This window comes from Kitasatospora sp. NPDC034533, from assembly GCF_055575155.1.
In genome coordinates, this window is record NZ_JBVITE010000014.1 from 57,672 (window position 1) to 167,908 (window position 110,237).

Below are 110,237 nucleotides of genomic sequence, written 5' to 3' on the forward strand. Positions count from 1 at the left end.
CAGGCCCAGCTGGACGCCCGGGCCGTGGCCGGTGGGCTGGACGCGCGGCCAGGAGACCGAGAAGCGGTAGGCGGTCAGCCCGAGTTCGGCCATCAGCCGGACGTCCTCGCGGAACCGGTGGTAGTGGTCGACCGCGACATCGCCGGTGTGGCCCTGGAAGACCTTGTCCGGGGTGCGGCAGAAGGTGTCCCAGATCGAGGCGGTGCGGCCGTCCTCGGCGGCGGCACCCTCGACCTGGTACGCGGAGGTGGCCGCGCCCCAGAGGAAGCCGGCCGGGAACCGGGGTGGCTCGGTGGCGGGGGGAAAGGACATGGGAATCTCCCGAAGGTGGGGTTCGGTCCTCGGAGGAGGAGGCCGAAAGGGGCTCAGTTCTTGACGGCGCCGGCGGTGATGCCGCCCACGATGTGTCTGCCCAGCAACGCGAAGACCAGCAGCAGCGGCATCGTGGAGATGAGCGCGCCGGTCAGCACGATCGCCTGGTCGACGCTGTGGTTGCCCGAGCCGAGGCCGGCGAGCGCGACCTGGAGGGTCGGGTTGCCGTCCGGGGTGAGGGCGATGAAGGGCCAGAAGAAGTCGTTCCAGGCCTGGACGAAGACCAGCATGCCGAGCACGGCCATGGCGGGCCGCGCCACCGGGAACACCACGTGCCAGACGATCCGCAGGCTGTGCGCGCCGTCCATCCGGGCGGCCTCGACCAGCTCCACCGGCAGGGCCTCGACGAGGTACTGCCGCATGAAGAAGACGCCGAACGCGGCGACCAGCGAGGGCAGCACCACCGACTGCAACCGGTCCGCCCAGCCCAGGCCGGTGATGATCTGGTACAGCGGGATGACGCTGAGCTGCGGGGGCACGGTCATGGTGGCGACGACCACGGACAGCAGCACGTTGCGGCCCCGGAACGGCAGCTTGGCGAAGGCGAAGCCGGCCAGGGTGGCGAACAGCACGGTGGACAGCGCCACCAGGCCGGCCACCACCGTGGTGTTGACCAGGGCCCGGCCCATGTCGACCTGGTTCCAGGCGAAGGCCAGGTTGTCGAACAGGTGCCGGCCCGGCAGCAGCGGCGCCGGCGCCTGGACCACCCGCTCGCCCGAGTGCGAGGCGGCGACCAGGTTCCAGTACAGCGGGAACAGCGAGAGCAGGGCGGCGAGCCCGAGCAGGACGTAGGTCAGCGGGCCGGCGTGGTGCTGGCGCCCGGCGGACGGACGCCACCGGGGTCGGGTGGCGGTAGCGGTGCTCACGGTTCAGCCCCTCCTTCGGCGGACACGGGCGAGGAGCGCCTGCGCGGCCCCCGCGGACAGCAGGAGCAGCAGCATCACCCAGGCGATCGCGGAGGCCTGGCCGAGCGCCCCGGTCACCCAGCCCTTCTCGTACATGAGCAGGCTGAGCGTCTGGAACTGGTTGCCGCTGCCGCCGCTGATCCCCAGGCTGCCGCCGAACAGCAGGGGCTCGCCGAAGAGCTGGGTGGCGCCGATGGTGGACACCACGATGGTGAACAGGATGGTCGGGCGGATCGAGGGGATGGTGACGCTGAGGAACTGGCGGGCCCGGGAGGCTCCGTCCAGCGCCGCCGCCTCGTACAGGTCCTGCGGGACGGCCTGCATCGCGGCGAGGTAGATCAGGGCGTTGTAGCCCGTCCAGCGCCAGGTGACGATCACCGAAATGGCGATCTGCGCGGGCCATTTGGAGGACTCCCAGTCCACCGGGTGGAAGCCCGCCCAGCCGAGCACGGTGTTGATCAGCCCGTAGTCGCTGTTGAACAGCTGGGCGAACACCAGCGTGGCGGCGGCGATCGAGGTCGCGTACGGCGCGAGCACCGCGACCCGCAGGAAGCCCCGGCCGCGCATCCGGTAGTTGAGCAGATGGGCCAGGCCGAGGGCGAGCAGCAGCTGCGGCACGGTCGAGATCACGCCGATGGTGAAGGTGTTGCCGAGGGCGTTCCAGAAGAAGTCGCTGTCCCACAGGTCGGTGTAGTTGCGCAGGCCGAGCCACTGGGCCTCGCCGCCGAGCTCGGCCCGGTGCAGGGAGAGCCAGCCGGTGTAGAGCAGCGGGAAGAGGCCGAAGGCGGCGAAGCAGAGGAAGAACGGTGCGACGAAGACGTACGGCGCCGCCTTCATGTCCCAGCGGTGCAGGCCGAGGCGCGGGCCGCGGCCGGGTGGGCGGCTTCCGGACGGGCCGCTCCTGGGCGGGCGCCTCCCGAAGGGGCGGGGCGCGCTCTTGCGGGCGGGGGCGGACGGGAGCGGGGTGCCGTCGGTCGCCCCCCGGACGGGGGTGGACACGGGAAGTCCTTCCGGTCGGTGGGAGAGGGCGGGCCGCCGGGTGCCCGGCGCGCCCTGGGTGGCCCCGCTACTTCTGGATCTTGTCGTCGACCAGCTTCCCGACGTTGGTCCACGCCTGCGCGGGGTCGGTGCCGCGCTGCTCGATGTCGAGGATGCCGTTGTCGGTGATGAAGGTCTTCACCTGACCGTCCCAGCGGCTGATCGGCACGGCCTTGATGCCGGCCGCGGCCTCCGAGTAGATCCGGCCGACCGGGGCGTCGCCGAAGAACGGCAGGACGGCGTCCCGGACGGCGGGGGAGGAGAGGGCCTCCTTGGTGGAGGGGATGTTGCCGTTGACGGCGAAGACCTTCGCGTGCTGCGCCGGGGCGGTCAGCCAGGCCGCGAGTTCGGCGGCCTCCTTGACGTGCGGGCCGGACTTCGGGACGGCGAGGAAGGAACCGCCCCAGTTGCCCGCGACGGGGGCGGGGGCGATGTCCCACTTGCCCTGGTTCTCCGCGCCGGCCTGGTCCTTGATGATGCCGGTCATCCAGCTCGGGCAGGCGACGGTGGCGAACCGGTTGTTCTTGAAGCCGGCGTTCCAGGTGCCCTTCTCGTCGAACTGCCGCAGCTTGGCGCTGAGTCCGCCGGTGGCCGCGCTGGTGGCGATGGACCAGGCCTTCTGCACCCCGGGGCTGTTGCGGTAGTCCAGCTCGCCCTTGGCGTTGGCGTACTGGACCGGCTCGCTGGAGACGACGGCGTTGAACAGCCCGCTGGCGGAGTCGTGGAAGGCGGTGCCCTCGGGCGCCTTCGCCTGGTAGGCGCGGCCGGTTTCGAGGAACTTGTCCCAGCTGCCGGCCCAGAGCGCGCCGACCTGGGCGCGGTCGGTCGGCAGCCCGGCCTTGGCGAAGAGGTCCTTGTTGTAGCAGATCGCCATCGGGCCGATGTCGGTGCCGAGGCCGATCACCTTGCCGTCCGCCGTGGTGGCCTGCTTGACCTTCCAGTCCAGGTAGGCGCCGAGGTCGGCGCCACCGGTCTTGCCGAGGTCCACCCACTTGCCCGCCAGGGCGGGCCCGGTGGCCTCGGCGATGTAGCCGACCTCGACGGCCTGGATGTCGGCGAGGCCGCTGTCCCGGGAGAGCCGGAGCTTGAGCGTGTCCCAGTACTTCTGGCCGTCGGCCACGTTGGACTCGACGATCTTGATGTTCGGGTGCAGCTTCTCGTACTCGGCGTACAGCTTGGCGCCGGTCTCGTTGTCGTACCCGAAGGAGCCGTAGGTGCCGATCCGCAGGGTCACGGTGCCGCCGCCCGCCTTCGAACCGCCGCCGCTGCCGCAGCCGGCCAGCAGGGCGGTGCTCGCGGCCAGGGCGGCGAGCGCGGTGAGGCGTCGGCGTCTGGGGGTGTCGGTGTGCATTCCACTCTCCTCGTCCGGGGGTGAGTCGGGCTTCGCCCGTGGGTGGCGCCCGGGGCACGCGTGATGGCCCCGACTGGATGGGAGCGCTCCCACGCCACATGCGGAAGGTTCTTCCCCGGCTGATCCGTTGTCAAGAGATGTAACCGGATTGCTTGCTGAGCCCATCAGTTGGAAGCTTGGCTCCATTTCCTGAAGGCGGACGGGGCGTGGCGGCGGCCAGTTCCGTGATCTAGGATTCGCTGCCAGACGGACGGGAGACCGACCGAGGGCGGCGGCGGAAGGCGCGTGGGCAGTGGGCGGACGGCAGACCGGAAGGCCGACCTTGGAGGAGGTCGCGGCCCGGGCCGGGGTCGGGCGCGGCACGGTGTCCCGGGTGATCAACGGTTCGTCGAGGGTGAGCGAACAGGCGAAGGAGGCGGTGGGCCGGGCCATCGCGGAGCTGGGCTACGTGCCGAACCGGGCGGCCCGGGCGCTGGCCGGCAGCCGGACGGACGCGGTCGCGTTGGTCGTGCCCGAGACCGAGGCCTGGCTCGCGGAACCGTACTTCCTGGACGTCCTCCGCGGCGTGAGCGCCGAACTCGCGGCGGCGGACGTGCAGTTGCTGCTCACCCTGATCCGCACCGAGCAGGAGCGGCAGCGCTTCGAGCAGTACCTCGCGGCGCAGCGGGTGGACGGCGTCCTGCTGGTCTCCGTCCACCGGGACGACCCGCTGCCGGAGCAGGTGCGGGCCCTGGGCCTGCCGGCCGTCCTCAACGGGCGCCGTTCGCCGCAGGAGCCGGTGGCCTACGTGGACTCCGACAACGTGGGAGCCGGCCGCTCGGCGGTGGCGCACCTGGCCGGGCGCGGGCGGCGGCGCATCGCCACCATCACCGGCCCGCTGGACATGGACGCCGCGCAGGGGCGGCTGGCCGGCTACCGCGAGGGGCTGGCGGCGGCCGGGCTGGCGGCGGACGAACGCCTGGTCGCCACCGGCGACTTCACGGAGGACGGCGGCCGCCGGGCGATGCGCGAGCTGCTGGCGCGCTGTTCCGACCTGGACGCGGTGTTCGCCGCCTCCGACCTGATGGCGGTCGGGGCCCTCGCCGTGCTGCGGGCCAGCGGCCTGGAGGTGCCCGGTGACGTGGCGCTGGTGGGTGTCGACGACTCGCCGGTGGCCCGCCACCTCGACCCGCCGCTGACCAGCGTCCGCCAGCCGATCGAGGAGATGGGCCGCACGATGGCCGGGCTGCTGCTGCGGCAGATCGCCGGCGAGGAGGCCGAGCCGTCCCGCCTGGTGCTGCCGACCGAGCTGGTGGTGCGGAAGTCCTCCTGAGCGCCCGCGGACCGTCCGGAACCCTTCGGGGGCTCCGGACGGGTCCGCGGCGTTCAGTGCCGTGTCCCGGGGTGTTCAGTGCCGTGTCCCGGGCGTTCGGCGCCGTGTCACAGCGCCGGGTAGGCGTTCTTCAGCAGCTCCTGGAACTGGGCGGAGAACCAGTCCCCGGCCAGCGGCGCGTTCGGCAGGGCGCCGGACATGTTGTTGTTGTTCCTCGGGTTGCCGGTGTACGTCGGGTCGCACATCCGGTCGAAGCCCTTGCCGTCGTTGTTGGGGATCTCCTTGCTGGCCCCGTCCGACTCGCCCGGCGGCTTCATCCAGACGTACGCGTCGATGCCCGGCGCCGGGGCCGCCTGCGGCCGCTCGCCAAGGCCCGCGCCCGACTGGTTGCACCAGTTGCCGGTCTGGAACCGCCGGTCGTAGCGCCCGGCATCGACGTACGCGTCGACGCTGGTCCGCGGCCCGGGCCCGGTCGGCCGGGCGGTGCCGCCCCAGCCGTTGCGCGAGGTGTCGATCAGCATGCCGAGCTGGGGGTCGAAGCCCAGCGAGACCAGCTTGGCCCGCATCCCCTGCGCGTAGGACAGCTCGTCGACGTACCGGTTCCAGTCGACCCACTTGGACTGGCGGACGGAGGTGCCGTTGACGGTGTCGTCGACGGTGAAGTTCTTCTCCTGGAGCGTGCCGTAGTTCGCGGTGTTGACGATGAAGCCGTGCACGTTGGCGAGGGTGGAGCCCTCGGCCGTCGCGGCCTGCTTGAAGAGGTCCGCGGACGCGGCGAGGTTGTCGTCCCAGCCGAGCCAGCCGTGGTGCCCGGCGTCGACGTAGTTGTACACGTTGGGCACGGCGCCCAGCTTCTTGAGCGCGTAGCCGACGCCCGTGATGTAGTTGCCGTTGGCCTTCATCACGTCGCACGCGGGGGTCGCGGTGGCCCGCGGCGTGGTGTTGGTGACCAGGTTCGGCAGCGAGTCGAGCTCGACCGTGGTGACGATGCGCAGCCCCGCGTACTTCGGGTCGGCGAGGATCGCCGCGATCGGGTCGATGAACTCCGTCTTGTACCGGCCGATCTCGGTCGGGCCGAGCTCTCCGTTGGAGGCGAGCGCGGCGCAGTCCCGGCCGGGCAGGTCGTAGACCACCAGCTGGACGACGAGTTCGCCGCTGCCCTTCTGGCGCAGCGCCTCGTCGAGGTGGGCGCGCAGGCCCATCCTGCCGTTGGTGCCGGCGATGGCGGCGATCCGGTCGAGCCAGATACCGGTGGGCTGGTTGGCGACCTTGCCGCCGCCGGGCTCGGCGGCGGCGTGCGCGGACCACTCGGGGTTCACGTAGACCTTGGCGCCGGCGTAGGGGTTGTCGACCCGGCCGCCGGGCTGGGTGGTGGGGGTGCCGGTCGGGGTGGTGGTCGGGGTGCCGGTGGGGGTGGGGGTCGGGGTGCCCGTGGGAGTGGTGGTGGCACCGTCGCACAGCACGCCGTTGAGCTTGAAGGCGGTGGGCACGGGGTTGGCGGCGCCGTACGAGGCGTTGAAGCCGAAGGCGGTGGAGCCGCCGGTCGCCAGGCTGCCGTTGTACGAGACGTTCCGGGCGGTGACGGTGGCGCCGGACTGGCTGATGGTGGAGTTCCAGCCCTGGGTGATCTGCTGGTCGGCGCCGAAGGTCCACTCCAGGGCCCAGGAGGTCAGCGGGTCACCGGTGTTGGTGACCGTGACGTTGGCGCCGAAGCCGTTGCCCCACTGGCTGGAGACCTGGTAGTCGACCCGGCAGCCGGCCGTGGCGGCGCCCGCCGAGGTGGACAGCACGGTGGCGGAGGCGCCGGTGGCGGTGAGCACGCCGAGGGCGGCGAGCAGGGCCGTCCGGTTGCCGCGCAGCCGGTTGAGGGTGGGTCCGGTGCTGCGTGTCGTGCGTGTGGTGCGTGTGGTGCGACTCATGGTGTGGGGATCCCTTCCGATGTTCGCTCGGTGTTCACGCGGTGGGGGTCCGGCGTCCGTTCAGGCTGTGAAGGTGATCGCGCAGCCCGACGCCGAACGCGGTGGGGGTGCCGTGGTAGCCGCCGATCAGGGCGGGGGCGGGTGAGCGGTCCCGGTGTCCAGCCCGGCCCGGCCGGGGGAGCCCGCGGCCGGCGGACCACGTCATGACGCGGTCGGCGAACGCGTGCCCACGGCTCTCCCCGGCGGTCTCGCCCGCCAGGAGTGGGTCGCGGGTGTCGCGGTCGAACGTCCCTCACGGGAAACGCGGTTGAGGGCGAAGCCGGCCGGAGCCGGGTCGCCGCCGGGGCAGGAGGCGGCCGGGGTGCGGTGATCTCTCCGGTTCCGGGTGAGCGGTGCCCGGGCCCGTGCCCGTCGTGACGGACACGGCGCTCACCGGGGCGAGGGGCCGCGCCGCCGGGCAGCGCGGCGAGACGTGGGGGGTGTCGCATGAGCGACTCCTTGCAGCGAGGACGCGCCATGTGCCGCGCGTCGACTGACGGAATCGCTCCCACTGGTGGGCACCGACCGTAGCGCCAACTGCCGCCAAGGAAAAGAGGAGTTGCCGGGTTTTGTGGGCGGAAGTGTTCGACTCTTCAAGCCTCTTGACCCATCCGCAGGGCAGCCCTCACAGTGGGAGCGCTCCCACTGGTGTCCAACGTGTCCGTTCCCGTGCGGCGGGGCCCGGCCCGCCGTGCCACCTTCATGACCTGGAATCAGCTCCACCCGGCCCGCGGTCGATCGAAGTCACGGAAGTCCGGCGCCTCCGGCGGCTTCGCGGCGCTCGCCCGGCCGACCGCACTCACCCGCAACCGGCACCCGTTCCGCGGCGTCCTTGCTCGTCGACCGTGCTCGCTCGGCCACGGCGAGCCAGGGAGCTTCCCGGGGAGAGGTTCGAGTCGGAGCGGCGCGACCTCTCCAGGGGCGTTCAGGTCACCGTCGGATGAGCGCCACGGGGAACCTCGACGGCCAGGGCGGCCCCGCGCCCGGCCTCGGGGCCTCCGCTCCGGACCGGCCCACGGAGGCTGCCCGGGCGTCGGGCCCGGGTGGCCCGGGCGTCACCGGCGGGACACAATCGTCGGTACCGTGTGTGACCCGCCACGCCGTCGGTGGGACGAGGCACTCGACCGGGAGGCGACAGTGGCCGGTGTGACCAGCACCGATCTTCTCGTGGACGCGTTCGGCCGGATCCGTGACGCGGTCGCCGAGGTGGTCGACGGCCTGACCACCGAGCAGCTGGCCTTCCGGGCGCAGGACTCGGCCAACTCGATCGCCTGGCTGGTCTGGCACCTCACCCGGGTGCAGGACGACCACCTCGCCGACGCGGCCGACCGCGAACAGGTGTGGACCGCCGACGGCTGGGTGGAGCGGTTCGCCCTGCCGTTCACCGCGTCGTCCACCGGCTACGGGCACCGACCCGCGCAGGTCGCCAAGGTCACCGCGAGCGCGGACCTCCTCGTGGGCTACCACGAGGCCGTCCACGCGCGGACCGTCGACTACGTGCGCGGTCTGAACAACCGGGCCCTCGCCCGGATCGTCGACGAGACGTGGCAGCCCCCGGTCACCCTGGGGGTGCGTCTGATCAGCGTGATCGCCGACGACCTCCAGCACGTCGGCCAGGCGGCCTACGTACGAGGCCTGCTGGCCGGGCGCTGACGGCCTTCCGCGCGGCGAGGAACCGCGGTGCGAGCCGGAGGCAGGGGCGCGCCCGGCCGTCGACGGCTTTCGGCCGGCCCCCGTGGCCGACGGGAGGGCGGTGCGGGTGCCGGCACCCGTCGGGGAGCCGGCACCCGGGCCCGGCGTCAGTAGATGAGGATGTCCCAGTGGCTGCCCTCGTTGCAGTACAGGTTGCCCGAGGCGGCCTTCCACTGCGGGTAGCCGTCGCCCCGGAGGCCGATGTAGGTGAAGCTGTTCTGGATGTAGCCGTCGATGCAGGAGTTGCGGGCGACGTCGACCTTGTAGCCGTTGTAGTGGCTGTAGGTGCCGGAGGCGTGGCCCACCTCCGTCCCGCCCGTGATGTTGATGGCGCAGCCGCTGGCCTTCTTGAGGGTGATGACGGCGCTCACCGTGCCCGAGTTGATCTGGTCGAACGAGGTGCAGGTGGGGTTGGACCTGGTGGTGCAGCCCCCACTGGAGCTCCAGGTGATGCCGGCGCTGCTGAACTGGCCGGCGGCCGCAGACTGGGACAGCTTGGTGCCGCTGGCGCCGGCCGTGGGCGCCGAGAGGGCGAGGCCGGCCAGGGCCAGGGCGACGACGGTGGCTGCGGTGCGAGGCTTCATCTGCGTCTCCGGGTGAGGGTGGGGGCGCCGGGTGGCGGGTCTCCGGTCGTACGCGGTGCTGTGACGCGGTGGTGCTCCGGCGCGAGGGCCGGCCGATCGGTCCGGTACCGCCGCCCGCGAGGCCCGGGGGCCGGGGAACGAGGGGCGGGCTCCGGGCGCCGGCACCGACCAGGATGGCCCACCGCTGTCTATGCGAGTAGACCCCGGTCTGTGAATTTCGCGTGACGGGGGAGCGGCCGTCAGCGGTGCGAGGTGGTTCCCCGGGTGCGCCGGACAAGGGTGGTGACCTTCCGTGAAAGCCCCGGTGGGCCCCGGGACGCCGCAGCCATTCCGTCCGGCTCCAGCGAGGGCAACACTGCTGGTATGACACCGACCCGAGACGGCGACGAGGCGATGTTCGGAGCGGAGACGGTCCGGGAAGGCGGGCTGCGGGAGGCTCTGGAGCGGCTGGCCGCCGGCACCTGTGCGATCGTCCGGGTGCCCGACCTGCTCCGGGGCGACGCGAACGACGGGGGCGACGCGGACGGCGCGGACGGCGTGGACGACCAGAGGGGCCCGGGCGGCCTGAGCGGCCTCGTCGACCGCATCGAGCGGGCCGACTTCGAACCCTACGACGAGGAGCGCCTCGATCCGCCGATCCTGAAGTTCGGCCCGGCGGTGTACGACTACTACACCCAGGGCCGGGTCCGGGAGGCCTACTGGGAGAAGGCGGAGCAGGCCCGGAAAGCCGCACGCGACCTCTACGGCGGCCCCGACCCGGCCGTGGGCGTCATGCGGCGGCTGGGCACCGAACTCGGCGTTCCGGTGCGCCCCGCGACCATCGGGGGGCGCCCGCTGCACGTGGGCATCCTCCGCGAGTTCCCCACCGGATCGAAGATCCACTACGACGAGGTGGTGCGGGAGTTCCCCGGCCGTCTCGACGACCAGCCCATCGTGCAACTCGCCTTCAACCTGCATCTCGCCACCCCCGAGCGGGGCGGCGCGCTGACCGTCTGGCGCCACCGCTGGATCCCGGCCGACGACGCCCGCAAGGACGGCTACGGCTGGGCCCCCGAGGTCGTCGCGGACGTGCCGTCGGCCACGGTCCTGGCGGAGCCCGGCGAGGGCGTCTTCTTCGACTGCCGCAACTTCCACCGGGTGCGGAACTTCGAGGGCGGGCGCCGGATCACCCTCTCCCTCTTCCTGGGGTTCACCCTGAACGGCGAACTGATCGCCTGGTCCTGAGCAACCCGACGCGGGGCGTGGCCGGCCACCTCGGTGTGCTCCGCCCCCGGCGCCGGCTCAGCGGCGGAACAGGCCGCGCCGCTTCGGGCGCGCGGCGGTCTTCGCCGCTTCCGCCGGCGGTGCGTCGAGGAGGGCCGCGACGGCGTGGAGGAAGGGGCGGGCCTCGGCGGTCATGCCGGTCCGGTGCAGGCGGTGGCGGCCCGCCGTCTCCCACTCGCCCAGGACGGCCCCGCGCTCGCCGGTGATCGGGTCGACCGCGTACTCCAGGGTGAAGGTCCGCCGCGGGGAGCCGTCCGCCGGCCAGGCCAGCACCACCGCGAAGGCCTCCGTCGCGGCCCGTGGCACCGGGAGGGCGACGAGGAGCATCCGGTGCCGCGCGCCCTGGACGAACCCGCCCCGGAGCCCCTCCGGCTCCAGCCGCTGCTCGACCGGCAGGCTCGCACCGTACTCCTCCCAGAGCCGCCGCAACTCGCCGTCCAGCCGTTCCCCCGGCACCGCGCCCAGCCGGTCGAGCGAGGGCAGCAGGCGGTGGGCGAAGCGGTAGTGGTGCGGTCGCGGCCCGGGCAGGTCGCCCTGCCCCTCGGCCAGCCGGGTGACCGCCGCGATGACCTCGTCCACGTGCACGAGGTCCAGCAGGCCGCCCTCGCCGACCCCGGTGAGCGGGGTCAGCCGGCCGCCGCGCCACCAGTAGGTGTGCCGGGACAGCGGGGCGGTGGACTCCTCGAACTCCCGGGCGGCGGCCTCGATCAGCGTCTGGAGGACGTCCGGCACCCGGACGTCGAACGGCGCGAACAGCAGCCGGAACGCCGTGGGGAAGGCCACCACCGCACCGTCCGGCGGCAGTTCGCGCCCGGTGACCTCGCGGTGGAGGGCGTCCAGGACGAGGACCCGGCTCCCGGTCAGGGCCGAACCGCCCGTGACGACGTGCAGGCCGCCGCCCTGTCCGGTCGGCCGGAACTCGTGCCGCTCCACGGGCAGTCGGGCCAGCCGCGCCCGCGCCGCCTCGCGCAGCCGTGAGGCGTCCCCGAGTTCGGCGACGGCTTCCCCGGTCAGCACCTGCCAGCCGACGGGTGACTCCAGCGCCATGAACTCCAGTATCCCCGGCGCGACTTCGAGTGCGTGCGGGTGCCCTGCGGGGTCGGCCAGCGTCGTGGCGTCCAGGAGCAGCGGGTACAACCGGGCCGCCGTCTCCTGCGGCGAGCCGGCGTCCCCCGCCGTCGGACCCTGGACGGCGACGACCAGGTCCAGGACGTGGGCGCGGACCAGGTCCCGCAGCGGGGCCCCGGGCCGCTGCTCCAGCAGCGCCAGGAGTCCTCCGAGACCGTAGTCGCGCCCCTGCGCGTCGCGGGCCACGTCCCCGTGCAGGGTGACCTCGTTCCCGAACTCCGCGAACGCCGCCCGCACCTGCGCGGCCAGCTCCGGCTCCAACTCCCGACGTGCCAACGTTCCCTCCCGGCCCGTGACTTGTCTCGCCCCGAAGTCGCAGGGTACCCCGCCCGGTGGGGGCGAGCGTTCGGTCGGGAGGCGAGCACGCGGTCGGTTCAAGCGTGGGCGGGGGCGCCGGGAAGCGGCGTCGATGCCGGGGCCCGATCCGCTGATCCGTGTCCCCAGCCCGTGGAGGGCGGCCGGGTGCGCACTGGACAACCCGGTCGGCGCGGTCGCAGGCTGACGTGGTGACCTCGACGGAAGGAACCCGCCCCGTGCCGTCCGCCTCCGCCCCGCCCGTGGTCTCCTCGATCGCCTCGCCGGACGACGCCGACGCGTTCCGCGCGCTGAACGAGGAGTGGATCTCGCGGTTGTTCACCCTGGAGGAGGCGGACCGGGCCGTGCTCGCGGACCCGCTCGGCCGCATCGTGGCCCCGGGCGGCGACGTGCTCCTGGCCCGCGAGCCGGGAAGCGGGACCGTCGTGGGCTGCGTGGCGCTGCCGGCCCACCCGGACGCCGTGTTCGAGCTGGCGAAGATGGCCGTCGCCCCCGGCGCGCAGGGGCGCGGCATCGGCCGCCGGCTCGTGGCCGCGGCGATCGGCCGGGCACGGGAACTCGGCGCGGCCCGGCTGTTCCTCGGCACCAACGGCAGGCTGGCCCCCGCCGTCCACCTCTACGAGGACGCCGGGTTCGTGAGGATCACCCGCGACCGGCTGCCGGTCGCCGACTACTACGCCCGCGCCGACATCCTCATGGAACTGGGCTGAGGCCGGGCCCGGGCGCGTCAGCTCGGCCCGTCGCCCCCGCCCGCCGCCCGGGCGAGGGAGTCCGCCACCGTCGCGCAGGCCAGCCGGGTCACGGAGCGCAGCTCGGCGTCCGGGGTCGCGGCCCGGCTCAGCACGGCCAGTGACTGGTTGACGGCGACCACGAAGGTGGCGAGTTCGTCGAGCGTCCGGGCGTCGGCGGGGGAGTCGGCCAGCGCGGCGCGGATCCGCCGGTGCTGGAGGGCGAGGAGGTCGCGCACCCGCGCGCCGCTCTCCTCCGTCAGTGCCGACGACTGGGCGGCGGACTGGGCGATGAGGCATCCTGCGGGAACCGACGGGTCGGCGATCCGGGCCAGGACGACGTCGAAGAAGGCCTCGACGGCGCGCACCGGCTCGCCGGGGTGGGCCGCGAGCGCCCGCTCGTACTGCGCGCCGTAGACCGCCGCGTAGCGGTCGAGGCACCGGTGGAACAGGGCCTCCTTGCTGCCGAAGGCGCCGTAGAGCGAGCCGCGGCCGAGGCCGGTGGCGGAGCCGAGGGCGTCCAGGGAGGCGTCCGCGTACCCGTGCTGCCAGAACACCCGTACGGCCTGGTCGAGGGCCGCCTCGACGTCGAACTGCTTCCGGCCGGACACCGCGTCCACCTCCCGTTTCGTCTGCCGGGTGCGAGCCTACCCGCATCTTGGACTGATCGGTCAAACTATCTTTGACCGATCAGTCCAAGATGGCTACCGTGACGGCGATCCGGCCCGGTGCCGCCCCTTCGGAAGGAAAGACCATGACCTCGTCCACACCCCGGCCCGCCCCCAGAAGTCCCGCCCCCGCGAGCCCCACCGACCCGACTCCAGCCCTCGGAGGCCCCACTCCCGCGACTCCCAGCCCCGCGACTCCCGCCCCCGCGACTCCCGCCCCCGCGACTCCCGCCCCCGAAGGCCCCGGCTCCGCCGCCGGCGCGCCGAACCTCCCGGCCGGATTCGCCCGGACCTTCGCCAGCCGGTACGTCGACACCGGTCAGCTGCGCCTGCACGCCGTCACCGGCGGCGAGGGCCCGCCGCTGCTGCTGCTCGCCGGGTGGCCGCAGACCTGGTACGCCTGGCGCCTGCTGATGCCCGTACTGGCACGGGACTTCCACGTGGTCGCCGTCGATCCGCGCGGCGTCGGCCTGTCCGACAAGCCCCGGGGCGGGTACGACACCGGCACCCTCGCCCGCGACATGGTGGCGCTGATGGACGCCCTCGGGCACCACCGGTTCGCCACGGTCGGGCACGACGTCGGCATGTGGACCGGCTACGCCCTGGCCGCGGACCACCCCGAGCGGCTCGACCGCCTGGCCGTCGCCGAGGCCGCGATCCCCGGACTCTCTCCCTCGCCGCCGCTCTTCGGCGGCCAGGAGGCCAACGACCGCCTCTGGCACTTCGCCTTCAACCGCCTCGACGGCCTCAACGAACAACTCGTCCGGGGCCGCGAACACCTCTACTTCGCCCACCAGTTCGCCACGAAGTCCGCGAAGGCCCTGCCCGACCACGCCGTCCGGCACTACGTCGACACCCTCGCCGCGGACCCGGAGGCGCTGCGCTCCAGCTTCGAGTTCTACCGCGCGCTGGACACGACGATCGCCCAGAACCGGCGACGCGCGGCCCGCCGCCTGCCGCTGCCCGTCCTGGCGATCGGGGGAGCGGCGAACCTGGGCGCCTCGGTCGGCGAGACGATGAGGCTCGCCGCGGACGACGTGGAGACCGTGGTGGTCCCCGAGTGTGGCCACTACCCCGCCGAGGAGGCCCCGGAGGCGGTGCTGTCCGCCCTGACCGCCTTGCTCGCGCCGTACCGCGCCGGATGGGAGGCCCCGGGCCTCCCCACGGCCTGAAGCCGCCCCGGGACCGGGTTCCGGCGAACGGCCGCTACCGTTCGTCGGTCAGGTCGCGCACCAGGGTGCTGCTCACCTGGGGCAGTTCGCCGTACTCGGGGTCGTCGCCGTCGACGGGGAGCTGATGGATCACGGCCGCGAGGCGCGGCGGCAGCTTCACGTCGAGGCCGTAGTGGGACCGGGCGAGGATGTCGGTGAGCACCTGGGTCGGCAGGAGCGCGTGCGGGGGGTCGAGGACCCGCTGCGGCGGGCGGGGCTTCGTGGCCAGCGCGTCGGCCTGTTGGCGCCAGACCTCGGCGTCCAGGAACTCGCCGAGGCTGCGGTGCAGCAGGCTCAGGAACGACGCGGCGGTGTAGGAGCCGCCGCCGGCCGCGAACTGCCACCAGAACTGGGCTCCGTCGCGGTGGCCCACGACGTACAGCAGCGCGCCGAGGACGAGGGCGCCCTCCGGACGGATGTGCCTGTCGTTGACGAGCAGGCTCAGGGAGGGCGCGGCGGAGGGCAGCGAGAGGACCAGGGACGCGGCGAGGTCGAGCTCGTGGGCCGCCTGCTCGTGCTCGGAGGGCATCGGGCTCGGGGCGGTCAGCAGCCGCTCCCAGGCCACCCCCGTGCCCCCCGGCCGCGGCCGCGGGGAATGGGCGGAATGGGTGGGCACGTGGACACCGGCCGGGCTCGGGCGCAGGGCCCGGCCGTGTTCGGTGGTCATCGGCCCTCCCCGCGCCGGCCGCCGAGCGCCGTGGCCAGCCGGTCGAGGGCCTGGCTCGCGGTGGACCGGACATTGGCCTCGGTCGTCCCCAGGTAGTCGGCGATCTGCTCGTCCGGCAGGTCGAGCAGGTACCGCAGCACGATCACGTCGTGGCGTCGCTCGGGCAACTGCCGCAGCGCGACGTACAGTTGCTCGTGGCTGCCGTCGGTCTCCAGCAGGTGCTGCGCCCGCTCGGCGGCGATCCGCACCGTGTGGACCCACCCGGGGACGTCCGCGTGGGTGGGCAGCGGCTCGCCGTTCATCATCAACTCCGCCAGGGCGGCGCCGATCTCCTCCTTCAGGATCGCCCAGGCGTGGAACGGCGGGATCTGTTCGCGCAGGATGCGAGGCCACGACTGCCACACGCGGGCCTTCGCGTTCTCCGTCGCCTCGTGTGCGGCCGCACCGTCGCGAAGGCGGGCGCGGGCGAACCCGATCCAGGCCTTCTCGTGCGTGTCGCAGAACGCGTCGAACGTCAGGCGGTCCCGGTCTCCGACCACCCAGTCGCTCTCGTTCACGTCCCATTCCTCCCCTGCGGCACCCCGGTCGGTCGCCGCCCGGTGCGGGCCGCCGCCGTGGTGGAACCCCACGGCCGTACGGCGGTCACTGCGGGAAATCACTTCCCCGGTAGGAACATTAAGGCGGATTGGGTGCCGAGATGTTAATCCGTAACAAGAGGTTTAAAGATCGGACACTGGGCTCGGTGGATGATGAAAGTACTTTGATCGAACATGATCGAAACGGGTCACTGTATGTCCTTTTCAGCAGCGCTGTGTTGAACGGTCGTGTGGTGGTTGGTGAAGGTCCTTGATTGGTTGCTCGGGCGTATGGGCATAGTGGGGAAGGCCGCGCCAGGCCGCGCCAGTGTTCGCCACCGTTCGTGGCGGTGGTGCGGGACGCGGAGTCAGCCCCTGCACCGTGCGGGGGAAGTCGATGAGCTGCCAGGGGGAGTGCATGACGGACGGTGCCGACCGGATCGACGACGTGGAGGTCAACCTCGACATCCACCTGGCGCACTCGGCGCGGATGTACGACTACTACCTCGGCGGCACGACGAACTTCCCCGCCGACCGCGAGGCGGCCGGCCGGGCCCTGGCGGTCTTCCCCTACGCCCGCTCCGCGGCCCGCGCGAACCGCGCCTTCATGCACCGGACGACGCACCTGCTCGCCAAGGCGGGCATCCGGCAGTTCCTCGACATCGGCACCGGGATCCCCACCTCGCCGAACCTGCACGAAGTCGCGCAGTCGGTCGCGCCGGACGCCAAGGTCGTCTACGCCGACAACGACCCGATCGTGCTGCTCCACGCCCAGGCGCTCATGCACGGCACCGAACAGGGCGTCACCGCCTACGTCCAGGCCGACGTGCGCGAGCCCGGCGAACTGCTGGAATCGGCCCGCGCCACCCTGGACTTCACCCAGCCGATCGCGCTCAGCATGAACGCCCTGCTGCACTTCGTGCCCTTCGAGGCCCGGGACATCACCGAGGGGCTCAAGGCCCAACTCCCCAGCGGCTCCGCCCTGGTGATCAGTCACTTCACCCAGGACTTCGCCCCCGAGGAGACCGGCCGGCTCATCCAGGTCTACACCGCCGCCGGAACCCCCGTCGTCGCCTGCTCCCGCGACGAGTTCGCACGGTTCTTCACCGGCTGGGACCTCATGGAACCGGGCGTCGTCGCCACCCCCCGCTGGCACCCCGCACCGGCCGACGAAGCCGAACACATCACCGACGCGGGGGCTTCCTGCTACGGAGCGGTGGCCATCCGGCCCTGAGCCGGCCCATGGTCCGGGATTCGGAGTCCAGGTGTGCCCGCACGCAGGTGGCCCGGGAAGGTGTTCTTCCCGGGCCACCGCGCGTCGGCCCGTCAGGGCCTGTTCGGCCGGATCAGAGCCACTGGCTCACCCCTCCCGTTTCGCTCAGGTAGGGCCGCAGCCATTCGAGGCCGGTGGTCGGTGGGCGGGTGGTGATGTAGGGGAGTGTCGACCAGGCGGTGGCCAGCAGGTCCCGGGCGTCGTGCTTGGGGTGCTGGTGTCCGCCCTCGCCGTGGCCGGGCTTGTGGTGGTGGCACTTCTCCTCGCACGGCGGTTCGCACCGGGCGAGTGCGGAGGAGGGCGGGGTGGTGACCGGCGGCGTACCGGGCGGGGAGTTCGGCGGGACGTAGGAAGCGGTGACGGTGTTGACGGTGTCCTGGCTGATCAGGCTGGAGCAGTAGAACGTCTTCGTCTCGCCCGCCGCCAGGTCGAACGACCCGGCCGCCACCTCGCAGCCCCGCTCCTGGGCGTCGGTCAGGGTGATGCCGGTCAGGTCCACGGTGCCGGTGTTGGTCACCGTGATCTGCCAGAAGGCCTGGCACTTGTCCGGGGCGCACAGTTCCTCGGGGGCGTTGCCCTTGTGCAGGGTCGCCTCCTTGCCCCACGGCCCGGCTCCGCCCTCGACGCAGTCGGCGGAGTTGTCCGACTGGCAGACCTTCTTGTCGACGGTCAGCGACGAGGTGGGGGGTGGGGTGACGTCGACGGCGGCTTCGGAGGGTGGGGTGGTGATGGGGGTGCCGTCGGGGCCGAGGAAGGTGGCGGTGACGGTGTTGACGGTGTGCTGGGTGACGTTGGGCAGGTCGCAGAACACTTGGTGCGAGGCGCCGACGGGGAGGTTGAAGGTGCCGGCGGCGGTGACGCAGGAGGGGGAGATGTTGTCGGTGAGGGTGATGCCGGTGACGGGGATGGTGCCGGTGTTCGTCACCGTGATGCGCCAGTAGGCGGTGGTGCCGGAGGTGATGGTGGTGGTCTTGGCCCAGGGGCCGGGGCCGCCCTCGACGCAGTCAGCCGCGTTGGCCGAGGTGCAGACCTCCTTGTTGATGCTGAGTGAGGGTACGGCGGGTGGGGTGACGTCGACGGCGGCTTCGGAGGGTGGGGTGGTGATGGGGGTGCCGTCGGGGCCGAGGAAGGTGGCGGTGACGGTGTTGACGGTGTGCTGGGTGACGTTGGGCAGGTCGCAGTAGATCTGGTGGGTGGCGCCGACGGCGAGGTCGAAGGTGCCGGCGGCGGTGACGCAGGAGGGGGAGATGTTGTCCGCCAGGGTGATGCCGGTGATCGGGACGGTGCCGGTGTTCGTCACCGTGATCCGCCAGTAGGCCGTGTTCCCGGACGGGATCGTGGTGCTACGGGCCCACGGCCCGCTGCCCCCGTCCGCGCAGTCGGCGGCGTTCGTGGAGGTGCAGACCTCCTTCAGGATCGCCAGCGACTGCACGTCGACGGTGGCTTCGGAGGGCGGGGTGGTGATCGGTGTGCCGCCCGGGCCGGGGAAGGTGGCGGTGACGGTGTTGACGGTGTGCTGGGTGATGTCCGCCAGGTCGCAGAAGACCTGGTGCGAGGCGCCGGCCGCGAGGTCGAACGTCCCGGCGGCGGTCACGCACGAGGGCGACACGCTGTCCGTCAAGGTGATGCCGCTGACCGGGACCGGGCCGGTGTTCGTCACCGTGATCCGCCAGTAGGCGGTGGCGCCGGGCGTGACCGTCGTCGAGGCGGCCCACGGGCCCGGGCCGCCGTCCACGCAGTCAGCGGCGTTGGCCGAGGTGCAGACCTCCTTGAGGACGGTCAGCGCCGGCGCGCACGAGGCGCCCGGGGTCACCTGGAGGGTGACGGTGTTGGAGGTGACCGGCGCCTGGCCGTTGGTGACGGCGGAGGCCTGGTTGGAGACGGCGGTGACGGCGCAGTCGGTCGCCACCGTGGTCTCGTAGCAGATCTGCGGCGCGTCGCCGACGAAGGTCACCTGCATCTTCGGCTGGTTGCCGGGGGTGAAGGACGAGCCGTTGATCAGGGTGAGGTTGGCGATCACCTGGATCGGCGCGTCACTGGCCGGGACGGACGAGATGTCCGCCGTCCCGGTGGCGGGGTCGAACGGGAAGGTGCCGATGGTGGTGCCGTCGGCGGCCAGCACGGTCACCGAGGACTGGGTGAAGTCGACGGTCGTCGGGTCGATGTCGACGAGGCTGACCGTCCCGTAGGACCTCACGTGCCCGGTCGCTCCGTCGCAGTAGTACGCCGAGGGGTTGAGGGTGCTCTGGGCCTTGGTCTTCAGGCAGGGCGAGGCGCCGGTGATCGGGTCGAGCGAGAACAGGTAGCCGGTGTCGCCGAGGCTGTACTTGCACTGGCCGTCGTAGGCGAAGCCGTACGGGCGGGTGTCGCCGCCGTTGACGTTGAGCGGGCCGTTGACGACGCCGTTGGTGCCGTACTGGGCGCAGGGGGCCTGGGTGTTCCAGTCGTAGCAGTACTCGGTGCTGTTGGAGGTCGGGGTGACGCCCTGGTAGATCCAGAGCGGGAACTCGGTCTCCAGGTGCCCGTTGGGGGCGGTGATGGTCAGCGGTACCTGGAAGTTGGCCTCGCCGGTGGCGACGTTGGTGCTGAGCAGGGGCTGGAGACCGGGGGGTGCGGCGATCGGGTTGCCCGTCAGGTCGAAGCAGACGACGGTGCCGACCGGCGGTGTGACCTCCTGGTAGACGCCGCCGACCGCCGTGCAGACGCCGGTGACGGTGCCCGCCGGGTCGTACATCTCGAAGACGTTGTCGGCCCGGGCGGGGGCGGTTCCGAGCGGGGTGACCACGGTCTTGGGGACGGTCCAGCCGGTGCAGGCGGCGTTGGTCGACGGGTCGAAGCAGGACATCACCGTGGGCGCCGGGGCGAGGGTGTTGTCGGTGACGTAGATCTTGCCGTCGATAACCCGCATGATGCCGGCGTAGTCGCCGCTGAAGACGGACTGCCCCTCGTTGGGCGGCAGGCCGATCTCGAAGGTCCCGCAGGCGGCGTTGGTGGCGGGGTCGTAGCAGAGGATCTCACCGGTGCCGGAGACCGCGTAGATCAGCTGGTTCGGCGCCTGGACGACGCCGCCGATCACCAGCCCGGTGCCGCTCTGGAGGGGGGTGAAGCCGCAGCTGGCCTGGGCCTGGAGGTCGATGCAGCCGACGCCGATGAGCGCGAGGGTGACCCGGCTGATCGCGGCGTAGTACAGCTTGGAGCCGATCTGCACGTAGGTGGGGGTGCGGGTGCTGCCGAGGTCGCCGGTGGTCTCCCCGGCCGCCGAGGAGTTCAGCGCCTGGGGCCAGGTGGCCGGGGCGCCGCTCGGGGTCGGGCAGGGCCCGTTGGTGAGCAGGTCGGTGCAGACCACGCTGGCGGTGTTGGAGAACCCGTGGTGGTAGATGTTCCAGATCTCGGGCGTGGCGACGCCGTTGATGGTGGCGGTGTAGAGGATGGGGGTGAAGCCGTCGCCGCCGGTGGCCGTGTTGATCGGGGTGAACGGCGGCGGGATCTGGACCACCTGGCCGGTCGCCGGGGAGGACAGCGTCGGGTTGGTCGCCTGGACGACGTTGGTGGCGGCGCCCGGGTCGGTGCCGGAGAAGGTCGCGCCGCCGTCGGTGGACCACTGCTTGGTGAATCCGGGGGGCGCCTGGAGCGAGCCGGGCACGTAGGACTGGGTCTGCGGGGTGCTGCCCGGTCCGCCCTGGATCGGGTCGGTGATCGTGGTGCTGACGGGCGCGCCCTCCGGGTTGGTCACGGAGACCACCCAGCGGACGGTGTCGCCGTGGGCGGTCTCGGTGGTGCTGCCGGTGGCGAGGTCGGTGCCGGTCTTGGCCAGGGTCACCGGCTGCTGGCGCACGCCGTGCCGGCCGGAGCCGCTGTCGGCCGGGTTGCCCGAGGCGGGACTGCCGGTGGCCGGGTTGCCCGTGGCCTGGTTGCCCAAGCCGGGGCTGCCGACGGCGGGTGTGCGCGTGGTGGGGGCGGTGGCGCGCGCCGCCGCGGGCGCGGCGAAGGAGCCGGCGGCCGTGGCGACCGCGAGGAGGAGGGGGAGCGCCGCCCGGGTGAGGCGGTCGCGGAGCGCGAGGGGTCGGTGGTGTCTTCGCTCGCACCCGCCGGCGGGTGGACGACTCCTCATGACGATTCCCTTCGATCGAGCGGTCCGGTGACACACGGTGTGCCGGAGGGTGATGATGCGTTGGCTACCGTGAACCGGGCGCGCTCGGTCGAGGAATCGCTACCCACGGTGACCACGTGGGTAGTATGCAGTCTGAAAATCCGACAAATATGGGTCAATGGCTCCAAACGTGGACGCATTCACCCTGGGGTGTGCGGCGCATCGACCTGACGGGTGTTCACCGCCCCCGTGCGGCGCCCTCGCCGCCCCCGCCCCCGCCCCCGCCCCCGCCCCCGCCCCCGCAACGGCCGGGTGCGGGGGCGGGGAGGGCCGGGGCGTCCTCAGGCGCCGGCGGTGTGGACCCGCGAGCCGCGCAGGTAGGTGGCCAGCACGTCGGTCTCGTGGATCCGGCGGGCGTCGACCTCGAACAGGTTCTGCGACAGCACGAGGAAGTCCGCGGACTTCCCCACCTCGATGCTGCCGACCCGCTCGCCGAGGCCCATCGCCTCGGCCGGGCGCCGGGTGAAGCTCACCAGGGCCTCGTGGAGGGTGAGCCGCTGCGCGGGGTTGACGGTCTCCTCGCTGCCGCCCGGGGCCTGCCGGGTGACCATCGTCTCGATCCCGGTCCAGGTGTGCGGAGTCGCGGCCCCGGCGGGCCAGTCGGAGCCGGCCGAGACGTTGGCCCCGGCGGCCAGCAGGTCCGCCAGCGGCCAGGCCCGCTCGATGACCTCGGCCGGCACGCAGGCCGCCAGGGCGTCCTGGATGATGCTCGGGTACCACAGGTAGGGCGACGCGTCGGCGACCACGCCCAGCTCGCCGAACCTGCGGACGTCGGACGGGGTGACGTACTCGGTGTGCGCGAGGTGGAAGACCGGCCCCGAACCGTGCCGTTCGCGGATGACCGCGATCGCGTCCAGGGCCATCCGCGTCGAGGCGTCCCCGGCCGCGTGGATCTTCACCCCGCGCCCGGCGGAGACCGCCGTCTCCAGCTCCTCGACCAGCTCGTCCAGGTCGTACAGGCACTCCCCGGAGTCCGGCCCGTGGTCGGAGCACCCGTGCGGCAGGTACGGGTCCAGCATCGCGGCGGTGCGGGTCATCGGGACGCCGTCGAGGAACACCTTGACGAACCCCACGTGGACCAGTTCGGAGCCGAACTGCTCGGACACCGCCAGCAGTTCCTTCCCGCTGAGGCCGGCCTCCGCGAGCAGGGGGCGCGCCACCGTGGACGTGACGACCCGCAGGGTGAGCTCGCCCTCGGCCTCCATCGCCGAGAGCGTGCGCAGCGCCGACTCCAGGGTCGCGGCGTCGCAGGCGGTGGTGATCCCGTAGCGGTTGCAGACCTCCGCGGCCGTCGCGAAGCTGACGCGGTGGCGGGCGTCCGGGTCCTCGACGCTCGCGGCGAAGGCCTCCTCCGCGACCCGGGACGCCTGCTCCCACAGGACGCCGGTGAGGCGGCCCCGCCCGTCGCGCACGTACGTGCCGCCCTCGGGGTCGGGCGAGTCCCGGGTGACGCCCATCGCCCGGAGGGCGGCGCTGTTGACCCACCTGTTGTGCTGGGTGTCGTCCCTGAGAAGCACGGGGCGCCCGGCGGAGGCCCGGTCGAGCGCGGCGAGCAGGTCGACGTCCGCGAGGACGTCCATCGTCGTCGAGCCGATGACGCCGCCGACGACCCACTCCCGGGGGCCCAGCCGCGCCGCGTGCGCCGCGACCGTCTCGCAGATCTCCTCGGGGCCGAAGTGCGGCGCGATCGGGAGGTCCCAGGCCACCAGCGCCCCGCCCATGGAGAGGTGGGTGTGGACGTCGCAGATGCCCGGCATGACCATCCGGCCACCGGCGTCGACGACGATGGTGCCCGGGCCGGCCAGCCGCGAGACCTCCGCGGAACTCCCGACGGCGGTGAACTCGCCGTCGGTGACGGCGAACGCCTCGGCGGTGGTGCCCGCCGGATCCGCGGTGAACACGGCGGCGTCGACAACGATCAGATCGGGTGTCTTCGTCATGGCTTCCTTCGCTCGGTTCGACGGAGATCGGGGTCCTGGGCGGAAAGCTACGAGCCCGGGAGCCGCCGCACCTCGGCCGAACGGCCGATGTCGTGCCGCGGACGCGCCTCCGGCGGCATGCCGCCGGAGGCGTCAGGGCCCGTACCCGGGTGCCGGCGCCGCTCGACGGCGGTGGTCTCGGGGGTTGACGCCGCACCGTGGTGATCGTCATGATTTCGTGCGATATGGGAGGTTGCCGATGGCCGTGGACATGCGCTGGTGGGCCCGGCTCGCCGAGGAGGTCCGCGCGGCCGGCCGCGGTGACGTGCCGGTCGAACTCCCGCTGCGCGCGGTGCGCGACAGGCTCGCCTTCGACTGCGCCGCACTGGTCGCCTCCAGACCCCCGTCCTCCGGCGGCACCCCGCACACCGCCGTCGTCAACCTCGGCTACCCGGCGGAAACCCTCACCTACATCACCACCCGGTACGGCCGGACCTGCCCCGTCCACCGGTTCGCCACCCGCCTCGGCACCCCGGTGCGGTTCGTGGACGTGCCGTTCGACTACCGGCGGACCCGGACCTACCGGGACGCGCTCCTGCCCAACGGCTTCCGCGAAGGCCTGACCCTGCCGCTGGCGCCACCCGCCCCCGGTGCGCCGCCGCCGGGGTTCGTCGTGATGAGCTCCCGGCACGCCGCGCCGCTCGACGACGAGTCATGCCTCGCGCTGACGATGCTCTCGCACGACCTCGCCGGGCTGCTCGACCCCGGGGCCGAGGCCGGCGGCGGCGCCGCCGAGGCGGTCCTGCGGATCACGCCGGAGCTGGTCGAGGTCAGGGCCGGAGACCTCGGCCGAGTGCCGCTCACCCGCGCCGAGCTGCGCCTCGCCGCGCGGGCCGCCGCGGCCGGCGCCTGCGACCGGACCGGCTTCCACCACCGGGCCGCCGACGGCACCTGGTGGCACGTCCGGGCGGTGCGCCGGCCGGACGCGGTCGTGGTCCGGATCGGCCGGGCTCCCGCGCTCGGCCGCCTCACCGGCCGGGAGCTCGACGTCGTCGGGCTGGTCGCCCGGGGGTGGTCCAACGAGCGGATCTCCCGGGGGCTGGGCATCGCGGTCCGGACCGTCCGGAGCCACGTCGAGTCCTCGCTGGTCAAGCTGGACTGCCCCAACCGCACCTCGCTGGCCCGCGCCGCGTTCGAACGCGAGCTGGACACCCTGGGCGCCCTGCGGGCCGCGAACGGCTGACGGCTGACGCCGGATCCGGACGCCCGCCGTCGATCCGGAGGCGGAGCCTCCTGCTCCCGCCCTGGGCGCGGGCCGGGCCGCCGGGCCTCATACGATCGTCCCGCATTCTCCGACGGACGGTGCCGGCCGCTCGGCCGGGCGCCCGCCCACCACCACCCCGCACGACCCTCGGCTCCACCGCACCGCGTGGTGGAGTCGTGCATCGAGGAGGAACGATCATGCAAGCCCGGAAGATCGGCGCGGCCGCCGCGACCGCGGTGGCCGCGCTGGCCGCCCGCGACCTCATTCAGAAGAGGCACGCCCTGCTCCGGAACTTCCCGGTGGTCGGGCACGCCCGGTACCTGCTGGAGAGGATCGGGCCGGAGCTGCGGCAGTACATCGTGACCTCCAACGAGGAGGAGCGCCCGTTCAGCCGTGACCAGCGCACCTGGATCTACGCGTCGGCGAAGGAGGAGAACAACTACTTCGGGTTCGGGACGGAGGTCGACGTCGAGCACGTCCAGGGGCACGCCTACCTGAAGCAGCGCACCTTCGCCGGCGCGCTGCCCGACGCCCACGACCCGCAGGCGCCGCTGCCCTCGGCCAAGGTGCTGGGCGGCCCGCGCGGGCGCGCCAAGGCGTTCCGGCCGGCGAGCGTGGTGAACATCTCGGCGATGAGCTTCGGCTCGCTCTCGGGCGCGGCCATCACGGCGCTCAACCAGGGGGCGGCGCTCGCGGGCGCGATGCACAACACGGGCGAGGGCGGCCTCTCGCCGCACCACCGCAACGGCGGCGACCTCGTGCTCCAGCTCGGCACGGCGTACTTCGGCTGCCGCAACGAGGACGGCAGCTTCAACCTGGACAAGCTCAAGGACGTCGTCGCCGGCGCTCCGGTCAAGGCGATAGAGATCAAGCTCTCCCAGGGCGCCAAGCCCGGGCTGGGCGGGATGCTGCCGGGCGCGAAGGTGACCCCGGAGATCGCCGGGATCCGCGGCATCCCGGTCGGCCGGGACTGCGCCTCGCCGTCGCGGCACACCGCGTTCGGCGACGTCGACTCGATGCTCGACTTCGTCGAGTTGCTCGCCACCGAGACCGGTCTGCCGGTCGGGGTCAAGAGCGCCGTGGGGGAGATGGGCTTCTGGCAGGAGCTGGCCACGCTGATGGCGCGCGGCGACCGCGGGGTCGACTTCGTGACCATCGACGGCGGCGAGGGCGGCACCGGGGCGGCGCCCCGGATGTTCGCGGACTCGGTGTCACTGCCGTTCCGGATGGGCTTCTCCCGGGTCTACGGCACCTTCGCCGAGCTGGGACTGACCGACGAGCTGACGTTCATCGGCTCCGGAAAGCTCGGCCTGCCGGAGAACGCCGCGGTCGCCTTCGCCCTGGGGGTGGACATGATCAACGTGGCCCGCGAGGCGATGCTGTCGATCGGCTGCATCCAGGCGCAGAAGTGCCACACCGACAAGTGCCCCACAGGCATCGCCACCCAGAACCCGTGGCTGGCCCGCGGCGTCGACCCGGCCTCGAAGTCCACCCGGGCCGCCGTCTACCTGCGCACCCTGCGCAAGGAGCTGATGAAGGTCTCGTCGGCGGTCGGGGTGGCCCACCCGGCGCTCATCACGGCCGACGACGTCGAGGTCATGAACGGCGACTACGAGGCCCGCACGCTGGCCGGGGTCTACGGCTACAAGGAGGGCTGGGGCGAGCTGGGCCCGCGGCTCGCCGAGGAGATCACGGAGCTGATGACCGCGAAGCCCGCGCTCTGACGTTCCCCCCGCCGGCCTCGGCCGGCAACCGGCGGCCGGCGCCGGGTCGACCTCGACCCGGGCCGGCCGTCCGCGTCGTGCGCGCCTCTCGACAGGATTGGTCCAGACCTAAGTGGTCCAGACCTATTGACGGACCCTGCCGCCCCTCCTACGATCCGGACCGGCACAGCCCCACATGTCCCCACCTCACCCAGAGCCAGGCGTCGCGCCCCCACGCGTCGTCAAGTCCCAGACGCCCGGCGGGAAGAGAGCACTGCATGTTCCGTCGTAGGTCGCGTACTCCACGCCAGTCGGGCCAGGCCCGCCCCGGTCCCCAGCGGGCGGTCGTCGAGCGCGCAACGCAGGTCCACCGGACCGGACAGGGCGGGCGCGGCACGAGCGTCCTGAGCCGCACCCTCGCCGGGGTGAGCGCGGCCGCCGTCATCGGGGCCGGAATCGCCGTGGCGGGAACCGTCACGGCCGGGGCCGCCACCCCCAACCTGGTGAACAACCCCGGGTTCGAGAACGGACTCTCCGGCTGGAACTGCTCCGGCGGCACCGGCGCGGTCGTCAGCACCCCGGTCCACTCCGGCAGTTCCGCGCTCCGGGCGACGCCGACCGGCCAGGACACCGCCCAGTGCACCCAGACCATCAGCGTGCAGCCCAACTCCCAGTACACGCTGAGCGCCTACGTCCAGGGCAGCTACGTCTACCTGGGCGCCACCGGCACCGGCGCGAGCAGCGACCCGTCCACCTGGACGGCGGGCAGCGCGTCCTACAGCCAGCTCAGCGTCGGCTTCACCACCGGCGCGAACACCACCTCGGTGACCATCTTCCTGCACGGCTGGTACGGCCAGCCCGCGTTCTACGCGGACGACGTGTCGCTCGCCGGCCCCGGTGGCAGCAGCCCGAGCCCCACGGTGTCCACCCCGCCGCCGACCTCGCCGCCGCCCACCACCCCGCCGCCCACGACGCCCCCGCCGACCACTCCGCCTCCGACCACGCCGCCGCCCACCAGCCCGCCGCCCACCACGCCGGCGCCGGGTGACACCTGCCCGACCAAGCCCAAGCCGACCGGCAAGGTCCTCCAGGGCTACTGGGAGAACTGGGACGGCGCCTCCAACGGCGTCCACCCCGGCATGGGCTGGGTCCCGATCACGGACAGCCGGATGGCCGCGCACGGCTACAACGTCATCAACGCCGCCTTCCCGGTGATCCTCTCGGACGGCACCGTGCTGTGGCAGGACGGCATGGACACCAACGTCAAGGTCTCCACCCCGGCCGAGATGTGCCAGGCCAAGGCGGCCGGCGCGACGATCCTGATGTCGATCGGCGGCGCCGCGGCCGGCATCGACCTCAGCTCCAGCACCGTCGCCGACAGGTTCGTCGCCACCGTCGTCCCGATCCTCAAGAAGTACAACTTCGACGGGATCGACATCGACATCGAGACCGGCCTGTCCGGCAGCGGCAACATCAACACGCTGTCCGCCTCCCAGGCCAACCTGATCCGCATCATCGACGGCGTGCTCGCCCAGATGCCGCCCGGCTTCGGCCTGACGATGGCCCCCGAGACCGCGTACGTCACCGGCGGCAGCGTCAACTACGGCTCGATCTGGGGCGCGTACCTGCCGATCGTCAAGAAGTACGCCGACAACGGCCAGCTGTGGTGGCTGAACATGCAGTACTACAACGGGAGCATGTACGGCTGCTCCGGTGACTCCTACCAGGCCGGCACCGTGCAGGGCTTCACCGCGCAGACCACCTGCCTGAACAACGGTCTGACCATCCAGGGCACCACCGTCAAGGTCCCCTACGACAAGCAGGTGCCCGGTCTGCCGGCCCAGCCCGGTGCGGGCGGCGGCTACATGGACCCGAGCCTGGTCAGCCAGTCGTGGAGCGCCTTCAGCGGCTCGCTGAAGGGCCTGATGACCTGGTCGATCAACTGGGACGGCTCCCGGGGCTGGACCTTCGGCGACAACGTCAAGCGCCTCCAAGGGCGTTGATCCCGCGTTGACCCCTGGCTGACCCATCGCTGACGCCACCGCGCCCCGGGCTCCGGCTCGGGGCGCGGTGGTGGCGCGCCGGTCAGCCCGGCCCCCGGTCCGAGGGCGGGACCACCCGCGGGAGCGGGCTCGCCGGAGTCGGCCGGACGGAGTCGAAGACCTTCCCCACCTGACGGAGCGTCAGCTCGGACGGCTGCCGCAGGCAGCCCGTCATCTCGACCACCATCTTGTGGTCCGCGCCGATGGCCCGGACTCCGACCAGTTCCCGGGTGGCGCCGAGGAGCACACAGTCCTCCTCAAGGCCGGAGTCGGCGAGTCCGGGCGCGGTCGCGGCGATCTTCTCGGCCAGCGCCTGGTCGTCCACCAGCCGGAAGACGAGGATCGCGTCGCCGGCGAGCAGCGGCCCGGAGGGCGTGCAGTGGGCTGACCCGGTCGTGCAGGGCGACGCCATCGGCCGGGTGGCGAGGTAGCCGAACCGCTTCTGCGGGTCGGTGGCCGGCGCGGCGCGGCTGTACCAGCCCGCCGGGACGTCGACGGCCATGTCCGCGAACATCGGGAAGGTGACCGGCGTCACCGCCTCGGCGGACGCCGCCGCCGACGGCGACACCGGGGCCGACGCGGCCGGCCCCAGGACCGCCCCCCGCCCCGGTGCGGGGGCGAGCGCGGGCGCTGCGGCCAGTACGGCGGCGGTGAGACCGGCCGTCAGCCCGGCCGCCAGTGCGACGGCCCGCCGCCGGCTCCTGGCCCGGGCGACCCGGGCGAGCACCCGGTCCATCCGGTCGTCCGGGCTGTTCAGCACCGGAACGGCCCGGTGCAGCAGGATCCGCAGCTCCTCCTCGTCGCTCCCGTCGTCCACCGGTCCCTGGGGGCCGATCAGGTCAGTTCCACGCACGGCGTCCCCCGTCCAGCAGGAGTTCCCGGGCCGGCAGCCGGCCGCGCAGCGCCGCGAGCGCCCGGTGCGTCTGGCTCTTGACGGTGCCCGTGCTGCAACGCAGCACCTCGGCCGTCTCCTCGACGCTGAGGTCCTCGAAGAAGCGCAGCACCACCACCGCCCGCTGCCGCGGCGCCAGCGACCGCACGGCCTCGGCGACCACCTGGCCGAGCACCACCTCGTCGTACGGGTCGACGCCCGGCGGCGGCTCCGGCAGCTCCCCGTGCGGCAGCTCCCCGGTCCAGCGGCGGCGCCACCAGGAGACGTGGCAGTTCACCAGTACCTTCCGCAGGTACGCCTCGGGCCGGTCGGGGGCGATCCGCCCCCACTTGGGCCACACCTTGGCGAGCGCGGTCTGGAGAAGGTCCTCGGCCTGGTGCGGGTCGCCGGTCAGCAGCCAGGCGACCCGCAGCAGCTTCGGCCCGCAGGCGGCAACGAACTCCTCGAAGTCCGGCGGTGTCGCGTTCGTCATCCTGCCGTTGCCCCCACCATGGTGCCCGTGTCGATCCCGTCCGGTGCGGCGGCCGGTCGGGCCGCGGTCTCGTCGTTTGTCTCACGGCACCTTGACGCGGTGGGGGGCGGTTCGGGTTGCCCGCCGGCTCCGAGGAGGTCAGAGCGTGGTGAGCAGCGTCCCCTCGTAGGCCAGCCACTGGGCGAAGGCGTGCAGCCCCTTCGGCTGTTCGGTCGCCGGCGCCCAGCCGGGCGGGCGGGGGCCGGCCGCGAGTTCGGGCCGGGGGGCGGGGAGCGCGGGCGCCGAGGGGTCGGTGAGGACCGGCACCGGGCGGACGGCCGCGTGCACGGCCTGCGCCAGGGCGCCGATCGTGGTGGGCTTCTCGTCGGCGACGGTCAGGGCGTGGGCGGCGGGCCGGGAGCGGAGCACCGCCGCCACGGCGTCGGCCAGGTCGTCCACGTACACCGGGAGGACCTCGGCGTCCGGGTCCCCCGGGACGACCACCGGTTGGCTGCGCAGGGCGTCCCAGACCATGCGGCCGACGGGGGTGTCCCGGGAGCAGCCGGGCCCGTACAGCTCGCCGACGGTCAGGGTGTAGGGCCGGGGGTCGTCGAGGGGGCGGACGGTCAGGGTGGCGCCCGAGGCCGGTGCGCGCAGGCCGGTCAGGTCGAGGACGGCGTCGGGCGCCCCGTCGTCGGCCAGGTCGGTGAGCCGCCGCACGAGGTGCTCGCCCAGCGGCGTCGCCCCGCCGAGCACGGTGAGGCCGGCGCGCCGCCGGGTGCGGCCGGAGGACGGCCGGCCGGCGGCCTCGCGCCCGGCGGCCAGCGCGCGGCGCGCCACGTCCGCCAGGACCTCGCGGCGTTCGGCGATCCGCTCCTCGGTGCTGGTGTTGCTGATGCCGCCCGGTCCGATCGTCGCCATCGCCTCCGCGTACACCTCGGGCCGCTCCGGCGGCGCGGCGCCGTTGGTGCCCAGGCCCCGGCGGGCGGCCTCGTGGCCCATGGCGAGGGCGGTCAGCCAGGTCCCCCGGACGTCCGGGGCGTCGGCCTCCGGCCCGGGCGGGGTGAGCAGCGACCCGGGCAGGCCGAGGCCGCGCAGGTACTGCTCGCCGTCCATGTGCAGCCACCGTTCGGGGCCCGGCCCGGGGACGCGCACCGCGCAGCGGGCGACGCCGTACTTGAAGAAGGGCAGCACCGTCAGGCCGGTCAGCCGGTCGCCCTCGCGGCCGGGCCGGTCGTCGGGCAGGAAGCAGACGGAGCGGCGGGGCCCCCGGAAGGCGTTGCCCGAGATGGAGCCGCGGTCCTCGTGCTCGGCGAGGTTGGGGACGGAGACGTAGCGGGGGACGCCGTTCTCGGTCAGGTAACGGTGCATCAGAATGTCGTCGGGCCAGGCATCGAGGCGTTGCCGGCCGTAGCGGACGAAGCCCTCGGCGACCGCCCGGGGCAGCACGATGGCGACGCACGGGAAGTACTCGTTGACCGTGCCGACCCAGCGGGCGCCGGCCATGGCGCCGAACCGGATCGCGGCGCCGTTGCGGGAATCCCACAGCGCGAACAGGGCCAGTGCCGCGTCGGGCATCGCGTCAATGGCGAGACGGACCCGTTCGAAGAACGATTCGGACAACAACATGTCGTCCTGTACGACCAGTTGGTGGGTGGCGCCGTCCTCGACGGCGTCCCAGGCGGCGAGCGCGGTGCGCAGGACCGAAGGGGTGCCGGTCGGGTCCGGATCCATCACCACGCGCAGTGCTCCCGGCGGCGCTGCCTGGGCCATCCGCTCGGCGGCCCGCAGACGCTTGGGGTGGGTCATGACCACTCCGCTGAGCTGATGGCTCGTCACGTGATTTTCCTCTCACCGGTGGGGCGTGGGGGACTTGACGGCATTCGTGGAACACCGGGCCATTACGGGTGCCACTGATTCCGGACAGTACGGATCGCGCCGAGGGCTGGCAAGAGTGCCGAATTAGCACTGGCGGAGCGGTTGGTGGGCCACGGATGCTGGGCTGGCACGCCGCCTTCAGTGTGAAGCCTGGGGCCGTCCGTGAGTGCGCATCCCGAATTCACCGTCTTTACGGAAGGGACACACATGTCCACCGGATCGTCTGCGCCGTTGAACGAAGCCGAATCCGACGGCGTGGAGAGCGTCGAATCCCGATTGGAGAAACTCCGCGACGCCCGCGTCGTCGTGACGGGAGGCGGGGGCCTGGTCGGCAGCCGGCTCACCTCCCTGCTGTGCCGGGCCGGTGCCGAGGTGGCCGTCCTGGACCGGATGGATGCCTATCCCGAGTCCGGCCACTCGATCTTCGGGGTGGAGAGGAGCGAGGCCAGGCTGGTCGTCGGCGACATCTGCGACCGGGAGGTGGTCGCCGGGCTGCTCCGGGAGGCCGACTTCGTGGTCCACGCGGCCGCCTACGCGGACGTGGCCGCCTGCACCCGGAACCCCGACATCGCCTTCCGGGCCAATATCCAGGGCACCCAGATCGTGCTGGAGGAGGCGCTGCGGTCGGACGTCCGCCGGCTGGTGCTGGTCTCCTCGGCGTCCGTGTACGGCGACGGCCCCGCCGACGAGCCCGGACCGCACGTGTTCCACGAGGACCAGGCGCTGTTCCCGCTGTCGGTGTACGCGAACGGCAAGCTGTGGGCGGAGCACCAGGCCCGGCTGATGCTCGGGGCCTCGTCCGGTTGTGAGTACGCGATCGTCCGGTACTTCTCCGTGTACGGGGAGCCGCAGATCCCGAAGCCGGGCAGCCACTCCTGGATGGTCCCGTGGCTGTCCCTCCAGGCCAAGCTGGGCCGCCCGATGCGGTTGAACGGGGGCGGCGTGCAGGTGCGCGACATGGTCCACGTCGAGGACGTGGCGGCGGCGACGGCGCTGGCCCTCGTCGAGGAGGGGATGGCGGGCCAGACGGTGAACGTCGGCACCGGGCGTCCGACGTCCATCCGGGAGGTCGCGGACCTGCTGATGCCCTACTTCCCGGACGCGCGCCGGATCGTCACCCCGCGCCCCGAGGGCGACCCCCTCGGCGGGTACGCGTCCACGGAGCGCTGCCGGGAACTGCTGCGCTGGCAGGCCCGGATCACCGTGCCGGAGGGCGTCGAACGGTACGTGCGGTGGCTGGAGGCGACGCCCGAGGCGGTCCCGCGCTGGCTGGCGGAGGAGAGCGCGTGACAGGCTGTGGCCCGGTGGACGTCCGCCGCGGGGCGGGCGCCGGAGGAGGTGGTGCGGGCATGGGATACGTCGGCTCCTACGTGTGGTCGTTGCGTCAGAATGTCGGCAGTCAACGGCTGTTGGTGCCCGGGGCCCAGGTCCTGCTGATCGACGCGGACGGCCGGGGGCTGTTCCAGCAGCGGGTCGACAACGGTGTGTGGGAGCTGCCGGCCGGCGCCTGCGAGGAGGACGGGGGCTTCGCCGACGCGGCCGTCCGGGAGGTCGCGGAGGAGACCGGGCTGCGGGTCGACAAGGAGGACCTGGTGGCCTTCGGGTCGCTGTCCGATCCGGCCGTGCACACGCTGACCTACCCGAACGGGGACGTCAACCACTGCTTCGCGCTCTGCTTCGTGGCCCGGCGCTGGTCCGGGGAGCTCGCCCCGGGGGCGGACGAGGTGCGCCGGGCGGAGTTCCGCCCGCTGGGCGACCCTCCGGCGCCGCTGCACCCGCCCACGCGGGTGGTGCTGTCGATGTACCAGGCGTTCGTTGCCGACGGAAGGTTCCAGGCGAGGTGAGCGACGTGCGAGTGATCCGGGCGGCGGTGTCCTGCCGGGCGTGCCTGTCGGGGGAGGACCTGGACTGGCTGGGCGGCGGCCGTTCGGTCAGTCTGGCCCTCGACCTGCCGACCACGGTCGAGATCGTGCCCGGCGCACCGGCGGAGCCGGCGGAGGACGGCTGGCCGGTCCAGGTGTGGGCGTTCCTGCGCGAGCGGCTGCCGGGGCTGGCCGCCGCCCCGCCGGCCGTCCGGGTCCGCAGCGAGGCGCCCGCCGCGAGCGGGCTGTCCTCGTCCACCGCGCTGATCGTGGCACTGTTCCGGGCGTTCGCCGAGGCCGGGTCACCGGACGGCGAGCGGGTGCCGGACGCCGTGATCGTCCAGTGGGCGTACGAGTTCGAGTTCGAGCGCTTCAACGGCGGCGGCATGGACCACCTCGCCGTGGCCGAGGGCGGGGCGCTGCTGCTCGACGGCCGGGAGCGGGGCCTGCCGGTCGTCCTGGAGCGGCTGGAGTTCCCGGAGGACTGGCGGGTGGTGGTGGTCGACTCGGGCACCCGGAAGAACACCGGCGACCACATCCGTACGGTCCGGGCGCAGCTCGCGGGCGGCGATCCCGCCCTGGCGGCGTACCGGGCGGAGGCCGACCGGGCGTCGGCCGAGGCGTGGGCGGCGCTGCGCGGGCGCGACCACGAGGCGCTGGGCGCGGCGATGGCCCGGGCGCACGCGGCGATGCGCGACCACCAGGGCATGTCGACCCCGCTCCTGGAGGAGCTGCGGTCGCTGGCGCTGGACGTCGTCGGCCTGCCGCTGAAGCTCAGCGGGGCCGGTGGTGGCGGCTCGTTGGTCGGGGTGTGTCCCGAGGCGGACGCGCCGGCGGTGGCGGAGCGCCTGGCCGACGCGCTGCGCGGCCCGTTCCCCGGAGCACGGGTGATCCCCACCCGGGCGGCCCCGGGGAACCGGGGCGCCCGGGCGGGGACCAGGGTCGGCGTCAGCGCGGGCTGACGGTCACAGGAACGGGTCGTAGTCCTCCGCCAGGGGGACTGCGCCCGTTCCCTGGGCTATCCGCTCCAGTTCCAGGTTGGACCGGTGCCGGGCGCAGTGGAAGCGGCAGTCGCGGCTCGGGTCGATGATGCCGCGGTCGGAGTCCCGCCAGATGTCGGCCAGGTTGTCGGTGACGGCGTCGCCGATCCTCGCCATCGGGCTGCCCCGGTGGTAGGCGCACACGTACACGCCGGACGGGGTGATCAGGGTCCTCAACTCCGCCACCCGGCACCGGTGGTAGTCCTTGGGCTGGACGGGCCCGGTGTGCCGGCGCAGGGAGGTGAGCGTGGAGGAGTTGACGAGCTGGAAGGTGTCGCTCTGCAACCGGTCCGCGGCCTCGGCGAGTTGGCGGTCGACCGAGTCGAGGATGTCCTGCGACACCTGGATGACGTGGTGGTCGTCGTCGAACATCGCCTTGGTCTCGAAGTAGTCGCAGCCGATGTCGTGGGCGAGTTCGGCGGCGCGCAGGACCTCCGTGTGGTTGCTGACGAGCCGGCCGTCCGGCTCCTGACGGGTCATCACGAGGAAGGAGTAGCCGAGCGATCCGGTCTTCGCCTCGGCGAGCAGCCGCATGTTCGCGACCACCTTGTCGAAGACGCTGCGGCCCTTGCGGTCGGGACGGAAGACGCCGTACGTCTCGGCGGTGCCGGCGTCCATGGAGACGCGGACCCAGCTGGCGTAGCGGGCGAGTTCGTCGAGGTTCTTGTCGATCATGGTGCCGTTGGTGACGACCCCGACGGCCACCCCGGCCTCGCCGAGGATGCGCAGCACCCGGCGGGTGCCCCGGTGGGCGAGCGGTTCGCCGCCGCCGATGAGGACCACGCCCCGGACGGACATGGAGACGAGCTCCTCGGCGAGCGCGGCCAGCCGCTCGGGGGTGAACCGGCCCTGGTTGAGCAGCTTCCCGCTGATGCACTCGGGGCAGGCGAGGTCGCAGAAGGTCGTCGGGTCGAGGTCGACGATCAGGGGGGCCTCGGACGGGTCGCCGGAGGCGGCTTGCAGGATGCGGGGCCAGCCGGAGGGCTGGTACAGCTTGGAGACGAGATCGAGACGATCATGCGTCACGGAGTCCTCCTGGGACGTGAAAGGGGTGCCGCCGACCGGGCCGGGGCCTTCCGTGCTCGCGGTCAGCCCTTGACCGCGCCGGCGGCGAGGCCGGACGCGATCCTGCGCTGGACGATGAGGAAGAAGACCACCACGGGCAGGGCGGTCAGCGTGGCACCCGCCATGAGACCGCCGTAGTCGGTCCCGAAGCTGGTCTGGAAGGAGACCAGCCAGATGCTGACGGTCTGTTTCTTGGGGGTGGACAGCAGGACGTAGACAAGGACGTACTCGTTCCACGCCTGGACGAGCGCGAAGACCGAGGTGGCGACGATGCCGGGGGCGAGCAGCGGGAGGACGACCCGGCGGAACGCGCCGAGCCGGCCGCACCCGTCGACCATGGCGGCCTCCTCCAGCTCCACCGGTACCCCGGCGATGAAGCCGCGCAGCATCCACACCGTGAACGGCAGGGTGAACACCAGGTAGGTGATGATCACCCCGGCGATGCTGTCGGTCATCCCGACGTCGTTCAGCAGCAGGTACACCGGGATGATCAGGGCGGTGAGCGGGACCATCTGGACGACGAGGATCACCACCACGAACGCCCGGCGGCCCAGGAACCGGAAACGGGCCAGCGCGAAGGCCGCCAGGGTGCCGACGACCAGGGACACCAGCACGGTGCCGACGCCGATCAGGACGCTGGAGCGCACGTTGTCCCAGAAGGTCTCCGAGTTCAGGGCCCGGCTGAAGTTGGACAGGGTGGGCGTGCCCGGCCAGAAGTGCGGTGGCAGGCTCAGGATCTCGGTGGCCGGGCGGAACGCGGTGAGCACCATCCAGTAGACGGGGAAGCCGATCACCGCGGCCACGACCAGTCCGAGCAGGTCGTGGCCCAGCGACCGCCGTCGTCTCATTCGATCTCTCCCGTCCTGAGCATCTGGCGCAGGTAGACGACCGACCCGCCGAGCAGCAGCACGACGGTCACCAGCGCGATCGCGGCGCCGACGCTGTACCGGTTGACGGCGAACGACTCGATGAAGGAGTAGACGCCGAGCAGGTAGTACTCGCGCTCGGGCTGGCCGCCGCGCATGAGCCAGATCTGGTTGAAGACGCCGAAGTCCCAGATGGACATCAGCGTGGTGACCATGAGCAGGACCGGCCTGATCACGGGGATGGTGACGTGCCGGAAGACCTGGAACGGCCGGGCGCCGTCGAGCACCGCGGACTCCTCCAGCTCCGGCGGCACCTGCGCCAGCGCGGCCCGCAGGGTGATCGCCGCGAACGGCAGCGACCCCCAGACCACGACGGCGACGATGACGGAGAAGCCCTCCCACGGGTCGGTGAACCAGTTGTGCTTGGCCAGGTCGACCCCGGGAAGTCGGGAGAGCACCCAGTTCACCACGCCGTAGTCGGCGTCGAAGAGCCAGCGGAAGATCGACGCGGCGACCATCTCCGGCATCGCCCACACCGTGACCAGCACGCCGGCGATGACGGCGCGCACCCACGGGGAGACGCGGTGCATCAGCATCGCGGTGAACAGCCCGCAGACCACCGTCAGGGTGACGCAGACGGCGGTGAACAGCAGGGTGCGGAACACCACCGTCCAGAAGAAGCCGTCACCGAGGATCCGCCGGAACTGCTCCAGGCCGGCCCACGGCGGCGTCGCACCGCTGAACAGCTGTTCGCGGGTCATGTCCTGGAAGGCGAGCACGACCATGTCCACCAGTGGGTAGCCGAGGACGAGGACGAGCGCGATGACGGTCGGCCCGATCAGCAGGTACGGCAGCAGTGGTGACCGCCGCCGCCGGACCCGGTCACCGCTCATTGATCACGGCGTCGATCCGCTTGTCGGCGTCCTTGGCGGCGTCCTGCACCGAGGCCTTGCCGTTGGCGATCCGCTCCAGCATCTCGGGAAGGATGTTGGACTTCTCCACCGACGTCCAGCCGGGCGCGAACGGGGTCATCCAGCCGCCGGTCTGGGCCGCCTGGGCGGCCGGTCCGTTGATGCCGCCGGCGGCGACCTCGGCCATCTGGGTGGTGTTGTTGGGCAGGGTGTTGGCCGCGATCAGCGACTTCTGAGAGTCCCGGTCGGTGAACATCTTGATCCAGTCGTTGGCCAGGTCCTTGCGCGTGGACTTGGCCGGCACGGCCAGGGTGGAGCCGCCGAGGAACGGCGGCAGGAGCTTCCCGGACGGGCCGGGGAAGGGGAAGGTGCCGAACTTGCCCTTCAGCTTCGGGTCTCCGCCGGAGTTCGCGTCGGTGGCGGCGTCGGCCTCCCAGGTGTTGCCGTAGAAGACGCCGACGTGGCCCTGGCCGACGACGCCCGGCTCGTCGCTGTTGTCCTTGGCGCGGTCGCCGACGTAGTAGGTGTCGATCAGCCGCTTCCACTCGGTGAGACCGGCGACGGAGGCGGGGGAGGAGAGCGAGGACTTCCAGCGTCCGCCGTCCTTCACGGCGATCTCGCCGCCGGCGTCCTTCACGAAGGCCATGGCGGCGTACCAGTAGCGGCCGGGCATGTAGAAGGAGGAGAAGTTCGGGTCGCCGGCGCCGAAGGTGTTCTTCAACTTGTCGAGCGCGGAGGTCAGGTCGGCGTAGGTCTTCGGGGCGCCGGGGACGCCGGCCTGCTCGAAGAGGTCGGTGCGGTAGACACCGACCCGGGCTCCGACGTAGTAGGGCACGCAATAGGTCTTGCCGTCGTTGCGACAGGCGTCGGCCAGGGCCGGCAGCCAGGCGTCCGACTGGTCGTAGCGGGCCGGGTCGATCGGCGCGAAGGCGTTGTTGACGATGTAGTTGGTGGTCTCGCTGTTGCCCATCTCCACCACGTCGGGCACGTTCTTCCCGGCGAGGACGGCGTCCAGCTTCTGGTTCTTGGTCGGCCACTGCTGGTACTGGACCTCGACCCGGACACCGGGGTGCGCCTTGGTGAAACGGTCATTAGTGGACTGGACCAATTGTGGCCAACTCTCCTGGGCGTCCACGGCCAGCCAGACGGTCAGCTTGCCGCCCGAATCGGAGCCCGCGCCGGAGCCGCTGCTGCATCCGGCGGCGGCCAGGGACAGGAGTAACGCCAGTACAACAGGGCGACTGGACATGCGAATGGTCATGGGGGTCTCCAAGTTCGCTATGGGGGTGGTCTTCTGACTACCCATCTGATCACTCGCTGTTGCAGAGGTATAGACATTCGGCCGGAAGATGACGTTCGGCGTCCCACGGAGGATGCAACGCCTTGACGACTTCTGGGTCGCACGAGCAGGTTGGGCCTCTGCGATACCCACGTGACCCCGATTCGAAGGGCTTGTACGTGACCGAGCAGACGACTGCCGCGCCCGATGTGACTCCCGAGACCGAACGTCCGGTGCGGGTCAACGCCTGGAACGGGTGGGACCCGCTGCGCCATGTGATCGTCGGGCGCGCCGAGGGCACCGTGGTCCAGGCCCCCGAGCCCGCAGTCCGCCGGGACTACCCGGACGACGGCTTCCCGCTGGGCACCTTCGGCCCGATGCCCGAGGACATGGTCGCCGAGGCGGAGGAGCAGCTCGACAACTTCGCCGCGATGCTCCAGCGCCGCGGCATCAGGGTGGACCGCCCCACCCCGATCGACTTCAACCAGAAGGTCAGCACGCCCGACTGGACCCAGGACTCCATGTTCGGCTGCATGCCGCCCCGGGACATCCTGCTGACCGTCGGCAACGAGGTCCTGGAAGCGACCATGTCGTACCGCAGCCGCTGGCACGAGTACCTGGCCTACCGGCCGCTGCTGCAGAACCTGTTCGACTCCGACGAGAACATGCGCTGGGAGGCCGCCCCGAAGCCGAGGCTCACCGACGCCTCGTACAACACGGAGTTCTGGGACACCTACAACGACCTGCCGACGGAGGTGCAGCTGGCCCGGGTCCGCGACTACGACCTGGTGCTGACGGAGGCCGAGCCGCTGTTCGACGCCGCCGACGTCGCCCGCTTCGGCAAGGACCTGTTCGTCCAGCTGTCCTTCGTCACCAACAAGAGCGGCTACCAGTGGCTCAAGCGCCACTTCCCCGACCACCGGGTCCACGCCGTGACCTCCACCAACACCCATCCGCTGCACATCGACGCCACCTGGGTGCCGCTGCGCCCGGGGCTGGTGCTGCACTGCGGCGAGCGGCTGGCGGACGCCGAGCTGATGGAGTTCTTCCGGCTCAACGACTGGGAGATCATCGAGGCGGTGCAGCCCGCGAGCTGGGACCACCCGCCGAAGCTGTCGTTCTGCAGCCCGTGGCTCGCCGGCAACATGCTCAACCTCGACGAGAACACCCTGTGCATCGAGGAGAAGGAGGTCCGGCTCTCGGAGCAGCTGTCCTCCTACGGCTTCGAGATCGTGCCGGTGCCGTTCCGGGCGGTCGGGCCGTTCGGCGGCGGCCTGCACTGCGCGACGGTCGACATCGAGCGGGAGGGCACGCTCCAGGACTACTTCCCGCGCCGGCACGGCCGTTACTGAGGCCGGTCCGGTGTCCCGGGTGCTGGCGCCGGAGGTCCGTGCGGTCGTCTTCGACTTCTACGGGACGCTGGCGCGGATGGTCGAACCGCTGCCGCCCGATCACCGTGCGATCTTCGAACGCCGGGGCCTGTCCGCCCAGGGCGCCCGCTGGGGCGACCAGTGGGCGGTGGGCCCCGGCGAGGGGGAGGAGCACGCGGTCCACTCCGTCAGTGAACTCACCTACCACCGTTGGGAGTTGGAGAGGCTTCGGCGCAGGGCGCGGTCCTGTGGGGTGCCGGAGGGTGAGCTGGAGGGCCTGGTCGGGGAGATCGACCGGGCCATGAAGGCCGTCCGGCTGGAGCTGTTCGACGACGTCCGTCCCGTCCTCGGGGAGCTGCGTGACCGGGGGCTGCGGGTCGGGCTGTGCTCCAACTGGTTCTGGAACCTGGAGGACTGCGTCGAGGAGGTGGGCCTCGGCCCGGCGGTCGACTTCGTCGTCGGCTCCGCCCGGGCCGGGGCGCGCAAACCGCACCCGCTGATCTACCGGGTCCTGCTGGAGCGGTGCGCCCTGCCGCCCGGCGAGGTGCTGTTCGTCGGCGACATGTGGGCACCCGACGTCATCGGCCCGCTCGACGCCGGGATGCGCTCCGTCCACCTGTGCCGGCCGGACCCGGCGGTGCGCGGGTCCGAGCCGCCCCTGCCGAGCGGGGCGGTCCGGATCCGCGCACTGCGCGAGTTGCTCACGGACGCGCCGTACGGTGCCGCAGCCGCTCCAGGAGGTTGCGGGTGATCCGGACGACACCGGCGTCCTGCTCGTGACCGCACACCACCGGCCAGTCGGTGGTGCCCGCGGTGAACACGGTGCCGCCGGCGGTGTGGATCCCCATCGTCGCGGCCCTCGGGGAACGGCCCGGCTCACGGGCCGGGCCGTTCCAGTGGCTCCACTTGAAGTCGTGGAAGTCCTCGTGGACCGGTTCGAGGACGTGGATGCCGAGGATCAGGAACGAGTCCGGGGTGCCGTCCTCCCCGGTCGCGCGGGCGATCCCGTCGGCGTCCCGGGTGTAGGCGGCGCCGTCGCACTCGTACCCGATGAGCGCGGTGCCCGCGCCGAGCCGGTCGGGCTCCCCGCCGTCGGAGCCGTCGCGCAGCCCGGTGCCGGCGAAGACCCAGTGGTCGGCGTGCTGCACGGTGTACCCGTCGCGCGGACGGTCACCGGGCCATCCCTCGGCGCTCGCCCACATTCCGCCGTTGCGGAAACTCACCCCGGTGAGGGAGTTCTCCGGGCGGCCGACCCCGTCGGGCTGTGCCGGCCACCACTGGTCGGTCGCCGGAAGGTGCGGATACTCCTCTCCCACGTGGTGGTCGGTGTCGGAGACGAAGGCGGTGTTCCGGTCGGTCACGTGAATTCGCCACCAGCAGGTGTTGGCGCTCAGGAAGGCGATGTTCCCGCCGTCGCGGACGAATCGCTCGGCATGGGCGCGCATCGCGTCGCTCCAGTATTCGTCGTGGCCGACGCTGAGCAGCAGGCCGTACGAGGACAGGAGTTCCGGGTCCTCGTGGAGGTCGAGATCGGTGCAGAATTCGACCGGATATCCGTTGCGTTCCAGCCAGGCTATGAACGGGGCGTCCCAGTAGGCGAGATCGATGATTCCGCCAGGCCGGTGCAAACTCACCTTGTGGCCGCGGGGAGCGGCGTCCGGCAGGTACACGGGGTGGTCGTAGAGGCTGACGGCGCGCTCCTCGCCCGGGCGGTCGGAGCGGTTGTAGGCGTGCCGGGTGAAGGTCGACTTCTTGTAGAGGATCGTGGAGCGGCTGCCCGCCCGCTTCGGCCGGACGACGAAGAACTCGCGCGCGGGTCCCTCGACGGTCGAGGCGTCGAGCAGGGGAAGTCCGTCCTCCTCGACGAACTGGACCAGGAACATTCCCGGGGGCCAGTCCTCGGGCACCGGCAGGGTCAGCGGCGGCCAGCCCCAGTCGTCGGCGGGCGAGGCCCGGCCGGGGACGGCGTCGGGGTGCGGGGGCGGCAGGTGGAGCGAGCCCGGGTGCCAGCCCGTCTCCGCCACGAGCTCCAGCTCCCCGCCCAGCCGGTAGAACCTCAGCCGGAACCGGGGCGCGTCGGTGGAGACGTGGAGCGTCAGCACGCCCCCGGAGGTGACGCTTTCCCTGCCGAGATATCCCTCTATCATTCCGCCTCCCGATGGATGGGACCGATCGTCGAATACGCATTCTGGTCGATTGCGGCGAATTCGGCAGGGGTTCCCCGGATATGGCGGGACAATGCCGTGAACCGGTCATTCAGGGCCGCCTTTTCGGACAGGTGATCGGGTGGCCGGGTCCGTTCTCCGCGGGGTGGGTAGGCCGCAATCCGGCCGCGTCCGGCGGCCGGCGTGGAACCGTGGTTTTCCGGCTGTCGATGAGGGGTCCGCATGAGTCATGAATTCAGGGCACGGGAACTCGTCCTGGGGATCGAGGGGCTCGCGCTCCTGCGCAACGCCCTGGGCGGCGAGGAGAAGTTCCTCCAGGAGCGCGTCGAGGAGATCCGGCGGTTCGCCGCGGGCGACGAGAGCCTGCCGGACGGCGGGGTCGGCGTCAGCGAACTCGACGTCGCCGAGGGGTACGCCTCCTGGTCGGCGGTCTACGACTCGCTGCCCAACTCGTACATCGAGGTCGAGGAGCCCGTGCTGCACGGGATCCTCGACACCCTTCCGGTGGGCACCGCCCTCGACGCCGCCTGCGGCACCGGCCGTCAGACCGGCGCGCTCGTCGCCCGCGGCCACCGGACCATCGGCGTCGACCAGTCGCCGGAGATGCTGGCCAAGGCCCGCGAGCGCGCTCCGGAGGCCGAGTTCCGCTCCGGGCGCCTGGAGCACCTGCCGCTCGACGACGACTCGGTGGACCTCGCGGTCTGCTCGCTGGCCATGACGCACCTTGAGGACCTGTCGGCCGGGGTGGCCGAGCTGGCCCGGGTGGTGCGCCCCGGCGGTCGGATCCTGGTCTCGGACCTGCACCCGTTCGTCATCGCCCTCCAGGGACAGTGCGTCTTCGTGCACGGCTCCGAGCTGGCGTTCGTCCGCAACCACGTCCACTTGCCCGGGCAGTACCTGAAGGCGTTCACGGGAGCGGGGCTGCGGGTGCGGGCCCTCCACGAGCCGCTCTTCAACGGGCGCCTGGCGCCCGGTGGTTACGAGGAGTTCATCGCGGACGCGGCCCGGGCGGCCTGGGACGGGCTGCCGATCGTCATCGTCTGGGACGTCGAGGTCCCCGCGTAACCGCGGGATTCACAGGAGAGAGGACAACCCGATGGCCCTGGTCGTGGTGACCCACGCGGAGCGCCCCGAGCTGTGGGACAAGATGCCGGAGCGGTTCGCCGGCATCGTGCCCGAGTACAACCTGCACGGCGATGTGAACGACGACTTCTGGGACCGGCTGTTCGAGGACTTCCCCGAGTACCAGTTCGTCCTGTACGACGAGGAGCGCGAGGCGGTCGCGGGAGCCGGCCGCTCCCTGCCGCGCACCTGGGACGGCACGGCAGCCGACCTCGGCCCAGGACTGGACGACTCCATCGCCCGGGCGTTCGCGGACCGGGACGCCGGCCGGCCCGCCGGCGCGCTGGTCGCGCTGGGCATCGAGGTCGCGGAGGACTACCAGCGCAGAGGACTGTCCAGCCTGCTCCTCGGCGGGATGCACCGGGTGGCGCGGCAGGCCGGCCTGGACACCGTGCTGGTGCCGGTGCGGCCCACCTGGAAGGAGCGGTACCCGCTGGTGCCGATCGAACGGTACGCCGCCTGGCGGCGTGCGGACGGCGCCCCGTTCGACCCGTGGATCCGCACCCAGGTGGGCGTCGGCGGCACGGTCGCCGGCGCCTCGGAGCAGTCCTCCCGGATCACCGGGACGGTGGCCGAGTGGGAGCGGTGGACCGGCATCGACTACCCGGAGAGCGGCGACTACGTCTTCCCCGGTGGCCTCTCCCTGCTGCGGATCGACCGGGAGCGGGACCTCGGCGCGTACTGGGAGCCCGGGGTGTGGATCACCCACCCGGTCAAGCCGGAGGTGGGCCGGGTCTCGTAGTCCGCGTCGCGCGCCCGGCGGGACCTACGGGACCCGGTCCAGTCGCTCCCCGGCCCTGACGGCGGTCCACGCGAACGCGGCCATCAGCCGCACCTCCCGCGGGCCGGCCTCGGGACGGCGCTCGGGCGGCAGGCCGGCGGGTCCGGCGGTGGCCACCGCGGCGTCCCGCAGCCGGGCGAGGGACTCCGGCGGGACGTCGCCGGGTCCGCCCAGCCGGCGGGCGGCCCCGGCCGCCTGCCGGCCGAGCAGCAGGCAGTGGATCCACAGCTCCTCGGCGAAGCCGCGGCCGAACAGCCGGGCCACCTCCGACGCCAGGTCCTCCGGCATGCCGTCCGCCAGCGCGTCGAGCACCGTCCGCTCCTCCAGCCCGGTCATCGGCAGGGCGTCGCGCCAGCGGTGGTGGCCGCGCCCGCCGTCCGGACCGTTCTCCTGGCCGACCAGCCGGATGTAGCCCTCGCCGTAGCGCATGTAGGGGATCCAGCCCGGCTCCTCCAGGACCCGGCCCCGCTCCAGCAGCGGTGCGGCGTCGGCGGCGTCCACCGGGCAGACGGCGAGCCGGATGCCCTGGGTGGCATGGCCGTTGATGCTGCTGGTGCCGATGTGCTCGACCACGTTCGGCACGGCGATCAGGCTCATCCGGCCGCGCGCGCGGAAGAAGACGGACAGGAGTTCGTCGTCGTGCCGTTCCTCGCTGCCGGTGGCGAACTCGCGGAAGTCGTCCGCGGTGTCGACCGGCAGGCAGACGGCGAGCGAGGGGGTGAACTCGTCGGGCACCGCCCGTACCCAGGAGGCGCCCGCGAGCGCGGCGAGCCGGGAGGCGCCGCCGTTGCGCGCGTGCCAGTTGGTGTAGAACACCAGGGCCTCGTCGGGGAACCGGCCGGCCGCGCGGCCGACGAGCTCGACCATGTTCTCCGGCGCGGACACGTCGTCCTGGACGACGAGGTGGTGGCTCGCCCCGGCGCCCACCGCGGCCCAGGCGACCAGGGCCGTCAGCAGCGCCGACGGCGGGCCGTCCGGATCGGGATCCAGTGCCAGGCCGTCGAGGCCGAGGCGATCGGCCAGTTCCTGGGCCTGGGCCAGGCGTACCGGGTGGGTCATCACCGCTGAACTCACGTGTACCGTCCGCACCTTGGCTCTCCCTCGTCTCCGGGTCCTCGCGCCATGGTGGCAGGAGCAGCCCGGGGCGGAAAGGGCGTCAGGTGATCTTGCGCCACCCGTTTCGGCCAGGTCACGGCCAGTGGCGGCCCCTCCAGTGCGAGGTCGCGCGGGGCTCGCCGCCCGCTGTGAGGAGCACGTCGACGCGGTGCGGCCGCCCGCCGCCGTCCTCCACCGCCAGGTCGAGGGCCGGCCGCCGCTGGAGCAGCAGGGCGGCGAGCGAAGCCCAGCCGATCCCGACGAGCACGTCCACGCACAGCGCGGGTGCGAGCGGCACCCAGTCCCGGACGTGCACGGTCGCCACCGCGACCGCACCGAGCGCGGCGGCGACCGCGACAATGAGACAGCGAACGGCTCTCGGCATCCCGACCCTCCAGCGTGACCGACCACCCGGCAGCGCACCCGGCCGCTCGGAAGGAACAGTGAACTGTAGGACGGTGCCCGCTGTGACGACGCATTCAGGACAAGATTGGAGTAGACCAATTTTGATCGCTCGTCCAGGGCCGCCGGACCCTGCCCGCCCCCGGTCCGGCGCGACCGCCGGTTGTTCGCGGTTTAGTTCATTGACCGAGCGCCGAACGGGAACAACCCCGGGTGCGCTACACCGGTAGCACACGTCACATCAGCGCCGGACGCCGGGAGAGAGCAGCCAGATGACGACGCTCTGCATCGCGAACAACCGCACCGAGGAGATGATCGGGGACCTCACCGGGATGACGCCGCGGGAGCGGCTGGTCGCCGGGTGCGGGGCGCAGCGGATGCTCTGGTGGGCCGAGGACGGCGACGTCCTGGTGCTGCCCACGGGCCCCGACCCCGCGTACCTGGCCTATGTCACCGGGGTGACCGGTGTGCGGGCCGAGAGCCTGACCTTCGTGGTGCCGCCGCCGGGAGCCGGGGGCGACCAGGTGCTCACCGCCGACCGTTTGGCCGATTCCGGCTTCCGCCGGGAACTGCGCCGCGTCCTGGACGGGCGTACCGTCGACGAGGTGCTGCCGATCGTGCCGAACCGCGTGGTGGCCGAACTGGCGGAGGCGGTCGGGGTGGCGCACGCCCTGCCCGGCGCGTCCTTCGCCGCCCAGGGCGGCAACGCGCTGCTCAACAGCAAGGCGGGCTTCCGGGCGGTGGCCGCCGGTGTCGGCGTGCCGATCCCGCCCGGAACGGTGGCGGGCTCGCCCGCGGAGGTCGAGGCGGCGATCGAGCACCTGCTGGCGCGGGGGCACAGCGTGATGGTGAAGGTCGAGTACCAGGGAGGCGGCCTCGGCAACGAGATCCTCGCCCGGGACGAGCGGGTGACGGCGATCGGAGCCGAGCGGGTGGTGCGGCTGCCGGACCGGGCGGCGGTCGCCGGGTACGTGGCCGAGCGGTGGACCTGGCTGACCGGCGGACGAGGCCAACGGGTGGTGGTGGAGCGGTACTTCGCCGACTCCGCGCCGCTGTACGCCCAGTTCCTCATCGACGACGAGGCGGCGCGGCCGGTCGGCTGCGGCGAGATGATCATGCGGCCGGTGGTGGTCGGGGAGATCACCCCGGCGGTCACCCCGGACGCCGGGGTCCGGGCCGAACTCGTCGCCGAGGCGGCCCGGTTGTGCGAGGCGCTGCGGGTGATCGGCTACCGGGGCACGCTCAGCGCGGACGCCGTGCTGACCCCGAAGGGCGAGATCTACTTCCACGAGACCAACGCGCGGCTCACCGGCTCCAGCTTCCCGCTCGACGTCGTCCTCGGCCGCCTGCTGCGCGAGGAGCACCGCGGCTCGCGCCACGTGCTGGAGCTCGCGGGCCCCGCGGTGCCCCCCTTCGCGGAGGCCCTGGCGGCCCTGGTCGCGGCCGGGCTGGCCTTCGACCCGGCGGCCGGCACCGGCGTGCTGTTCAGCTGCGACCTCGGGCCCGCCAACGGCACGGTGACGTACTGCGCGGTCGCCGAGACCCCGGAGGCCGTCCGCGCCCTGGAGGACGCGCTGCTCGCGCTGTTCGCCGGATGAGGCCCGGGACGGGCGTGAACCGGGCGGGCGTGGACGGGACGGACATGGACGGAGCGGACGTGGACAGGGCGGACGTGGACAGGGCGGACGTGGACAGGGCGGACACCGGAGAGGCGGAGACGGACATGGGCGGCAGCGGGGTGCGCGCGTTGGTGATCCACCGCTACGGCGGTCCGGAGGAGCTGCGCGTCGAGACGGTGCCCGAACCGCAGGCCGGCCCCGGCCGGGTGCTGGTCGACGTGACCCTGGCCGGGCTCAACTACGCCGACCTGGAGTGCCGCACCGGCGAGTACCTGCGCTTCCCGCTGCCGGCGGTGCTCGGCATCGACGTGGTCGGGCGCCGCCGCGAGGACGGCCGCCGGGTCGTCGCGCTGCTGCGCACCGGCGGCGGGTACGCCCGGGTGGCCGCACCCGAGGCGGCGCACACGGTGGAGGTGCCGGACGGGGTGAGCGACGAACAGGCGCTCGGGTTGCTGGAGCAGGGGGCGACGGCCTACGGTGCGCTGGCCCTGGCGGGGCGGCTGCGGCCGGGCGAGGCCGTCGCGGTGACGGCGGCCGCGGGCGGGGTCGGGCACCTGGCCGTGCAGTTGGCCAGGGAACTGGGCGCGGGCCGGGTGGTCGCCCTGGCCTCCACCCCGGAGAAGCGGGAGTTCGTCCGTTCGCTGGGCGCCGACGCCGCCTTCGATCCCGAGGACCCCGACCTGGCCGCGCGACTCGCCGAGGGAGGCGGACTGGACCTGTTCCTCGACTCGGTCGGCGGCCCGGTGCTGCACGCCGGACTGGCCGCGCTGGCCCCGTTCGGGCGGCTGGTGTCGGTCGGGGCCCGGGAGGGGGTGGAGGACGGCTTCACGATGGGCGAGCTGACCGAGCGCTCGGCGGGCGCGCAGGGCTTCTGGCTCAAGCACGTCCTGGCCGACCGGAAGCTGTTCGAGGACGTCGCCGACCACCTGTTCCGGCTCTCCGCCGAGCGGCGGCTGGTGGCGCGGATCGACCGGACCGTCCCGCTGTCCGGGGTGGCCGGCGCGCACCGGGCGATGGCCGCGCGGCAGACGGTGGGCAAGGTGCTGGTGGACGTCCGCCGCGAGGAGTGAACGCACCGCGGGGAGGGGCGGTGAGCCCCTCCCCGCGAAGTTGACGGCCTGTCAGTACCCGGCGACCTCGTCCAGCCCGTGGCCGCGCAGCGGGACGAGGAAGCTGCGCTCGAACACCACCACGGCCTCGCCGGTGGACTTCGTCCCGGTGGTGCGGCAGCGGACGATGCCCTGCCCGGCGCGGCTCTTGGACAGCCGCTTGGCGAGGGTCTCGGTCTCCGCGTAGAGGGTGTCGCCGGCGAACACCGGGTGGGTCATACGGATGTTCTCCCAGCCCAGGTTGGCGATGGTGCGCCCGCTCGTCGACCGGGCGGTCATCCCGCCGACGATGCTGAGCGTCACCAGGCTGGAGACGATCGGCTTGCCCCAGGGGGTGTGCTCGCTGTAGGCGGCGTCGATGTGCAGCGGGGCGTCGTTCATGCTCAGCATGCTCATCAGCACGTTGTCGAGTTCGGTGACCGTCCGTCCGGGGCGGTGCTCGACCACCTCGCCGACCTCGAACTCCTCGTAGTAGCGCCCGACCACCTCGCGGTAGCGGCGCTCGCCGATCCGCCGGTACCCGGCGGGTTCGGTCGCGTCCATGCGGCTGCTCCCAGGTCCTAGAGGTCGGCGGTGAGTTCCTTGACGTGACCGGCGAACTCGCGGATCAGCCGCTCGTCCATGTCGGCGCGCATCATCAGCCGGAGCCCGGCCTCGCCCTTGGGCACGATCGGGAAGAACACCGCCGAGCTGTAGAAGCCGCGCTCGAACAACTGGGCGGACAGCTTGACCGCGCGCTCGGCCTCCCCGACGTCGACCCGGCGCACCGGCAGGCCGTTGCCCGCGAAGGTGGTCGGCAGCAGTTCGTCGAAGAGCTCGATGTTCTTCTTCAACCTGCCCTGGAGTTCCGCCAGTTCGGGGGAGCGGTGGATGGCGGCGCTGGCCAGTGAGGCGCCGACCAGCGGCAGCGGGATGTTCTGCGACCAGCCGACCGGGCCGGCGTGCCGGTGCAGGAACTCGAACTGCTCGCGGTTGCCGAGCATCGCGATGCCGCCGCTGGTGCCGAAGCCCTTGCCGAGGCTGGTGGTGATCACCGTCAGCGGGTTCATCTCCAGCCGGGAGCGGACGAAGCCCTCGCCGTGCTCGCCGGTGATGGACAGCGAGTGGGAGTCGTCGATGTAGAGGAACAGCCCGTAGCGGTCCTGGAGTTCGAGTAGCCCGTCGAGGGCCGCGGTGCCGCCCATCGAGTACGCGCCGTCGGCCACGTAGGCGACCCGGGGGTACTTGCGGCAGACGTCCTCCAGGTAGTTCAGGTCGTTGTGCGGGCAGTTGAGCACCAGCGACTCGTCCGCGCAGATCGGCTTCACGTAGGCCATGCAGAAGTGGCAGAAGCGGTCGAAGACCATCACCCGGGGCCCGCCGCCGCCCTGGCAGGTGCCGTCCAGGTGGCCTGAGGCGATCAGCGGCAGGATGCCGGCGGTGAGCGAGGTACAGGAGGCCCCGGGCAGGACGTGGGCGCCGAACAGCTCGCCGAGCTCCTCCTCCAGCCGTACCAGCAGGTTGTGCCGGATCCGGGTGGTGGAGATCACCAGCGAGGTGGTGCGGGACTCGGTCAGCGCGTCCACCGCGCCGGCCAGGACGGCGGGGTGGTCGTTCAGGCCCAGGTACGAGCAGGAGACCATGTTGGCGAACTCGTGGCCGGTCTCGCGGACGACCAGCCGGTTGTTGGACTCGGAGTCCGCGGTGATGCCGATCAGGCCGTTGGCGGCGGCCGCCTGCCAGACCGGGTCGGCGGTGGCCAGCATGGCCTCGGCGTTGCGGTACCGGCGGGGGCCGAGGATGGATTCTTCGGTCATCGTCACTTCTCCGTCGCGTGGCTCGGTGGGTCGGTGGGTGTTTGGTCCCGGGCGTCGTGCGAGCGCTCCGGTCGGGGCCGGTCGTCGGGCCGGGGCGGGTCGAACTGCTCGATCAGGCGCTGGGAGGCCTCGAAGAACGGCATGCCGACCATCACCCCGTCCACGACGGTGACCGATCGGCCGTTCTCCAGCCCCGCCGCGACGACGCGGCGGGCACGTTCCAGGAGCGCCTCGTCCGGGCTGAACGTCTCGTTGATCAGCGGGAGTTGGCGCGGGTGGACGGCGATCTTGCCGCTGAACCCGAAGTCCCGGGCGAGCTGGGCCTCCCGGCGCAGCCCCGCGAGGTCGGTCACCTCGAAGAAGGGCGCGTCCATCGCCTCCACCCCCGCGGCGCGGGCGCTGTTGACCACCCGGGCGCGGGCGTGGGCCAGGGCCTCCCAGGAGAGCCGGGCGCCGACCGCGAAGGCGTAGTCGGCCGAGCCGAAGACCAGCCCGCGCAGCCGGTGCCCGGCGGCCGCGATGGCGGGTGCGCGCTCGATGCCCAGCGGGGTCTCCACGACGGCCAGGAACTCCGTCCCGGGGCAGTGCGCGCCGAGCGCGCCGGCGGCGATCTCGATGTCCCGGGGGGACTCCGCCATCGGGATCAGCACCAGGTCCGGCTTGACGCGGTAGCGGGTGATGGCGATCAGGTCGCACAGGCCGTCCGGCCCGGAGAGCGTGTTGATCCGCACCGCGCTGCGCGCGAGCTTGGTGGACGGGAGGGCGAAGAACTCCTCGGCGAGCCGGCGGGCCTCCTCCTTCAGGGCGGGTGGGACCGAATCCTCCAGATCGACCATGGCGATGTCGGCCCCGGACTGGTGGCTCTTGGTGTACCGCTCCACCGCCATCGCGGGTGTGGACAGGAGGGAACGGCAGTACCGCGTGAACCTCATGGATGTCTCCGAAGTCAGCGAAGGCTGCGGGTTCCGGTTCTATCCCACCGGCATTGTTCGGCGCCGTGCGAGTGGACATTGAACAACAACTCGGAACAACCGGCACGTCCGCCCCATTGTTTGACGCCAACGGAGGTGTGCATGATGAATCAACGGGGGGGATGGACGCGGGCACGCGCGGCGCGTGTGACGCGTGGGAGGAAAGGTATTTCGGGGGACACCGCTTCACCGGAGAAGGGGGCCGTCGTGCCGCGTCGGGAAAGTCCACTGGACCCTGGGGACGGGCCGCTGCTGCGTTTCGCGGGTGATCTGAGGGCCCTGCGGGAGCGCGCCGGGAGCCCGCCGTACCGGCAACTCGCCCTCCGGGCCCACTGCTCGGCGGCCAGCCTGTCGGTGGCCGCGGGCGGACGGCGGCTGCCCAGCCTCGCCGTCACCCTCGCCTACGTGCAGGCCTGCGACGGGGACGTGCCGGAGTGGCGGCACCGCTGGCAGCTGCTCGCCGCCGAACTGGCGGCCGGGGCCGCGGCCCGGCGGCGCGCCCAGGACGCCGGACGGGCGCCCTACCCGGGCGCGGCCGCGTTCGAGGCGGCCGACGCCGAGCGGTTCTTCGGCCGCGAGGCGCTGCTGGAGCGGCTGGTCGCTCTGCTGGCCGAACGACGGCTGGTGATCCTCTCCGGGCCGTCCGGGGCGGGCAAGTCCTCGCTGGTCAGGGCCGGCCTGCTGGCCCGGCTCGACGGGCGTCTGGCCGCCGGTGCGGCCGCCGGGAGAACCGGGGCCGGGGGCGGGGCGGGCCGGCCCCCGGCCGACGGCGGGGTGCCGGTGGCGCTGCTGACTCCCGGTGAACGGCCGATGGAGGCGTACGCGCTGGCGCTCGCCCGGCTCGGGCAGCGGGCCGGGGAGGCGACGCGCGGTGCCGGGCCGACGGCCGGGGAGCCGGTGCTGGTGGTGGACCAGGGGGAGCAGCTGCACACCCGCTGCGGGGACGCCGCCGAGCGGGCGCGGTTCCTGGACGCGCTGGTGGCGACCGCCGCCGGCGCTCCGGGCGGGGCGGCGCAGGGGCTCGCGGTGCCGGCGCCGGCCCGCTGCCGGGTGGTGCTGGTGGTCCGCTCGGACCAGTGCGGGCGGCTGCTGGCCGAGCACCCGGGGCTGGCCGAGGCCGGCCGGCACGGGGTGCTGACGGTGGGGCGCCCGGCGCCGGACGAGCTGCGGCGGGCGATCACCGAACCGGCGCTGCGGTCCGGCTGTACGGTCGAGGGCGCCCTGCTGGCCGTCCTGATCTCGACCGTCGCGCAGCAGCCGGGTGCGCTCCCGCTGGTGTCCGCGGCCCTGCTGGAGACCTGGCGGCGGCGCAGCGGCAACGCCCTCACCCTGGCCGGTTTCCAGGCCACCGGAGGGTTCGAGGGCGCGCTGGCCCGGACGGCGGAGGCGCTGTACAACGGCCTGGACGCCCCCGACCGGGCCCGGGCGCAGGCGGTGTTCCTGCGGCTGGGCGGGGAGTTGCTCGGCGCCGGCGAGAAGGCCGCCGGTGAGAGCGCCGTCGCCGGTGCGGCGGCGGTGGGCGGCGTCCTGACGCCCGGCGGCGAGCTGGTGCCGGGCGGCGACGAGGGCACCCGAAGGCCGGTGCGGCGGGCGGAGTTCGACGACCCGGGCGTCCCCGAGGTGCTGGAACGGCTGGTCCGGGCACGGCTGGTGGTGGTGGACCGGAACACCGTCGAACTGTCCCACCAGGCGCTGGCGCAGGCCTGGCCCAGGCTGCGCGGCTGGCTGGCGGAGGGCCGCGAGGCGCTGGGGGAGCAGCTGCGGCTGACCACGGCCGCGCGGGGCTGGGCGGCGGCCGACCGGGATCCTGAACTGCTCTACCGGGGCGTGCGGTTGGAGGAGCTGATGCGCAGGGTGACGGCGGGCGAGCTGGCCGCGGCCGGGGTCGAGCGCGCCTTCCTGGCGGCCTCGGCCCGGGCCGTCGTCGCCGACCGGCGCCGGGCGCAGCGCCAGAACCTGGCGGTGGCCGGGGTCGCCGCGGCGGGCGGGGCGCTGCTGGCCCTGGCGGGCGGCAGCCGGATCCGCCGGGCCTGGCGGTGGTGAACACCGGTCCGCCGGAAGAGGGTTGATCGGCGTCGGAACGACGGCTTCGAACAACGGCGGGATCGACGGCCCATTCGGTGCCGATCACGCTCTCCACCGCCGTCGGTCATTCGGGTGGGATCGATGCCGGTCCCGCCCTCGAATGGCGAATTCCGGTGCCCGGCCGGTGATTTCCGCTACACCACGGCCGTCCGGAGGCGGACCGGTGAATGCCGCATTCCGATATCCCTTGCCGGTTCCGGCTGTTCAGGCGACGTCCGGGACCTTGCGGGCCAGCCCGCAGGAGATCAGCCGCTCCCAGACCGAGAGATCGCCCTCCTGGGCGAGGCCGCCGCCGGGGGCCGCGTCCGGCCGCCACAGCGGGCAGGGCACCAGCCCCGGTTCGAGCAGTTCGAGGCCGTCGAACAGCCCGAGGATCTCCTCGTCGGTGCGCCAGCGGCCTCGGCCGAAGCTCTCCTGGAGCTTGCCCTCCATCCGCCTGGTCTCCTCGTTCCCGCCGGAGCGGAAGTGCGAGATGTAGACGAGGCTGCCCGGCGGCACCCGGTGCGCCCACCAGCGCACCAGGTCGGCGGGCCGCTCGGAGTCCTCGATGTGGTGCAGGACGGCGCTGAGCACGACCCCGACGGGTTCGTCGAAGTCGATCAGCCGCCGCACCTCGGGGTGGCCGAGGACCTCCCCGGGCTCGCGCAGGTCCGCCCCGATCAGGGTGGTGCGGGGGTCGGTGGCCAGCAGCGCGCGGCCGTGGGCGAGCACGGTCGGGTCGTTGTCGACGTAGACGACGCGGGCCCCGGGGGCGTGCCGGTGGGCGACCTGGTGCACGTTCTCGGCGGTGGGCAGGCCGCTGCCCAGGTCGACGAACTGGCGGATGCCGTCCTCGGCCATGGCGCCCACGGCGCGGACCAGGGCCCGGCGGTTGGCGAACGCCATGGCCGCGGAGCCGGGCAGCTCGTCGAGGAAGAAGTCGCCGACCTCGCGGTCGACGGGGTAGTTGTCCTCGCCGCCGAGCAGGTAGTCGTAGACGCGGGCGATGCTGGGCTTCGACCGGTCGATCCCGCCGGTGTGATCGGTCATGGGAACCAATCCGTCGCTGGGGTCCGTTGTCCAGCCGATCGTAGGAGAACCGTCCCGGACCGGCCCGGAACCCGACGGGTGGTGTCGGGAGGGCCCCGGCCCGGGCCGGATGCCGTGAGCGGCCGCCCGTCCCCGTGGCGCAGACTGGTGGCCGACCACACTTTCGGACCTGAGGATGGATCCCATGGCTGACCGGCCTTTGACGCTGATGGCGGTGCACGCCCACCCCGACGACGAGGCCACCGGGACGGGAGGTGTCCTCGCCCGGTACGCGGCGGAGGGCGTCCGCACGGTCCTCGTCACCTGTACCGACGGCAGGTGCGGCGACGGACCGGGAGGGGTCAAGCCGGGCGAGCCCGGCCACGACCCGGACGCCGTCGCCGCGATGCGCCGCCGGGAACTGGAGGCCAGCTGCGCGGTGCTGGGGGTCGGTCACCTGGAACTGCTGGACTACGCCGACTCCGGGATGATGGGCTGGCCGGCCAACGACGCCCCCGGGTCCTTCTGGAGCACGCCGGTGGCGGACGGCGCCGCCCGCCTCGCCGAGCTGATGCGCCACTACCGGCCCGACGTGGTCGTCACCTACGACGAGAACGGCTTCTACGGCCACCCCGACCACATCCAGGCCCACCGCATCACGATGGCCGCGGTGGAGCTGACCGGGCTGACGCCGAAGGTCTACTGGACGACGGCGCCGCGCTCGGCGATGCGGCGGTTCGGCGAGGTCATGCGGGAGTTCGGCGCGGACTGGGACGAGCCGGACGCCTCGGAGACCTCCGAGCTGCCGCCGTTCGGCCTGCCCGACGAGGAGATCACCACCTGGGTGGACACCGCCGAGTTCGGCGGCCGGAAGTTCGACGCCCTGGCCGCGCACGCCAGCCAGGGCGAGAACATCTTCTTCCTGAAGATGGGCCGGGAGCGGTTCACCGAACTGATGGGCGTGGAGACCTTCGTCCGGGTCCAGGACACCACCGGTGCTCCGCTGCCGGAGGACGACCTCTTCGCCGGCCTGCGCTGACTCCTCACGCGTCGCGGCCCCCGGCGGCCGGCACCCCGGACGGGGCGCCGGCCGCCCGCTGTTCCCCCGGTGTTCAACCGGCCGATCCTGACTGCGCCCCGTCAACGCCCTAGGTTCCCTGGGGAACTTCGAGAAGGGGCCATGAGGGAAACGCAACCTACCGTACGGGCACGGGGACTGACGAAGTGTTTCGGCGAGGTCGTGGCGCTGGAGGGCGTCGGGCTGGAGCTGGCACCCGGGCGGATCCACGGCCTGGCCGGACCGAACGGCGCCGGGAAGACCACGCTGCTCGGGCTGCTGCTCGGACTGGCCGTCGCCGACGAAGGCGTGCTGGAGGTGCTCGGCAGACCGGTCGGCCGGGCGCTGGCGGCGCCCGACGGGGTGGCCGGATTCGTGGACGGGCCCGGCCTGTACCCGTCGCTGACCGCACGGAGGAACCTGGCCGCGCTCGCCTCCCTGCGCGGCCGGGACACCCGCCCGACGCGGATCGACGAGGTGCTGGCCGAGGTCGGGCTGACCGAGGTCGCCGACGACCGGGTGCGCGGCTTCTCGCTCGGCATGCGCCAGCGGCTCGGCCTGGCCGCCGCGCTGCTCACCGAGCCCCGGCTGCTGGTGCTCGACGAACCGTCCAACGGCCTGGACCCGGCCGGCAAGCAGCACGTCCACGCGGCGCTGCGGCGGCTCGCGGACGACGGGGTCACGGTGGTGCTGTCCAGCCACCGGATGGACGACCTGGAGGCGCTCTGCGAGGAGGTCACCATCCTGGCCGCCGGGCGGGTCCGGTACTCCGGCCCGCTGGGCGGCCTCGCGGAGCGGAGCCGCGAGCTGGACCACCGGCTGCTCACCTCCGACCCGGTGGCCGCCCGGCGGGTGGCCGCCGAGGTCGCCGGGGTGCGGGTCCCGGCCGGGGCCGGGGCGGCCCGCGACGCCGGGGCCCTGGTGGTGCGCGCCTCCGGGCCGGCCGTCGAGGAACTGGTGGCCGCCCTGGTGGCCGCCGGCGTACGGGTGCGCGAGGTCGCCCCGGTGGTGCCGCCGCTGGAGGCCGCGTTCCTGGCGCTGACCGAGCAGCAGGAGGACGGGGAATGAGCACGATCACGGCCGGGCGCACGGAGGCCGCCGCCGGCGCCGCACCCGCGGCGGCACGGCCGGTGCCGGTGGGCCGGGTGTACCGCTTCGAGCTGGTCAAGCTGCTCTCGCAGTGGCGGATCAGACTGCTGACGCTGGCCTGCTGGACCGCCCCGGGGCTGTTCACGGCCGCCGTCGCCCAGCAGGGGACGCTGCCCTCCGACACGCTGTTCGGCCGCTGGATGCACGCCACCGGCTGGGCCGGGCCGCTGGTGGTGCTGGGCTTCGCCGGCTCGTGGGCGCTGCCGCTGCTGACCTCGGTGGTCGCGGGCGACGTCTTCGCCGCCGAGGACCGGCTCGGGACCTGGCGGCACCTGCTGGTGACGGTCCGTTCGCCACGGCGGATCTTCGCGGCGAAGGCGCTGGCCAGCGCCACCGTGATCGTGCTGTTGGTGGCCGGGCTGGCCGCCTCCGCCACGGTGGGCGGGCTGGCGGCGGTCGGCGACGAGCCGCTGGTCGGTGTCGACGGGCACCTGCTGCAACCGTCCGAGGCGGCCGGGAACGTCCTGCTGGCCTGGGCCTGCGCGCTGGCGCCCACCCTGGCGCTGGCCTCCCTCGGACTGCTCGGCTCCGTCCTGCTGGGCCGCTCCCCGATGGGCCTGCTGGTCCCCGCGCTGGCGGCGGTCGCGATGCAGCTCGCCCAGCTGCTGCCGCTGCCGGTGGCGCTGCGCCTGGCGCTGCCGGGCTACGCCTTCGTCTCCTGGAACGGGCTGTTCGCCGACCCGCGGCGGCTGGACGAACCGCTGATCGCGATCGCGGTCAGCCTGGTCTGGGCCGCGGTGGCGACCACGGCGGCCTGGCTGCTCTTCGCCCGCCGGGACTTCACCACCGGCAGCGAGGACGGGGCGGGGCGCCGCACCCTCGCCTTCGCGGTGGCGCCGCTGGCCGGGCTGCTCGCGCTGACCACCGGCGCGATCGCGGTGGCCACGCCCTCGACGGGCTCGGGGATCTCGCAGCAGAAGGTGCAGCAGGCGGTCGCCACCGCGTTCGCGCACCTCTACCGGTTGCAGACCGAGCAACTGCACCGCCCCGCCGTGACGGAGGAGCAGCTGCGGGCCTCGGCGGAGTGCCACCGGGGTGACGGCCAGGTCGAGCCGCAGGGCCCGGGCAACGACTGGCGCTGCGTGGTCACCTGGCACCTGCCCGGCACGGACGCCCCGGGCACGGCGGTGTACCAGCTCGACGTGGCCTCGGACGGACGGCTGACCGCCGACGGTGACGGCCCCAAGGAAGTCAACGGCTACTTCCTGGTGCACACCCCGACCGGGGACGCGCCCAACCCGCTGTGGCAGTTCGACGGTCAGGTCGGACTGCTCGCTTCCCCGAAGAACACGACGGACCCGACGAAGGGCTGACGCCATGCAGGTAACGCGTCGTCGACGCAGCCGGAACGAGCACGTGGTGGTCCTCGGCCGCCGGGTGGGCCGCCGGGCGGCCCTCGCCACGGCGTGCATCACCGCGGTGGCCGTGGCCACCGGCACGGCTTTCGCGAGCACCCAGCAGTTCGGCACCGACCAGGTCGGCCAGACCACCGCCAACGGCCTCGTCGTCTCCGGCGACCAGTACCTCGCCCCGTACGGCAGCCGGCAGGTCATCGACAACGGCAAGATCATGGGCTCCACGGTGAGCCCGGACGGCGTCCACCTGGCCGCGGCGGTCGCCGACGGCGACGCCGCGCTGGTCGTGGTGGACCTGAGGACCGGCAAGGTCCAGCAGCGCGTCGGCACCAACAAGGCGGACGAGCTGCGCATCCCGAGCGCCTCGGTCGGCCAGGAGTCCCCGGTCTACTCGCCGGACGGCAAGCAGCTGTGGCTCGGCCAGCTCGACGGCTACACCAGGTTCACCGTGCAGCCCGACGGCACCCTGGCGAGCCCGGTGGCGGTGAGGATCCCGGCCGACGGCGACAAGCACGCGCTGGCCTCCGGCGCGGTGTTCTCCGCCGACGGCTCGACGGTGTACGCGGCGGTCAACGGCCAGAACCGGGTGGTCGCGATCGACGCGGCGAGCGGCGCGGTCAGGCAGAGCTGGCCGGTCGGCAACGCGCCGCGCGGCGTGGTGCGGGTCGGCGGCAAGCTGTACGTCGGCAACGAGGGCGGGCGGACGGCCACGGCCGAGGACACCACCGTCAACTCCTACGGCACCGAGGTGGTGGCCGACCCGGTGACGGCCGCCACCACCACCGGCACGGTCAGCGTGATCGACCTCGCGAACCCGGCCGCCGCCGTCGGCTCCGTCCCCGTCGGCCTGCACCCGACGGCGGTGTACGCCAAGAACGGGGTGGTGTTCGTCGCCGACACCGCCGACGACGCCGTGTCGGTGATCGACACCGCGCGCGACGCCGTCGTCCAGACCGTCTCCACCAAGCCGTGGCCCGAGGCCTCCGTCGGCTACGAGCCCACCGCGGTGACGCTCACCGAGGACGGGCGGCTGCTGGTCACCCTCGGGCGCGCCAACGCGGTGGCCGTCTACCGCTTCACCGGCGCGCAGGAGCCGGTGAGCTACGTCGGCCTGCTGCCCACGGACTACTTCCCGGCCGAGATCGCCACCGTCGGCTCGAAGGTGATCGTCTCCAACACCCGTGGCATCGACGCCCGGCGGCCCAACAGCACCGGCGCGCACAAGACCCACGACACCACCTCCAGCCTGACCCAGTTCACGCTGCCGAGCGACAAGGAGATCCGCTCGCAGACCGACAAGGTGTTCCGGCAGAACGGCTGGACCAACAACGCGGTCAAGCTCGCGAACGGCCACAAGGCGAAGACGGAGGCGGTGCCGAAGCGGATCGGGGACCCGTGACCGATCAAGCACGTCTTCCTGATCGTCAAGGAGAACCGGACGTACGACCAGCTCTTCGGCGACGTCGCCAAGGGCAACGGCGACCCGAAGCTGGCCCAGTTCGGCGCGAACGTGACGCCCAACCAGCACGCGCTGGCCGAGCAGTTCGGGCTGTACGACAACACCTACGACATCGGCACCAACTCCGCCGAGGGCCACAACTGGCTGATGCAGGCGGACAACCCGGAGTACACCGAGTCCTCGGCCGGCGAGTACGAGCGCAGCTACGACACCGAGGACGACGCCCTGGGCCACCAGCGCTCCGGCTTCCTGTGGACGGGCGCGCAGGCGGCGGGCAGGACGGTGCGCGACTTCGGGGAGTTCCACCAGTTCCTGGACAAGCCGGCCGACGCGACCTGGCAGAACCTGTACTGCGACGCCAGGACGATGGACGAGACCGGGCAGGACAGCGCCTACGCCCTGAAGTCCTCCTCCCCGATCCCCTCGCTGAACAGCGTCTCGGTGCCCGGATTCCCCAAGTTCGACACCGACGTACCGGACCTGTACCGGTACCAGATCTGGAAGCAGGACTTCGAGCGCAACGGCCCCGCGGACCTCAACATGCTGTGGCTGTCCAGCGACCACACCGGCGGTCCGGCGAGCCCGGCCGCGCAGGTCGCCGACAACGACCTGGCGACCGGAAAGATCGTCGAGGAGATCACCCACAGCGAGTACTGGAAGGACTCGGCGATCTTCGTCGTCGAGGACGACTCCCAGGCCGGCCTGGACCACGTGGACGGCCACCGCGCCCCGATCCAGATCATCAGCCCCTGGGCGCGGCACGGCGTCGTGGACAGCCGCTACTACTCGCAGATCACCATGATCCGCACCATCGAGCAGATCCTCGGGATCAGGCCGATGAACCAGAAGGACAGCGCGGCCAGCCCGATGACCGGCGCCTTCACCGACCGGCCGGACTACACGCCGTTCACCGCGGTGCCCAACCGGACCTCGCTGACCGACGGGCTGAAGACGCCGCCCTCCTGCGGCCTCGACGTGCCGGCGGCGCAGGACGCCCGGGCGGCGGCGGTGCCGGCCACGACCGCGCCGCCGGCCGCGGAGCGGGCCGTCGCGGCCCAGTGGGACACCTGGAAGTCCCAGCAGCGGCTGACCGGCCCGAACGCGGCGCCGGACCGCGCCAACCCGGCACAGATGGAGCACCTGGTCTGGTACCAGGCGCACGACTGGGCCGCGCCGTACCCGGGCGAGAGCGCGATCCTCGCGCCGAACGACGTGCCCGGAGCGTTCCTGCCGCCGGCGGAGAACGACGGCTGATCCCGCCCGCCCCGGTTCCGGGCCCCGGGTCGCGTCTGCGGCCCGGGGCCCGTCGGCTCCCGGCCGGGCCCCGTCTGGACCTGCCGGACTGCGCACCCGGTGCGGTCGGCCCGAGGCTGGACACCGAGCCCGGTGACGGCGGACCACCGACCGGTGCGATCCCCCGCCGCCGTCGAGTCGAGGAGGAGACATGGCCGACCAGCCAGAGGGCAAGGGCCGCATCGTGGTCGGGGTGGACGGCTCGGAGTCGTCCGAGCGGGCACTGCGCTGGGCGGTGCGCCAGGCGGAGGTCACCGGCAGCGCGGTGGTGGCGGTGATCGCCTGGGAGTACCCGACGTACCACGGGGCGCGCGGCTGGTTCCCCCCGGCGGCCACCGACGAGGCGGTGCTGGAGGGCCGGGCGCGCCAGGAGGTCGCCCGGGCCGTCGAGCAGGCGGTCGGCGGGACGCCGCCGGTCGAGGTGCGCACCGAGGTGCGCTACGGCAGCCCCGCCGGGGCCCTGGTCGAGGCGGCCCGGGGAGCGGAGCTGCTGGTGGTCGGCAGCCGGGGCCTCGGGGGCTTCTCGGGGATGCTGCTGGGCTCGGTGGCCCAGCACTGCACCCGGCACGCCACCGTCCCGGTCGTGGTGGTCCGGGAGGGGGAGAGGTGAGCGGCGCGCCGGGCGCCGTCAGGCGAACAGGACGGCGGACGGCGCCGGGACGGCCAGGGAACCGGCCGGGCGGGGGGTGCCGGTGGCGCCGTCCAGGTCGAACCAGGTGACATCGCCCGAGCGTTCGTTCGCCACGTACAGCCGGGTGCCCGAGGGGTCCAGCACCAGGTCGCGCGGCCCGTGGCCGCCGCAGGGCACCGAGGCGACCACCCGCGCACGCTCGCCCGTTCCGTCGAGGGCGAGCACCACGATGGTGTCGGTGCCGCGCACGGCCGCCCACAGGAACCGGCCGTCGGCGGAGACCACCGGGGCGGACGGGGAGACCGCGTCCGCGGCCCCCTCGGCTTCCCCCGTGAGCAGCGGGACCTCCGCGACCGCTTCGAGCGCCCCGGCCGCCGCGTCCCAGCGGCAGACCGTCACGACGGGGCGCAGCTCGCCGAGCACGTAGACGTGGCGGCCGGAGGGGTGGAAGGCCAGGTGCCGGGGGCCGGTGCCGGGCGGCAGCGCCGTCCGGGCGTGCACGGTCAGCGTGCCGGCGGCCTCGTCCAGGGCGCAGACCCGCACCGAGTCGGTGCCGAGGTCGACGCTGAGCACCCAGCGCCCGGACGGGTCGGGGAGCACCTGGTGGGCGTGCCCGGCCCGCTGGCGCTCCGGGTGCGGCCCGCCGCCCTCGTGGCGCAGCACGTCGCTCGGGGGCCGCGGGGTGCCGTCGGCGGCGAGCGGCAGCACGCTGACGCTGCCGGAGCCGTAGTTGGCGGTCAGCAGGTGCCCCCGGGTGACGCACAGGTGGGTGGGGTCGTCCCCGCCGACGGGTACGGGGCCGCCGAGCGGGCGGGGCACCGGGCCGGCGACGTCGTAGGCGGTGACGGCGCCCGGCGCCGTCTCGGCGACGGCGTAGAGCACCGGAGCGCCGTCGGCCCGGCCGAGGGCGAGGTAGGACGGGTTGGCGGCGGCGACGGTGCCGACGGCGGTGAGCGCCCCCGTGCGCCGGTCCAGGGCCGTGACCACGATCCCGGGCCCGCCCCCCGAGGTGAACGACCCGACGAAGGCCCGCGCCACGTCCTGCTCCGCCACCACAAACCTCCGCTGCTCCGCCGGTACCCCGATACGCCGTCAGACGCTAGCAGGCCCGCTCCGGCGGCCCCGGCGGGGCCACGCGGGCGAGGCCCGGTGCGTCGGCCGGGCGTCTTTCACCGGAAAGCACTACTGCCGGAGCGGCCGGATCGCGCACCGGTGCGATTCCCGCGAACGTGGGACCTGTTGGCCGCGCGGCCGGCTCGGCCGCCGGGGCGGGGAGGGGCGCCGATTCGATCCGCACCGCCGCGCCGGCGGCGCGAGGGCAGGAAGGACGGGCCAGTGAAGGCCTTCGTGATGAAGGAGATCGGGCGGGTCGGCTTCCTGGAGAAGCCCGTTCCGCGGCCCGGCCCCAACGACGCCGTGGTGCGCACGACCCGGGCGCTGATCTGCACCTCCGACTCCCACACCGTCCAGGGCGGCATCGGCCCCCGGGAGAACCTGACCCTCGGGCACGAGGCGGTGGGCGTGGTGCACGAGGTGGGCGGCGAGGTGAAGGACTTCGAGCCCGGCGACCGGGTGCTGGTCGGCGCCATCACGCCCGACTGGGGCGACCTCGCCTCCCAGAACGGCCACCCCTCGCAGTCCGGCGGGCCGCTCGGCGGCTTCAAGTTCGCGAACCTGAAGGACGGGGTCTTCGCCGAGTACTTCCACGTCAACGACGCCGACGCCAACCTCGCGAAGATCCCCGACTCCATCTCCGACGCCGACGCGGTCTACTGCGCCGACATGCTCTCCACCGGCTTCATGGGCGCCGAGCACGGCGCCATCCCGATCGGCGGGACGGTGGCCGTCGTCGCCCAGGGACCGGTCGGCCTGATGGCGACGGCGGGCGCCCGGCTGCGCGGCGCCGGCCTGGTCATCGGCGTCGAGTCGGTGCCCAGCCGGCAGAAGCTCGCCCGGACGTACGGGGCGGACGAGATCGTGGACTTCACCAAGGTGGACGTGGTCGAACGGATCATGGAGCTGACCGGGGGCCGGGGCGTCGACACCGCCATCGAGGCGCTCGGCGCGGACGCGACCTTCCAGACCTGCGTCAGGATCACCAAGCCCGGCGGCACGATCTCCAACACCGGCTACTACGGCGAGGGCGAGTTCGTCCGCATCCCGCGCGTCGAGTGGGGCGTCGGCATGGCGGACAAGACGATCGCGACCGGGCTCTGTCCGGGCGGCCGGCTGCGGATGGAGCGGCTGCTGCGGGTGCTGGAGGGCCGGCGCGTGGACCCCTCGCACCTGACCACCCACGAGTTCCGCTTCGACGACATGGAGCGGGCCTTCGAGGTGTCGGACAAGAAGCTGGAGGACGTCGTGAAGGTGATGATCACCTTCTAGCCGGCCCGCTCCGGACCCGGGACGCGACGTCCCGTTCGATCGCCCCCCTTCGGTGCTGCGGAAACGAGGCGGCATGTACGACCCCGATCCACCGTTCCGGCCGGTCCGCCGGCGGCAGGGCTACCCGCCGCTGGAGGACCTCGGCCTGATCGGCAACGGCACCACCGCCGCGCTGGTCGGCCTGGACGGCGCCATCCCGTGGCTGTGCCTGCCCCGGTTCGACTCCGAGCCGCTGTTCTGCGGCCTGCTGGACCACGCGCGCGGCGGGCACTTCACCCTCGCGCCGGAGGACCTGGTGGAAGCCCGGCAGCGCTACGAACCGGACACGGGCGTGCTGACCACCGAACTGCGCGGCCCCACCGGCCTGGTGCGGATCACCGACGCGCTGACGGTGCGCTCCGGCGCCGACCTCACCGACGACGCGCCGGCCGGCCGCGGCGAACTCGTGCGCTCCGCCGTGGTGCTGGACGGCACCGTCCGGCTGCGGGCGGAGCTGGAGCCGCGCGGCGGCGCCCTGGCCCAGGCCCTGTTCAGCGGACTGGAGGTGCGCCCGCACCGCCGCCCGGACCTGCGGCTGCACCTGCGCTCCAACCGCCCGCTGTCCGGCCTGCGCAGCACCCACGACCTGCGCCAGGGCGAACGGCTGGACCTGGTGCTGTCCTGGGGCCGCTTCCACCGCCACCACCGGTTCGACGCCGACGCGACCCTGAAGGGCACCGCCGAGGCCTGGCGCCGCTGGATGCGGCACTTCGACTACGCCGGCCCCCAGGAACCCCTGGTGCGGCGCGCCGCCATCACGCTCAAGCTCTGCGACGACTGGGCCAACGGCTCGCTGGTCGCCGCGCCCACCTCCTCGCTGCCCGCGCCGATCGGCGGCGTCCGCAACTGGGACTACCGCTACAGCTGGATCCGTGACGCGGCGTTCGCCGTGTTCGCGCTGCGCCGCATCGGCTTCCGCGGCGAGGCCGACGCCTTCCTCGGCTGGGTCCTGGACGCCTTCGAGGCCAGCCGGCGCCCCCGGATCATGTACGACCTGCGCGGCGGCCCGGTGCCCGACGAGGTCGAGGACGGCGAACTGGAGGGTTACCGGCGCTCCGGCCCGGTGCGCTGGGGCAACGGGGCGGCCGACCAGCGCCAGCACGACGTCTACGGCGAGATCCTGGACTGCGCGGACCAGTGGCTGCGGGCCGGCGGCGAGATCCAGCCCGCCCTGTGGGCCAGCCTGGCCGGGCTGGCCGACTCCGCCGAGCAGGCCTGGCGGCAGCCGGACCAGGGGATCTGGGAGGTGCGCAGCGAGGGCCGGGTGTTCACCTACTCGGCCGGGCTCTGCCAGGTCGCCCTGGACCGGGCCGCGCAGATCGGCGAGCGGCTCGGGCTGCGCACCGGGACGGACCGGTGGCGGGCCTCGGCCGAGCAGCTGCGCCGGCTCATCCTGGAGCAGTCCTGGGACGAGGGCGCGAAGACACTCAGCGCCCATCTGGACGGCGGCGGCACGCTGGACGCGAGCCTGCTGGCGCTCCCGCTGCGCCAGGTGGTGCCGGCCGACCACCCGAGGATGGTCGCGACCGCCGCGGCCGTCGCCGAGCGGCTGTCGGCGGGCGGCGGGCTGCTCTACCGCTACCTGCACGAGGAGTCCCCGGACGGCCTGCCCGGCGACGAAGGGGCCTTCGTGCTGTGCAGCTTCTGGCTGGTCGACAACCTGATCGGCCAGGGCCGGATCGGCGAGGCCGAGGAGCTGTACACCTCGCTGTGCTCCCGGGCGAGCCCGCTGGGGCTGATGTCCGAACAGATCGACCCGTCCACAGGAGAGTTCATGGGCAACTTCCCCCAGGCGTTCAGCCACATCGGGATCATCGCCGGCGGCGTGAGCCTGGCCCGGGCGAAGGCGGGTGGGCGAGGATGATCGACCGACTGGCCGTCCTCGGCGCGACGGGCGACCTCACCGCCCGCTTCCTGCTGCCGGCGCTGGCCGCCCTGCGGGCGTCCGGGCAGACCGGCGACCACCTCAAGGTGACCGCGGCGAGCCGGGAGGACTGGCCCACCGAGCACTACCGGGAGTGGGCCGCCACCCAGCTGGAGCGGCACGGCGGCGAGCACCCGCAGGAGGCCCGGGAGGCGGTGGTGGCCTCGCTGCGCTACCTGCGGGCCGATGTCACCAGCCCCGCCGACGTGGCCGCCGTGGTCGCCGGGGAGGGGCCGGTCGCCGTCTACCTCGCGCTGCCGCCGGCGCTCTTCCCGTCCGTGATCACCGCGCTGCACGAGGCGGGCCTGCCGGCCAGCAGCCGGATCGTCCTGGAGAAGCCGTTCGGCGAGGACCTGGCCGGCGCGCAGCGGCTGAACGGGCTGCTCGCGGACCTGCTGCCGGAGCGGGCGGTGTTCCGGGTCGACCACTTCCTGGCCATGACGACCGTCCAGAACGTCCTGGGCAGCCGGCTGGCGAACCGGGTGCTGGAGCCGATCTGGAACAGCACCCACATCGAGCGGGTGGACATCGTCTGGGACGAGACCCTGGCGCTGGAGGGGCGGGCCGGGTACTACGACCACGTCGGCGCGCTCAAGGACATGGTGCAGAACCACCTCCTCCAGCTGCTCTGCCTGGTCGCCATGGAGCCGCCGATCACGCTGGGCGAGCGGGACCTGCGGGACCGCAAGGTGGACGTGCTGCGCTCGGTGCGGCCGCTGACCGAGCAGGACGTGGCGCGGCGCACCCGGCGGGCGCGCTACCTGCCCGGCCGGATCGGGGACCGGGAGGTGCCCGCGTACGTCGACGAGGAGGGGGTGGCCCCCAAGCGCCGCACCGAGACCTTCGCCGAGGTGGAGCTGGAGCTGGACAGCTGGCGCTGGTCCGGGACGCTGTTCCGGCTGCGCAGCGGCAAGGCGCTCGGGGCGGACCGCAAGGAGGTCGCGGTGCACTTCCGCCCGGTGCCGCACCTGCCGTTCGGCCACCACGGGGAGGCGCTGCCCAACGTGCTGCGCTTCGAGCTGGAGCCGGAGGGGCTGACCCTGGACCTGACGGGCATCGGCGCCCACGCCCACGAGCTGGCGCCGCTCTCGCTGACCGCGCGGATGGAGCCGCAGGAGCTGCCCGCCTACGGCCGGCTGCTGCTGGACGTGCTGAACGGGGATCCGGCGCTGTCCATCCGGGGGGACGAGGCGGAGGAGGCCTGGCGGGTCCTGGAGCCGGTGCTCGACGCCTGGGACCGGGACCTGGTGCCGCTGGAGGAGTACCCGGCGGGCTCGCAGGGGCCGCCGCCCCGGCAGCGGTAGGGGCGGCCGATGTCCCCGGGGACGGACCGTCCGTACGTCGTGGTGATGGGGGTCGCCGGCACCGGCAAGTCGACGGTGGCACGGATGCTCGCGCAGCGGCTGGCGCTCCCCTTCGCGGACGGGGACGACTTCCACCGGCCGGACTCCATCGCCCGGATGGCGGCCGGCATCCCGCTCGACGACGCCCGGCGCCAGCCCTGGCTGAGGGCGATCGGGGGGTGGCTGCGCGACCGGCAGGCGGCGGGCACCGGCGGCGTGGTCACCTGCTCGGCGCTGAAGCGGCGCTACCGGGACACCCTGCGGTCGGCCTGCCCGGACGCCTTCTTCCTGCACCTGACGGGCAGCCACGACCTGCTGGCGTCGAGGCTGCACCGCCGCCGGGGCCACTTCATGCCGACCTCGCTGCTGGACTCGCAGCTCGCCGTGCTGGAGCCGCTGGAGCCGGACGAGCGGGGCGCGGCGCTGGACGTCGGCCCGGCTCCCGAGCTGATCGTCGACGCGGCGGCGGGGTTGCTCTCCTCCGGGAGCTGATCCCACGTCCGTCGCTTTCCGGCACGGGAATCACAGCCGTCCCAGGCGTCCGGGAAATCACTCGAACATTTCCACGAATGCCTGTTCGATCTGTTCGGAAGATGTGGACGTCACGTTTTCGGCCAAAGAAATTCTCATCTTCCCCGGGTGCTCCAGGTGTGCTCAGGAGTCGCACCTGGGATTTTGTGGTTCCGATTACCTCGGCAGGCGCGGGCGGTCGCTTTCCGTTCAATCGGAAGGGGTTGCGATCGGCTGACCCGGCGGTGAAGACTGTTGCGCGTTCGCCGTCCGGGCGTTCGTCGTTCAGGCGTTCGGACGGCGCGGATTGTGCAAAAAGGGGGATCGACATGCCGGAGACGGCAACCACGCAGGTCGGGGCCGTGGCGACGGCCGGTCGGCGGGGGCCGGGATTCTGTCCGGCCGCACCGGCGGGGTAGGTTTTCGGGCGTTCGCGGTTCACCGTGCGGCGTTCCCGGGTCCGCCGAAGTCCGAACGGCGTGGAATTCGGGTCGCATTCGCACCGCCCGTTCCGGACGCGTACGGGCAGGGGCCGAACGGCGCCCTGCCGCCGGGCGCTCCGGCCGATTCCACACGCTCCGCCCCGCGCCGCGCGACGACCGCGGCCGGGAATTCTCCGTCGCGTCGTACTCCGATCCTCAATTCCGCCGCGGGCGCCCGTGCGCCGACGGCGGCAGAGAACCAGTCAACGGGAGCTTCCGCCCATGCCGTACCCCAGATCGGCGCCCACCCGCGAGCGGGCGCCGCTGCTCCTCCTGCGCGGCGAGTTGCAGGACCGGCTCGACGCGCTGGCGCGCGCCCACCGGGTGCCCGGTGCCCAACTGGTGCTGGACACCGGCTCGGAGACCGTCGCCCTGCACACCGGGGTGGCCGACGCCGGCACCGGGGAGCGCCTCACCGCGGACACCGCCGTGCCGGTGGGATCGCTCACCAAGCCCTACACGGCCGCGCTGGTGATGCTGCTCGCCGAGGACGGCGACCTCGACCTCGACGAACCGGCCGCCGAGCACCTGCCGGAACTCCGGCAACTGCCCGAAGTAACGATTCGCCATCTCCTGGGTCACACCGGCGGACTGCCCACCGGACCGGACTCCGACGCCGCCTCCCGGACCACCGCGGCGCGCTACCTGTCCGCCGTCTGCACCGCCGAGGACGCCCTCTTCCCGCCCGGGACGGACTTCTCCTACTCCAACGCCGGCTACGTCGCCGCCGGGCGCCTGGTGGAGACGGTGACCGGGATGTCCTGGCACGAGGCGGTGCGCGCCCTGCTGCTCGAACCCTTCGGCACCGAACCGGTGTTCGTCGGCACCGCCGCCCCCGGGCGCCCCGTCGCCGCCGGACACGCGCTCAACGCAGCCACCGGCCGGGCCCGGGCGGTGCGGCAGAACCTGGCCCCGCTGGAGGCCCCGGCCGGCGCCCTGCTGGCGAGCGCCACCGACCTCGCCGCGCTCGGCGCCGCCCTGGTGGGCCGGTCCAAGGCGCTGCCCCCGGACCTCGCCGAGCGGATGCGCCGGCCCCAGCCCGGCGCCCGGCCGGGCGCGCTCGCCGACGGCTGGGGCGCCGGCGTCGCGCTCTACCGGCACGGCGGGCAGTGGTGGTGCGGCCACGACGGCAACGCCATGGGCACCTCCTGCCACCTGCGGGCCGACCCGGACAGCGGCCTGGTGGTGGCCTTCACCGGCAACGCCGGCGCCGCCACCGCGCTCTGGCGCGAACTCGCGGCCGAACTGGCGGAGTCGACCGGCGTGCGGGTGCCCGCCGCGATCGAACCGGTCGGCGCGGGCGAGAGCGTCGCGCTGCCCGAGTGCGCGGGGGAGTACCGCAACGGCACCCTCCGCTACCGGGTCGAGGCGGCCGGAGCCGGACCGGTCACCCTCTCGGTGGACGGCGACCCGCCGATCCCGCTGCGCTGCTACGCCGACCTCTCCTACGACCTGGTCGCGCCCGACACCGGCCGCCCCGAGCCCGGCGGGAGCTTCCACCGGGACCCGGCCACCGGCCGGATCGACCGGGTGCAGGTCTCCGGGCGCACGGCCCGGCGTACTGCCTCCGGCTGAGCCGCCGCGCCGACCGGACCGGCTCCGGCTGAGCCGCCGCACCCGCCGTACCGCCGTCACATCCTCTCCCTCCCCGGACCCGGGGGGCCGGCCACCGCCCGCCCCGGCGTCCCGTCGCCGCCCCCCATCGGAAGGACCTTCCGCCATGGCCGACCGGCCTGCCCAGTCCGCACGCCCGTCCGTTCCGCCGCAGGCCGGCGGCGCCGCCACCACGCCCGGGTGCCGGACGCTCGACGCGCTGTTCGCCGCCCAGGCGGCCCGCACCCCGCACGCGCCCGCGGTGACCGACGGCCCGCGCACCTGGACGTACCGGGAGCTGGCCGAACGGGCCAACCGGCTGGCCCGCGAGCTGAGGCGGCGCGGCGCCGGGCCGGAGCGGACGGTGGCGCTGGTCCTGCCGCGCTCGATGGAGCTGATCGCCGCCGAGCTCGCCGTCGTCCGGGCCGGGGCCGCCTTCCTGCCCGTCGACCCGGCCTACCCGGCCGAGCGCCGGGCCCTGATGCTCGCCGACGCCGCCCCCGCGATCGTCCTGGACGACCCGGGGGCCGTCCGCGACGTCCTGGAGACGGGCGGGCCCGCCGGCCCGCCCGTCGCGGCCGGAACCGGCCCGGACCACCCGGCGTACGTGATCTACACCTCGGGCTCCACCGGGACGCCCAAGGGCGTGGTGGTCACCCACCGGGGCATCGCCGGCTTCACCGGGGCGGCCGTGGAGAACTACGCGCTGCGGCCCGGCGACCGGGTCCTCCAGTTCTCCTCGCCCAGCTTCGACGCCTCCGTCCTGGAGCTGTTCCTCTCCGTCCTGACCGGCGCCACCCTGGTGGTCCCGCCGCACGGCCCCTGGCTGGGCGAGGAACTCGCCGCCGTCCTGGACGAGCACCGCATCACCCACACCCTGATCCCGCCCGCCGCCCTGGCCACCGTGCCCGCCGGCGCGGGCCGGCACCTGCGCACCCTGATCGTCGGCGCCGAGGCCTGCCCCGCCGAACTGGTCGACCGCTGGGCGCCCGGCCGGCGCATGATCAACTCCTACGGCCCGACCGAGGCCACCATCGTCGCCACCTGGACCGGCCCGCTCACCGCCGGCACCGGCTCGCCCACCATCGGCGCTGCCCTGCCGCACACCCGGGCGTACGTGCTCGACGAGGCCATGCGGCCCCAGCCGCCCGGCACCGACGGCGAGCTGTACCTCGGCGGCGAGGGCGTCGCCCGCGGCTACCTGCGCCGCCCCGGCCTGACCGCCGCGCGCTTCGTCGCCGACCCCTTCGGGCCGCCCGGCGCGCGGCTCTACCGCACCGGCGACCGGGCCCGCCGGAACGCCGACGGGGAACTGGAGTACCTCGGCCGGCTCGACCGGCAGGTCAAGGTCCGCGGCTTCCGGATCGAACCGGGCGAGATCGAGGCCGCGCTGCGCGCCCACCTCGCCGTCGACCAGGCCGTCGTCGTGGTCCGCGAGGACCAGCCCGGCCACCCCCGGCTGGTCGGCTACGCCACGCCCGCCGATCCCGAGCAGGCCCCGGACCCGGCGGAACTGCGCACCGCCCTGGCCGCGACCCTGCCCGCCCACCTGGTGCCCGCCGCCGTCGTCGTCCTGGACGCGCTGCCCCTCACCCCGCAACTCAAGGTCGACCAGCGGGCGCTGCCCGCGCCCGCCCGGCAGGCCGCCACCGGGCACCTCGCCCCGCGCACCGAGCGGGAACGCGCCCTGGCCGCCATCTGGGCCGAGGTGCTCGGCCTCGACGCGGTGGGGGCGGGCGACGACTTCTTCGACCTGGGCGGCGACTCCATCCTCGCCGCCCGCACCCTGGCCCGGATCACCGAGCGGCTGGGCGTCCGGCTCACCCTGCGGGACGTCTTCACCGCCCGCACCGTCGCAGACCTCGCCCCGCTGCTCGACCGGCCGCCCACCGCCGCGCCGCCCCGGCCGATCCCGCCCGCCCCGCGCGGCGAGCCGCTGCCGCTCTCCAGCGCCCAGCGCCGGCTCTGGTTCCTGGAGGACCTCAACCCCGGCGGCGGCGAGAACAACACCGGCGCGGCGCTGCGGCTGCACGGCCCGGTCGACCACCAGGCCCTCGGCCGGGCGCTGCACCGGCTCGCCGCCCGCCACGCCTCGCTGCGCACCACCGTGGCCACCGTCGACGGACAGCTCGTCCAGCGCGTCGCCGAGCGGGCCGAACTCCCGCTGCGCACCGAGGACCTGGGCGCGCTGGCAGCCGAGGAGCGCACCGAGGCCGCCGAACGCCTGCTGGCCGAAGAGCTGGCACGGCCCTACGACCTGGCCCGGGGCCCGCTCACCCGGGCGCTGCTGATCCGGCTCGGCGCCCACGAACACCTGCTGCTGCTGGCCCAGCACCACATCGTCACCGACGGCTGGTCGGTGGGCGTGCTCACCCGCGAACTGGCCGCGCTGCACCGGGCGGAGGCCACCGGCGAACCGGACGCCCTGCCCGAACCCGCCCTCCAGTACCCCGACTTCGCGCTCTGGGAACAGCGCGGCACGACCGACCACACGGCGGACCTCGCGTACTGGAAGCGCACCCTGGCCGGCCTGCCGACCCTGCGGCTGCCCACCGACCGCCCCCGGCCCGCCCAGCGCACCACCCACGGCGCGGCGCACCGCCACCACCTCCCGGCCGAGCTGGTGGACCGGCTGCGCCACCTCGCCGCGGGCCGCGGCACCACCGTGTTCACCCTCTTCGCCGGGGCGTGCGCGCTGCTGCTCTCCCGGTACTCCGGGCAGCGGGACGTGGCCCTCGGCACCGTCACCAACGGACGCGAGCGGCGGGACCTGGAGGAGGTGACCGGCTTCTTCGTCAACACCGTGGTGCTGCGCGCCGACGTGGACGAACGGGCCACCGTGGACGGCTTCGTGGAGAGCACCCGCGCCGCCCTGCTGGACGCCTTCGCCCACGCCGGGGCGCCCTTCGACCGGGTGGTCGAGGAGCTGGCCCCGCCCCGCGACCCCAGCCGGACCCCGCTGGTCCAGGTCGCGGTCGTCCAGCAGACCCCCGCCGCCCCGGTGCCCGCCGGCGGCCTGCGCTTCGAGGACCACCCGCTGCCCCGTCCGGCCGCCCGCTTCGACCTGGTGCTGGAGTTCACCCCGCAGGAGGGCCAGGGCTGCACGCTGACCGTGGAGTACAACACCGACCTGTTCGAGCGGCGGACGGTGGCCGCGCTGGCCGCCCACCTGCACCGGCTGCTCGCCGGGATGGCGGACGGGCCGGGGCGCACCCTCGCCGAACTGCCGATGATCCCCGAGGAGGAGCAGCGCGCGCTGCTGGACTCCTGGCGGGCGCCCTCGGCCGGCGGCCGGGGCTATGTCCTCGACCGCGCCATGCGCCCCCAACCCGTCGGCGTCCCGGGGGAGTTGTACCTGCCGGGCGGTGGCCCGGATCGGGCGGGGGAGATCGCCGACCCGTTCGGCGCGCCGGGGGAGCGGCTCCACCGCACCGGGCAGCTGGCGCGCTGGCGGGCCGACGGCGAACTGGAGCACCTCGGCCCGGTGGCCGAGCAGGACCGGGAGGAGGAGCGGACCGGCGCCGGTCCGGCCGCGCCCTCCGCCGTGCGCCACGCCGCCCCCCGCCACGTCGCCCCCCGCACCTCCGCCGAACGGGCGCTCGCCGGCATCTGGGCGGACGTCCTGCGGCTGGAGCGGGTCGGCGCGGACGACAACTTCTTCGACCTCGGCGGCGACTCCATCCTCGGCATCCAGGTGGTGGCCCGCTCCCGCCAGGCCGGACTGCCGCTGACCTCCCGGGACCTCTACCGCCACCAGACGGTCGCCGCCCTCGCCCGGGCCGCCGAGGACGCCGAGGCCCCGGCCGCGCCCGCGCCGGTCGCCGCGACCGGCGAGGCCGTCCCCACCCCGATCCAGCGCTGGTGGCTGGAGCGGGCCGCCGGCCGCGCCGGGCACTTCGGCCAGGCGCTCTCGCTGCTGCTGCCCGAGGACCTGGACCGGGCGGCCCTGGAGGCGGCCCTCAACGACCTGGTCGCCCACCACGACGCGCTGCGCTCGGCCTTCACCGGACTCGACGGCGCCGGCGCCTCCCGCTGGCGGATCGCCGAGCCGGGCCCCCGGATCGCCCTCGCCCGGCACACCGGACCGGACGGGGACACCCCGCACTTCGGCCCGTACGACCTGGGCGGCGGCGAGCCGCTGCTGCGCGCCGTGCTGCACGAGCGCGCCGAGGGGCTGCCCCCGGTGCTGCACCTGGCCGTGCACCACCTGGTGGTCGACGGGGTCTCCTGGCGGGTGCTGCTGGAGGACCTCGACACCGCCTACCGGGCCCGCCGGGAGGGCCGGGACGGAGCCGGAGCCCTGCCCGCCAAGTCCTCGCCGCTGCGGCAGTGGGCCGAGCGGCTGAGCGGCTTCGCCGCCCGGGGCGGCTTCGAGGACGAGAGCGAGTACTGGGCGCGGGCGCTCCCGCAGCGGCCCGCCGCCGAGCCGTCGCCCCACGGGCCGTCGGCCGCCGAGCCGTCGCCCCACGGGCCGTCGGCCGCCGAGCCCTTCCCCGCCGACCTCCCGGGTCCTGACACCTACGGCACCGAACGGTCTGTCACCGTCCGGCTGAGCGCCGCCGACACCGCCGCCCTGCTGCGCACCCTGCCCGACACCTACCGCACCCAGGTCAACGACGTGCTGCTCAGCGCCCTCGGCCGGGCGCTGTGCGGAGCGAGCGGGCTGGAGCACGTCGTGGTGGACGTCGAGGGCCACGGGCGCGAGGAGCTCTTCGCCGACCTCGACCTCAGCCGTACGGTCGGCTGGTTCACCACCCGCCACCCCGTCGCCCTGGCCGTGCCCGCCGGAGCCGACTGGGACACCGTGCTCAAGCGGGTGAAGGAGCAGCTGCGCGCCGTCCCCCGGCGCGGCCTCGGCTTCGAGGCGCTGCGCCACCTGGGCCGCCCCGGCACGGCGCCCGCGGCCCCGGCCGCCCGGATCGGCTTCAACTACCTGGGCCGGATCGCCCTCCCGGACGACCCGGACGGCCTGTTCCGCGGCACCTTCCGGCCGCTGGAGCTGGACGCCGACCCGCGCACCGAGCGCCCCCACCCGCTGGAGGTGGTCGGCCGGCTCGACGGCGGGGCGCTGGAGTTCACCTGGTTCCACTCCGCCGCCGTCCACCACGGCGAGACCGTCGAGGCCCTGGCCCGGCGCTTCGCCGAGGAACTGGCCGACCTCGCCCGCCACGCGGCCCACCCCGGCGCTGCGGGCCGCACCCCGTCGGACTTCCCGCTGGCCCGGCTCGACCAGACGGCGGTGGACCGGATCACCGGCGCGGACCCGGCGGCGGTCGAGGACGTGCTGCCGCTCACCCCGACCCAGTCCGGCATGCTCTTCCACGGCCTCGCCGAGGAGGACAGCGGCGCCTACTTCCAGCAGCTGGACTTCCTCCTGGAGGGCGTGCCCGACCCGGAGCGCCTGGCCGAGGCCTGGCAGTGGGTCACCGACCGGACCGACGTGCTGCGCGCCCGCGTCCGCTGGCAGGACGTGCCCGAGCCGCTGCTGGTGGTGCAGCGGCGGGCGGCCGTGCCGGTCACCCACCTGGACTGGCGGGAGCTGCCCGAGGAGGAGCGCCGCGCCCGGTCGGCCGAGCTGCTGGACCGCGACCGCGCCCGCGGCCTGGACCTCGCGGTGGCCCCGCTCCAGCGGCTGGTGCTCATCCGGCTCCCGGAGGGCCGGGTGCGGGTGCTCTGGTCCTTCCACCACCTGGTCCTGGACGGCTGGAGCCTGTTCCAGGTGCTCTCCGACGTCTTCGCCGTGCACGCCGCCCTCGGCCGGTCCGGCGGGGAGGTCCCGTACGGCACCGTGCCGGAGCGCCGGCCGTACCGCGAGTACCTGGCCTGGCTGGGCGGGCGCGACCACGCGCGGGCGGAGCGGTACTGGAGTGGCCGGCTCGCCGGGCTCACCGAGGCGACGCCGCTGCCGTACGACCGCGAGCCGGTGGGCAACCACCGGGCGGAGTCCACCCGGGCCGTGCCGTTCACCCTGCCCGCCGCCGCGACCGAGGCGCTGGAGGACCTCGCCCGGGGCTCCGGACTGACCCTCAACACCCTCGTCCAGGGCGCCTGGGCCGTGCTGCTGGGCCGCCGGGCCGGGCGGGCCGAGGTGGTGTTCGGCACCACCTCCTCCGGGCGGCCGCCCGAGCTGCCCGGCGTCGAGGCGATGACCGGCCTGTTCATCACCACCCTGCCGGCCCGTACCACGGTGCCCGCCGAGGGCACCCTGGTGGACTGGCTGCGCACGGTGCAGCGGGAGCAGAGCGAGGACCGGCGGCACGGCTTCGTGCCGCTCACCCGGCTGCGGGCCGCCACCGGACTGCCCGAGCAGAGCGCCCTGTTCGACAGCCTGGTGGTCTTCGAGAACTACCCGGTCGACGAGGAGGCGGCCTGCGCGCACGGCCTGCGGCTGAGCGACCTGGACGGGATCGAGACCACCAACTACCCGCTCGCCCTGCTCGCCTACCCGGGCCCGGAGCTGTCCCTGCGGCTGTGCTACGACCCGAGGCTGTTCGACGGGTCCACCGTGCGGCGGCTGGCCGGGCAGCTCACCGCCGTGCTGACCGCAATGCCCGGGGGCGCCCACCGCCCGCCCGCGCGGCTGCCGCTGCTGACCGGGGAGGAGCGACGGCGCGTCCTGGTCGACTGGAACGCCACCGCCGTCGAGCAGCCCGCGGGCGACATCGCGGAACTCTTCGCCGAGCAGGTGCTCCGCACCCCCGGGGCGATCGCCCTGGAGACCGCCTCGCGGCGCCTGACCTACCGCGAACTCGACGCCCTGGCGGCCGGGTTGGCCGGCCGGCTGACCGCGCTCGGGGTCCGGGTGGAGCAGCCGGTCGGGGTGCTGATGGAACGCTCCGTCGACCTGGTCGTCGCCCAGCTGGCGCTGGTCCGCACCGGCGGGGTCTTCGTGCCGCTGGACGGCCGGGCTCCGCGTGAGCGGCTGCACCGGATGCTCGCCGAGGCGGGCGCGGAGCTGCTGCTCACCGACGCCCACTGGGCCGGCACGGCGGCCGAACTCCTCGGCGGGGGGCGGGTGGTGAGGGTCGACGAGCCGGAGCACCGGCCGTCGGCCGAGGGGCCCGCCGTGACGCCCGCCGTGGCGGCCGTCCACCCCGACAACGTCCAGTACCTGATGTTCACCTCCGGCTCCACCGGCACCCCCAAGGGCGTCGCGGTGCGCCGCCGGGACGTCGCCGCGCTCGCCCTGGACCGCGCGTTCGCCGGCCACGACCGGGTGCTGGTCCACTCCCCGCACGCCTTCGACGCCGCCACCTACGAGCTGTGGGTGCCGCTGCTGCGCGGCGGCACCGCCGTGCTGGCCCCGCCACGGGACCTGGACGCCGCCGCCGTCCGGCACGCCGTCACCGAACAGGGCGTGCGCTGCCTGTGGCTGACCGCCGGCCTGTTCCGGCTGCTCGCCCAGGAGGACCCGGGCTGCCTGCGCGGCGCCCGGGAGGTGTGGACTGGCGGCGAGGCGGTGCCCGGCGCCGTCGTCCGCAAGGTCCTGGCAGCCTGCCCCGGCCTCACCGTGGTCGACGGCTACGGCCCGACCGAGACCACCACCTTCGCCACCCGGCGGGCCTTCCGCTCCGGCGACGAGCTGCCCGCCGTGCTGCCGATCGGCCGCCCCCTGGACAACACCCGGGCGTACGTCCTGGACGGCGCGCTCCAGCCGCAACCCCCGGGCGTCACCGGAGAGCTGTACCTCGCCGGAGCCGGGCTCGCCCGGGGCTACGCGGGCCGCCCCGGCGAGACCGCCGCCCGCTACCTCGCCGACCCGTTCGGCCCGCCCGGAACCCGGATGTACCGCACCGGCGACACCGCCCGGTGGAGCGAGGACGGCGAACTCCACTTCGTGGGCCGCGCGGACGACCAGATCAAGATCCGGGGCTTCCGGATCGAGCCCGCCGAGATCGAGGCCCGGCTCACCGCCCACCCGGCCGTCGCCGAGGCGGTGGTCTCGCTGCACGAGGACGCGATAGGCAAGCGGCTGCTCGCCCACCTGGTGCCGGCCGGGGCCGAGCCGCCCACCGCCGCCGACCTGCGCGCCCACCTGGCCGCCGGCCTGCCCGACTACATGCTGCCCGCCGCCTTCGTCACCCTGCCCGAACTCCCGCTCACCGCCAACGGCAAGGTGGACCGCAGGCGGCTGCCCGCCCCCGAGCGGTCGGCGGGCGGCGACCGCCCCCACCGCGCCCCCGGGACCGAGCGCGAACGCCTGCTCGCCGGGATCTGGGCGGAGCTGCTCGGGGTGGAGCGGGTCGGGCTGGACGACGACTTCTTCCTGCTCGGCGGCGACTCCATCCTGAGCATCCAGGTCGTCTCCCGGGCCCGCGCCGCCGGCCTCGCGCTCTCCCCGCGCGACCTGTTCCGCCACCCCACCGTCGCCGCGCTGGCCGCGGCGGCCGGCAGCGCCGTCACCGTGGCCGGCACCGAACCGGTCAGCGGCGAGGTCCCCCTGACCCCGATCCAGCACTGGTTCCTCGACCCGAACCCGCCGTACGCCGGCCAGTTCGACCAGTCCGTCCTGGTGGAGGCCCCCGGCGCCGTCGACCCCCGGGCCCTGCGCCGCGCCCTGGCCGCCCTGTGGGCCCACCACGACGCGCTGCGCTCCCGCTTCACCCGCGCCGAGGACGGCGGCTGGCGGCAGCACTGCGCCCCCGCCGACGAGGCCGCGCCCGACCTGCTGGAGGTCTGCGAGCCGGGCGCCCCGGAGGAGCCCGGGGAGCGCTCGTTCCGGCTGGACGGCGGCCCGCTGCTCACCGCCCGGCTGCTGCCCGGCGGTGGCGCCCGGCCCGACCGGCTGTCGCTGGCCGTCCACCACCTGGCCGTCGACGGCGTCTCCTGGCGGGTGCTGCTGGAGGACCTGGAGACCGCCTACCGCCAGGCCGTCGAGGGCCGCCCGCTGCGGCTGCCCGCCCGCACCACCTCCGTCGCCGCGTGGGCCCGCCGGCTGGCCGAGCACACCGCCGCCGGCGGCTTCGCCGGGCAGCGCGACCACTGGACGGCCGCCGCCCGGGCCTGCGCCGAGCCGCTACCGGTGGACGGCGAGGGCGGCAACACCGCCGCCGACCTGCGCGAGGTGACCGTCCGGCTGGACCGCGAGCGCACCGACGCCCTGTTGCGCCAGGTCCCCGGGGTCTACCGGACCCGGATCGACGACGTGCTGCTCACCGCCCTCGGCCGGGTGCTCGCCGAGTGGACGGGGAGGCCCACCGTCGCGGTCGGCCTGGAGGGGCACGGCCGCGAGGACCGGCTGTTCGAGGGCCTCGACCTGTCCCGTACCGTCGGCTGGTTCACCTCGCTCCACCCCGTCGCCCTCGACGTGCCGGCGGGCGACTGGGGCGCCGCCCTGAAGTCCGTCAAGGAGCAGTTGCGGGCGGTGCCGGACCGAGGCCTCGGGTACGGCGCGCTGCGCCATCTCGCCCGGGACGGGGCGCTCGCCGACGCGCCCGCCCCCGGCGTGAGCTTCAACTACCTGGGCCGCTTCGACTGGTCCGCCGACGGCGCCGCCCTGGTCCGCGCCGTCCCCGGCGGCCTCGGCGGCACGGAGGCTCCCGGCACCGAGCGCCCGCACCTGCTGGACGTGGTCGCCCGGGTCGAGGACGGCAGGCTGGAGATCGGCTGGTACCACAGCGCCGGGCGGCACCGCCCGGACACCGTCACCGCCCTCGCCGAGGCCATGCTGCGCGCGCTGGAGGAGATCGTCGCCCACTGCGCCGAGCCCGGCGCGGGAGGCCGCACCCCCTCGGACTTCCCGCTGGCCCGGCTCGACCAGGCGGCGGTGGACCGGATCGCCGGGGACGGGCGCGGCGTCGCCGACATCCACCCGCTGACGCCGATGCAGGCCGGGATGCTCTTCCACAGCCTGCTGGACCCGGACGGCGACACCTACGTCAACCAGGTGCGCCTGGTGCTCACCGGAGTCACCGACCCGCACGCGCTGGCCGAGGCCTGGCAGCAGACCGCCGACGCCAACGCGATCCTGCGCACCCGGCTCAGCTGGCAGGACGGCGCCGAACCGCTCCAGGTCGTCCAGCACCGGGCCGCCGTCCCCGTGGCCCACCACGACTGGACCGGCCGCCCCGCCGAGCAGGTCGAACGGGACACCGCCCGGCTGCTCGCCGAGGACCGGGCGGCCGGGATCGACCTGGCCGGCGCCCCGCTGCTGCGGCTGACCCTGATCCGGCTGACCGCGACCAGCGTGCGGCTGGTGTGGACCTTCCACCACGTGCTGCTGGACGGCTGGAGCGCCGCCCAGGTCTTCGACGAGGTCTGCGAGCGCTACGCCGCGCTGACCTCCGGCCGCCGGCCCGTCCTGGTCGAGCGGGCGCCCTACGCGGACTACCTGCGCTGGCTGTCCGGCCGGGACGGGGCGGAGGCCGAACGCTACTGGCGCGCCACCCTGGCCGGCTTCCCCGCCCCCACCGAACTGCCCCGGGACCGCCGCCCGGCCGGCGCCCACCGCGCCTCCTCCTCGGCCACCGTACGGGTCGCCCTCGGCCCCGAGCTGTCCGAACGGCTGCGCTCCACCGCCCGGCAGGCCGGGCTGACCGTCAACACCGTGCTCCAGGGCGCCTGGGCGCTGCTGCTCTCCCGCTACGGCGGCGGGGACGACGTGGTGTTCGGCACCATCGTCTCCGGCCGGCCCGCCGAACTGCCCGGCGTCACCTCGATGGTGGGACTGTTCATCAACGCCCTGCCGACCCGCGTCCGGATCGACGGCCGCCGCCCGCTGCTGGACTGGCTGCGCGAGGTGCAGGACAGCCAGTCCGAGGCCCGGCGGTACGACGCCGTCTCGCTGGCCCAGCTCCAGAACTGGAGCGAACTGCCCGGTGGCACCGCCCTGTTCGACAGCATCGTGGTCTTCGAGAACTACCCCTTCGACGCCGGTTCGCTGAGCCGGCACGGCCTCGGCGTGGAGACCGAGAGCGTGCTGGAGCCGACCAGCTACCCGCTCAGCGTGGTGGTGGCCCCCGGCGCGGACATCGAGGTCAGCCTCGACCACGACCCGGCCGTCTTCGACACCGCCACCGTCGAAGGACTCGGGGCGGGCCTGCGCACCCTGCTGGCCGGTCTGGCGGCCGGCCTCGACCGTCCGGCGGGCGAACTGCCGCTGCTGGAGCCCGACGAGGGGCGCGAACTGCTGGAGCGCCTCGGCGGCGCGGTGCGCCACGCGCCGGGGGACACACTGCCGGAGGCCTTCGCCCGGCAGGCCGCCCGCACCCCCGACGCCCCGGCGGTCCGCTCCGGCGAGGTCCTGCTGAGCTACCGGGAGCTGGACGAGCGCTCCAACCGGCTGGCCCGGCTGCTGATCGAGGCCGGGGCCGGGCCCGAGCGCTTCGTCGCGCTCGCGCTGCCGCGCACCGCCGAACTGGCCGTCGCCCTGCTCGCGGTGCTCAAGAGCGGCGCCGGGTACCTGCCGGTCGACCCCGGGTACCCGGCCGAGCGGATCGCCTACCTTTTCGAGGACGTCCGGCCCGACGCCGTGATCACCGACGCCGCCGCCCGGGACCGCCTGCCGGACGGCCCGTTCACCCGGATCGTGCCCGACGACCCGGCCTGCCGGGACCGGCTGGCCGCCGCCCGCGCCGACGCCGTGCGCGACGGGGAGCGGCGCGGCGCCCTGCGGCCGGAGCACCCCGCGTACGTCATCCACACCTCCGGCTCCACCGGCCGGCCCAAGGGCGTCGTGGTCGCCCACGCCTCGGTGCTCGCCCTGACCGACTGGGCCGCCGCCGAGTTCGCCGGGCGCGGCCTGGAGCACGTGGTCGCCGCCACCTCGCTCAACTTCGACGTGTCGGTGTTCGAGATCTTCGCGCCGCTGCTCTCCGGCGGCTGCGTCGAACTCGTCCGCGACCTGCTGGCCCTCGCCGAACGCCCCGGCCCCTGGCGGGCCGGGCTGATCAGTGCGGTGCCCTCGGCCCTCGGCGGACTGCTCGCCGACGGCGCCGCGCGACTCGCCGCCGACACGGTGGTCCTGGCGGGCGAGGCCCTGCCCGCCCGGACCGTGCGCCGGGTCCGCGAAGCCGTCCCCGGCTGCCGGGTGCTGAACGCCTACGGCCCCACCGAGGCCACCGTCTACGCCACCGCCCACACCTGCGACCCGGCCGACCCGGACCGCGACCCGCCGATCGGCCGGCCGGTCGGCGGCGCCCGGGCCTACGTCCTGGACGAGCGGCTGCGCCCCGTGCCGGTCGGCGCGCCCGGGGAGCTGTACCTGGCCGGCACCGGCGTGGCGCGCGGCTACCTGCGCCGCCCCGGGCTGACCGCCGCCCGCTTCCTGCCCGACCCGTACGGCCCGCCGGGAGCCCGGATGTACCGCACCGGCGACCGGGCGCGCTGGAGCGCCGACGGCGGCCTCCACTACCTCGGCCGGGCCGACGACCAGGTCAAGGTGCGCGGCTTCCGGATCGAACTCGGCGAGGTCGAGGCCGCGTTGGCCCGCCACCCGCGGGTCGCGGCCGCCGCCGCCCGGGTGGTCGACCAGGACGGCCACAAGCGGCTGGTCGGCTACGCGGTGCCCCGCGCGGGCGCCCTGCCCGACCCGGCCGAGTGGCGGGCCTTCCTCGGCCGCACCCTCCCCGACCACCTGGTGCCCGCCCTGGTGGTGCCGCTGGAGCGGCTGCCGCTGGGCGCCACCGGCAAGCTGGACCGGCGCGCGCTGCCCGCGCCGGTGTGGACCGCGACGGCCACCGGCGGGCACCGAGCGCCGCACGGCGAGGCCGAACAGGCCCTGGCCGCGATCTGGCGCGAGGTGCTCGGCGTGCCCGAAGTCAGCGCGGACGACAACTACTTCGCGCTCGGCGGGGACTCCATCCTCGGCATCCAGGTCGTCTCGGCGGCCCGCCGGGCCGGTCTCGCGCTCACGCCCCGGCACCTGTTCGCCCACCAGACCCTGGCCGAACTCGCCCGCGCCGCCGAGCGGTCACCGCGCCCCGGACCCGGCGCCGAACAGGGCGCCGAACAGGGCGCGGTAGTCGGCGAGGCCCCGCTCACCCCCGTCCAGCACTGGCTGCTGGACACCCTCGACGGCGACCCGGCCCGGCTCACCCAGTCCGTCTCCTTCACCCTCGCCCCCACCGGTGACGAGAGCACCCTGCGGGCCGCGCTGGCCGCCGTCCTGGAGCACCACGACGCGCTGCGGCTGCGCTTCGAACCGCTCGCCGACGGCCGGTGGCGCCAGCACGGCACCGCACCCGGCCAGGCGCCCGAACTGCGCCGGCACCGGCTGCCCGCCGCCGAGGGCGAGGAGCGCGAGGCCGTGCTGCACCGGCTGGGCGAGCAGCTCGCCGAGGGCTTCGACCTGGCCGCCGGACCTCTGCTGCGGGCCGCCCTCTGCCGCTTCGACGGCGACCCCCGCCCGGTGCTGCTGCTGGCCGCGCACCACCTGGTGGTGGACGCGGTGTCCTGGCGCATCCTCCTGGAGGACCTGGAACGCGCCCACCGCGCGCTGAGCGCGGGCGAGCGGCCCGACCTCGGCGCCAAGAGCACCTCCTTCCGGGCCTGGGCCGAACGGCTCGCCGCGCACACCGCCGCCGGCGGCTTCGACGCCGAACTCCCGTACTGGCGAGGGATGGTGGACGAAGGCCTGCCCGTCGACCTGGACGGCGCCAACACCGCCGACACCGAGGAGTCGCTGACCTTCACCCTCGGCGCCGAGGACACCCGCCGGCTGCTCCGGGACGTCCCGGAGGCCTACCGCACCCGGGTCAACGACGTGCTGCTCTGTGCCCTCGGCCGGGTGCTGGCCCGCTGGACCGGACGGGACCGGGTGGTCCTCGCCCTGGAGGGCCACGGCCGCGAGGAACTCTTCGACGGCCTCGACCTCTCCCGCACCGTCGGCTGGTTCACCACGCTCCACCCCGTCGCCCTGGACGTCCCCCCGGACGCCGACACCGGCACCGCCCTGAAGGCCGTCAAGGAGAGCCTGCGGGCCGTCCCGCACGGCGGCCTCGGCCACGGCGCCCTGCGCCACCTGCGGCCCGCCCCGGAGCTGGACCTGCCGCAGCTCGGCTTCAACTACCTGGGCCGCCAGGACCGGACCGCCACCCCCGGCGGGCTGCTGCACGCCCCGGCCGGCCCGCTCACCGGAGGCATGGACCGCACCGCCCGCCGCCCGCACCTGCTGGACGTGCTCGGACGGGTCGCCGAGGGCCGGCTCTCCTTCACCTGGTCCTACTCCCGCGCGGTGCACCACCGGGGCACGGTCGCCCGGCTGGCCGCCGAACTGCTGGACGAGCTGCGGGAGATCGTCCGCCACTGCGCCGAACCCGGCGCCGGCGGCCGTACCCCCTCGGACTTCCCGCTGGCCGGCCTCGACCAGGCGGCCGTCGACCGGCTGGCCGGCACCGGGCGGGAGGTGACGGAGATCCAGCCGCTCACCCCCACCCAGACCGGCATGGTGCTGCACGGCCTGGACGAGGCCGAACACGGCCTGTACGTCGAGCAGATCACCTTCGTGCTGGACGGCGCCCGGGACGTCGGAACGCTGGCCGCCGCCTGGCAGCACGTCGTGGACCGCACCCCGGTGCTGCGCACCTCGGTCGTCCTGAGCGAGGTGCCCGTGCCGCTCCAGGTGGTCCACCGGAAGGCGCCGCTCCCGGTCACCGAGCACGACTGGAGCCACCTGGGCGCCTCGGAGCGCGAGAGCCGCCTGGAGGAACTGCTCGCCGAACAGCGGGCCCGCCCGCTGCCGCTGCACCGGGCGCCGCTGCTGAAGCTCGACCTGGTGCGGCTCGGCCCGGACGCGGTACGGGTGGTCTGGGCCTTCCACCACGTGCTGCTGGACGGCTGGAGCGTCTTCCACGTCCTCGCCGACGTGCTGGCCGCCCACGCCGCGCTCGCCCGGGGCGAGCGGCCCGCCCTGCCCGAGCGCCGGCCCTTCGCCGACTACGTCCGCTGGCTCGCCGCCCGCGACACCGGCGCCGCCGTCGAGCACTGGCGCGCCGCCCTGGCCGGCCTCGCGGCCCCCACCGCGCTGCCCTACGACCGCCGGCCCGCCCAGGGCGACACCGCCCGCTCCGGGACCTGGCTCTCGCACCGGCTGGACGAGGCCGCCACCGGGCGGATCCAGGAGTTCGCCCGCCGCCACCGGCTCACCCTCAACACCGTGGTGCAGGGAGCCTGGGCGCTGCTGCTGTCCCGCTGGAGCGGGGAGGAGCGGGTCTGCTTCGGCACCACCGTCTCCGGCCGCCCCGCCGACCTGGCCGGCTCCGACACCATCGTCGGCCTGTTCATCACCACCCTGCCCGCCCGGGTCGCCGTCGACGGCCGGCAGCCGTGCGCCGACTGGCTGCGCACCCTCCAGGAGGAGCGGGCCGAGGACCGCCGGTTCGACCACCTGCCGCTGGCGCGGATGCACGGACTGAGTGGACTCCCGCCGGGCACCGAGCTGTTCGACAGCCTGGTGGTCTTCGAGAACTACCCGGTCGGCGACGCCACCGCCGGTGCGCACGGCCTGCTGGTGCGCGAACTGGACGCCCGGGAGGCCACCAACTACCCGCTCACCGTGGTCGTCTCCCCGGCCGAGCGGCTCGCCGTGGAACTCGGCTACGACCCCCGCTACCTCGACCCGGAGACCGCCGGAGCACTGTCCGCCCAGCTGCTGCACACCCTGTCCGCCCTGGCGGACTCCGACGGCGCCACCCGGCTGGACGACCTGGACCTGCTGCCGCCCGGCGAACGGCGCCGGCTGCTGCACGGCCCGGCCCGCCCGGCGCTCGCCCCGCCGCCCCCGGCGACGCTGCCCGCCCTGGTCGAGGCCGCCGCGGACCGGTGGCCGCGGGCCGTCGCCCTGAGCGCGGCCGGACGGGAGCTGACCTACGCCGAGGCCGAGGCCCACGCCAACCGCCTCGCCCACCGGATGATCGCGCGCGGCGCCGGCCCCGGGCGGACCGTCGCCCTGCTGCTGCCCCGTTCGGCCGACATGCTGCTCGCCGAACTGGCGGTGGCGAAGACCGGCGCCGCCTTCCTGCCCGTCGACCCGCACTACCCCGAGGAACGGATCGCGGTGATGCTGCGCGACGCGGCCCCGGCGCTCACCCTGGACGCCAAGGAGGTGGCCGACCTGCTGGCCGCCGATCCGCACGGCGCGCCCGGCCACCGCCCCACCGACGCCGACCGCACCCGCCCGCTGGACCCGGACGACCCCGCCTACGTCATCTTCACCTCCGGCTCCACCGGCACCCCCAAGGGCGTCGTGGTCACCCACCGCGGCCTGGCCGGCTTCGCCGCCGCCGAGGCCGAGCACTACCGAGTCGCCCCGGGGGACAGGGTGCTGGCCTTCGCCACCCCCAGCTTCGACGCCTCGGTGCTGGAACTGTGCCTGGCCCTGCCGCACGGCGCCCGGCTGGTGGTGCCCGAGCCCGGTCCGCTGCTCGGCGCCCACCTGGCCGAACTGCTCCGGGAACAGCGGATCACCCACACCCTGCTGCCGCCCGCCGCCCTGGCCACCCTGCCGGCCGATACCCCCGGAAGCCTGCCCGCGCTGAAGACCCTGATCGTCGGCGCCGAGGCCTGCGGCGCCGACCTGGTCGCCCGCTGGGCCCCGCACCACCGGATGGTCAACTCCTACGGGCCCACCGAGGCCACCGTGGTCGCCACCTGGTCGGCGCCGCTGACCGCGGACGGCACCGCCCCGCCGATCGGCCGCCCGCTGCCCGGCACCGGCGCCTACGTGCTGGACGCCCGGCTGCGGCCGGTGCCCGACGGCGTCCCCGGCGAGCTGTGGCTGAGCGGACCGGCCCTGGCCCGCGGCTACCTCGGCCGCCCGGGTCTGACCGCCGCCCGCTTCACCGCCGACCCGTACGGCCCGCCCGGCGGCCGGATGTACCGCACCGGCGACCTGGTGCGCCGCGACCGCCACGGCGAACTGCACTACCTGGGCCGCGCCGACCACCAGCTGAAGCTGCGCGGCCACCGGATCGAGGCGGGCGAGGTGGAAGCGGTGCTGGTGCGCCACCCGGCCGTGCTGGACGCGGTGGTGAGCGTCCGGGAGGACGAACCCGGGCTGCCCCGGCTGGTCGCCCACCTGCTCGCCGCCCCGGGCGTCGAGCCGCCGACCGGCGCCGAGCTGCGCGCCCTGGCCGCCCGCTCGCTGCCCGGCCACATGGTCCCCTCGGCCTTCGCGGTGCTCGACCGCTTCCCGCTCACCGCGAGCGGCAAGACCGACCGGGCGGCGCTGCCCGCCCCCGGCCCGGACGGGGCCGGGCCGGCCGAACGGGTCGCGCCCCGCACCCCCACCGAGGAGGCCGTGGCGGAGATCTGGGCCGAGACCCTGCACACCGCCGTCGGCGCCACCGACGACTTCTTCCAGCTGGGCGGCGACTCGATGCGGGCCCTGCTGATCGCCTCCCGGGCCAACGACGCCTTCGGCGTCACGCTCACCCCCCGCGACGTGCTGGTCTCCCGCACCGTGGCCGCTCTGGCGGACCTGGTGGAGGACCTGGTGCTGAGCGAACTCGAAGCCGCCGCGCCGGCCGGGCCCGACGAAGCCGCCGCCGCTCCGGCCGCCCCCGACACGACCGCCGCACTGGACGGCCCCGACGATGACGAACGGTGAGGAGCCGACCATGACGCCTGAGACGCCTTCCAAGCGGGAGCGCGCCGCCGCCCTGCCCGCCGACCTGCGCGAGGCCCTGCGGCAGCGACTGGCCGGCAAGGCCGGCGGCGCGCGGACGGCCGCCGAGCGGGCCATCCCGCGCGCCGACCGCACCCGGCCCCTGCCGCCCTCCTTCGTCCAGCAGCGGCTCTGGTTCCTGGACCGGCTGCGCCCCGGCGACCCGCGCTACAACAGCGCCGTCGCCCTGCGGTTCACCGGAGCGCTGGACCGCGCGGCGCTCGCCGCCGCGCTCACCGCCGTGGTGGCGCGCCACGAGGCGCTGCGCACCGTCTTCGCCGAGGACGACGGCCGGCCGGTGCAGACCGTACGGCCGGCCGGGCCGGTGGAGCTGCCGCTCCGGGAGCAGGCCGCGGGAGAGAGCCTGGACGCGATCCTGCTCCAGGAGTACTCACGCCCCTTCGACCTCGGGCAGGGGCCGCTGCTGCGCGCCCTGCTGGTGGCCGAGCCGTCGGGCGGCCACGTACTCCAGCTGACTGCCCATCACATCGTCACCGACGGCTGGTCGATGGGCGTCGTCCTGGACGAGCTGTGCACCGCCTACGACGCCCTGGCCCGCGGCGCCGAGCCCGAGCTTCCCGAAGTCGCCACCCAGTACCCGGACTTCGCGCTCTGGCAGCGCGAGCGGCTGTCCGGCGACCGGCTGGAGAGCCAACTCGCCTACTGGAGGCGGAAACTGGCCGGCGTGGTACCGGCCGGGCTGCCGCTGGACCACCCCCGGCGCGGCGAGGAGGCCGGCCCCGGAGCCCTGCACACCTTCACCGTCCCCGCGCCCCTCACCGCCCGGCTGCGCTCCCTCGCGGCCGAGCGGCAGGGCACCCTCAACACCGCGCTGGTGGCCGGCACCCAGGCGCTGCTGGCCCGCTGGTCCGGCCGGCCGGACGTCACCGTCGGCTCCCTGCTCGCCGGGCGCACCCGCACCGAGCTGGAACGGGCCGTCGGCTGCTTCGTCAACACGGTGGTGCTGCGCACCCGGGTGGAGCCGGAAGCCTCCTTCCGCGAGCTGCTCGCGGCCGCCACCGAGACCGGCAACGACGCCCTGGCGCACGGTGAGACGCCCTTCGAGCGGCTGGTCGAGGCGGTCGGCGCGCCCCGCGAGGCCGGCCGCAACCCGCTGTTCGACGTCCTGGTGCTGCTGCACCCCGCCCCGCCCGCGGCCGGCGCCCCGCACGGACTCGCCACCGCCCCGGTCACCGTGCCCCGGCAGGCCGCCACCTTCGACCTCAGCGTGGAGTTCGTCCCCGACGGCGAGGCGCTCACCGGCGTCCTGGAGTACCGCGCGGACCTGTTCGACGCGGCGACCGCCCGCCGGATGGCCGAGCAGCTGCTGCGGCTGCTGGAGGGCGCCGCCGCCGAGCCGGACCGGCCGCTCGCCACCCTGCCGCTGCTCTCCGAGCGGGAGACCGAGCAGGTCACCCGGGACTGGAACGCCACCGCCCTGCCCGTCGAGCCGGCCGGCCACCCCGAACTGTTCCGCCGCCGGGCCGCCTCGACCCCGGGCGCGCTCGCGCTGGTCGCGGGGCAGGAGCGGCTCGACTACGCGACCCTGGACGACCGCGCCGAACGGCTCGCCCGCCGGCTCCGCGCCCTGGGCGCGGGCCCGGAGCGGCTGGTCGCCCTGCGGCTGCCGCGCACCGCGGACCTGGTGGTGGCGGTCCTCGCCGTCTGGAAGGCCGGCGCCGGGTACCTGCCGCTGGATCCGGCGCTGCCGGAGGAGCGCGTCCGCTACCTGCTGGCGGACGCCCGTCCGGCCCTGGTGCTGGACGAGGAGGCGCTGCGCACCCTGCCGGACCCCGGCCCCGGCGAGCCCGCCGACCCCGGCCCGCTCGCCCCGCCGGACCTCGACACCACCGCGTACGTGCTCTACACCTCGGGCTCCACCGGCCGCCCCAAGGGCGTCACCGTCCCGCACCGCGCGCTGGCCAACCTGCTCGCCGCCCACCGGGCGGGCTTCGTCGCCGACGCCGGCGGCGGCCCGCTGAACGTCGCGCTCACCGCCTCCTTCTCCTTCGACACCTCGCTGGAGGGCGTGCTGCTGCTGGCCGACGGCCACCCGCTGCACCTGGTGGACGAGACCACCCGGATGGACCCCGCCGCCCTGGTCGAGTACGTGGTGCGCCACCGGATCGACTTCCTCGACCTCACCCCCTCCTACCTGCGCCAACTGCTGCCCGCCGGGCTGCTCGACGACCCCCGCCACCGCCCCCGGGTGCTGATGCTCGGCGGCGAGGCCGTCACCCCCCGGCTCTGGCGCGAGCTGGCCGCCCGACCCGGGGTGGCCGCCTACAACTACTACGGCCCCACCGAGTGCACCGTCGACGCGCTCGCCTGCCGGATCGACGGCGGGGACCGGCCGCTGGTCGGCCGGCCGCTGCCCAACGTCCGCGCCTACGTCCTGGACGGGCGGCTCCGGCCGGTGCCGCCCGGGGTGAGCGGCGAACTCCACCTGGCCGGCGAGCAGGTCGCCCGCGGCTACGCCGGCCGCCCGGGTCTGACCGCCGCCCGCTTCACCGCCGACCCGTACGGCCCGCCCGGCGCCCGGATGTACCGCACCGGGGACCTGGCCCGCTGGACCACCGACGGGCGCCTGGAGTACCTCGGGCGCGCCGACGACCAGGTCAAGGTGCGCGGCCACCGGATCGAACCCGGCGAGATCGAGGCGGCCCTGCTCGACCTGCCGGAGGTCGCCGCCGCCGCCGTCATCGCCGTCCCCGACGCCCACGGGCACCACCGGCTGGCCGCCTACCTGGTCTTCGCCGAAGACGCCGCCGGGCCGGCCGCCGGCCCCGCCTCCGGCCAGTCCGCCGAACGGGCCGCCGAGCCGGCCGTCCGCTCCACCGCCGACCTGCGCGCCGCGCTGCGCCGGGTGCTGCCCGACCACCTGGTGCCCTCCTCCTTCACCGTGCTCGACGCGCTGCCGCTCACCACCAGCGGCAAGGTGGACCGCCGCGCCCTGCCCGCCCCCGAACCCGACGTCCGGGCCGGGGAGTTCGTCGCCCCCCGGACTCCGCAGGAGGCGGCCCTCGCGGCCATCTGGGCCGAGGTGCTGGGCGTGCCCCGGGTCGGCGTCACCGACAACTTCTTCGAACTGGGCGGCGACTCGATCCTGAGCATCCAGGCCGTCTCCCGGGCCCGCGCGGCGGGCCTGCGGATCGGCTCCCAGGACGTCTTCCGCCACCAGACCGTCGCCGACCTGGCCGCCGCCGCCCGCACCGCCGAGGCGCCCGCCGCCGAACCGCGCCACCAGGACGGCCCGGCCCCGCTCACCCCCGTCCAGGAGTGGTTCTTCGCCGCCCACGGCCCGCTGCGGCACTTCACCATGTCGCTGCTGCTCGACCTGCCGCACGGGCTGGACGAAGCGGCCCTGGACCGGGCGCTGAGCGCGGTGGTGTCCGCCCACCCGGCGCTGCGCACCCGCTTCACCCGCACCGCCGAGGGCCGGCGTCAGGAACCCGTCGCCGACGCCGGGCGGCTGCTGCACCGACTCGACGCCCACGGCGACCGCGAGCGCGCCGCCGAGGCCGCCCGCGCCGAACTGGACCCGGCCACCGGCGCCCTGCTGCGCGCCGTCCTGTTCCGCGCACGGGACACCGGGACGCGGCCCCAGCTGTTCCTGACCGCCCACCACCTCGCCGTGGACAGCGTCTCCTGGCGCGTGCTGCTCACCGACCTGGCACAGGCCTACCGGCAGGCCGCGGCGGGCGGGACCCCGAGCCCCGCGCCCGCGCCCACCGCGTTCACCGAATGGGCCCACCGGCTCGCCGGGTTCGTCCGGGCCGGCGGCCTGGACGAGGAGCTGGCGTACTGGACCGCCGAGACCGCCGCCCCCGCCGAGCCGCTGCCCGTCGACCTCCCCGGCACGCCCACGGCCGGCTCGGTGCGCACCCTGCGCAGCCGGCTCGACCGGGCCACCACCGAGGCGCTGCTGCGCAAGGTCCCCGAGGTCTACCGCACCCAGGTCAACGACGTGCTGCTCAGCGCGCTGGGCCGGGCCCTCGCCGACTGGACCGGCGCCGGGAGGGTCACCGTCGCGCTGGAGGGCCACGGCCGCGAGGAGCTGTTCGACGGCCTCGACCTCTCCCGCACCGTCGGCTGGTTCACCACCCAGTACCCCGTCACCCTCACCCCGGTCGGTCCGGCCGAGGCCCCGGACTGGGCCGCCACCCTGAAGCAGGTCAAGGAGCGGTTGCGCGCCGTGCCCCGGCGCGGCCTCGGCTACGAGGCCCTCGCCCGGCTCGGCTCGCCCGCCCCCGGCGCCGAGGCCCTGCGGGACGTCCCGCTGCCCCAGGTCAGCTTCAACTACCACGGCCAGTGGAGCGCCCCAGAGAGCGGCGACTTCGCCCCCGCCGGGGAGGCCCCCGGCCGGGACCTCGCCCCGGACGAGCCGCTGGACCACCTGCTGGACATCGCCGCCGTGGTCGCCGACGGCGAGCTGGAACTCACCTGGCACTACAGCGACCAGGTCCACCGGGCGGAGACCGTACGGGAGTTGGCCGAGGCGGTGAGCGCCGCCCTGCGCGCCGTCGTCGAGCACTGCGCCCGCCCCGGCGCCGGCGGCCGCACCCCGTCGGACTTCCCGCTGGCCGGCCTCGACCAGGCCGCGCTGGACCGCCTGGTCGGCGACGGCCGGGAGGTCGCGGACCTGCTGCCGCTCACCCCGCTCCAGGAGGGCATGCTCTTCCACCGCCTGGTCGGCGGCCCCGACGACGTCTACCTGGACCAGGCCGCCCTGCTGCTGGACGGCGTCGCCGACCCGCAGGCCCTCGCCCTGGCCTGGCAGCGGGTCGCCGACCACACCCCGGCGCTGCGCACCTCGGTGGTCTGGGAGGACGTGCCCGCCCCGCTCCAGGTGGTGCGCCGGGGCGTCCGGCTGCCGGTCACCCACCTCGACCTGCGGGCCGTCGACCCGGCCGAGCGGGCCGCGCGGCTGGCCGAACTGAGCGCCGAGGACCTCGCCCGGGGCCTGGACATCGCCAGCGCCCCGCTCACCCGGCTCACCATGGTCCGGCTGCCCGACGCCCGGCTCCAACTGCTGTGGACCTCCCACCACCTCGTCCTGGACGGCTGGAGCCTCGCCCAGGTGCTCAGCGACGTGTTCGAGGAGTACGCGGCGCTCACCACCGGCGGCGCGCCCGCCCCGGCGGTGCGCCGGCCCTTCGCCGACTACGTGCGCTGGCTGGCCGAGCAGGACGCCGAAGCCGCCCGCGCCCACTGGCGGTCCGTCCTGGACGGCTTCGCCACCGCCACCCCGCTGCCCGTCGACCGGGTCCGGCGCGAGGCCCACCGCGCCCGCTCGGCCGCCACCCACACCGCCGCGCTGTCCGAGGAGGTCTCCGAGCGGCTCGCCCGCACCGCCCGGCGCTCCGGCCTGACCCTCGGCACCGTGGTGCAGGGCGCCTGGGCGCTGCTGCTGTCCCGCTACAGCGGCGAGCCCGACGTCCTGTTCGGCACCACCGTCTCCGGGCGGCCCGAGGAACTGCCCGGCGTCGAGTCGATGATCGGCATGTTCATCAACACCCTTCCGACCAGGGTCCGGGTGGACGGCGCCCGCACCGCCGGCGACTGGCTGCGGGAACTCCAGGAGGCCCAGGCCGAGGCCCGCCGCCACTCGGCGGTCTCGCTCGCCGAACTCACCGGCTTCAGCGACGTCCCCGCCGGCAGCGCGCTGTTCGACAGCATCGTCGCCTTCGAGAACTACCCCTTCGACGACGCCCGCGCCGCCGGCACCGGGGTGCGCCTGCTGGAGGTCTCCTCCCGGGACGCCACCAGCTTCCCGCTGGTGCTGCGCGCCTACCAGGGCGAGCGGCTCGGCTTCGACCTCGCCTACGACCCCGAGCTGTTCGACGCCGAGACCGTCCGCGCCCTCGCCGGGCGGCTCCGCCTGGTGCTCACCGAGCTGGCCGCCGGAACGGACCGCCCGCTGCGCGAGCTGGCCTGGACCACCGAGCAGGAGCGCCGCCGGCTGCTGGTCGACTGGAACGGCACCGCCGAGGGCCGCCCCGAGCGCACCCTGGTCGAGCTGTTCGAGGCGCAGGCCGCCCGGACCCCGCACGCCGAGGCCGTCGGCTGCGCCGAGGAGCGCCTCGACTACGCCGAGCTGGACGCCCGGGCCGGCCGGCTCGCCCACCGGCTGGCCGAGTTCGGCGCCGGTCCCGAGCGGTACGTCGCCCTCGCGCTGCCGCGCACCGCCGACCTGGTGGTGGCCGTCCTCGCCGTCCTCAAGACCGGCGCGGCCTACCTGCCGCTGGACCCGGGCCTGCCCGCCGGACGCCGGGAGGAACTGCTGCGCGACGCCGCCCCGGTGGCGCTGGTCACCCGGGAGGAGCCGGACGGCGTCGGCGTCCCCGTCCTCGCGCTGGCCGACCCCGGGGTGCGCGCCGACCTCTCCCGCCGCCCGTCCGGCCCGCTCGGCCCCGGCCACCGCCCGCTGCCGGACAGCCCCGCCTACGCCATCTTCACCTCCGGCTCGACCGGCCGCCCCAAGGGCGTGGTGGTGCCGCACGCCAACGTGGTGCGGCTGTTCGAGCAGACCCGGGAGCGGTTCGGCTTCGGCGCCGAGGACGTCTGGACGCTGTTCCACTCCTACACCTTCGACTTCTCGGTCTGGGAGCTGTGGGGCCCGCTGCTGCACGGCGGCCGGCTCGTGGTGGTGCCCGAGTCCACCGCCCGCTCCCCGGAGGACTTCCTGCGGCTGCTCGCCGAGGAACGGGTCACCGTCCTCAACCAGACCCCGTCCGCGTTCCACCAGCTGGCCCGCGCCGACGCCGAACACCCGGAGCTGTCAAGCCGGTTGGCGCTGCGCACGGTGGTCTTCGGCGGCGAGGCGCTGGACGTCACCCGGCTCGCCGACTGGTACCGGCGCCACCCCGAGGACGCGCCGCGCCTGGTGAACATGTACGGCATCACCGAGACCACCGTGCACGTCACCCACGTCGAGCTGGACCGCGCGACCGCCGCCGAGCCCGGCCCCGGCCCGATCGGCACCGGCATCGCCGACCTGCGGCTGTACCTGCTCGACGGCGACCTCGCCCCGGTGCCCCCGGGCGCCGTCGGCGAACTGTACGTGGCCGGCGAGGGCCTGGCCCGCGGCTACCTCAACCGGCCCGGGCTGACCGCCACCCGCTTCCTCGCCGACCCGTTCGGCGCCCCCGGCACCCGGATGTACCGCACCGGCGACCGGGCCCGCCGGCAGGCCGACGGCACCCTGCGCTACCTGGGCCGCGCCGACCAGCAGGTCAAGATCCGCGGCTACCGGATCGAACCCGGCGAGATCGAGGCCGCCCTCCAGACCCACCCGGGCGTGGGCCTGGCCACCGTCGGCGTCCACCAGGACGCGGCCGGCACCCGCCGGCTGGTCGCCCACGTGGTCGGCGAGGGCGCCGTGCCGCCCCCCTCGGCCGCGGAGCTGCGCGCCCACCTGGAACGGCTGCTGCCCGCCTACCTGGTGCCCGCCGCCTACGTCCCGCTGGCCGCCCTGCCGCTCACCCCCAACGGCAAGCTCGACCGGCGCGCCCTGCCGCTGCCCGGCCCTGACGGCTTCGCGGCCGGCCGCGAGCGCACCGCGCCCCGCACCCGCGCCGAACGGCTGGTCGCCGAGGCCTGGACGGAGGTCCTGGACGCCGGGGAGATCGGCGCCGAGGACGACTTCTTCGCCCTCGGCGGGGACTCCATCCTCGCCGTACGCGTCACCGCCCGGCTGCGCGCCGCCTTCGGCGCCGCCGACCTCTCGCCCCGGCTGCTGTTCACCCACCCGGTGCTCGCCGACCTGGCCGACGCGCTCGGCACCCCCGGCGGGGGCACGGCGGCGCCCGTCATTCCCGCCGCCGACCCGGCCGCCGAGCCGCCGCTCTCCCACGCCCAGCAGCGGCTCTGGTTCCTCGACCGGTTCGAGCCCGGCAGCACCGAGTACAGCTCGCTGTCGGTGCTGCGGCTGCGCGGAGCCCTCGACCGGGCCGCGCTGGCCGGAGCCCTGGACGCGCTGGTCGAGCGGCACGAGGCGCTACGGACCACGTACGCCGAACGGGACGGCCGGGCCCGGCAGGTGGTCCACCCGCCCCGGCCCGTCGAACTGCCCTGCGAGGACGTCGCCCCGGAGGACCTGGACGCCCTGGTGGAGCGGATCGCCGCCACCCCCTTCGACCTCGAAGCCGGCCCGGTGCTGCGCGCCCGCCTCGCCCGTACGGCCGCCGACGAGCACGTCCTGGTCCTGGCCGTGCACCACATCGCCACCGACGGCTGGTCGATGGGCGTGCTGGGCCGCGACCTGGGCGAGCTGTACGCCGCCGTCGTCGAGGGCCGCCGGCCGCGACTGCCCGCGCTGCCCGTCCGGTACACCGACTACGCGGCCTGGCAGCGCACCCGCACCGCCGCCGCCGAGGCCGACCTCGACCACTGGCGCCGGGCCCTGGACGGCCTCGCGCCGCTGGAGCTGCCCACCGACCGGCCGCGCCCGGCGGTGCGCGGCCGGGAGGGCGCGCTGGTCACCTTCGCCGTGCCCGCCGAGCTGACCGCCCGGCTGCGCGAACGCGGCCGGGAGGCCGACGGCACCCTCTACACCGTGCTGCTGGCCGCCTGCCAGGTGCTGCTGGCCCGTTGGACCGGCCGGCGCGACATCGCCGTCGGCACCGTCACCTCCGGCCGCGAGCAGGGCGAACTGCACGACGTGGTCGGCATGTTCGTCAACACCCTGGTGCTGCGCGGCGACATCCGCCCCGAGCTGCCCTTCCACCGGCTGCTGACCGCCGCCCAGCGCACCGTGCTGGCGGCGCTGGCCCACCAGGAGGTGCCCTTCGAACGGCTGGTGGACGTCCTCCAGCCGGAGCGCGACACCAGCCGCACCCCGCTGTTCCAGGTCATGGTGGCGCTGCACAACCTCGGCGCCGAGGCGCCCCGGCTGCCCGGCCTGACGGTGGAACCGCTCACCCCGCCGGTCCGCAACGCCGCCTTCGACCTGTCCTTCGACTTCGCCGAGCACGACGGCGGCCTGACCGGCTACCTGGAGTACAGCACCGGGCTGTTCGACGAGAGCACCGCCCGGCGGCTGGCCGACGCGCTGGGCACCCTGCTGGCCGCCGCCGCCGAAGCGCCCCACACGCCCGTCGGGGCGCTGCCGCTGATGACCGAGGACGAGCGCGGCGCGGTGCTGCGGCAGGGCCGGGGCGAGCCGCTGCCCGCGCCGGACACCACCTTCACCGCCCTGTTCGAGGCGCAGGCCGCCCGCACCCCCGGCGCCACCGCCCTGGTCGCCCGGGACGCCACCCTGGACTTCGCCGCCCTCAACGCCCGCGCCAACCGGCTCGCCCGCCACCTGGCCGCCCTCGGCGCCGGCCCGGAGCAGGTGGTCGCCGTGCGGCTGCCGCGCACCTCCGAGCTGATCGTCGCCCTGCTCGGGGTGCTCAAGGCGGGCGCCGCCCTCCAGTTCGTCGACCCGGACCTGCCCGAGGAGCGGGCCGCCCTGCTGCTCGACGACAGCCGGCCCCGTACGGTGCTGACCGAGCGGGCCCTCGGCGAGGTGCCCTGGGACGACCTGCCGGGCCACGACCTGACGGACGCCGAGCGAACGGCCCCGCTGCTGCCGGAGCACGCCGCCTACCTCATCCACACCTCGGGATCGACCGGCCGCCCCAAGGGCGTGGTCGTCGAGCACCGCCAGCTGGTCAACCTCTGCCACGACCACCGGGCCGGGGTGCTCGCGCCGCACACCGCCGACGGCCGCCGGCTGCGGGTCGCGCTCAGCGCCTCGCTCTCCTTCGACACCAGCTGGGAGGCCCCGCTACTGCTGGCGTTCGGCCAGGAGCTCCACCTGATCGACGAGGAGACCCGGCTCGACCCGCAGGGCTTCCGCGCCCTGGTCGTCGACCGGCGGATCGACGTCGTCAACGTCACCCCCTCCCTGCTGCGCGAACTCACCGCCGCCGGACTGCTCGCCCCCGCCCCGCACCACCCGCGCGTCCTGCTGCTCGGCGGCGAGGCCGTCCCCGCCGCCACCTGGCGCGAACTGTGCGCCGCCCAGGCCGAGTTCGGCGTCACCACCTACAACCTGTACGGGCCCACCGAGTGCACCGTCGACTCCGCGTACGCCCGCTGCGCCGACCACCCCGAGCGCCCGGTGATCGGCCGCCCGGGGCGCGGCACGCGCGCCTACGTGCTGGACGGCGCGCTGCGCCCGGTGCCGCCCGGCATGCCGGGGGAGCTGTACCTCGCCGGGCGGCAGGTCGCCCGCGGCTACCTGAACCGGCCCGGGCAGACCGCCGCCCGCTTCCTCGCCGACCCGTACGGCGAGCTGTTCGACGACCCGGGCGCCCGGATGTACCGCACCGGCGACCTGGCGCGCTGGGACGCGCACGGGCAGCTGGAGTTCCTCGGCCGGGCCGACGCCCAGATCAAGATCCGCGGCTTCCGGATCGAGCCCGGCGAGGTGGAGGCCGCGCTGCTGACCCACCCCGACGTCGCCGACTGCGCCGTCGCCGCCCGCGACCAGGGCGGCCGGACCCTGCTGGTCGGCTACCCGGTGCCGGCGGGCCGCCGGGTGCCGCCCGCCGAGGAGCTGCGGGCCTGGCTGCGCCGCACCCTGCCCGACCACCTGGTGCCCACCGCCTACGTCCCGCTGGCCCGCATCCCGCGCACCACCAGCGGCAAGACCGACCGCCGCGCCCTGCCGGCCCCGCCCGCCCAGCCGGACCGCACCACGCCGTACGTCGCCCCGCGCCCCGGCACCGAGCAGAAGCTCGCCGCCATCTGGGCCGAGGTGCTGGGCGTGGAACGGGTCGGCGCCCGGGACAACTTCTTCACGCTCGGCGGCGACTCCATCCTCAGCATCCAGATCGTCTCCCGGGCCCGCGCCGCCGGACTCTCCCTCACCACCAAGGACGTCTTCCGCTACCAGAACATCGCCGAACTCGCCCTCACCGCCGGCGAGTCGACGGAGGCACCGGAGGCCGGCGGCGCCGAGCCCGGCGAGGCGCCGCTCACCCCGATCCAGCACTGGTACCTCGACGGCCGCCGCCCCGGCGACGCGCTGCGCTTCACCATGACCCAGCGGTTCTCGCTCGCCCCCGACACCGACCCGTCCGCCCTGAGGACGGCGGTGCTCGCCCTGGTGGACCGCCACCCGGCGCTGCGCACCCGCTTCCGCCACGGCGCGTCCGGCTGGCGCCAGGAGGTCCGGGACCAGGCACCGGACGGCCTCTTCAGCCACCACCCGGCCGCCGCCGAGGAGCGGGTGCGCAGCGCCGCCGAGGAGGCCCAGCGCTCCCTCGACCCGGTCGAGGGCCGGATGCTGCACGCCCTGCACTTCGCGGGTGACGCCGAACGGCCCGGCCAACTCGTGCTCACCGTCCACCACCTGGCCGTGGACGGCGTCTCCTGGCGGATCCTGCTGGCCGACCTCGAAGCGGCCTACCGCGCCGCGCGCACCGGTGCCCCCGTCGGCCTGCCGGAGCCGGGCACCTCCTACGCCCGCTGGGCCACCCGGCTGGAGCGCCACACCCGCTCCGGCGCCCTGGACGGCGACACCGCCTACTGGACCCGCACCGGCCAGGCCCCCGCCGAGCTGCCCGCCGGGCGCCCCGGCGCCAACACCCACGGCACCGCCGCCACCCTCACCGTCACCCTGGACGAACCGGCCACCGAGGCGCTGCTGCGCCGTGTCCCGGCCGTCTACCGCACCCAGGTCAACGACGTCCTGCTCAGCGCGCTGGGCCGCACCCTAACCCGCTGGTGCGGCCGGGACACCGTGCTGATCGGGGTGGAGGGCCACGGCCGCGAGGACCTGTTCGCCGACCAGGACCTGTCCCGGACGGTCGGCTGGTTCACCGCGGAGTTCCCGCTCGCCCTGCGCGTCGACCCCGAGGCCGGCTGGCACGACACCCTGCGCTCCGTCAAGGAGCAGCTGCGCGCCGTCCCGCTGCGCGGCCTCAGCCACGGCGCGCTGCGCCACCTGCGCCCCGGCGCCCTGCCGGCGGCCGCGGCGGCCCCGCTGGTCGGCTTCAACTACCACGGCCAGTGGGAGGCCCACGGCGGCGCGGACGGGCTGCTGCGCGGCTCGCTGCCCCCGGCCGGGCGGGACACCGACCCGGACGAGCCCCGCCCCTACCTGCTGGACGTCATCGGCGCGGTCCAGGACGGCCGGCTCGAACTCGGCTGGACCTACCCCCCGGCCGTCTACGACGAGGCCACCGTCCGCGCCCTGGCCGAGCAGACCCTCCAGGCGCTGCGCGACCTGGCCGAGCACTGCGCCCGCCCCGGCGCCGGCGGCCGCACCCCGTCGGACTTCCCGCTGGCCGGCCTCGACCAGGCCGCGCTGGACCGCCTGGTCGGCGACGGCCGGGACACCGAGGACGTGCTGCCGCTGACCCCGTTGCAGTCCGGCATGCTCTTCCACGGGCTGGTCGACCGGGACGGCGCCTACGTCGACCGGATCGCCGTCCGGCTGGCCGGCGTCGCCGACCCGGAGGCCTTCGCCGAGGCCTGGCAGCAGGTCGCCGACCGTACCCCGGCGCTGCGCACCGCCGTGCACTGGCGCGGCCTGCCGCACCCCGTCCAGCTGGTCGCCCGCCACGCCGCGCTGCCCGTCCGCCACCTGGACTGGCGCGCACTGCCGCCCGAGCGGCGCGCCGCCGAGACCGAGCGGCTGCTCGCCGAGGAGCGGGCCGCCGGGCTGGACCTGGGCACCGCGCCGCTCACCCGGCTGGCGCTGGCCGCGCTGCCCGACGGCGAGGTGCTGCTGCTGTGGTCCACCCACCACCTGATCCTGGACGGCTGGAGCACCGGGCAGCTGCTCACCGAGGTGTGCGAGGAGTACGCGGCCCGCACCGGCGGGCCACAGGCGCCCCGGCCGGTCCGGCGGCCGTTCGCGGACTTCCTGGCCTGGCTGGGCGAGCAGGACGGACAGGCCGCCGAGGAGCACTGGAGCTCCGCGCTGGCGGGGTTCACCGAACGGACCGCGCTGCCCTACGACCGCCGGCCCGCCGGAGCCCACCGCGCCCGCGCCACCGCCTCCGTCCACCGCGCCCTGGACGAGGCGCTCTCCACCCGGCTGCGGGAGATCGCCGCCGCCGCCGGGCTGACCGTCAACACCCTGGTGGAAGGCGCCTGGGCGCTGCTGCTGGCCCGGTACGCGGGCGTCGAGGACGTGGTCTTCGGCACCACCGTCTCCGGACGCCCGGCCGAACTGCCCGGCGTCGAGACGATGATCGGCCTGTTCATCAACACCGTGCCGTGCCGGGTGCGGATCCCGGGCGGCGGCGTGCGGGCCTGGCTGCGCGACCTCCAGGCCCGGCAGAGCGACGGCCGCCGGCACGACCACCTCGCGCTGCCCCGCATCCAGGGCCTGAGCGAACTGCCCACCGGGGAGCCGCTGTTCGACAGCATGCTGGTGTTCGAGAACTACCCCGTCGACGAGTCGGCCGCCGACCGCACCGGGGTCCGGGTGGTCGAGGTGCGCGCCGACGACGCCACCACCTTCCCCTGGTGCCTGCGCGCCCACCTCAGCGGGCAGCTCGCCTTCGACCTGGCGTACGACCCGGCGCTGTTCGACGAGCGGACGGCCCGGGACGCCGCCGACCGCCTCGCCCTGCTGCTGACCGCCCTCGCCGACGGCCTGGACGGCGAGCTCGCGGCGCTGGACCCGCTCACCCCCGCCGACCGCGAACTGCTCGCCGCCTGGGACACCACCGCCCGCCCGGCGGCGCCGAGCAGCCCGCTGCGGATCTTCGCCGAGCGGGTCCGCAGCGCCCCCGACGCCCCCGCCGTGCGCGACGGCGGCCGGGAGCTGACGTACCGCGCGCTCGACGACTGGTCCGACCGGCTCGCGGCCCGGCTGCTGGCCGACGGGCTGGCCCCCGAAGGCCGGGTCGCGCTGGTCATGGACCGGAGCGCCGAACTGGTCGTCGCCCAGCTGGCCGTGCTCAAGGCGGGCGGCGCCTACCTGCCCGTCGACCTGCGCGCCCCCGGGGAGCGCCGCCGCGCCCTGCTCGACCGGGCCGGCGCGGCCGTGACGCTCACCGCCGAGCGGGTCGCCGCCGTCCGGGACGACGCGGCCACCTCGGATCGGCCGGCGGCCGACCCGGACCGGCTGGCGTACGTGATGTACACCTCCGGCTCCACCGGCGAGCCCAAGGCCGTCGCCGTCCGCCACCGTGACGTGGCCTCGCTCGCCACCGACGGCCGCTTCGCCGACGGCAGCTGCGCCCGGGTGCTGCTGCACTCGCCGGTCGCCTTCGACGCCGCCACCTTCGAGGTGTGGGCGCCGCTGCTGAACGGCGGCTGCGTGCTCGTCGCCCCCGACGGGCCGGTGGACGCCGCGCTGCTGCGCCGGCTCGCCGGACCGCAGGGGCCGACCGCGCTCTGGCTCACCGCCGGGCTGTTCCGGCTGCTCGCCCAGGACGCCCCGGACTGCTTCACCGGCCTGCGCACCCTGTGGACCGGCGGGGACGTGGTGCCTGCCGCCGCCGTGCGCCGGGTGCTGGCGGCCTGCCCCGGGCTGACCGTCGTGGACGGCTACGGACCCACCGAGACCACCACCTTCGCCACCGCCCACGCCCTGTCCGACGCCGCGGCGGTGCCCGGCACCGTCCCGATCGGCCACCCGCTGGACGACCGCCGGGTCCACGTCCTGGACCGGCGGCTGCGGCCCGTCCCGCCCGGCTGCGCCGGTGAGCTGTACCTGGCCGGCGAGGGCGTCGCCCGCGGCTACCTGGGCCGCCCCGGCGCCACCGCCGCCCGCTTCCTCGCCGACCCGGCCGGCCCGCCCGGCGCCCGGATGTACCGCACCGGGGACCTCGCCCGGCGCCGCCCCGACGGCACCGTCGAGTTCCTCGGCCGCGCCGACGACCAGGTGAAGATCCGCGGCTTCCGGGTCGAGCCCGCCGAGGTGGAGGCCGCCCTGGCCGCTCACCCGCTGGTCACCGACGTGGCCGTGGTCGTCCGCGAGGACCGGCCCGGCGCCCGCCGGCTGGTCGCCTACCCGGTCGGCGCCGCCGACCCAGAGGAACTGCGGGCCTTCGCCGCCCGCGCCCTGCCCGACTACCTCGTCCCGGCCGCCTTCGTCCCGCTCGGCGCCCTCCCGCTGAGCCGCAACGGCAAGGTCGACCGCTCCGCCCTCCCGGCACCGGAGCCCGGCGACGGGCGCCGCGAACGGGTCGAGCCGCGCACCGACGCCGAACGCCGCACCACCGAGGTGTTCGCCGACGTCCTCGGCATCCGCCCGCCCGGCACCGACCGGAGCTTCTTCGAACTGGGCGGCGACTCCATCCTCAGCATCCGGCTCGCCGCCCGCCTCGCCGAGGCCTTCGGCACCGACCTCGGCCCCCGCGCCGTCTTCGACCACCCCACCCCGGCCGGCCTGGCCCGGCTGCTCACCTCGGAGCCGGCCACCCCGGCCCGCCCGCCCGTCCTCCCGGTGCCCCGGGACGGCGCGGCCCCGATGTCCTACGCCCAGCAACGCCTCTGGTTCCTGGAGGAGTTCGCACCCGGCGGTGCCGAGTACGTCACCGCGCTCGCGCTGCGGCTGCGCGGCGCCCTCGACGTCGGCGCGCTCGGCGCGGCCCTGACCGCCCTGGCGGCCCGGCACGAAGCGCTGCGCACCACCTTCGACAGCGTCGACGGCCACGGCGTCCAGCTCGTCCACCCGCCGGCGCGGGTGCCGCTGCCGCTGCACGACCTCTCCGGCCGGCCCGAACGGGCGCTGCGCGAACTGCTCGCCGCCGAACGCGCCCGCCCCTTCGACCTGCGCCGTGGCCCGCTGCTGCGCACCGCGCTCGCCCGGCTCGGCGACGGCGACCACGTGCTGGCGCTGACCCTGCACCACATCGTCACCGACGGCTGGTCCACCGGCGTGCTGCTCTCCGACCTGGCCCACCTCTACCGCGCCGAACTCGGCTCCGCCGGAGCCCCGTTGGCGCCCCTGCCGGTGCAGTACGCCGACTACGCGCACTGGCAGCGCACCACCGGCGCCCCCGCCGAGGAACAACTCGACTACTGGAAGCGCCAGTTGGACGGCGTCGCGGCGCTGCGGCTGCCCACCGACCGGCCCCGGCCCGCGGTGCGCACCAGCCACGGCGCCACCGCCCGGCTGGAGCTGCCCGCCGAGACCGCCCGCCGGCTCGCCGAGGTCGGCCGCGAGCGCGGCGCCACCCTGTTCACCACCCTGGTCGCCGCCGCCCAGGCCTACCTGGCCCGGCTCGGCGGGGACACCGACATCGCCGTCGGCACCGTCACCTCCGGCCGCGACCGGGCCGAGGTCCAGCAGCTCGTCGGGTTCTTCGTCAACACCCTGGTGCTGCGCTCCCGGGTCGACCCCGGGCAGCCCTTCGCCGGGCTCCTCGGCGAGGTGCGGCAGACCGTCCTGGACGCCTTCGCCCACCAGGACGTGCCCTTCGAGAAGGTGGTGGACGCCCTCCAGCCGGAGCGTGACACCAGCCGCAGCCCGCTCTTCCAGGTCCTGGTCGTGCTCCAGAACACCCCGGCCGCCGAACTCGACCTGCCGGGCCTGGAGGTGACCGACGTCGAGACCGACAACACCCGGACCGCCTTCGACCTGGTGCTGGAGTTCGCCGAGGCCGACGGCGGCGCGCTGCACGGCCTGCTCACCTACAACACCGACCTGTTCGACCCGGCCACCGTCGAACGGATGGCCGGCCAGCTCGCCGCCCTGCTCACCGCCGTCGCCCGGGACCCGGAGCGCGCCGTCGGAGCCCTCCCGCTGGCCGGCCCGGACGCCCCGGCCGCCGAGCCGGGCGGGGCCTTCCGCCCGGTGCCCGAGGCCACCCTGCCCGAACTGTTCGAACGCCGGGCGGCCCGCACCCCCGAGGCACCGGCCCTGCTCGACGGCGCGCGGCAGCTGACCTACGCCGAACTGGACCGGGCCGCCAACCGGCTGGCCCACCAGCTGATCGCGCGCGGCGTCGGACCGGAGCGGCTGGTCGCCCTCGCCCTGCCCCGCTCGGCGGCCGTGGTGGTCGCCCAGCTCGCCGTCGCCAAGGCCGGCGGCGCCTTCCTCCCGGTCGACCCGGACTACCCGGCGCCCCGGCGGGAGTTCATGGTCCGCGACGCCGGCGCCCACCTGGTGCTCGACGACCCGGCCCTGGTCTGGACCGCCGACGGCCCGGACACCGCCCCCACCGACGCCGACCGCGCCACCGCGCTCACCCCCGCCCACCCGGCGTACGTCATCTACACCTCCGGCTCCACCGGCACCCCCAAGGGCGTCGTGGTCACCCACGCCGGACTCGCCGTCTTCGCCGCTGCCGCCGCCGAGCGGTACGCCGTCGGACCCGGCGACCGGGTGCTCCAGTTCGCCTCGCCCAGCTTCGACGCCTCCGTGCTGGAGCTGTGCGCCTCCCTGCTCTCCGGGGCCGCGCTGGTCACCGGCGAGGAGGGCCCGCTGGTCGGCGAGCGGCTCGCCGAGGTGCTCGCCGCCCGCCGGATCAGCCACACCCTGATCCCCCCGGCGGCGCTCGCCACCATGGACCCGGCGACGGCCGCCGCGCTGCCCGACCTGCGCACCCTGATCGTCGGCGCGGAGGCCTGCCCGGCCGACCTGGTCGACACCTGGGCCCCCGGCCGGCGGATGGTCAACTCCTACGGCCCCACCGAGGCCACCGTGGTCGCCAGCTGGACCGGCCCGCTGGCCCCCGGCACCGGCGCCCCCGCCATCGGCCACCCCAGCGGCGCCACCCGCGCGTACGTCCTGGACACCGCCCTGCGGCCGGTGCCGCCCGGCGTCACCGGCGAGCTCTACCTGGCCGGACCGGGCCTCGCCCGCGGCTACCTCGGCCGCCCCGGCCTCACCGCCCGGCGCTTCCTCGCCGACCCGCACGGTGCCCCGGGCAGCCGGATGTACCGCACCGGCGACCTCGCCCGCCGCGACGCCGACGGCCAACTGCGCTTCGCCGGCCGCGCCGACGAGCAGATCAAACTGCGCGGCTTCCGGATCGAGCCCGGCGAGATCGAGAGCGCGCTGCGCCGCAGCCCCCTGGTGCGCGACGCCGTCGTCACCGTCCGCCCCGACGGGCCCGGCGGCGGCCGGCTGGTCGCCTACGTCGTCCCCGCCGACGCCGCCGAGGGCGCACCCGCCCTCGACCTGCGCCTCCACCTGGCCGAGTCACTGCCCCCGCACCTCGTCCCCGCCGCCTTCGTGGCGCTGGAGCGGCTGCCGCTCACCCCCAACGGCAAGACCGACCGGCGGGCCCTGCCCGACCCCGGGCCCGTCCAGGCCACGGCCGCCCCCGGCCGGGCGCCGGAGACCGGCACCGAACGCCGGATCGCCCGGATCTGGGCCGACGTCCTCGGCCTCGAACGGGTCGGCGCCGACGACAACTTCTTCCTGCTCGGCGGCGACTCCATCCTCAGCATGCAGGTGGTCTCCCGGCTGCGCCGCGACGGCCTGCACCTCGCCACCCGGGACCTGTTCAGCCACCAGACCGTGGCCGAACTCGCCGCCGTCGTGCGCACCGCCTCCGAAGGCGCCGACGACGGCCCGGTCACCGGGGACGTCCCGCTCACCCCCATCCAGGAGTGGTTCCTGACCACCCCGCGCGCCGCCCACCACCACTTCAACCAGTCCACCCTGCTCGAACTCACCGCCGACCCCGACCCGAAGGCCCTGGCCGCCGCACTGGAGGCCCTGCTGGAACACCACGACGGCCTGCGGATGCGCTTCACCCGCGACGAGAGCGGCTGGCACCAGTTCAACCCGCCGCCCGCCCCCGCCGAGGACCTCCTGCTCCGCTACGACCTGGCCGGACAGTCCGCCGGGGCCGCCGACCTCGCCATGGCCAAGGCCGCCGACGAACTCCACGCCGGCTTCGACCTCGCCACCGGCCCGCTGCTGCGCGCCGCCCTGTTCACCGGCCACCCGGAGCACCCCGCGCTGCTGCTCCTGGTCGCCCACCACCTGGTCGTCGACGCCGTCTCCTGGCGGATACTGCGCGACGACCTGGAGAGCGCCCACCGACAGGCCGTCCAGGGCGGGGCGATCACCCTGGGGGAGCGCGGCACCTCCTTCCGGGAGTGGGCGCACCGGCTCTCCGCCCACGTCGCCGAGGGCGGGCTCGACCACGAACTCCCCTACTGGCAGGAGGCGGTGAGCGCCCGAGCGGCCCTGCCCGGCGCCCGGCCCGCGCCCGGCGGGGACAGCGGAGGCGACGACGGCGCGCGTGCGGCCGTCACCGTCGAACTCGACGAGGCGGACACCGAGGCGCTGCTGCGCGCCGCCCCCGCCGCCTACCGCACCCGGGTCAACGACGTGCTGCTCGCCGCCCTCGCCCTCGCCCTGGCCCGCTGGAGCGGACAGCCGAGGATCGGCCTGGACCTGGAGGGCCACGGCCGCGAGGACCTGCTGGAGGGCGTCGACCTGACCCGTACGGTCGGCTGGTTCACCACCGTCCACCCCGTCGCCTTCGACGTCCCCGACCCCGACGACCTCGGCCCGGACCGCGACTGGCGCGCCCTGGTGAAGTCCGTCCGCCGGCAGCTGCGCGCGGTGCCCGGCAACGGGCTGGGCTTCGGCGCGCTGCGCACCTTCGGCAGTCCCGAGGTCCGCGAGCGGCTCGCCGCCGGCGGCCACGGCCAGGTGGTCTTCAACTACCTCGGCCAGTGGGACGCCAAGCCCGGGAGCGCCGGCCACGGCCTGGTCCGCGCCGAACTCGGCTCCTACGGCCAGGACCACGACCCCCGGGACGGCGGCTCCCACTCGCTGGAGGTGGTCGGCGCGGCCCAGCACGGGCGCCTGGCCTTCACCTGGCACCACCGGCCCGCCGTCCACGGCACCGAGGCCGTGCGCCGGGCGGCCGAGGACTTCGCCGAGGCCCTGCGGCGGATCGCCCGGCACGCCCGGGAAGGACGGTGACCGGCCCCCACCACGACCCGCACCCAGGACCGGACGCACCGAAGACCGGACGCACCGAAGAACCGACGATGACGAAGGAGCCCGACATGGACGAGAACACCCGCTACCAGGTGCTGCGCAACGACGAGGAGCAGTACTCCCTGTGGCCCGCCGACCTGGAGGTACCGGCCGGCTGGCAGCCCGTCGGCACGGAGGGCACCGAGGCCGAGTGCACCGCGTACGTCGACGAGGTGTGGACCGACATGCGCCCCAGGAGCCTGCGCGAGCGCATGGAGAACGCCGGAGCCTGACCGGCCGCCGTCCCGGCCGCCGCACCACCGAACACCACGAACCCGAGGAGAGCACCATGACCCCTCCGCTGCGCACCGAGCACCTGGAGTTCATCCCCTACCGGCCCGAGGACGAGGACCACTTCGTCGCCCTGCTCCGCGACGCGGAGGTGTGCCGCTGGATGGGACAGGACCAGGTGCCCGAGCCGGACATCCGCACGCTGTTCCGCGCGATCCTCAGCGACGTCTACCCGCAGGCCCTCTTCGACGTGTGGGGCCTGTGGGCCGACGGCGAGTACGCGGGCCACGCCGAGGTCAAGCGCACCGGCAACGTCGACGGCCACGAGCTGGTCACCGCGCTGGCCCCCCGGTTCTGGGGCCGGGGCCTGGGCGGCGAGGTGGTGCGCGGCCTGATCCGCTACGCCGGCGAGGAGCTGGGGCTCAAGGAGGTCTACGGCATGGTCGGCGCGGAGAACGTCCCGAGCCTGACGATGTGCCGGCGGCTGGGTTTCCGGCACCTGCGCGACGTCGTCGGCGACGACGGCTCGGTGACGAAGCTGGTGGCCGTCTCCACCGACCGGGCCTGACCGGACCGGGCCCGCGGCACACCGCGGGTCCCTCGGACCGCCCCACCCGGGCCGCCCGGCCGCCCCCGGTCATCCGGGTGGCGCGACCCGCAGCGTGAGCAGGGCGATGTCGTCGTCGCTCTCCGCGCCGAGGGCGATGACGAGTTCGTCGCAGAACACGTCCAGCGGCGCCCGGGCGAGGGCGGCGGTGTGCCGGCGCAGCCGGTCCATCGAGTCGTCGAGGGACTGCCCCCGGCGTTCGATCAGGCCGTCGGTGTACAGCAGCAGGGTGGAGCCCGGCGGCAGGTGGTCCAGGGCCGTGGGGCGGGGCAGGTCCGGGTCCATGCCCAGCAGCAGGCCCGCGCCCCCGGTCAGGAAACGGGTCTCGCCGTCGCGGGTGGTGAGCAGCGGCGGCAGGTGGCCGGCGGCGGAGTGGAGCAGCTCCGCGGGGCCCGCCTCGCCGCCCTTGACGAGTGCGTAGACGCAGGTCGCCGTGGACTGCGGGGTGAGGGTGGTGCTCGCCCGGTCCAGCTGGCGCAGCACCTCGCCGGGCGGCTCCTGACGGTCGACGGCGATGCCGCGCAGCATGTTGCGCAGGGCGCTCATGGCCACGGCGGCCCGCAGGTCGTGCCCCGCCACGTCGCCGATGACGAGCACCAGGCCGCCGTCGGGCAGGAGGAAGGCGTCGTACCAGTCCCCGCCGATCTCGGCGGTGGTGCTGGAGGGGACGTAGCGGGCCACCAGGTCCAGGTGGCCGACCTCGGGAAGGTCCGGCAGCAGGGCGCGCTGGAGGCGCTCGGCGGTGCGCCGGGTGTGCTGGTGCAGCCGGGCGTTGTCCACCCCGAGGGCGATCCCCCGGACCAGTTCCGCGACCAGCAGTACGTCGTCGGTGGTGAACGGGTGCTCGTCACGGGTGCGCACCAGGGTCAGGGCGCCGAGGACCTCCCGGCGGGCCCGGAGCGGGGCCATGATCGCGGTACTGGCGCCCAGGCGCTCGAACAGCTCCAGCTGCCGGGCCTCCAGCGGGCTCTGGGCCCGTTCGGGCGGAGCGAAGTCGGTGACCAGCAGCGGGCCCGCGCCGCGCATCACCCGGGGCAGGGAGCCCTGGGTGTCCTCGGCCAGTGGCGGCAGCCGGCCCAGCAGCGCCGGGGGCACCTGCGCCTGCGGGTCGCCGTGGACGACGCAGACCCGTTCCACCCCGGCCCCGTCCAGGAGGTCCGCCACGCACCAGTCGGCCAGCCGCTCGGTGAGGACCCGGCAGACCCGGAGCAGCCGGTCGTGCAGGTTCAGGGTGCTGCTGAGCGCGCTGCCGGTGTCGGCCAGCAGGGACAGCCGGTCCAGCGCCGCCCGGTCGACGCTCGCCCGGGTCGACTTGCTGGTGGTGGTGGGCAGGTGGACCGGGCCGGGTTCCGTCCGCGGGCCGTGCAGGTTGCGCAGCCCCTGCGGGTCCTGCGGCGCGCCGGAGGGGCCGGTGCGCGCGGTGAGCTGGGCGACGAACACGGTGCGCCCGTCGATCGCCTCCTGGGTCTGGACGCACAGCCGGACGGGGATCAGCCGGCCGTCCCGGTGCAGCGCGGGCAGCGGGACGGAACGGCCCAGGATGCGGGGCTGTCCGGTGAGCAGCAGGGAGGTGAAGGCGGCCTCGTGCCGGCCGCGCAGGTGCTCGGGGATCAGCGTGGTGAGCCGCTCCCCGACGAGCTCCCGCGGCGACCAGCCGAGCAGGTCGGCCGCGGCGGCGTTCACCGCGATGATCCGGTTGAGGTCGTCGGCCGCGACGGTCGGTTCGGTGGCGGCCTCCACCTCGCTCGCGTCCCACGGGGCCAGCTCGGTGGGGGTGCCGCTCGGGGCATCGGGGTTCATCGTCCAGGCGGTGGGGTCCGCGCCGGACAGCTGGGAGGTGATCTGGTCGAACAGCCACTCCCGGAAGGCCCGGATCTGGGGGAGCGCCGGGAGGGTGAGCAGGGTTTCCTGCTGGGCGGCCGTCTCGGCGCCGTCGAGCACCCGGGCGAGGGTGGCGATGGCCGGGGCGGCGTGCGCGGGGAAGGCCACGAGCAGGGAAAGCGTCGAACTGTCCGGGGTCTCCTGCTGCACCGAGGCCGTCATGCACTCGCTGACGGTGTTCCCGGCGTCCCGGGCGGTGGCCAGGTCCTCCTGGGACACGCCCACGCGCTCCTTGGTGCAGCCGTCGAGGTACAGCTCCCGCAGCAGGCTCTCCCACTGCTGCTGCGCCGCCCAGTACAGGGCGTACGGGACGTCGATCAGCGTCACGTTCGCGGTCGGGCAGGCCGGCGCCACGGTCTCCCAGGCGGAGGCCGGGGGGTCCGGCCGCCCGGGCCACAGCTCGAACCAGACCGTCTTGCGGTCCGCGTCGCTGTGGACGCCGTGACTGGGCGCCAGCTCCTCCACCAGACCCAGCCCGCGCCCGGTGCCGGCGTACGGGTGCTGGTCGTGCGGCACCAGGCCGACGTCCGGCCGCCGGTCGCTGACCCGCACCAGCACCCGGCCGTCCTCCGACCAGGCCTGCACCTCGAACTCGGTGCGCGCGTGCAGGACGGCGTTGGCCGTGAGTTCGCTGGTCAGCAGCTCGGCGGTGTCCACCGCCTCCGGCGGGGCGCCGGCCAGGGCCGACCGTACGAACCGCCGCGCCAGCGCGACGTTCTCCGGGGCCGGGGCGAAGCGCCGCGTCGGTGTCCCGGGCGGACCGAGGATGCCCATACCGGGCTTCTGCTCGGAAACACCGGCCCTAAAAGGGGCTCTCCTGCCGTATGTGTGGATGCGCTGATCTACGGCTGGACGTGAAACACGCCGTCCTCTGTGATCCTTGAGGTGTCGAAGCCCAAATTGGA

60 protein-coding genes and 1 pseudogene (1 of these 61 only partly in view) are annotated in these 110,237 nt (G+C 74.6%); 33 read left to right on the forward strand and 28 right to left on the reverse strand.

Annotated elements, in window-relative coordinates:
- The 4 genes from ACZ55U_RS13120 to ACZ55U_RS13135 form a co-directional block, all read right to left on the reverse strand.
- Nucleotides 1–312, reverse strand: partial view of a GH1 family beta-glucosidase gene (locus tag ACZ55U_RS13120; protein WP_465525591.1) — the beginning only. The gene continues 1,122 nt to the left of window position 1, outside the view; the window shows 312 of its 1,434 coding nt (coding positions 1–312); it begins with the start codon at nt 310–312; its stop codon lies beyond the left edge, outside the window.
- Between the two features lie 53 nt (nt 313–365).
- The gene (locus tag ACZ55U_RS13125) at nt 366–1,238 is read right to left on the reverse strand and encodes a carbohydrate ABC transporter permease (RefSeq protein WP_465525593.1); all 873 of its coding nucleotides are present in this window, start codon (nt 1,236–1,238) and stop codon (nt 366–368) included.
- Nucleotides 1,239–1,241: 3 nt separating this feature from the next.
- Nucleotides 1,242–2,276, reverse strand: coding sequence for a carbohydrate ABC transporter permease (locus ACZ55U_RS13130; protein ID WP_465525595.1), 1,035 nt, complete (start codon nt 2,274–2,276; stop codon nt 1,242–1,244).
- A 67-nt stretch (nt 2,277–2,343) separates the two neighbouring features.
- Nucleotides 2,344–3,666: an ABC transporter substrate-binding protein gene (locus ACZ55U_RS13135; protein ID WP_465525597.1), complete on the reverse strand. Its 1,323-nt coding sequence runs from the start codon at nt 3,664–3,666 to the stop codon at nt 2,344–2,346.
- A gap of 292 nt (nt 3,667–3,958) precedes the next feature.
- On the opposite strand from ACZ55U_RS13135, the gene ACZ55U_RS13140 reads away from it, so the two are divergent.
- Entirely contained in the window at nt 3,959–4,978 is a 1,020-nt protein-coding gene (locus ACZ55U_RS13140) for a LacI family DNA-binding transcriptional regulator (protein ID WP_465525599.1), read from the forward strand.
- Between the two features lie 107 nt (nt 4,979–5,085).
- On the opposite strand, the gene ACZ55U_RS13145 is transcribed toward ACZ55U_RS13140, so the two are convergent.
- Nucleotides 5,086–6,897, reverse strand: coding sequence for a glycoside hydrolase family 6 protein (locus ACZ55U_RS13145; protein ID WP_465525601.1), 1,812 nt, complete (start codon nt 6,895–6,897; stop codon nt 5,086–5,088).
- Between the two features lie 1,185 nt (nt 6,898–8,082).
- Between ACZ55U_RS13145 and ACZ55U_RS13150 the strand changes: the two genes are divergently transcribed.
- On the forward strand, nt 8,083–8,589 hold the full coding sequence (locus ACZ55U_RS13150) for a mycothiol transferase (protein ID WP_465525603.1): 507 nt from the start codon (nt 8,083–8,085) through the stop codon (nt 8,587–8,589).
- A 146-nt stretch (nt 8,590–8,735) separates the two neighbouring features.
- On the opposite strand, the gene ACZ55U_RS13155 is transcribed toward ACZ55U_RS13150, so the two are convergent.
- Nucleotides 8,736–9,212: a hypothetical protein gene (locus ACZ55U_RS13155; RefSeq protein WP_465525605.1), complete on the reverse strand. Its 477-nt coding sequence runs from the start codon at nt 9,210–9,212 to the stop codon at nt 8,736–8,738.
- A gap of 363 nt (nt 9,213–9,575) precedes the next feature.
- Between ACZ55U_RS13155 and ACZ55U_RS13160 the strand changes: the two genes are divergently transcribed.
- Nucleotides 9,576–10,436 (forward strand): 2OG-Fe(II)-dependent halogenase WelO5 family protein, encoded by an 861-nt coding sequence (locus tag ACZ55U_RS13160; RefSeq protein WP_465525607.1) that lies wholly within the window; start codon nt 9,576–9,578, stop codon nt 10,434–10,436.
- Between the two features lie 57 nt (nt 10,437–10,493).
- Here ACZ55U_RS13160 and ACZ55U_RS13165 read toward each other — a convergent pair whose 3' ends face one another.
- Nucleotides 10,494–11,879, reverse strand: a complete 1,386-nt coding sequence (locus tag ACZ55U_RS13165; protein WP_465525609.1) for a hypothetical protein — start codon at nt 11,877–11,879, stop codon at nt 10,494–10,496.
- A gap of 257 nt (nt 11,880–12,136) precedes the next feature.
- Here ACZ55U_RS13165 and ACZ55U_RS13170 point away from each other — a divergent pair, with 257 nt between their 5' ends.
- Complete coding sequence (locus ACZ55U_RS13170) at nt 12,137–12,628, forward strand: GNAT family N-acetyltransferase (protein ID WP_465525611.1); 492 nt, start codon at nt 12,137–12,139, stop codon at nt 12,626–12,628.
- Nucleotides 12,629–12,645: 17 nt separating this feature from the next.
- On the opposite strand, the gene ACZ55U_RS13175 is transcribed toward ACZ55U_RS13170, so the two are convergent.
- Nucleotides 12,646–13,257: a TetR/AcrR family transcriptional regulator gene (locus ACZ55U_RS13175; RefSeq protein ID WP_465525613.1), complete on the reverse strand. Its 612-nt coding sequence runs from the start codon at nt 13,255–13,257 to the stop codon at nt 12,646–12,648.
- Nucleotides 13,258–13,400: 143 nt separating this feature from the next.
- On the opposite strand from ACZ55U_RS13175, the gene ACZ55U_RS13180 reads away from it, so the two are divergent.
- On the forward strand, nt 13,401–14,486 hold the full coding sequence (locus tag ACZ55U_RS13180; RefSeq protein ID WP_465525615.1) for an alpha/beta fold hydrolase: 1,086 nt from the start codon (nt 13,401–13,403) through the stop codon (nt 14,484–14,486).
- 34 nt (nt 14,487–14,520) lie between these two features.
- Here ACZ55U_RS13180 and ACZ55U_RS13185 read toward each other — a convergent pair whose 3' ends face one another.
- A complete protein-coding gene (locus ACZ55U_RS13185) occupies nt 14,521–15,192 on the reverse strand; it encodes a hypothetical protein (protein WP_465525617.1) in 672 nt (223 codons plus the stop codon).
- Nucleotides 15,189–15,749 (reverse strand): RNA polymerase sigma factor, encoded by a 561-nt coding sequence (locus ACZ55U_RS13190; RefSeq protein ID WP_465525619.1) that lies wholly within the window; start codon nt 15,747–15,749, stop codon nt 15,189–15,191. Before ACZ55U_RS13190 ends, ACZ55U_RS13185 begins: the two co-directional genes overlap by 4 nt.
- A 436-nt stretch (nt 15,750–16,185) precedes the next feature.
- Here ACZ55U_RS13190 and ACZ55U_RS13195 point away from each other — a divergent pair, with 436 nt between their 5' ends.
- Entirely contained in the window at nt 16,186–17,001 is an 816-nt protein-coding gene (locus tag ACZ55U_RS13195) for an SAM-dependent methyltransferase (RefSeq protein ID WP_465525621.1), read from the forward strand.
- Between the two features lie 112 nt (nt 17,002–17,113).
- On the opposite strand, the gene ACZ55U_RS13200 is transcribed toward ACZ55U_RS13195, so the two are convergent.
- Complete coding sequence (locus tag ACZ55U_RS13200; protein WP_465525623.1) at nt 17,114–21,151, reverse strand: DUF7617 domain-containing protein; 4,038 nt, start codon at nt 21,149–21,151, stop codon at nt 17,114–17,116.
- A gap of 320 nt (nt 21,152–21,471) precedes the next feature.
- Nucleotides 21,472–23,130, reverse strand: coding sequence for an amidohydrolase (locus tag ACZ55U_RS13205; protein ID WP_465525625.1), 1,659 nt, complete (start codon nt 23,128–23,130; stop codon nt 21,472–21,474).
- Nucleotides 23,131–23,368: 238 nt separating this feature from the next.
- On the opposite strand from ACZ55U_RS13205, the gene ACZ55U_RS13210 reads away from it, so the two are divergent.
- From ACZ55U_RS13210 to ACZ55U_RS13220, 3 genes are all read left to right on the forward strand, one after another.
- Nucleotides 23,369–24,352: a helix-turn-helix transcriptional regulator gene (locus tag ACZ55U_RS13210; protein ID WP_465525627.1), complete on the forward strand. Its 984-nt coding sequence runs from the start codon at nt 23,369–23,371 to the stop codon at nt 24,350–24,352.
- A 218-nt stretch (nt 24,353–24,570) separates the two neighbouring features.
- Complete coding sequence (locus ACZ55U_RS13215) at nt 24,571–26,097, forward strand: FMN-binding glutamate synthase family protein (protein WP_465525629.1); 1,527 nt, start codon at nt 24,571–24,573, stop codon at nt 26,095–26,097.
- A 404-nt stretch (nt 26,098–26,501) separates the two neighbouring features.
- Nucleotides 26,502–28,079: a carbohydrate binding domain-containing protein gene (locus ACZ55U_RS13220; RefSeq protein ID WP_465525631.1), complete on the forward strand. Its 1,578-nt coding sequence runs from the start codon at nt 26,502–26,504 to the stop codon at nt 28,077–28,079.
- A gap of 82 nt (nt 28,080–28,161) precedes the next feature.
- Here the strand turns inward: ACZ55U_RS13220 and ACZ55U_RS13225 are convergent, their stop codons facing one another.
- The 3 genes from ACZ55U_RS13225 to ACZ55U_RS13235 form a co-directional block, all read right to left on the reverse strand.
- Nucleotides 28,162–28,971 carry a hypothetical protein gene (locus ACZ55U_RS13225; RefSeq protein ID WP_465525633.1) on the reverse strand — a complete coding sequence of 270 codons (810 nt, stop codon included), beginning with the start codon at nt 28,969–28,971 and terminating at the stop codon, nt 28,162–28,164.
- Nucleotides 28,958–29,482: a SigE family RNA polymerase sigma factor gene (locus tag ACZ55U_RS13230; RefSeq protein WP_465525635.1), complete on the reverse strand. Its 525-nt coding sequence runs from the start codon at nt 29,480–29,482 to the stop codon at nt 28,958–28,960. The genes ACZ55U_RS13225 and ACZ55U_RS13230 overlap by 14 nt, the downstream gene beginning before the upstream one ends.
- A 138-nt stretch (nt 29,483–29,620) precedes the next feature.
- The gene (locus ACZ55U_RS13235) at nt 29,621–31,300 is read right to left on the reverse strand and encodes an NAD-dependent epimerase/dehydratase family protein (protein WP_465525637.1); all 1,680 of its coding nucleotides are present in this window, start codon (nt 31,298–31,300) and stop codon (nt 29,621–29,623) included.
- Nucleotides 31,301–31,570: 270 nt separating this feature from the next.
- On the opposite strand from ACZ55U_RS13235, the gene ACZ55U_RS13240 reads away from it, so the two are divergent.
- From ACZ55U_RS13240 to ACZ55U_RS13250, 3 genes are read left to right on the forward strand one after another with little or no spacing between them, the layout of a single operon-like run.
- The gene (locus ACZ55U_RS13240) at nt 31,571–32,629 is read left to right on the forward strand and encodes an NAD-dependent epimerase/dehydratase family protein (RefSeq protein ID WP_465525639.1); all 1,059 of its coding nucleotides are present in this window, start codon (nt 31,571–31,573) and stop codon (nt 32,627–32,629) included.
- 59 nt (nt 32,630–32,688) lie between these two features.
- The gene (locus ACZ55U_RS13245; RefSeq protein ID WP_465525641.1) at nt 32,689–33,183 is read left to right on the forward strand and encodes an NUDIX domain-containing protein; all 495 of its coding nucleotides are present in this window, start codon (nt 32,689–32,691) and stop codon (nt 33,181–33,183) included.
- Nucleotides 33,180–34,163 carry a GHMP family kinase ATP-binding protein gene (locus ACZ55U_RS13250; protein WP_465525643.1) on the forward strand — a complete coding sequence of 328 codons (984 nt, stop codon included), beginning with the start codon at nt 33,180–33,182 and terminating at the stop codon, nt 34,161–34,163. The genes ACZ55U_RS13245 and ACZ55U_RS13250 overlap by 4 nt, the downstream gene beginning before the upstream one ends.
- 3 nt (nt 34,164–34,166) lie before the next feature.
- Here the strand turns inward: ACZ55U_RS13250 and ACZ55U_RS13255 are convergent, their stop codons facing one another.
- From ACZ55U_RS13255 to ACZ55U_RS13270, 4 genes are all read right to left on the reverse strand, one after another.
- The gene (locus tag ACZ55U_RS13255; RefSeq protein ID WP_465525645.1) at nt 34,167–35,267 is read right to left on the reverse strand and encodes a radical SAM protein; all 1,101 of its coding nucleotides are present in this window, start codon (nt 35,265–35,267) and stop codon (nt 34,167–34,169) included.
- A 62-nt stretch (nt 35,268–35,329) separates the two neighbouring features.
- Complete coding sequence (locus ACZ55U_RS13260) at nt 35,330–36,154, reverse strand: carbohydrate ABC transporter permease (protein WP_465525648.1); 825 nt, start codon at nt 36,152–36,154, stop codon at nt 35,330–35,332.
- Nucleotides 36,151–37,065 (reverse strand): carbohydrate ABC transporter permease, encoded by a 915-nt coding sequence (locus tag ACZ55U_RS13265; RefSeq protein ID WP_465525650.1) that lies wholly within the window; start codon nt 37,063–37,065, stop codon nt 36,151–36,153. The genes ACZ55U_RS13260 and ACZ55U_RS13265 overlap by 4 nt, the downstream gene beginning before the upstream one ends.
- Nucleotides 37,055–38,344 carry an extracellular solute-binding protein gene (locus tag ACZ55U_RS13270; protein WP_465525652.1) on the reverse strand — a complete coding sequence of 430 codons (1,290 nt, stop codon included), beginning with the start codon at nt 38,342–38,344 and terminating at the stop codon, nt 37,055–37,057. Before ACZ55U_RS13270 ends, ACZ55U_RS13265 begins: the two co-directional genes overlap by 11 nt.
- 197 nt (nt 38,345–38,541) lie before the next feature.
- On the opposite strand from ACZ55U_RS13270, the gene ACZ55U_RS13275 reads away from it, so the two are divergent.
- Both ACZ55U_RS13275 and ACZ55U_RS13280 read left to right on the forward strand, forming a co-directional pair.
- Nucleotides 38,542–39,714 carry a serine/threonine protein kinase gene (locus tag ACZ55U_RS13275; protein ID WP_465525654.1) on the forward strand — a complete coding sequence of 391 codons (1,173 nt, stop codon included), beginning with the start codon at nt 38,542–38,544 and terminating at the stop codon, nt 39,712–39,714.
- Between the two features lie 19 nt (nt 39,715–39,733).
- A complete protein-coding gene (locus tag ACZ55U_RS13280; protein WP_465525656.1) occupies nt 39,734–40,483 on the forward strand; it encodes an HAD family hydrolase in 750 nt (249 codons plus the stop codon).
- Here the strand turns inward: ACZ55U_RS13280 and ACZ55U_RS13285 are convergent.
- Nucleotides 40,434–41,879 carry a N,N-dimethylformamidase beta subunit family domain-containing protein gene (locus ACZ55U_RS13285; RefSeq protein ID WP_465525658.1) on the reverse strand — a complete coding sequence of 482 codons (1,446 nt, stop codon included), beginning with the start codon at nt 41,877–41,879 and terminating at the stop codon, nt 40,434–40,436. The genes ACZ55U_RS13280 and ACZ55U_RS13285 overlap by 50 nt on opposite strands.
- A 240-nt stretch (nt 41,880–42,119) precedes the next feature.
- On the opposite strand from ACZ55U_RS13285, the gene ACZ55U_RS13290 reads away from it, so the two are divergent.
- Nucleotides 42,120–42,962 (forward strand): class I SAM-dependent methyltransferase, encoded by an 843-nt coding sequence (locus tag ACZ55U_RS13290; RefSeq protein ID WP_465525660.1) that lies wholly within the window; start codon nt 42,120–42,122, stop codon nt 42,960–42,962.
- Nucleotides 42,963–42,993: 31 nt separating this feature from the next.
- The gene (locus ACZ55U_RS13295; RefSeq protein WP_465525662.1) at nt 42,994–43,761 is read left to right on the forward strand and encodes a GNAT family N-acetyltransferase; all 768 of its coding nucleotides are present in this window, start codon (nt 42,994–42,996) and stop codon (nt 43,759–43,761) included.
- Between the two features lie 24 nt (nt 43,762–43,785).
- Here the strand turns inward: ACZ55U_RS13295 and ACZ55U_RS13300 are convergent, their stop codons facing one another.
- Entirely contained in the window at nt 43,786–44,874 is a 1,089-nt protein-coding gene (locus ACZ55U_RS13300) for a hypothetical protein (protein ID WP_465525664.1), read from the reverse strand.
- Between the two features lie 115 nt (nt 44,875–44,989).
- Nucleotides 44,990–45,280, reverse strand: a complete 291-nt coding sequence (locus ACZ55U_RS13305; RefSeq protein ID WP_465525666.1) for a hypothetical protein — start codon at nt 45,278–45,280, stop codon at nt 44,990–44,992.
- A gap of 289 nt (nt 45,281–45,569) precedes the next feature.
- Between ACZ55U_RS13305 and ACZ55U_RS13310 the strand changes: the two genes are divergently transcribed.
- Together ACZ55U_RS13310 and ACZ55U_RS13315 are read left to right on the forward strand one after the other, a co-directional pair.
- Entirely contained in the window at nt 45,570–46,895 is a 1,326-nt protein-coding gene (locus tag ACZ55U_RS13310; protein ID WP_465525668.1) for a preATP grasp domain-containing protein, read from the forward strand.
- A 44-nt stretch (nt 46,896–46,939) separates the two neighbouring features.
- Entirely contained in the window at nt 46,940–47,986 is a 1,047-nt protein-coding gene (locus tag ACZ55U_RS13315) for a quinone oxidoreductase family protein (RefSeq protein ID WP_465525670.1), read from the forward strand.
- A gap of 51 nt (nt 47,987–48,037) precedes the next feature.
- Here ACZ55U_RS13315 and ACZ55U_RS13320 read toward each other — a convergent pair whose 3' ends face one another.
- Genes ACZ55U_RS13320 through ACZ55U_RS13330 form a run of 3 tightly spaced genes read right to left on the reverse strand, consistent with a single transcriptional unit; the run spans nt 48,038 to nt 50,753 of the window.
- Nucleotides 48,038–48,568: a MaoC family dehydratase gene (locus ACZ55U_RS13320; RefSeq protein ID WP_363383895.1), complete on the reverse strand. Its 531-nt coding sequence runs from the start codon at nt 48,566–48,568 to the stop codon at nt 48,038–48,040.
- Between the two features lie 17 nt (nt 48,569–48,585).
- The gene (locus ACZ55U_RS13325; protein WP_465525672.1) at nt 48,586–49,821 is read right to left on the reverse strand and encodes an 8-amino-7-oxononanoate synthase family protein; all 1,236 of its coding nucleotides are present in this window, start codon (nt 49,819–49,821) and stop codon (nt 48,586–48,588) included.
- 2 nt (nt 49,822–49,823) lie between these two features.
- Entirely contained in the window at nt 49,824–50,753 is a 930-nt protein-coding gene (locus ACZ55U_RS13330) for an HpcH/HpaI aldolase/citrate lyase family protein (protein WP_465525674.1), read from the reverse strand.
- Nucleotides 50,754–50,999: 246 nt separating this feature from the next.
- Here ACZ55U_RS13330 and ACZ55U_RS13335 point away from each other — a divergent pair, with 246 nt between their 5' ends.
- Nucleotides 51,000–52,835 (forward strand): nSTAND1 domain-containing NTPase, encoded by a 1,836-nt coding sequence (locus ACZ55U_RS13335; RefSeq protein ID WP_465525676.1) that lies wholly within the window; start codon nt 51,000–51,002, stop codon nt 52,833–52,835.
- A 246-nt stretch (nt 52,836–53,081) separates the two neighbouring features.
- Here ACZ55U_RS13335 and ACZ55U_RS13340 read toward each other — a convergent pair whose 3' ends face one another.
- Complete coding sequence (locus ACZ55U_RS13340; protein ID WP_465525677.1) at nt 53,082–53,906, reverse strand: SAM-dependent methyltransferase; 825 nt, start codon at nt 53,904–53,906, stop codon at nt 53,082–53,084.
- Nucleotides 53,907–54,090: 184 nt separating this feature from the next.
- Here ACZ55U_RS13340 and ACZ55U_RS13345 point away from each other — a divergent pair, with 184 nt between their 5' ends.
- The 5 genes and pseudogenes from ACZ55U_RS13345 (at nt 54,091) to ACZ55U_RS13365 (ending at nt 60,808) form a co-directional block, all read left to right on the forward strand.
- A complete protein-coding gene (locus ACZ55U_RS13345; RefSeq protein WP_465525678.1) occupies nt 54,091–54,924 on the forward strand; it encodes a PIG-L family deacetylase in 834 nt (277 codons plus the stop codon).
- Nucleotides 54,925–55,065: 141 nt separating this feature from the next.
- Nucleotides 55,066–56,010 carry an ABC transporter ATP-binding protein gene (locus ACZ55U_RS13350; RefSeq protein WP_465525680.1) on the forward strand — a complete coding sequence of 315 codons (945 nt, stop codon included), beginning with the start codon at nt 55,066–55,068 and terminating at the stop codon, nt 56,008–56,010.
- Nucleotides 56,007–57,404 carry an ABC transporter permease gene (locus ACZ55U_RS13355; protein ID WP_465525681.1) on the forward strand — a complete coding sequence of 466 codons (1,398 nt, stop codon included), beginning with the start codon at nt 56,007–56,009 and terminating at the stop codon, nt 57,402–57,404. The genes ACZ55U_RS13350 and ACZ55U_RS13355 overlap by 4 nt, the downstream gene beginning before the upstream one ends.
- A 4-nt stretch (nt 57,405–57,408) precedes the next feature.
- Nucleotides 57,409–60,159: pseudogene (locus ACZ55U_RS13360) on the forward strand (bifunctional YncE family protein/alkaline phosphatase family protein).
- 190 nt (nt 60,160–60,349) lie between these two features.
- On the forward strand, nt 60,350–60,808 hold the full coding sequence (locus tag ACZ55U_RS13365; protein WP_465525682.1) for a universal stress protein: 459 nt from the start codon (nt 60,350–60,352) through the stop codon (nt 60,806–60,808).
- Nucleotides 60,809–60,826: 18 nt separating this feature from the next.
- Here the strand turns inward: ACZ55U_RS13365 and ACZ55U_RS13370 are convergent, their stop codons facing one another.
- The gene (locus ACZ55U_RS13370; RefSeq protein WP_465525684.1) at nt 60,827–61,882 is read right to left on the reverse strand and encodes a lactonase family protein; all 1,056 of its coding nucleotides are present in this window, start codon (nt 61,880–61,882) and stop codon (nt 60,827–60,829) included.
- Between the two features lie 282 nt (nt 61,883–62,164).
- On the opposite strand from ACZ55U_RS13370, the gene ACZ55U_RS13375 reads away from it, so the two are divergent.
- From ACZ55U_RS13375 to ACZ55U_RS13415, 9 genes are all read left to right on the forward strand, one after another.
- A complete protein-coding gene (locus ACZ55U_RS13375) occupies nt 62,165–63,214 on the forward strand; it encodes an NAD(P)-dependent alcohol dehydrogenase (RefSeq protein ID WP_465525686.1) in 1,050 nt (349 codons plus the stop codon).
- 73 nt (nt 63,215–63,287) lie between these two features.
- Entirely contained in the window at nt 63,288–65,117 is a 1,830-nt protein-coding gene (locus ACZ55U_RS13380) for a glycoside hydrolase family 15 protein (protein WP_465525688.1), read from the forward strand.
- On the forward strand, nt 65,114–66,481 hold the full coding sequence (locus tag ACZ55U_RS13385) for a glucose-6-phosphate dehydrogenase (RefSeq protein WP_465525690.1): 1,368 nt from the start codon (nt 65,114–65,116) through the stop codon (nt 66,479–66,481). The genes ACZ55U_RS13380 and ACZ55U_RS13385 overlap by 4 nt, the downstream gene beginning before the upstream one ends.
- 9 nt (nt 66,482–66,490) lie before the next feature.
- Nucleotides 66,491–67,012, forward strand: coding sequence for a gluconokinase (locus ACZ55U_RS13390; RefSeq protein WP_465525692.1), 522 nt, complete (start codon nt 66,491–66,493; stop codon nt 67,010–67,012).
- 722 nt (nt 67,013–67,734) lie between these two features.
- The gene (locus ACZ55U_RS13395) at nt 67,735–69,087 is read left to right on the forward strand and encodes a serine hydrolase domain-containing protein (RefSeq protein ID WP_465525694.1); all 1,353 of its coding nucleotides are present in this window, start codon (nt 67,735–67,737) and stop codon (nt 69,085–69,087) included.
- Nucleotides 69,088–69,232: 145 nt separating this feature from the next.
- A complete protein-coding gene (locus ACZ55U_RS13400; protein ID WP_465525696.1) occupies nt 69,233–86,650 on the forward strand; it encodes a non-ribosomal peptide synthase/polyketide synthase in 17,418 nt (5,805 codons plus the stop codon).
- 10 nt (nt 86,651–86,660) lie between these two features.
- Nucleotides 86,661–106,556, forward strand: coding sequence for a non-ribosomal peptide synthase/polyketide synthase (locus ACZ55U_RS13405; RefSeq protein ID WP_465525698.1), 19,896 nt, complete (start codon nt 86,661–86,663; stop codon nt 106,554–106,556).
- 86 nt (nt 106,557–106,642) lie between these two features.
- Complete coding sequence (locus ACZ55U_RS13410) at nt 106,643–106,846, forward strand: MbtH family protein (RefSeq protein WP_465525700.1); 204 nt, start codon at nt 106,643–106,645, stop codon at nt 106,844–106,846.
- 56 nt (nt 106,847–106,902) lie between these two features.
- A complete protein-coding gene (locus tag ACZ55U_RS13415; protein ID WP_465525703.1) occupies nt 106,903–107,412 on the forward strand; it encodes a GNAT family N-acetyltransferase in 510 nt (169 codons plus the stop codon).
- A gap of 69 nt (nt 107,413–107,481) precedes the next feature.
- Here the strand turns inward: ACZ55U_RS13415 and ACZ55U_RS13420 are convergent, their stop codons facing one another.
- The gene (locus ACZ55U_RS13420) at nt 107,482–110,106 is read right to left on the reverse strand and encodes a SpoIIE family protein phosphatase (protein ID WP_465525705.1); all 2,625 of its coding nucleotides are present in this window, start codon (nt 110,104–110,106) and stop codon (nt 107,482–107,484) included.
- Nucleotides 110,107–110,237 lie beyond the last annotated feature (131 nt).

Bases quoted from the DNA above. Each gene is read 5' to 3' on its own strand.
- ACZ55U_RS13135 (WP_465525597.1), bottom strand. From the start codon at position 3,666: ATGCACACCGACACCCCCAGACGCCGACGCCTCACCGCGCTCGCCGCC.
- ACZ55U_RS13145 (WP_465525601.1), bottom strand. From the start codon at position 6,897: ATGAGTCGCACCACACGCACCACACGCACGACACGCAGCACCGGACCC.
- ACZ55U_RS13155 (WP_465525605.1), bottom strand. From the start codon at position 9,212: ATGAAGCCTCGCACCGCAGCCACCGTCGTCGCCCTGGCCCTGGCCGGC.
- ACZ55U_RS13160 (WP_465525607.1), top strand. From the start codon at position 9,576: ATGACACCGACCCGAGACGGCGACGAGGCGATGTTCGGAGCGGAGACG.
- ACZ55U_RS13180 (WP_465525615.1), top strand. From the start codon at position 13,401: ATGACCTCGTCCACACCCCGGCCCGCCCCCAGAAGTCCCGCCCCCGCG.
- ACZ55U_RS13185 (WP_465525617.1), bottom strand. From the start codon at position 15,192: ATGACCACCGAACACGGCCGGGCCCTGCGCCCGAGCCCGGCCGGTGTC.
- ACZ55U_RS13195 (WP_465525621.1), top strand. From the start codon at position 16,186: ATGACGGACGGTGCCGACCGGATCGACGACGTGGAGGTCAACCTCGAC.
- ACZ55U_RS13200 (WP_465525623.1), bottom strand. From the start codon at position 21,151: ATGAGGAGTCGTCCACCCGCCGGCGGGTGCGAGCGAAGACACCACCGA.
- ACZ55U_RS13205 (WP_465525625.1), bottom strand. From the start codon at position 23,130: ATGACGAAGACACCCGATCTGATCGTTGTCGACGCCGCCGTGTTCACC.
- ACZ55U_RS13210 (WP_465525627.1), top strand. From the start codon at position 23,369: ATGGCCGTGGACATGCGCTGGTGGGCCCGGCTCGCCGAGGAGGTCCGC.
- ACZ55U_RS13215 (WP_465525629.1), top strand. From the start codon at position 24,571: ATGCAAGCCCGGAAGATCGGCGCGGCCGCCGCGACCGCGGTGGCCGCG.
- ACZ55U_RS13230 (WP_465525635.1), bottom strand. From the start codon at position 29,482: ATGACGAACGCGACACCGCCGGACTTCGAGGAGTTCGTTGCCGCCTGC.
- ACZ55U_RS13245 (WP_465525641.1), top strand. From the start codon at position 32,689: ATGGGATACGTCGGCTCCTACGTGTGGTCGTTGCGTCAGAATGTCGGC.
- ACZ55U_RS13260 (WP_465525648.1), bottom strand. From the start codon at position 36,154: ATGAGACGACGGCGGTCGCTGGGCCACGACCTGCTCGGACTGGTCGTG.
- ACZ55U_RS13265 (WP_465525650.1), bottom strand. From the start codon at position 37,065: ATGAGCGGTGACCGGGTCCGGCGGCGGCGGTCACCACTGCTGCCGTAC.
- ACZ55U_RS13270 (WP_465525652.1), bottom strand. From the start codon at position 38,344: ATGACCATTCGCATGTCCAGTCGCCCTGTTGTACTGGCGTTACTCCTG.
- ACZ55U_RS13285 (WP_465525658.1), bottom strand. From the start codon at position 41,879: ATGATAGAGGGATATCTCGGCAGGGAAAGCGTCACCTCCGGGGGCGTG.
- ACZ55U_RS13290 (WP_465525660.1), top strand. From the start codon at position 42,120: ATGAGTCATGAATTCAGGGCACGGGAACTCGTCCTGGGGATCGAGGGG.
- ACZ55U_RS13295 (WP_465525662.1), top strand. From the start codon at position 42,994: ATGGCCCTGGTCGTGGTGACCCACGCGGAGCGCCCCGAGCTGTGGGAC.
- ACZ55U_RS13305 (WP_465525666.1), bottom strand. From the start codon at position 45,280: ATGCCGAGAGCCGTTCGCTGTCTCATTGTCGCGGTCGCCGCCGCGCTC.
- ACZ55U_RS13310 (WP_465525668.1), top strand. From the start codon at position 45,570: ATGACGACGCTCTGCATCGCGAACAACCGCACCGAGGAGATGATCGGG.
- ACZ55U_RS13315 (WP_465525670.1), top strand. From the start codon at position 46,940: ATGGACGGAGCGGACGTGGACAGGGCGGACGTGGACAGGGCGGACGTG.
- ACZ55U_RS13320 (WP_363383895.1), bottom strand. From the start codon at position 48,568: ATGGACGCGACCGAACCCGCCGGGTACCGGCGGATCGGCGAGCGCCGC.
- ACZ55U_RS13325 (WP_465525672.1), bottom strand. From the start codon at position 49,821: ATGACCGAAGAATCCATCCTCGGCCCCCGCCGGTACCGCAACGCCGAG.
- ACZ55U_RS13330 (WP_465525674.1), bottom strand. From the start codon at position 50,753: ATGAGGTTCACGCGGTACTGCCGTTCCCTCCTGTCCACACCCGCGATG.
- ACZ55U_RS13340 (WP_465525677.1), bottom strand. From the start codon at position 53,906: ATGACCGATCACACCGGCGGGATCGACCGGTCGAAGCCCAGCATCGCC.
- ACZ55U_RS13345 (WP_465525678.1), top strand. From the start codon at position 54,091: ATGGCTGACCGGCCTTTGACGCTGATGGCGGTGCACGCCCACCCCGAC.
- ACZ55U_RS13350 (WP_465525680.1), top strand. From the start codon at position 55,066: ATGAGGGAAACGCAACCTACCGTACGGGCACGGGGACTGACGAAGTGT.
- ACZ55U_RS13355 (WP_465525681.1), top strand. From the start codon at position 56,007: ATGAGCACGATCACGGCCGGGCGCACGGAGGCCGCCGCCGGCGCCGCA.
- ACZ55U_RS13365 (WP_465525682.1), top strand. From the start codon at position 60,350: ATGGCCGACCAGCCAGAGGGCAAGGGCCGCATCGTGGTCGGGGTGGAC.
- ACZ55U_RS13380 (WP_465525688.1), top strand. From the start codon at position 63,288: ATGTACGACCCCGATCCACCGTTCCGGCCGGTCCGCCGGCGGCAGGGC.
- ACZ55U_RS13385 (WP_465525690.1), top strand. From the start codon at position 65,114: ATGATCGACCGACTGGCCGTCCTCGGCGCGACGGGCGACCTCACCGCC.
- ACZ55U_RS13390 (WP_465525692.1), top strand. From the start codon at position 66,491: ATGTCCCCGGGGACGGACCGTCCGTACGTCGTGGTGATGGGGGTCGCC.
- ACZ55U_RS13395 (WP_465525694.1), top strand. From the start codon at position 67,735: ATGCCGTACCCCAGATCGGCGCCCACCCGCGAGCGGGCGCCGCTGCTC.
- ACZ55U_RS13400 (WP_465525696.1), top strand. From the start codon at position 69,233: ATGGCCGACCGGCCTGCCCAGTCCGCACGCCCGTCCGTTCCGCCGCAG.
- ACZ55U_RS13405 (WP_465525698.1), top strand. From the start codon at position 86,661: ATGACGCCTGAGACGCCTTCCAAGCGGGAGCGCGCCGCCGCCCTGCCC.
- ACZ55U_RS13410 (WP_465525700.1), top strand. From the start codon at position 106,643: ATGGACGAGAACACCCGCTACCAGGTGCTGCGCAACGACGAGGAGCAG.
- ACZ55U_RS13415 (WP_465525703.1), top strand. From the start codon at position 106,903: ATGACCCCTCCGCTGCGCACCGAGCACCTGGAGTTCATCCCCTACCGG.
- ACZ55U_RS13420 (WP_465525705.1), bottom strand. From the start codon at position 110,106: ATGGGCATCCTCGGTCCGCCCGGGACACCGACGCGGCGCTTCGCCCCG.